The sequence below is a fragment of the Salmonella sp. SSDFZ54 genome (assembly GCF_004010735.1).
GTDB lineage: Bacteria > Pseudomonadota > Gammaproteobacteria > Enterobacterales > Enterobacteriaceae > Salmonella > Salmonella enterica.
This window is the reverse complement of sequence record NZ_CP034819.1, coordinates 4,431,510-4,545,479: the sequence shown is the minus strand read 5'-3', so window position 1 is coordinate 4,545,479 and position 113,970 is coordinate 4,431,510. Positions and strand designations below refer to the sequence as shown.

Annotated in this window: 114 protein-coding genes, 2 tRNA genes, 1 other RNA gene and 5 pseudogenes (2 of these 122 running past the window's edge); 63 read left to right on the top strand and 59 right to left on the bottom strand. The window is 50.4% G+C overall.

From position 1 onward, the window contains the following. The 5 genes from EOS97_RS22610 to ydiK form a co-directional block, all read right to left on the bottom strand. Nucleotides 1-336, bottom strand: partial view of an MFS transporter gene (locus EOS97_RS22610; protein ID WP_000081210.1) — the start only. It extends 900 nt beyond the left edge of the window; only the first 336 of its 1,236 coding nucleotides appear in the window; the start codon lies at nt 334-336; its stop codon lies beyond the left edge, outside the window. Nucleotides 337-699: 363 nt separating this feature from the next. Continuing rightward, on the bottom strand, nt 700-1,911 hold the full coding sequence (locus EOS97_RS22605; protein ID WP_000797666.1) for an MFS transporter: 1,212 nt from the start codon (nt 1,909-1,911) through the stop codon (nt 700-702). Nucleotides 1,912-2,050: 139 nt separating this feature from the next. Continuing rightward, nucleotides 2,051-2,410: a YdiL family protein gene (locus EOS97_RS22600; protein WP_000980451.1), complete on the bottom strand. Its 360-nt coding sequence runs from the start codon at nt 2,408-2,410 to the stop codon at nt 2,051-2,053. A gap of 167 nt (nt 2,411-2,577) precedes the next feature. Then, nucleotides 2,578-2,685, bottom strand: an RNA gene (gene rprA / locus EOS97_RS22595) — antisense sRNA RprA. Nucleotides 2,686-2,867: 182 nt separating this feature from the next. Beyond that, on the bottom strand, nt 2,868-3,986 hold the full coding sequence (ydiK, locus tag EOS97_RS22590) for an AI-2E family transporter YdiK (protein ID WP_127836203.1): 1,119 nt from the start codon (nt 3,984-3,986) through the stop codon (nt 2,868-2,870). A gap of 263 nt (nt 3,987-4,249) precedes the next feature. On the opposite strand from ydiK, the gene EOS97_RS22585 reads away from it, so the two are divergent. From EOS97_RS22585 to EOS97_RS22575, 3 genes are all read left to right on the top strand, one after another. Beyond that, nucleotides 4,250-7,306 (top strand): FAD-binding and (Fe-S)-binding domain-containing protein, encoded by a 3,057-nt coding sequence (locus tag EOS97_RS22585; protein WP_000612902.1) that lies wholly within the window; start codon nt 4,250-4,252, stop codon nt 7,304-7,306. Next, the gene (gene menI / locus EOS97_RS22580; protein ID WP_000637926.1) at nt 7,303-7,713 is read left to right on the top strand and encodes a 1,4-dihydroxy-2-naphthoyl-CoA hydrolase; all 411 of its coding nucleotides are present in this window, start codon (nt 7,303-7,305) and stop codon (nt 7,711-7,713) included. Before EOS97_RS22585 ends, menI begins: the two co-directional genes overlap by 4 nt. A 98-nt stretch (nt 7,714-7,811) precedes the next feature. Next, nucleotides 7,812-8,000 (top strand): YdiH family protein, encoded by a 189-nt coding sequence (locus EOS97_RS22575; protein ID WP_001537749.1) that lies wholly within the window; start codon nt 7,812-7,814, stop codon nt 7,998-8,000. Nucleotides 8,001-8,287: 287 nt separating this feature from the next. On the opposite strand, the gene EOS97_RS22570 is transcribed toward EOS97_RS22575, so the two are convergent. Further along, a complete protein-coding gene (locus tag EOS97_RS22570; protein WP_000261865.1) occupies nt 8,288-9,634 on the bottom strand; it encodes an L-cystine transporter in 1,347 nt (448 codons plus the stop codon). 426 nt (nt 9,635-10,060) lie between these two features. Between EOS97_RS22570 and sufA the strand changes: the two genes are divergently transcribed. The 7 genes from sufA to EOS97_RS22535 all read left to right on the top strand — a co-directional run bounded on the left by sufA (nt 10,061) and on the right by EOS97_RS22535 (nt 16,736). Beyond that, nucleotides 10,061-10,429, top strand: coding sequence for a Fe-S cluster assembly scaffold SufA (gene sufA, locus EOS97_RS22565; protein WP_000418973.1), 369 nt, complete (start codon nt 10,061-10,063; stop codon nt 10,427-10,429). A gap of 8 nt (nt 10,430-10,437) precedes the next feature. Further along, nucleotides 10,438-11,925 carry a Fe-S cluster assembly protein SufB gene (gene sufB, locus EOS97_RS22560; protein WP_000089375.1) on the top strand — a complete coding sequence of 496 codons (1,488 nt, stop codon included), beginning with the start codon at nt 10,438-10,440 and terminating at the stop codon, nt 11,923-11,925. A gap of 16 nt (nt 11,926-11,941) precedes the next feature. Next, nucleotides 11,942-12,688, top strand: coding sequence for a Fe-S cluster assembly ATPase SufC (sufC, locus tag EOS97_RS22555; RefSeq protein ID WP_000948898.1), 747 nt, complete (start codon nt 11,942-11,944; stop codon nt 12,686-12,688). Further along, a complete protein-coding gene (gene sufD, locus EOS97_RS22550) occupies nt 12,663-13,934 on the top strand; it encodes a Fe-S cluster assembly protein SufD (protein WP_000907929.1) in 1,272 nt (423 codons plus the stop codon). The genes sufC and sufD overlap by 26 nt, the downstream gene beginning before the upstream one ends. Next, nucleotides 13,931-15,151, top strand: coding sequence for a cysteine desulfurase SufS (gene sufS, locus EOS97_RS22545; RefSeq protein ID WP_000143859.1), 1,221 nt, complete (start codon nt 13,931-13,933; stop codon nt 15,149-15,151). Before sufD ends, sufS begins: the two co-directional genes overlap by 4 nt. A gap of 12 nt (nt 15,152-15,163) precedes the next feature. Continuing rightward, entirely contained in the window at nt 15,164-15,580 is a 417-nt protein-coding gene (gene sufE / locus EOS97_RS22540) for a cysteine desulfuration protein SufE (RefSeq protein WP_000729471.1), read from the top strand. Nucleotides 15,581-15,734: 154 nt separating this feature from the next. Beyond that, nucleotides 15,735-16,736, top strand: a complete 1,002-nt coding sequence (locus tag EOS97_RS22535) for a L,D-transpeptidase family protein (RefSeq protein WP_000817059.1) — start codon at nt 15,735-15,737, stop codon at nt 16,734-16,736. A 66-nt stretch (nt 16,737-16,802) separates the two neighbouring features. Here the strand turns inward: EOS97_RS22535 and EOS97_RS22530 are convergent, their stop codons facing one another. From EOS97_RS22530 to ttrB, 10 genes and pseudogenes are all read right to left on the bottom strand, one after another. Continuing rightward, a complete protein-coding gene (locus EOS97_RS22530; protein WP_001082327.1) occupies nt 16,803-17,042 on the bottom strand; it encodes a major outer membrane lipoprotein in 240 nt (79 codons plus the stop codon). 82 nt (nt 17,043-17,124) lie between these two features. Next, nucleotides 17,125-17,361 carry a murein lipoprotein Lpp gene (gene lpp, locus EOS97_RS22525; protein ID WP_001082307.1) on the bottom strand — a complete coding sequence of 79 codons (237 nt, stop codon included), beginning with the start codon at nt 17,359-17,361 and terminating at the stop codon, nt 17,125-17,127. 310 nt (nt 17,362-17,671) lie between these two features. Beyond that, nucleotides 17,672-19,084 (bottom strand): pyruvate kinase PykF, encoded by a 1,413-nt coding sequence (gene pykF / locus EOS97_RS22520; RefSeq protein WP_000751447.1) that lies wholly within the window; start codon nt 19,082-19,084, stop codon nt 17,672-17,674. A gap of 401 nt (nt 19,085-19,485) precedes the next feature. Next, on the bottom strand, nt 19,486-20,829 hold the full coding sequence (locus tag EOS97_RS22515; protein ID WP_000756093.1) for an APC family permease: 1,344 nt from the start codon (nt 20,827-20,829) through the stop codon (nt 19,486-19,488). A 21-nt stretch (nt 20,830-20,850) separates the two neighbouring features. Beyond that, entirely contained in the window at nt 20,851-21,744 is an 894-nt protein-coding gene (locus EOS97_RS22510) for a proline iminopeptidase-family hydrolase (RefSeq protein WP_001000501.1), read from the bottom strand. A gap of 58 nt (nt 21,745-21,802) precedes the next feature. After that, nucleotides 21,803-22,540 (bottom strand): glutamine amidotransferase, encoded by a 738-nt coding sequence (locus EOS97_RS22505; RefSeq protein WP_000697187.1) that lies wholly within the window; start codon nt 22,538-22,540, stop codon nt 21,803-21,805. A gap of 11 nt (nt 22,541-22,551) precedes the next feature. Further along, the gene (locus EOS97_RS22500) at nt 22,552-23,778 is read right to left on the bottom strand and encodes a PfkB family carbohydrate kinase (RefSeq protein WP_000471822.1); all 1,227 of its coding nucleotides are present in this window, start codon (nt 23,776-23,778) and stop codon (nt 22,552-22,554) included. 322 nt (nt 23,779-24,100) lie between these two features. Then, nucleotides 24,101-25,018 (bottom strand): annotated as a pseudogene (locus EOS97_RS27395) (molybdopterin dinucleotide binding domain-containing protein); the annotation flags it as partial. After that, nucleotides 25,016-25,558: pseudogene (gene ttrC / locus EOS97_RS27390) on the bottom strand (tetrathionate reductase subunit TtrC); the annotation flags it as partial. The pseudogenes ttrC and EOS97_RS27395, both read right to left, overlap by 3 nt. After that, on the bottom strand, nt 25,559-26,293 hold the full coding sequence (gene ttrB / locus EOS97_RS22490; protein WP_001804764.1) for a tetrathionate reductase subunit TtrB: 735 nt from the start codon (nt 26,291-26,293) through the stop codon (nt 25,559-25,561). A gap of 181 nt (nt 26,294-26,474) precedes the next feature. Here ttrB and ttrS point away from each other — a divergent pair, with 181 nt between their 5' ends. The 3 genes from ttrS (at nt 26,475) to fumD (ending at nt 29,158) form a co-directional block, all read left to right on the top strand. Continuing rightward, the gene (ttrS, locus tag EOS97_RS22485; protein WP_001214408.1) at nt 26,475-28,253 is read left to right on the top strand and encodes a tetrathionate respiration histidine kinase TtrS; all 1,779 of its coding nucleotides are present in this window, start codon (nt 26,475-26,477) and stop codon (nt 28,251-28,253) included. Beyond that, complete coding sequence (gene ttrR / locus EOS97_RS22480; RefSeq protein ID WP_000190927.1) at nt 28,228-28,848, top strand: tetrathionate respiration response regulator TtrR; 621 nt, start codon at nt 28,228-28,230, stop codon at nt 28,846-28,848. The genes ttrS and ttrR overlap by 26 nt, the downstream gene beginning before the upstream one ends. A gap of 97 nt (nt 28,849-28,945) precedes the next feature. Further along, nucleotides 28,946-29,158 (top strand): fumarate hydratase FumD, encoded by a 213-nt coding sequence (fumD, locus tag EOS97_RS22475; protein WP_000165779.1) that lies wholly within the window; start codon nt 28,946-28,948, stop codon nt 29,156-29,158. Nucleotides 29,159-29,253: 95 nt separating this feature from the next. On the opposite strand, the gene mlrB is transcribed toward fumD, so the two are convergent. The 4 genes and pseudogenes from mlrB to EOS97_RS22455 form a co-directional block, all read right to left on the bottom strand. After that, nucleotides 29,254-30,213, bottom strand: a complete 960-nt coding sequence (gene mlrB, locus EOS97_RS22470) for a transcriptional regulator MlrB (protein ID WP_001060717.1) — start codon at nt 30,211-30,213, stop codon at nt 29,254-29,256. A gap of 171 nt (nt 30,214-30,384) precedes the next feature. Further along, the gene (locus EOS97_RS22465; RefSeq protein ID WP_000122320.1) at nt 30,385-31,113 is read right to left on the bottom strand and encodes a MerR family transcriptional regulator; all 729 of its coding nucleotides are present in this window, start codon (nt 31,111-31,113) and stop codon (nt 30,385-30,387) included. Nucleotides 31,114-31,291: 178 nt separating this feature from the next. Then, a complete protein-coding gene (locus tag EOS97_RS22460) occupies nt 31,292-31,930 on the bottom strand; it encodes a two component system response regulator (RefSeq protein ID WP_000666335.1) in 639 nt (212 codons plus the stop codon). 30 nt (nt 31,931-31,960) lie between these two features. Next, nucleotides 31,961-34,723 (bottom strand): annotated as a pseudogene (locus EOS97_RS22455) (two component system sensor kinase). A gap of 400 nt (nt 34,724-35,123) precedes the next feature. Here EOS97_RS22455 and spiC point away from each other — a divergent pair. The 30 genes from spiC to ssaU all read left to right on the top strand — a co-directional run bounded on the left by spiC (nt 35,124) and on the right by ssaU (nt 56,613). Further along, entirely contained in the window at nt 35,124-35,525 is a 402-nt protein-coding gene (spiC, locus tag EOS97_RS22450; RefSeq protein ID WP_001562740.1) for an SPI-2 type III secretion system protein SpiC, read from the top strand. Nucleotide 35,526: 1 nt separating this feature from the next. Further along, nucleotides 35,527-37,020 carry an SPI-2 type III secretion system protein SpiA gene (spiA, locus tag EOS97_RS22445; protein WP_000261288.1) on the top strand — a complete coding sequence of 498 codons (1,494 nt, stop codon included), beginning with the start codon at nt 35,527-35,529 and terminating at the stop codon, nt 37,018-37,020. Beyond that, nucleotides 37,001-38,212, top strand: a complete 1,212-nt coding sequence (gene ssaD, locus EOS97_RS22440; RefSeq protein WP_000323797.1) for a SctD family type III secretion system inner membrane ring subunit SsaD — start codon at nt 37,001-37,003, stop codon at nt 38,210-38,212. The genes spiA and ssaD overlap by 20 nt, the downstream gene beginning before the upstream one ends. 7 nt (nt 38,213-38,219) lie before the next feature. Further along, nucleotides 38,220-38,462 carry a YscE family type III secretion system co-chaperone SsaE gene (gene ssaE / locus EOS97_RS22435; protein WP_000210202.1) on the top strand — a complete coding sequence of 81 codons (243 nt, stop codon included), beginning with the start codon at nt 38,220-38,222 and terminating at the stop codon, nt 38,460-38,462. Nucleotides 38,463-38,724: 262 nt separating this feature from the next. Continuing rightward, entirely contained in the window at nt 38,725-39,051 is a 327-nt protein-coding gene (gene sseA / locus EOS97_RS22430; protein ID WP_000972855.1) for an SPI-2 type III secretion system chaperone SseA, read from the top strand. 6 nt (nt 39,052-39,057) lie between these two features. After that, the gene (gene sseB, locus EOS97_RS22425) at nt 39,058-39,648 is read left to right on the top strand and encodes an SPI-2 type III secretion system translocon protein SseB (protein WP_000094431.1); all 591 of its coding nucleotides are present in this window, start codon (nt 39,058-39,060) and stop codon (nt 39,646-39,648) included. Then, the gene (sscA, locus tag EOS97_RS22420; RefSeq protein ID WP_000711023.1) at nt 39,645-40,118 is read left to right on the top strand and encodes a SycD/LcrH family type III secretion system chaperone SscA; all 474 of its coding nucleotides are present in this window, start codon (nt 39,645-39,647) and stop codon (nt 40,116-40,118) included. Before sseB ends, sscA begins: the two co-directional genes overlap by 4 nt. Before the next feature lie 2 nt (nt 40,119-40,120). Further along, nucleotides 40,121-41,575 carry a type III secretion system translocon protein gene (locus EOS97_RS22415; RefSeq protein WP_001079744.1) on the top strand — a complete coding sequence of 485 codons (1,455 nt, stop codon included), beginning with the start codon at nt 40,121-40,123 and terminating at the stop codon, nt 41,573-41,575. 15 nt (nt 41,576-41,590) lie between these two features. Next, nucleotides 41,591-42,178: an SPI-2 type III secretion system translocon protein SseD gene (sseD, locus tag EOS97_RS22410; RefSeq protein ID WP_000388331.1), complete on the top strand. Its 588-nt coding sequence runs from the start codon at nt 41,591-41,593 to the stop codon at nt 42,176-42,178. A 2-nt stretch (nt 42,179-42,180) separates the two neighbouring features. Next, the gene (gene sseE / locus EOS97_RS22405; protein WP_000249599.1) at nt 42,181-42,597 is read left to right on the top strand and encodes an LcrR family type III secretion system chaperone SseE; all 417 of its coding nucleotides are present in this window, start codon (nt 42,181-42,183) and stop codon (nt 42,595-42,597) included. Between the two features lie 51 nt (nt 42,598-42,648). Further along, nucleotides 42,649-43,083, top strand: a complete 435-nt coding sequence (gene sscB / locus EOS97_RS22400; RefSeq protein WP_000979963.1) for a SycD/LcrH family type III secretion system chaperone SscB — start codon at nt 42,649-42,651, stop codon at nt 43,081-43,083. A 15-nt stretch (nt 43,084-43,098) separates the two neighbouring features. Then, nucleotides 43,099-43,881, top strand: coding sequence for a type III secretion systems effector SseF (sseF, locus tag EOS97_RS22395; protein WP_000690708.1), 783 nt, complete (start codon nt 43,099-43,101; stop codon nt 43,879-43,881). Then, nucleotides 43,878-44,567 carry a pathogenicity island 2 effector protein SseG gene (sseG, locus tag EOS97_RS22390; protein ID WP_000805840.1) on the top strand — a complete coding sequence of 230 codons (690 nt, stop codon included), beginning with the start codon at nt 43,878-43,880 and terminating at the stop codon, nt 44,565-44,567. The genes sseF and sseG overlap by 4 nt, the downstream gene beginning before the upstream one ends. Nucleotides 44,568-44,660: 93 nt before the next feature. After that, nucleotides 44,661-44,876, top strand: coding sequence for a type III secretion system needle filament protein SsaG (gene ssaG / locus EOS97_RS22385; RefSeq protein WP_000350226.1), 216 nt, complete (start codon nt 44,661-44,663; stop codon nt 44,874-44,876). Beyond that, the gene (locus EOS97_RS22380) at nt 44,854-45,144 is read left to right on the top strand and encodes an EscG/YscG/SsaH family type III secretion system needle protein co-chaperone (protein WP_000444713.1); all 291 of its coding nucleotides are present in this window, start codon (nt 44,854-44,856) and stop codon (nt 45,142-45,144) included. The genes ssaG and EOS97_RS22380 overlap by 23 nt, the downstream gene beginning before the upstream one ends. A gap of 11 nt (nt 45,145-45,155) precedes the next feature. Next, nucleotides 45,156-45,404 carry a SctI family type III secretion system inner rod subunit SsaI gene (ssaI, locus tag EOS97_RS22375; protein ID WP_023204946.1) on the top strand — a complete coding sequence of 83 codons (249 nt, stop codon included), beginning with the start codon at nt 45,156-45,158 and terminating at the stop codon, nt 45,402-45,404. Beyond that, a complete protein-coding gene (gene ssaJ, locus EOS97_RS22370; protein WP_000862882.1) occupies nt 45,401-46,150 on the top strand; it encodes an SPI-2 type III secretion system apparatus lipoprotein SsaJ in 750 nt (249 codons plus the stop codon). The genes ssaI and ssaJ overlap by 4 nt, the downstream gene beginning before the upstream one ends. Nucleotides 46,151-46,167: 17 nt before the next feature. After that, nucleotides 46,168-46,716: a type III secretion system domain-containing protein gene (locus EOS97_RS22365; RefSeq protein WP_023194624.1), complete on the top strand. Its 549-nt coding sequence runs from the start codon at nt 46,168-46,170 to the stop codon at nt 46,714-46,716. Beyond that, complete coding sequence (ssaK, locus tag EOS97_RS22360; protein ID WP_000011191.1) at nt 46,713-47,387, top strand: SPI-2 type III secretion system apparatus protein SsaK; 675 nt, start codon at nt 46,713-46,715, stop codon at nt 47,385-47,387. Before EOS97_RS22365 ends, ssaK begins: the two co-directional genes overlap by 4 nt. Further along, a complete protein-coding gene (gene ssaL, locus EOS97_RS22355; RefSeq protein WP_000238883.1) occupies nt 47,353-48,369 on the top strand; it encodes an SPI-2 type III secretion system apparatus protein SsaL in 1,017 nt (338 codons plus the stop codon). The genes ssaK and ssaL overlap by 35 nt, the downstream gene beginning before the upstream one ends. Nucleotides 48,370-48,426: 57 nt before the next feature. Continuing rightward, on the top strand, nt 48,427-48,795 hold the full coding sequence (gene ssaM, locus EOS97_RS22350; protein WP_000383700.1) for an SPI-2 type III secretion system apparatus protein SsaM: 369 nt from the start codon (nt 48,427-48,429) through the stop codon (nt 48,793-48,795). Next, a complete protein-coding gene (ssaV, locus tag EOS97_RS22345) occupies nt 48,780-50,825 on the top strand; it encodes an SPI-2 type III secretion system apparatus protein SsaV (protein WP_001258217.1) in 2,046 nt (681 codons plus the stop codon). Before ssaM ends, ssaV begins: the two co-directional genes overlap by 16 nt. Further along, entirely contained in the window at nt 50,815-52,116 is a 1,302-nt protein-coding gene (gene ssaN, locus EOS97_RS22340) for a SctN family type III secretion system ATPase SsaN (protein WP_000787206.1), read from the top strand. Before ssaV ends, ssaN begins: the two co-directional genes overlap by 11 nt. Nucleotides 52,117-52,118: 2 nt before the next feature. Then, the gene (ssaO, locus tag EOS97_RS22335; protein ID WP_000449089.1) at nt 52,119-52,496 is read left to right on the top strand and encodes an SPI-2 type III secretion system apparatus protein SsaO; all 378 of its coding nucleotides are present in this window, start codon (nt 52,119-52,121) and stop codon (nt 52,494-52,496) included. Further along, entirely contained in the window at nt 52,477-52,851 is a 375-nt protein-coding gene (gene ssaP / locus EOS97_RS22330) for an SPI-2 type III secretion system apparatus protein SsaP (RefSeq protein WP_001223312.1), read from the top strand. The genes ssaO and ssaP overlap by 20 nt, the downstream gene beginning before the upstream one ends. Then, nucleotides 52,832-53,800 carry an SPI-2 type III secretion system cytoplasmic ring protein SsaQ gene (gene ssaQ / locus EOS97_RS22325; RefSeq protein ID WP_000944179.1) on the top strand — a complete coding sequence of 323 codons (969 nt, stop codon included), beginning with the start codon at nt 52,832-52,834 and terminating at the stop codon, nt 53,798-53,800. The genes ssaP and ssaQ overlap by 20 nt, the downstream gene beginning before the upstream one ends. A 67-nt stretch (nt 53,801-53,867) precedes the next feature. Next, complete coding sequence (ssaR, locus tag EOS97_RS22320) at nt 53,868-54,515, top strand: SPI-2 type III secretion system export apparatus protein SsaR (RefSeq protein WP_000056367.1); 648 nt, start codon at nt 53,868-53,870, stop codon at nt 54,513-54,515. Then, nucleotides 54,512-54,778, top strand: coding sequence for an SPI-2 type III secretion system apparatus protein SsaS (gene ssas / locus EOS97_RS22315; protein WP_000999982.1), 267 nt, complete (start codon nt 54,512-54,514; stop codon nt 54,776-54,778). The genes ssaR and ssas overlap by 4 nt, the downstream gene beginning before the upstream one ends. Continuing rightward, on the top strand, nt 54,779-55,558 hold the full coding sequence (ssaT, locus tag EOS97_RS22310) for an SPI-2 type III secretion system apparatus protein SsaT (protein ID WP_000068762.1): 780 nt from the start codon (nt 54,779-54,781) through the stop codon (nt 55,556-55,558). Further along, nucleotides 55,555-56,613 carry an SPI-2 type III secretion system apparatus protein SsaU gene (ssaU, locus tag EOS97_RS22305; protein WP_001291718.1) on the top strand — a complete coding sequence of 353 codons (1,059 nt, stop codon included), beginning with the start codon at nt 55,555-55,557 and terminating at the stop codon, nt 56,611-56,613. The genes ssaT and ssaU overlap by 4 nt, the downstream gene beginning before the upstream one ends. Nucleotides 56,614-56,771: 158 nt before the next feature. Here the strand turns inward: ssaU and EOS97_RS22300 are convergent. From EOS97_RS22300 to mdtK, 3 genes are all read right to left on the bottom strand, one after another. Next, nucleotides 56,772-56,848 (bottom strand) — tRNA-Val (locus tag EOS97_RS22300). A 10-nt stretch (nt 56,849-56,858) separates the two neighbouring features. Continuing rightward, nucleotides 56,859-56,935: transfer RNA gene (locus EOS97_RS22295), tRNA-Val, on the bottom strand. 151 nt (nt 56,936-57,086) lie between these two features. Then, entirely contained in the window at nt 57,087-58,460 is a 1,374-nt protein-coding gene (gene mdtK, locus EOS97_RS22290; RefSeq protein ID WP_001175081.1) for a multidrug efflux MATE transporter MdtK, read from the bottom strand. Nucleotides 58,461-58,676: 216 nt separating this feature from the next. On the opposite strand from mdtK, the gene EOS97_RS22285 reads away from it, so the two are divergent. Further along, nucleotides 58,677-59,318, top strand: coding sequence for a riboflavin synthase subunit alpha (locus EOS97_RS22285; protein ID WP_127836201.1), 642 nt, complete (start codon nt 58,677-58,679; stop codon nt 59,316-59,318). 41 nt (nt 59,319-59,359) lie between these two features. On the opposite strand, the gene cfa is transcribed toward EOS97_RS22285, so the two are convergent. Next, nucleotides 59,360-60,508 carry a cyclopropane fatty acyl phospholipid synthase gene (cfa, locus tag EOS97_RS22280; RefSeq protein WP_000098879.1) on the bottom strand — a complete coding sequence of 383 codons (1,149 nt, stop codon included), beginning with the start codon at nt 60,506-60,508 and terminating at the stop codon, nt 59,360-59,362. Nucleotides 60,509-60,797: 289 nt separating this feature from the next. Continuing rightward, a complete protein-coding gene (punC, locus tag EOS97_RS22275; protein ID WP_001182318.1) occupies nt 60,798-62,003 on the bottom strand; it encodes a purine nucleoside transporter PunC in 1,206 nt (401 codons plus the stop codon). Between the two features lie 112 nt (nt 62,004-62,115). Here punC and punR point away from each other — a divergent pair, with 112 nt between their 5' ends. Next, entirely contained in the window at nt 62,116-63,048 is a 933-nt protein-coding gene (punR, locus tag EOS97_RS22270) for a DNA-binding transcriptional activator PunR (protein WP_000269513.1), read from the top strand. Here punR and purR read toward each other — a convergent pair. Further along, nucleotides 63,045-64,070: an HTH-type transcriptional repressor PurR gene (gene purR / locus EOS97_RS22265; protein ID WP_000190992.1), complete on the bottom strand. Its 1,026-nt coding sequence runs from the start codon at nt 64,068-64,070 to the stop codon at nt 63,045-63,047. The genes punR and purR overlap by 4 nt on opposite strands. A gap of 295 nt (nt 64,071-64,365) precedes the next feature. Here purR and EOS97_RS22260 point away from each other — a divergent pair, with 295 nt between their 5' ends. Then, nucleotides 64,366-64,455 (top strand): YnhF family membrane protein, encoded by a 90-nt coding sequence (locus EOS97_RS22260; protein ID WP_000102277.1) that lies wholly within the window; start codon nt 64,366-64,368, stop codon nt 64,453-64,455. 82 nt (nt 64,456-64,537) lie between these two features. Here the strand turns inward: EOS97_RS22260 and sodB are convergent, their stop codons facing one another. Beyond that, nucleotides 64,538-65,119, bottom strand: a complete 582-nt coding sequence (sodB, locus tag EOS97_RS22255; protein WP_000007299.1) for a superoxide dismutase [Fe] — start codon at nt 65,117-65,119, stop codon at nt 64,538-64,540. A 126-nt stretch (nt 65,120-65,245) separates the two neighbouring features. Further along, nucleotides 65,246-66,067 (bottom strand): C40 family peptidase, encoded by an 822-nt coding sequence (locus EOS97_RS22250; protein ID WP_001804749.1) that lies wholly within the window; start codon nt 66,065-66,067, stop codon nt 65,246-65,248. Between the two features lie 334 nt (nt 66,068-66,401). Between EOS97_RS22250 and grxD the strand changes: the two genes are divergently transcribed. Continuing rightward, entirely contained in the window at nt 66,402-66,749 is a 348-nt protein-coding gene (grxD, locus tag EOS97_RS22245) for a monothiol glutaredoxin 4 (protein ID WP_000108176.1), read from the top strand. A 77-nt stretch (nt 66,750-66,826) separates the two neighbouring features. Here the strand turns inward: grxD and rnt are convergent, their stop codons facing one another. The 4 genes from rnt to EOS97_RS22220 form a co-directional block, all read right to left on the bottom strand. Further along, nucleotides 66,827-67,474, bottom strand: a complete 648-nt coding sequence (gene rnt / locus EOS97_RS22235) for a ribonuclease T (RefSeq protein ID WP_001282267.1) — start codon at nt 67,472-67,474, stop codon at nt 66,827-66,829. A 100-nt stretch (nt 67,475-67,574) separates the two neighbouring features. Beyond that, nucleotides 67,575-67,982, bottom strand: a complete 408-nt coding sequence (gloA, locus tag EOS97_RS22230; RefSeq protein WP_001237787.1) for a lactoylglutathione lyase — start codon at nt 67,980-67,982, stop codon at nt 67,575-67,577. Nucleotides 67,983-68,050: 68 nt separating this feature from the next. After that, entirely contained in the window at nt 68,051-69,148 is a 1,098-nt protein-coding gene (locus EOS97_RS22225; protein ID WP_127836200.1) for an alkene reductase, read from the bottom strand. Between the two features lie 58 nt (nt 69,149-69,206). Beyond that, entirely contained in the window at nt 69,207-69,806 is a 600-nt protein-coding gene (locus EOS97_RS22220) for a TetR/AcrR family transcriptional regulator (RefSeq protein WP_001041829.1), read from the bottom strand. Between the two features lie 102 nt (nt 69,807-69,908). Between EOS97_RS22220 and EOS97_RS22215 the strand changes: the two genes are divergently transcribed. The 3 genes from EOS97_RS22215 to sodC2 all read left to right on the top strand — a co-directional run bounded on the left by EOS97_RS22215 (nt 69,909) and on the right by sodC2 (nt 71,696). After that, on the top strand, nt 69,909-70,148 hold the full coding sequence (locus EOS97_RS22215; protein WP_001538148.1) for a DUF1289 domain-containing protein: 240 nt from the start codon (nt 69,909-69,911) through the stop codon (nt 70,146-70,148). 50 nt (nt 70,149-70,198) lie between these two features. Continuing rightward, a complete protein-coding gene (locus tag EOS97_RS22210; RefSeq protein ID WP_000250721.1) occupies nt 70,199-71,095 on the top strand; it encodes an aldo/keto reductase family oxidoreductase in 897 nt (298 codons plus the stop codon). A gap of 79 nt (nt 71,096-71,174) precedes the next feature. Further along, entirely contained in the window at nt 71,175-71,696 is a 522-nt protein-coding gene (sodC2, locus tag EOS97_RS22205; protein ID WP_000826820.1) for a superoxide dismutase [Cu-Zn] SodC2, read from the top strand. Here sodC2 and EOS97_RS22200 read toward each other — a convergent pair. The 3 genes from EOS97_RS22200 to EOS97_RS22190 are packed head-to-tail and all read right to left on the bottom strand — an operon-like array spanning nt 71,672 to nt 74,810. Then, entirely contained in the window at nt 71,672-73,711 is a 2,040-nt protein-coding gene (locus tag EOS97_RS22200) for an FUSC family protein (RefSeq protein ID WP_000777622.1), read from the bottom strand. The genes sodC2 and EOS97_RS22200 overlap by 25 nt on opposite strands. Next, the gene (locus EOS97_RS22195) at nt 73,711-74,571 is read right to left on the bottom strand and encodes an HlyD family secretion protein (protein ID WP_001518804.1); all 861 of its coding nucleotides are present in this window, start codon (nt 74,569-74,571) and stop codon (nt 73,711-73,713) included. Before EOS97_RS22195 ends, EOS97_RS22200 begins: the two co-directional genes overlap by 1 nt. A gap of 2 nt (nt 74,572-74,573) precedes the next feature. Further along, nucleotides 74,574-74,810: a DUF1656 domain-containing protein gene (locus EOS97_RS22190; protein ID WP_000649755.1), complete on the bottom strand. Its 237-nt coding sequence runs from the start codon at nt 74,808-74,810 to the stop codon at nt 74,574-74,576. 194 nt (nt 74,811-75,004) lie between these two features. Between EOS97_RS22190 and slyA the strand changes: the two genes are divergently transcribed. Further along, entirely contained in the window at nt 75,005-75,445 is a 441-nt protein-coding gene (slyA, locus tag EOS97_RS22185) for a transcriptional regulator SlyA (RefSeq protein WP_000764552.1), read from the top strand. A gap of 47 nt (nt 75,446-75,492) precedes the next feature. On the opposite strand, the gene slyB is transcribed toward slyA, so the two are convergent. Further along, a complete protein-coding gene (gene slyB / locus EOS97_RS22180; protein ID WP_000597179.1) occupies nt 75,493-75,960 on the bottom strand; it encodes an outer membrane lipoprotein SlyB in 468 nt (155 codons plus the stop codon). 272 nt (nt 75,961-76,232) lie between these two features. Here slyB and anmK point away from each other — a divergent pair, with 272 nt between their 5' ends. The 5 genes from anmK to pdxY all read left to right on the top strand — a co-directional run bounded on the left by anmK (nt 76,233) and on the right by pdxY (nt 80,807). Next, complete coding sequence (anmK, locus tag EOS97_RS22175; RefSeq protein WP_000835020.1) at nt 76,233-77,354, top strand: anhydro-N-acetylmuramic acid kinase; 1,122 nt, start codon at nt 76,233-76,235, stop codon at nt 77,352-77,354. An 87-nt stretch (nt 77,355-77,441) separates the two neighbouring features. Next, a complete protein-coding gene (gene mliC / locus EOS97_RS22170) occupies nt 77,442-77,771 on the top strand; it encodes a C-type lysozyme inhibitor (RefSeq protein WP_127836199.1) in 330 nt (109 codons plus the stop codon). A 58-nt stretch (nt 77,772-77,829) separates the two neighbouring features. After that, nucleotides 77,830-78,486, top strand: a complete 657-nt coding sequence (pdxH, locus tag EOS97_RS22165; protein WP_001282334.1) for a pyridoxamine 5'-phosphate oxidase — start codon at nt 77,830-77,832, stop codon at nt 78,484-78,486. Nucleotides 78,487-78,612: 126 nt separating this feature from the next. Continuing rightward, nucleotides 78,613-79,887, top strand: coding sequence for a tyrosine--tRNA ligase (tyrS, locus tag EOS97_RS22160; RefSeq protein WP_000168626.1), 1,275 nt, complete (start codon nt 78,613-78,615; stop codon nt 79,885-79,887). 59 nt (nt 79,888-79,946) lie between these two features. Continuing rightward, the gene (gene pdxY, locus EOS97_RS22155) at nt 79,947-80,807 is read left to right on the top strand and encodes a pyridoxal kinase PdxY (RefSeq protein ID WP_000789736.1); all 861 of its coding nucleotides are present in this window, start codon (nt 79,947-79,949) and stop codon (nt 80,805-80,807) included. Between the two features lie 58 nt (nt 80,808-80,865). Here pdxY and gstA read toward each other — a convergent pair whose 3' ends face one another. From gstA to blr, 12 genes are all read right to left on the bottom strand, one after another. Further along, complete coding sequence (gene gstA, locus EOS97_RS22150) at nt 80,866-81,471, bottom strand: glutathione transferase GstA (protein ID WP_000765727.1); 606 nt, start codon at nt 81,469-81,471, stop codon at nt 80,866-80,868. A 104-nt stretch (nt 81,472-81,575) separates the two neighbouring features. Further along, nucleotides 81,576-83,081, bottom strand: a complete 1,506-nt coding sequence (gene dtpA / locus EOS97_RS22145; protein ID WP_000100911.1) for a dipeptide/tripeptide permease DtpA — start codon at nt 83,079-83,081, stop codon at nt 81,576-81,578. 601 nt (nt 83,082-83,682) lie between these two features. Then, nucleotides 83,683-84,318 carry an endonuclease III gene (gene nth / locus EOS97_RS22140; RefSeq protein ID WP_001030313.1) on the bottom strand — a complete coding sequence of 212 codons (636 nt, stop codon included), beginning with the start codon at nt 84,316-84,318 and terminating at the stop codon, nt 83,683-83,685. Further along, nucleotides 84,318-85,010: an electron transport complex subunit E gene (locus EOS97_RS22135; protein WP_001289628.1), complete on the bottom strand. Its 693-nt coding sequence runs from the start codon at nt 85,008-85,010 to the stop codon at nt 84,318-84,320. Before EOS97_RS22135 ends, nth begins: the two co-directional genes overlap by 1 nt. A 2-nt stretch (nt 85,011-85,012) precedes the next feature. Next, nucleotides 85,013-85,633, bottom strand: coding sequence for an electron transport complex subunit RsxG (gene rsxG, locus EOS97_RS22130; protein WP_000920822.1), 621 nt, complete (start codon nt 85,631-85,633; stop codon nt 85,013-85,015). A gap of 3 nt (nt 85,634-85,636) precedes the next feature. Further along, nucleotides 85,637-86,695, bottom strand: coding sequence for an electron transport complex subunit RsxD (gene rsxD, locus EOS97_RS22125; protein WP_000231963.1), 1,059 nt, complete (start codon nt 86,693-86,695; stop codon nt 85,637-85,639). Then, the gene (gene rsxC, locus EOS97_RS22120) at nt 86,696-88,903 is read right to left on the bottom strand and encodes an electron transport complex subunit RsxC (protein WP_039521429.1); all 2,208 of its coding nucleotides are present in this window, start codon (nt 88,901-88,903) and stop codon (nt 86,696-86,698) included. Then, a complete protein-coding gene (rsxB, locus tag EOS97_RS22115; RefSeq protein WP_001092600.1) occupies nt 88,896-89,474 on the bottom strand; it encodes an electron transport complex subunit RsxB in 579 nt (192 codons plus the stop codon). Before rsxB ends, rsxC begins: the two co-directional genes overlap by 8 nt. Continuing rightward, the gene (rsxA, locus tag EOS97_RS22110; RefSeq protein ID WP_000133179.1) at nt 89,474-90,055 is read right to left on the bottom strand and encodes an electron transport complex subunit RsxA; all 582 of its coding nucleotides are present in this window, start codon (nt 90,053-90,055) and stop codon (nt 89,474-89,476) included. Before rsxA ends, rsxB begins: the two co-directional genes overlap by 1 nt. A gap of 76 nt (nt 90,056-90,131) precedes the next feature. After that, nucleotides 90,132-90,572, bottom strand: a complete 441-nt coding sequence (locus EOS97_RS22105; protein WP_127836198.1) for a DUF2569 domain-containing protein — start codon at nt 90,570-90,572, stop codon at nt 90,132-90,134. Nucleotides 90,573-90,660: 88 nt separating this feature from the next. After that, nucleotides 90,661-90,876, bottom strand: coding sequence for a transcription modulator YdgT (gene ydgT, locus EOS97_RS22100; protein WP_000217946.1), 216 nt, complete (start codon nt 90,874-90,876; stop codon nt 90,661-90,663). A 296-nt stretch (nt 90,877-91,172) separates the two neighbouring features. Further along, nucleotides 91,173-91,298, bottom strand: coding sequence for a division septum protein Blr (blr, locus tag EOS97_RS22095; protein ID WP_001708800.1), 126 nt, complete (start codon nt 91,296-91,298; stop codon nt 91,173-91,175). A gap of 207 nt (nt 91,299-91,505) precedes the next feature. Between blr and EOS97_RS22090 the strand changes: the two genes are divergently transcribed. Further along, nucleotides 91,506-92,546 (top strand): oxidoreductase, encoded by a 1,041-nt coding sequence (locus EOS97_RS22090; protein WP_000998242.1) that lies wholly within the window; start codon nt 91,506-91,508, stop codon nt 92,544-92,546. 74 nt (nt 92,547-92,620) lie between these two features. Here the strand turns inward: EOS97_RS22090 and add are convergent, their stop codons facing one another. Further along, entirely contained in the window at nt 92,621-93,622 is a 1,002-nt protein-coding gene (gene add, locus EOS97_RS22085; RefSeq protein WP_000565565.1) for an adenosine deaminase, read from the bottom strand. Between the two features lie 217 nt (nt 93,623-93,839). Continuing rightward, nucleotides 93,840-94,214 (bottom strand): annotated as a pseudogene (locus EOS97_RS22080) (aminotransferase class I/II-fold pyridoxal phosphate-dependent enzyme); the annotation flags it as partial. Nucleotides 94,215-94,223: 9 nt separating this feature from the next. Between EOS97_RS22080 and malI the strand changes: the two are divergent. Then, nucleotides 94,224-94,835: pseudogene (gene malI / locus EOS97_RS22075) on the top strand (Mal regulon transcriptional regulator MalI); the annotation flags it as partial. 57 nt (nt 94,836-94,892) lie between these two features. On the opposite strand, the gene EOS97_RS22070 reads toward malI, so the two are convergent. Then, nucleotides 94,893-96,401 carry a YdgA family protein gene (locus EOS97_RS22070; RefSeq protein ID WP_000753334.1) on the bottom strand — a complete coding sequence of 503 codons (1,509 nt, stop codon included), beginning with the start codon at nt 96,399-96,401 and terminating at the stop codon, nt 94,893-94,895. Between the two features lie 102 nt (nt 96,402-96,503). Then, the gene (gene manA / locus EOS97_RS22065) at nt 96,504-97,679 is read right to left on the bottom strand and encodes a mannose-6-phosphate isomerase (RefSeq protein ID WP_001170622.1); all 1,176 of its coding nucleotides are present in this window, start codon (nt 97,677-97,679) and stop codon (nt 96,504-96,506) included. A 199-nt stretch (nt 97,680-97,878) separates the two neighbouring features. On the opposite strand from manA, the gene fumB reads away from it, so the two are divergent. Both fumB and fumC read left to right on the top strand, forming a co-directional pair. Beyond that, a complete protein-coding gene (gene fumB / locus EOS97_RS22060; RefSeq protein ID WP_000066609.1) occupies nt 97,879-99,525 on the top strand; it encodes a class I fumarate hydratase in 1,647 nt (548 codons plus the stop codon). Nucleotides 99,526-99,692: 167 nt separating this feature from the next. Beyond that, the gene (fumC, locus tag EOS97_RS22055; protein WP_000259117.1) at nt 99,693-101,096 is read left to right on the top strand and encodes a class II fumarate hydratase; all 1,404 of its coding nucleotides are present in this window, start codon (nt 99,693-99,695) and stop codon (nt 101,094-101,096) included. Here the strand turns inward: fumC and tus are convergent. The 5 genes from tus to rstA form a co-directional block, all read right to left on the bottom strand. Beyond that, complete coding sequence (gene tus / locus EOS97_RS22050; protein WP_000092497.1) at nt 101,093-102,022, bottom strand: DNA replication terminus site-binding protein; 930 nt, start codon at nt 102,020-102,022, stop codon at nt 101,093-101,095. The genes fumC and tus overlap by 4 nt on opposite strands. A 75-nt stretch (nt 102,023-102,097) precedes the next feature. Next, nucleotides 102,098-103,399, bottom strand: a complete 1,302-nt coding sequence (gene rstB / locus EOS97_RS22045) for a two-component system sensor histidine kinase RstB (protein ID WP_000732954.1) — start codon at nt 103,397-103,399, stop codon at nt 102,098-102,100. Between the two features lie 110 nt (nt 103,400-103,509). Then, entirely contained in the window at nt 103,510-105,216 is a 1,707-nt protein-coding gene (locus EOS97_RS22040; protein WP_000928669.1) for an amidohydrolase, read from the bottom strand. Nucleotides 105,217-105,368: 152 nt separating this feature from the next. After that, nucleotides 105,369-106,520, bottom strand: coding sequence for a porin OmpS2 (ompS2, locus tag EOS97_RS22035; protein WP_000824328.1), 1,152 nt, complete (start codon nt 106,518-106,520; stop codon nt 105,369-105,371). A gap of 478 nt (nt 106,521-106,998) precedes the next feature. After that, complete coding sequence (gene rstA / locus EOS97_RS22025; protein WP_001080048.1) at nt 106,999-107,730, bottom strand: two-component system response regulator RstA; 732 nt, start codon at nt 107,728-107,730, stop codon at nt 106,999-107,001. Between the two features lie 126 nt (nt 107,731-107,856). Between rstA and EOS97_RS22020 the strand changes: the two genes are divergently transcribed. After that, entirely contained in the window at nt 107,857-108,192 is a 336-nt protein-coding gene (locus EOS97_RS22020) for a GlpM family protein (protein ID WP_000524877.1), read from the top strand. Nucleotides 108,193-108,253: 61 nt separating this feature from the next. Here EOS97_RS22020 and EOS97_RS22015 read toward each other — a convergent pair whose 3' ends face one another. Further along, entirely contained in the window at nt 108,254-109,636 is a 1,383-nt protein-coding gene (locus tag EOS97_RS22015) for an amino acid permease (RefSeq protein WP_000412353.1), read from the bottom strand. 298 nt (nt 109,637-109,934) lie between these two features. Next, a complete protein-coding gene (gene ydgH / locus EOS97_RS22010; protein WP_000769294.1) occupies nt 109,935-110,879 on the bottom strand; it encodes a DUF1471 family protein YdgH in 945 nt (314 codons plus the stop codon). Nucleotides 110,880-111,405: 526 nt separating this feature from the next. Here ydgH and pntA point away from each other — a divergent pair. Further along, complete coding sequence (gene pntA, locus EOS97_RS22005; RefSeq protein WP_001219354.1) at nt 111,406-112,935, top strand: Re/Si-specific NAD(P)(+) transhydrogenase subunit alpha; 1,530 nt, start codon at nt 111,406-111,408, stop codon at nt 112,933-112,935. A 10-nt stretch (nt 112,936-112,945) separates the two neighbouring features. Then, on the top strand, nt 112,946-113,970 hold the 5' portion of the coding sequence (pntB, locus tag EOS97_RS22000) for a Re/Si-specific NAD(P)(+) transhydrogenase subunit beta (protein ID WP_000014056.1). The gene runs 364 nt beyond the window's last position; only the first 1,025 of its 1,389 coding nucleotides appear in the window; it begins with the start codon at nt 112,946-112,948; its stop codon lies off the right edge, out of view.

Below are 113,970 nucleotides of genomic sequence, written 5' to 3'. Positions count from 1 at the left end.
GCCGACACACACCGCTAATATGAAAGCGATCATCAGGTTAGGACTGGCGGGAATACCGAAGAAAAACAGCATATATAGTACGGCGCCAAGCAGTATTATTGCCCGACGGCCAAATTTATCGGACAGTACGCCAAAGAATAAAATACTGACCAGACGGCCAAGACCAATGCCAGAGATTAAATAGGCGATACCGGCACTATCCGTGGAGAATTTCTGTGCAAGGGAGGTCATGTTCTGGGCTAGTGTAATAACACTCATGCCGTGGAGAAAGTAACTAAAATAAATGCAGATAACAGCCAGCAAATATGGCATGTTGCGAGCCTTGTTCTGAGACATTTGTTCACAGCTCCTTGCTGATGGTTTGATTCAATGTCCTGCTTATTACTGCTTTACTACATGCAGCGATTGTTCAGTAACACTATAATTCGGTACTGTCGTTATATGTACATAACATGGCGTTTAAAATGCCAGGTTTATTGCATTGATAGCATTTCATTTGTTAGCCAGGAAATATAAAAATTGCTGCGAATTTGTTGTTTAATACATATAACTCGTGATGCTCATCGCAATTTTTCTGATAAGTGTGAAGATAATGAATAATAATTAACACGAAAATTACATTTTTTGTTTCCCGGTGATAATGGCTAACGTTTTATTTTGCATAGCAAGGCAATAATATTGCAGTTGGCACGCTAACATTTATTGTGCAGTTGACGCTGCTTCAGCGTGATGTTGTGATTCAGCCCGACTTCGGTAACCGATGAACAGCGCGAGGAGAAATCCCGCTGCGGCGATACCGGTATCAAACCACATAATATGTGCAATGCTCATTTCTGAAATCCGCGCTGTGATCAACGGAATAGTGAACGTCGCGATACTGCCGGCGCTGTAATAAATGCCGGTCGCTTTACCTTTCTCCTGTGGAAAACGGGCCGCCATCAGCGTCAGGCCGATTTGTACTACGCCACCGGCGGAAGAGAATCCAATGACGAATGCGAAGATCATAACAACATAGGCCTGAGGATGCAGGCAGACCGTCAGAAGCGCAATAAAAGAGATAAAGGTATAAAACATCAATAATGTGGTAGAGCGAATTGTTTTTCTGACCAGCGGGGCAGTAATAAAAACGCAGAGTAGCGAGCCGCAGGTATAAATACTTAACAGTTTGATGGATTGGGTATACGACATTCCTGCGACGAACTGTCCATACTGCGCCAGCCACTGGCTGATAAGGTAAAAGGTTGCCATCGAGATATAGCCATAAAGGGTGTAGCTGATAAGATCGATGAGGGAGCAATGATGTACGCCTGCGACAGGCGCTTGCGAGATTTTGGGCTTCAATATCCGACCAGGATAGGGTGGAAAAGGGCAGCGTAATAAAAACAGAGCATTAATAAGCATGATCGCCCCGGCAAGCAGGAAGGACCAGCCAAACCACATATTAGCCCAGACTAATAAACTGATAATAATGGGCAACAAGAATTGCCCGCCAGAGACAAATGCTTTAATCAGAATATTTGCCGTACTGGGGGAGCGAGGGAAGGCTTCCATCAAACTGGGATAGGTACCTGCATCTAAAAAACTGTTGGCCATACCCGCTAAAAAGCCACAGGCATAAGCGACAAAAATCGTCTGAGCATAAAGAATGCCAATGAAAAAAATCAGGTAACAGGCGGTCCCCAGAATGATAAAAGGACGGCGACCAAAGCGATCGGAAAGCATACCGGCGATTAACAAAACGCTTAACCGGCCAATACCAAGCGAAGAGATCACAATAGAGACGCCAGCGGCACTGGTATGCCATTGCTGTTCAAGCGATGACATGTTCAGGCTCATCAGGATAACCCCCATGCCATGTACAAAGTAATTAAAATACAACCCTACAGCGGTAGGGAAATAACGATTTTTCATATTATCTGACTCAGAGATGCCGCCTGAACGTACAGTGGTATACACAGGCAGGAAGCATATTGGATAGGGTGACAAGTCAATGTCGTGATTGTGTGGTTTTCTATCCGGTATCAATACGATGCGGCGATAAAGTTTACGTCTAACACAGCCGCTCCAGATCATGTGCGAAAAGTTCGGCAGCAACAGATTGATAAATTTTCCACTCGATAAAATCCCCCTCTGTATAAATGGACTGAAAAGAAGATAAATCAGGGAAGTAACGCATTGTATTATTGCCGATGCGGTTATTTATTTTGTCAACAATGGCGTTAATTCGTCGCTGTCTCTTGGCTTTCATTTCCTTCAGCCTGGCAATGATTTCTGGAGAGATGGGTATGTCGCCAGCTTCCCATCGTTGCCAGGTTGCCGAATTATTATCCTGGGTGATATAGATTGTGCATTCTTCAATCGTCATATCAAAAATACGCCGTAGTGCTTGTAGTTCTAACGCGTTCATCATTTTTTAGGCTTTTATATGAAAAAAGTGATGCTATAAATAGCACCACCGACACCGTTTCGACTTGAACAGAATCACACTATTTTGTGCAATATTATTTGTTCGTTGCAGATATCGCGGTGTTGAAGGGAAACGGGAGCTGGCTTATGTAACAATGCAGCGAAAAAAGTTAAAAAAAAAGCCCATCGTAGGAGACGGGCAAAGACTACACACAGCAATTCGTTGTTTCACTCAGGGGATTTCCATGCTTATAAATCAATGTGTTGATTTATAACCGTGTGCTAATAGTAGGCATGAGCACTTTTTGCGTCGATCAGATTCGTCTCAATAGTTTAAAAACTGTAACGGATTTGCGACAGAAATGAGATGCGGCGGGGAACAGACGGGCGAATCAAAATGGGGTGTGCGTTGAATTGATAAACGTCGCTAAAGCATCGGGCGGCAATGCCGCCCGACGGGATTATGACTGCTTGTTGGCTTCCTCGATGTCATCCAGCTCTTCAAGGATCTCCTCTGGTTCATTCGTCGGCGCCGGAACTTCATGTACCCATGCGGAGAACAAACGCCAGGTCACGGCCAGAAGCACCGGTCCAATAAACAGACCAATCATACCGAATGCAATCAGGCCGCCGATTACCCCGGAAAGGATCAGAAGCAGCGGTAAATCGGCGCCCATGCGGATGAGTACCGGGCGAATCACGTTATCCAGAGTGCCGACGACGGCGCTCCAAACCAGCAGCACGGTGCCCCAGGTGGTGTCGCCTGTCCAGTAAAGCCAGATAATGGCTGGAATCAATACCGGCAACGGCCCCAACTGAACCAGACACGAAAGGATCATCACTACCGTCAACAGGGTAGCGTAAGGCACGCCGGAAATCGCCAGCCCGACGCCGCCAAGTACCGCCTGTACCAGCGCGGTGACCACCACGCCAAGCGCCACGGCGCGGATCGCCTGGGCAGCCAGCAGAACCGCCGCATCGCCGCGTTTAGCCGCGAGACGACAGGCAAAATGGCGTATTCCCATCGCCACTTGTTCGCCGCGCCAGTAAAGCAGGGCGCTAAACAACAGCATCAGGGCGCAGTGCATCATAAAGCGTCCGATATGCGCCGCCTGACCGACAAACCAGGTCGTGGTTGTGCCGATATAAGGCCGCACTTTCGCCATAATAGCGCTACCGCCCATATCCAGCAGGCTATGCCATCCGGCATACAGTTTGGCGCCAACCAACGGAATATTATTTAACCATGCCAGATCGGGTAGCGTCATATCGCCGCCGGTCACTGCATGGATGAGCGGGCCGCTACCATCGACAATGCTGTTCACCAGCAAGGCGACGGGAATAACGAAGAACAGCACTAACAGCAGCGTCATGACCAGTACGGCAAGCGAGCGGCGGCCCCACAATATTTCTTGTAATTTCAGCAAAACGGGCCAGGTCGCGATAACAATCGTACCTGCCCATGCAAACCCCAAAATAAAAGGCTGTACTATCCACAAACAGGCCACAATCATGATGGCTAAAAACAGCACCGATAGCAGCACTTGCGCAATATCCCTGGGCTGACGAACATTTACCATAAATACTTTCACCTTTGTCTTTGCGCCAGAACGTTGGCGCGACGTGAACATGCAAACCACACCCTATAATGATGAGCAATTTCAGCGGTTTTTAACAGGCCGATTCTGCATGTAATTCTGTTGGGCGCACAGGAAAAAAATGTGATACAACAAATAACGCAACACGCAAACGATTAAGCATCCCTTCCTGTGCGTAGACCGCTCGCGCTCGCCGGGTTGGGCGCCACCGTTCACAACATAGACCGCAGGAAAAGGTCAATATAATGATTCCACAAATTTCTCAGGCACCCGGCGTCGTTCAGCTGGTGCTCAATTTTTTGCAGGCGCTGGAGCAGCAAGGGTTTACGGGCGATACGGCAACCAGCTATGCCGACCGTCTGACAATGTCGACCGATAACAGTATCTACCAGCTTCTTCCCGATGCTGTTGTGTTTCCCCGTTCTACGGCGGATGTCGCGCTTCTTGCCCGTCTGGCGGCGGAGCCGCGCTTTACGTCGCTGATATTTACCCCGCGAGGCGGCGGTACTGGCACGAATGGCCAGGCGCTAAACCAGGGCATTATTGTTGATATGTCCCGCTATATGAACCGCATTATTGAAATTAATCCTGAAGAGGGATGGGTGCGGGTAGAGGCGGGAGTGATAAAAGATCAGCTTAATGAGGCGTTAAAGCCGTATGGCTATTTTTTTGCGCCGGAACTTTCCACCAGTAATCGCGCAACGCTTGGCGGTATGATTAATACCGATGCCTCTGGTCAGGGTTCGCTGGTCTATGGAAAAACGTCAGATCACGTCTTAGGCATACGGGCCGTATTGTTGGGGGGCGATATCCTTGACACGCAATCAATGCCCGTAGAGCTTGCCCGGACGCTGGGTGAAAACACGACGACACCAGGCCGCATCTATCAGACCGTCTATCAGTCCTGCCTGGAAAACCGTCAACTTATCCTCGATAGCTTTCCAAAGCTTAATCGCTTCCTGACAGGCTACGATTTACGCCACGTCTTTAACGATGACATGACCCGCTTCGATCTTACCCGCATCTTAACGGGGTCGGAAGGGACGCTGGCGTTTATTACTGAAGCTCGGCTGGATATTACCCCGATACCCAAAGTCCGCCGTCTGGTGAATGTAAAATACGACTCCTTTGATTCCGCGCTGCGTAACGCTCCTTTTATGGTTGACGCGCGCGCCTTATCCGTCGAGACGGTCGATTCCAAAGTCCTTAACCTCGCGCGGGAAGATATTGTCTGGCACTCCGTTAGCGAATTGATTACCGATGTGCCGGATAAAGAGATGCTTGGCCTGAATATCGTGGAATTCGCGGGTGACGATGAAGCGCTTATTGACGGACAGGTCGAGGCGCTGCGCCACCGGCTGGATGGCCTGATGGCGCGTGCGGAAGCGGGCGTGATCGGCTGGCAACTTTGTACCGATTTGACGGGTATTGAGCGTATTTACGCGATGCGTAAAAAAGCGGTAGGGCTGCTGGGTAATGCGAAAGGCGCTGCCAAACCGATTCCTTTTGCGGAAGATACCTGCGTGCCGCCTGAACATCTGGCCGATTACATCGCCGAATTTCGCGCCCTGCTGGATGGTCATGGCTTAAGTTACGGCATGTTCGGCCACGTGGATGCCGGGGTGCTGCATGTGCGTCCGGCGCTGGATATGTGCGATCCGCAGCAGGAACTGTTGATGAAACAGATCTCCGATGAGGTCGTCGCGCTGACCGCCAGATACGGCGGGCTGTTGTGGGGCGAGCATGGAAAAGGTTTCCGTGCGGAATACAGCCCGGCCTTTTTCGGCGAAGTCCTGTATGGCGAGCTGCGCAAAATAAAAGCGGCTTTTGATCCGCATAATCGACTTAACCCGGGTAAAATCTGTCCGCCGCAAGGGATAGAGGCGCCGATGATGAAGGTGGATGCGGTAAAACGCGGCACCTGGGATCGGCAAATCCCGCTGGCGGTACGGCAGACCTGGCGCGGCGCTATGGAGTGTAATGGTAACGGCCTGTGCTTTAATTTCGATGCGAAAAGCCCGATGTGCCCGTCGATGAAAATTAGCCTTAACCGGATCCACTCGCCGAAAGGGCGGGCGACGCTGGTACGGGAATGGCTCCGTCTATTGGCCGATCGCGGCGTCGATCCGCTGAAGCTGGAAAAGGAGTTGCCGGAAAAACGCGCCAGCTTACGCACGCTGATTGCCCGCACCCGGAATAGTTGGCACAAACGCAAAGGCGAGTATGACTTTTCCCATGAAGTTAAAGAGGCCATGTCCGGCTGTCTGGCGTGTAAAGCCTGTACGACCCAGTGTCCGATTAAAATCGATGTTCCGGAGTTTCGTTCACGTTTCTTACAGCTTTACCATACGCGTTATCTGCGCCCGGTACGCGATCATCTGGTAGCGACGGTCGAGACCTACGCGCCGCTGATGGCGCGTGCGCCAAAGACCTTTAACTTTTTTATTAACCAACCGATGGTTCGCAATCTGGCGAAAAAACATATCGGTATGGTGGATTTACCTCTGCTTTCTGCCCCTTCATTGCAACAGCAACTGGTGGGCCATCCGTCCGCTAATATGACGCTTGAGCAACTGGAGCGCATGAGCGCCGAGCAAAAAGCGAAAACGGTACTGGTGGTTCAGGACCCGTTTACCAGCTACTACGATGCCCGGGTCGTAGCGGACTTTATCCGCCTGGCGGAAAAACTGGGCAGGAGGCCGGTATTGTTACCGTTCTCGCCGAATGGTAAGGCGCAGCATATTAAAGGTTTTCTTAATCGCTTTGCGAAAACGGCGAAAAAAACCTCTGAGTTCCTTAATCGGATCGCCGCGTTGGGGATGCCAATGGTGGGCGTCGATCCGGCACTGGTCCTGTGTTATCGCGACGAATACAAATTGGCTCTGGGCGAACAGCGCGGCGATTTTCATGTGTTGCTGGTGAATGAATGGCTGGCGCAGGAAATAAATGCAAGACTGTCCGTCGAGGTGAGCGGCGAACCGTGGTACTTTTTTGGCCATTGTACGGAAGTCACGGCTTTACCCGGCGCGCCTGCGCAGTGGGCCGCCATCTTTGCCCATTTTGGCGCGAAGCTGGAAAATGTCAGCGTAGGCTGCTGCGGTATGGCGGGCACTTATGGACATGAACTCACCAATCATAAAAATTCGCTGGGAATTTATGAGCTATCCTGGCATCAGGCGATGCAACGTCTACCGCGAAACCGTTGCCTGGCAACCGGCTATTCCTGCCGAAGCCAGGTTAAACGCATTGAAGGTACGGGCGTGCGTCACCCGTTGCAGGCATTACTGGAGATTATAGGTTGATCTGGAAACGTGAAGTGACCCTCGATGCGCTTAATGCGATGGGGGAAGGGAATATGGTTGGCCTGCTTGATATCCGCTTTGAGCATATTGGGGACGATACGCTGGAAGCGACAATGCCCGTCGATCATCGAACCAAACAGCCGTTCGGCTTGCTGCATGGCGGAGCGTCTGTGGTGCTGGCGGAAAGTATCGGCTCGGTCGCAGGTTATCTGTGTACGCAGGGGGAGCAAAAGGTGGTGGGGCTGGAGGTGAATGCCAACCATGTACGGTCAGCGCGTCAGGGGCGCGTACGAGGCGTCTGTAAAGCGTTGCATACCGGGGCTCGCCATCAGGTCTGGCAGATAGAGATCTTTGATGAACAGGGACGTCTGTGCTGTTCTTCGCGCCTTACTACGGCGATTGTGTGACGTTGTCACCATAAAAGTGTGATGCATATTGCTTTTGGTCAAAATGTGCGCAGAAAAAGGTGATATACTGTGCACGTTTACACATAAGCGAGGATGATATGTCTACTGATTTAGACCCAACCCAACTGGCGATTGAATTTTTACGCCGTGATAAAACCGAACTTTCTCCCGCGCAGTATTTGAAGCGTTTAAAACAGCTGGAGTTAGAGTTTGCCGATCTCCTCACCCTCTCTGCAACCGAACTGAAAGAAGAGATCTATTTCGCCTGGCGGTTGGGCGTGCATTAATAAAGTCTGTGTAGGCCGGATAAGGCGTTAGCCGCCATCCGGCTATGTTACCAGGCAATCTCACCAGACCCTGTCCCCAGGTAATAGATAACCCCCTTGATTTTGTTTAAAAAAAATACAGATCGCCATTTGTGCTAAAAAGGCGCGCGCTCTTTATGAGATTATTCTTATGCCCCTTCAAGAGCTAAGCCATTAAGAGTGCCGGAGATAAGCGCCGGATGGGGCCGGAACCCTTAAGCCTGTATTGAACAGACTTAAGGGTTTTTCTTTTCCGGGCGCGTAAAAAACTAAGGTCTGTCAATAACCGCTGGCATGTCGTCAGCCGTATGATTATTCAAAATACGGTTAGCCAGCACACCTGACATCATCGATCCGTTAACGTTCAGTGCCGTGCGGGCCATATCAACGACAGGTTCGATGGCAATAAAAATACCGACCAGCGCAACGGGAAAATTCAACGTCGACAGGACAATCAGCGCCGCGAACGTACCACCGCCGCCGACGCCGGCTACGCCAATAGACCCTAGCGCAATGGCAGGCAACATCGCGGCCAGAAAATGCAGCGAGAGCGGATCGATGCCGATGGTGGGCGCAATCATCGCTACCATAATAGCCGGATAAATCCCGGCGCAGCCATTTTGCCCCATACTGGAGCCAAACGAGGCGGAAATATTGGCAATGGTGCTTTGTACGCCAAATTTTTCCTGGGCGGAAATGGCCAGCGGGATAGAGGCTGCGCTGCTGCGGGAAACAAACGCAAAGGTTAAGACGGGCCACACCATTCTGAAATAACGCGCTGGATTATTACCGCTGAGGATCAGCAAGATAGCGTGCACGATAAACATCATGAAAATCGCGATGTAACAGGCGCCGATAAAACCAAGTAAGCTGGCGAATTGTTCAAGGTGGTATGATGAAAATACGGTAGTCATTAATGCCATGACGCCATAGGGCGTTAATGCAATAACGATACGTACCATCTTCATGACCCAGATCTGAATAGCGTTAATGCCTGCGCTTAATTTCTGACCTTCTTCCGGCGCCTCTTTTTTGACCTTTAACAGAGCGATCCCCGCTATTAGCGTGAAGATAACGATGCCGATAACGGAAACACTTCTGGCTCCCGTAAGATCAAGAAAAATATTAGTCGGAATCAGCGATGTCACTAACTGGGGAATCGACACCGCGGCAGTCTTATTGACTTCTTCCGTAGTTAACATTGACGGCATGTGCACAAAAGCGCTGGCGTCAAGCCCCAGCACATGAGCGGTCAGTAATCCGATAAAACCGGCAACCATCACCAGGCATAACATGCATCCGACGATCGTCAGCGACATTTTTCCGATGCCGGCACTATTTTCCAGTTTATTGATGGCGGAAAGAATAGAAATAAAAATTAGCGGTATAGCGACCAGTTTTAGCAGGTGGACGTAACCATTGCCGACGATGCTATACCATTCGATAATAGTTTTAGTGTGATTTGCTGAAATAAAATGCAGGGATAAACCAATAACAGCCCCTAAAAAGATAGCGATAAAAACGCTTTTCGACAGGGAATCGCTTTTTTGATTAATTCTCAAGATGACCCACGAGAAAACCAAAAAAAGTGCGATATACGCGAGCGTAACAACCATATTTTAAGCCTCTTGCCTCATTCAGCACCTGAAATGCCGGAAAGAGTTTACATAAACCTATAGCTCAAACTGAGTTATAGAACCGCAGCGGATTATAAAGAGCGCAACGCCAGGTATCCATACAAAAAATGGGGTTCTGACCTCGCCGCCTGGCAATGTCGACAGCCTATTAATTAAATAGTCATTTTCTATACATCTTTTCGTTTTTGACCTGTCAGAACGGTTAATGTCTTATAAATCATTACTTATCAAAATGTTAAGCGATTTTTTGTCTGTCGTATGACCTGGCGGACAGGGTCTATGCTTAATAAAAGGCGCTCAATATGACCATTTGTTGGAAAGCCCCTGCGGTTAAGGGGTTGAAGTGATAATCATTATCACTAACATGCTGTTATATCCTGGTGATTTAGAACGCGAGGTAACTCTATGGAATTGCATTCAGGCACGTTTAACCCGGAGGACTTCCCCTGGCAAGGGCTGACGTTAACGCCAGCGGCGGCTGCGCACATACGTGAACTGGCAGCAAAGCAGCCGGGCATGTTGGGCGTGCGGTTAAGCGTAAAACAGACGGGATGTGCCGGATTCGGCTATGTTCTGGATACCGTTCGGGAGCCGGATAAAGACGATCTGGTTTTTGAAGCCGAAGGCGCAAAGCTTTTCGCACCGTTACAGGCGATGCCTTTTATTGACGGAACAGAAGTGGATTACGTACAGGAAGGGCTGAACCAGTTATTTAAATTTCATAACCCCAAAGCCCAGAATGAATGCGGCTGCGGCGAAAGTTTTGGGGTATAGGCGGTACTATGTCTCGTAACACTGAAGCAACGGAAGAGGTCGGCATCTGGACAGGCGGACGCCTTAATTACAAAGAAGGATTTTTCACGCAACTACCTACTGATGAACTGGCAAAAGGCATCAGCGAAGAGGTGGTGCGCGCGATTTCCGCAAAGCGTAACGAACCTGAGTGGATGCTGGAATTTCGTCTCAATGCCTATAGAGCCTGGCTGGACATGGATGAACCGCACTGGCTGAAGGCGCACTACGATAAACTGAACTATCAGGACTACAGCTATTACTCTGCGCCATCATGCGGAAACTGCGACGATAACTGCGTTTCCCAGCCGGGAGCCGTACAGCAAACGGGCGCGAATACCTTTTTGAGTAAAGAGGTTGAAGACGCCTTCGAGCAGCTTGGCGTTCCGGTTCGCGAAGGGAAAGAGGTCGCCGTCGATGCGATTTTTGACTCGGTCTCCGTAGCGACCACATACCGTGAAAAACTGGCGGAACAGGGCATTATTTTCTGTTCTTTTGGCGAAGCGATACACGATCACCCTGACCTGGTCAGGAAATATCTTGGCACCGTCGTGCCGGGGAACGATAACTTTTTTGCCGCGCTGAATGCGGCAGTCGCTTCCGATGGGACATTTATCTATGTTCCCAAAGGCGTGCGTTGCCCGATGGAGTTATCCACCTATTTTCGCATTAACGCCGAGAAAACCGGTCAGTTTGAGCGCACGATTCTGGTGGCGGATGAAGGCAGCTATGTGAGTTATATCGAAGGCTGCTCCGCGCCCGTACGCGACAGTTATCAGCTCCACGCCGCGGTAGTGGAAGTCATCATCCATAAAGATGCTGAAGTAAAATATTCCACCGTACAAAACTGGTTCCCGGGCGACAACAATACGGGCGGCATTCTGAACTTTGTGACCAAGCGGGCGTTGTGCGAAGGGGAAAACAGCAAGATGTCGTGGACCCAGTCGGAAACCGGTTCGGCGATTACCTGGAAATACCCGAGCTGTATCCTGCGCGGTGATAATTCTATCGGCGAGTTCTATTCCGTTGCGCTGACCAGTGGACATCAGCAGGCTGACACCGGCACCAAAATGATCCATATCGGTAAAAACACGCGCTCAACCATTATCTCAAAAGGCATTTCCGCCGGCCACAGCCAGAACAGCTACCGTGGGCTGGTAAAAATTATGCCGACGGCGACCAACGCCCGAAATTTCACCCAATGCGACTCCATGTTGATTGGCGCGGACTGCGGCGCACATACGTTCCCGTATGTTGAATGCCGCAATAACAGCGCGCAGCTGGAGCACGAGGCGACAACATCACGCATCGGTGAAGATCAGCTTTTCTATTGTCTGCAACGCGGCATCAGCGAAGAAGACGCTATTTCGATGATCGTCAACGGTTTCTGCAAAGACGTTTTCTCGGAACTGCCGCTGGAGTTCGCCGTTGAAGCGCAAAAACTGCTGGCGATTAGCCTTGAGCACAGCGTCGGTTAATGATGAAGGAAAACCCATGTTAAGCATTAAAGATTTACAGGTCAGTGTGGAAGAAAAAGCGATTTTGCGTGGCCTGAATCTGGAGATTCGCCCCGGCGAAGTTCACGCCATTATGGGGCCGAACGGTTCCGGGAAAAGCACGCTCTCCGCCACCCTGGCAGGACGTGAAGATTATGAGGTCTCCGGCGGCTCGGTTACGTTCAAAGGTAAAGATCTGCTTGAACTGTCGCCGGAGGAACGGGCGGGCGAAGGGATTTTTATGGCCTTCCAGTACCCGGTAGAAATCCCCGGCGTCAGTAACCAGTTTTTCCTGCAAACCGCGCTGAATGCCGTGCGCGCCTACCGCGGGCAGGCGTCGTTGGATCGCTTTGATTTTCAGGATCTGATGGAAGAAAAGATCGCATTGCTGAAAATGCCGGAAGATTTACTGACCCGTTCGGTAAACGTCGGTTTTTCCGGCGGGGAGAAAAAGCGCAATGATATTTTGCAAATGGCGGTGCTGGAGCCGGAACTGTGCATCCTTGATGAGTCTGACTCCGGACTGGATATCGATGCGTTGAAAATTGTGGCGGAAGGCGTCAACGCGTTACGCGACGATAAACGCGCTTTTATTATCGTGACCCACTATCAGCGCATACTGGACTACATCAAGCCTGATTACGTCCATGTCCTCTATCAGGGGCGAATTGTCCGATCCGGCGATTTTACTCTGGTCAAACAACTGGAGGAGCAGGGTTATGGCTGGCTTACCGAACAGCAGTAAAGCGCTACAGCAATGGCAGCATCTATTTGAAGAAAAAGGAGAAAGTCGAACTGAGCAAGCAAGACAACATTTACAACAGATGTTACGTCTGGGATTGCCGACGCGTAAACATGAAGACTGGAAATACACGCCGCTGGAGGGCTTAACCCATAGCCAGTTTATCCAGCAGTGTGCGACTATCAGCGCCGCACAGCGTGATGCGCTGGCGCTGCAAATCGATGCCGTGCGGCTGGTGTTTGTCGATGGTCGGTTTATGCCAGAGCTCAGTGATAGCACGCAAAACAGCGGATTTGACGTTAGCGTCAGGGATGAGCGCCAGACGCTTGCCGCGCCGGTACATCCCGAGGTTTTTCTGCATCTGACGGAAAGCCTGGCGCAATGTGTCACGTATATACAGGTACGGCGAAATCAGCGTCCGACCAGGCCGCTACTGTTAATGCATATCACGCAGGGCGTGGATGGCGACGAGCTGAACACCGCGCATTATCGCCACCATCTGGCGCTGGCGGAAGGCGCGGAAGCGACGGTTATTGAGCATTATGTCAGCCTTACAGCGGCAAAACATTTTACCGGCGCGCGTCTGACGATGAACGTTGCAGACAATGCGCAACTGCGCCATATCAAACTGGCGTTTGAAAATGCGTCCAGCTATCACTTTGCGCATAACGATCTTCTGCTGGCGACAGACGCCTCGGCGTTTAGCCACAGTTTTCTGCTGGGCGCCGCAGTACTACGTCACCACAGCAGCTCACAACTGAATGGTGAAAACGCGACGCTTCGACTGAATAGTCTGGCGATGCCGGTGAAAAATGAAGTCTGCGATACGCGGACATGGCTGGAACATAACAAAGGTTACTGTAACAGCCGCCAGTTGCACAAGACCATCGTCAGCGACAAAGGACGCGCGGTCTTTAATGGCCTGATTAACGTGGCGCAACACGCCATTAAAACCGACGGCCAGATGACCAATAATAACCTGTTGTTGGGGAAACTGGCTGAAGTCGATACCAAACCGCAATTAGAGATCTATGCCGATGACGTGAAGTGCAGCCACGGCGCGACGATCGGGCGTATTGACGATGAGCAGATGTTTTATCTGCAATCACGCGGCATCAGACAGCAGGAGGCGCGGCACATGATTCTTTACGCGTTTGCCGCAGAGTTAACGGAAGCTATCCATGATAGCGCCCTTAAACAGCAGGTGCTGGCGCGAATCGGCCAGCGACTGCCCGGAGGTCTGGTATGACATTTCCTGTAGAAAAAGTACGGGCGGATTTTCCCATACTGCAGCGTGAAGTTAACGGCCTGCCGCTGGCTTACCTGGACAGCGCAGCCAGCGCTCAAAAACCTAATCAGGTGATTGACGCTGAATCTGCCTTCTACCGTCACGGCTATGCTGCGGTACATCGAGGTATCCATACGTTAAGCGCGCAGGCGACCGAAAGCATGGAGAATGTGCGTAAGCAGGCGTCGCGGTTTATTAACGCCCGCTCCGCAGAAGAACTGGTGTTCGTGCGCGGTACGACGGAGGGCATTAACCTTGTCGCCAACAGTTGGGGAACGGAAAATATTCGCGCCGGGGATAACATTATCATCAGCGAGATGGAGCATCACGCCAACATCGTTCCCTGGCAGATGCTGTGCGAGCGCAAAGGCGCCGAACTGCGCGTGATCCCGTTGCATCCTGACGGTACGCTGCGGCTGGAGACCTTAGCTGCGCTGTTCGATGACCGGACCCGACTGCTGGCCATTACCCACGTTTCCAATGTGCTGGGGACGGAAAACCCACTGCCGGACATGATTGCGCTGGCGCGCCAGCATGGGGCGAAAGTGCTGGTGGATGGCGCCCAGGCCGTGATGCACCATGCTGTTGACGTCCAGGCGCTGGACTGCGATTTTTACGTTTTCTCCGGCCATAAACTTTACGGGCCGACCGGCATCGGCATTCTGTATGTTAAAGAGGCGTTGCTGCAAGAAATGCCGCCGTGGGAAGGGGGCGGGTCGATGATCTCGACCGTCAGCCTGACGCAGGGAACGACATGGGCGAAAGCGCCCTGGCGTTTTGAGGCGGGAACGCCGAATACTGGCGGCATCATCGGTCTCGGCGCGGCGATTGACTATGTGACGTCGCTGGGACTGGATAAGATTGGCGATTATGAGCAGATGCTGATGCGCTATGCGCTGGAGCAACTGGCGCAGGTGCCTGATATCACGCTGTATGGTCCGGCACAGCGGTTGGGCGTCATCGCGTTTAATCTGGGTAAACACCATGCTTACGACGTCGGCAGCTTTCTTGATAATTACGGTATCGCGGTACGAACGGGGCATCACTGCGCGATGCCGCTCATGGCCTGGTATGGCGTGCCGGCAATGTGCCGGGCTTCGCTGGCGATGTATAACACCCATGAAGAAGTGGACCGACTGGTGGCAGGATTAACGCGTATCCACCGCTTATTGGGATAACAGTGAGGTTTTATGGCTGCGCTACCGGATAAAGAAAAATTGCTGCGTAACTTTACGCGTTGCGCTAATTGGGAAGAGAAATATTTATATATTATTGAGTTGGGGCAGCGCCTGGCGGAGTTAAATCCGCAGGATCGCAATCCGCAAAATACGATTCATGGCTGTCAGAGCCAGGTGTGGATCGTGATGCGGCGAAACGCCAACGGCATTATCAAATTGCAGGGCGACAGCGACGCGGCGATCGTTAAAGGCCTTATGGCGGTGGTATTTATTTTGTACCACCAGATGACGGCGCAGGATATTGTGCATTTTGATGTCCGGCCATGGTTCGAAAAAATGGCGCTTACGCAGCACCTCACGCCTTCTCGTTCTCAGGGGCTGGAAGCAATGATTCGCGCAATTCGCGCTAAGGCCGCCACTCTTAGCTAAACTGTACAGACAGCGTTCTACCTGATGTCAAATCCTTTGTCGGACGGCGACGTCGCTTTATCCAGAGTGGACAGAGCGTATATTTTGTTGTTCTGATAAGCGAAGCGCTACCAGTCGTCGCAGAGGGCATCACCAGGAATACAGGAGGTTTGGTATGAAACGTGCGTCTTTCATTACGCTAACTATTATCGGCGCGTATAGCGCGTTACAGGCAGCCTGGGCGGTTGATTATCCATTACCGCCAGAAGGCAGCCGTCTTATTGGTCAGAATCAAACCTATACCGTACAGGAAGGTGATAAAAACCTGCAGGCTATCGCCCGGCGTTTTGATACGGCGGCGATGCTCATCCTTGAAGCGAACAATACGATTGCGCCGGTGCCTAAGCCCGGTACGCTAATTACCATTCCCTCGCAGATGCTATTGCCGGATGCGCCCAGGGAAGGCGTCATCGTCAACCTCGCGGAGCTACGGTTGTATTATTACCCGCCGGGAGAAAACCGCGTTCAGGTGTATCCCATCGGCATCGGTTTGCAGGGGCTGGAAACTCCCGTCATGGACACCCGGATAGGGCAAAAGATCCCCAACCCGACGTGGACGCCGACGGCGGGCATACGCCAACGTTCGCTTGAGCGGGGGATCACGCTGCCACCGGTGATCCCTGCCGGGCCAAATAACCCGCTGGGACGCTATGCGCTGCGTCTGGCGCACGGTAATGGGGAATATCTCATTCATGGCACCAGCGCGCCGGATAGCGTGGGTCTGCGCGTGAGTTCCGGTTGCATTCGCATGAACGCGCCGGACATCAAGGCGTTATTTGCGCAGGTCAGAACGGGGACGCCGGTAAAAGTGATTAACCAGCCGGTGAAATTCTCTGTCGAGCCGAATGGCATTCGTTATGTAGAGGTACACAGGCCGCTATCGCCGGAAGAAGAGCAAAACGTGCAGACGATGCCCTACGTGTTGCCTGCGGAATTTACCGCATTCAGAAACGCGCAAGGGGTGGATAGTCGCCTGGTCGATAAGGCGCTATACCGGCGAGCCGGGTATCCAGTCAGCGTGAGCGCCGGGCAGACGCCAGCGGTAAATACGACCGCAGTCGAATCCGCTCAGAACGGTTTTGTCGGGGAAGAGGGGCAAACGCGCGCGACGCAGTAGCCTTCGCAGCAAACGACGGACAAAAAAATGGCGCACGATGTGCGCCATTTTATATTGTGCGTCAAATTATTTACAGATGCGGAATACTTTGTTGTCCAGACGTTGGTTCGCGCGAGCAGCATCGTCTTTAGCAGCCTGAACGTCGGAACGCATTGCATTTACGTCATTACTCAGTTGCTCAACTTTAGCGCTTAGCGTCTGTACATCGGAAGATAACTGATCGATTTTAGCGTTGCTGGAACAACCTGCCAGTAACGTGGAACCCAGAACTACTGCACCTAAGATCAGTTTGTTAGTGCGGTTCATAACAATAACCTTGTATTTTGTGTGGTTATATAGGTAAAAAAAATGGCGCACGATGTGCGCCATTTTTATTACGCAGGTACTATTACTTACGGTATTTAGTAGCCTGGTTGTCCAGACGCTGGTTAGCGCGAGCTGCGTCGTCTTTAGCAGCCTGAACGTCGGAACGCATTGCGTTCACGTCGTTGCTCAGCTGGTCAACTTTAGCGTTCAGAGTCTGAACGTCAGAAGACAGCTGATCGATTTTAGCGTTGCTGGAGCAACCAGCCAGCAGAGTAGAACCCAGGATTACCGCGCCCAGTACCAGTTTAGTACGATTCATTATTAATACCCTCTAGATTGAGTTAATCTCCATGTAGCGTTACAAGTATTACACAAACTTTTTTATGTTGAGAATATTTTTTTGATGGGAATGCACTTATTTTTGATCGTTCGCTCAAAGAAGCATCGAAATGCATGAAAGTCCCTAAAAAACCGAAAGAAAACAGGGGGCTTCCATCGGATTCTTCTTAGATAATCCGCAATTAGATAGTAAAATCCGATTTGATTTTTTTATTAATAGTGGCTATCGATTAAATAAAAAAAGCGCCGGAAGGGCGCTTTTTTAAACAAATTAATTCACACAACAATTATTACAGTACGTGAACAGAGGCGGTGTTAGTGGTGCCGCTTGGAACCAGCGCGCCGGAGACCATCACTACGACGTCGCCTTTCTGGGCGAGGCCGCTTTGCAGGGCGACATCTTTGCCCAGACGGTAGAAATCATCAGTAGAATTGATTTCTTTCACCAGCTGCGATACCACGCCTTTGCTCAGTACTAACTGACGGGCGGTCACTTCATTGGTGGTCAATGCCAGGATGGTGGCGTCCGGGAAGTATTTACGCACGGCGCGAGCGGATTTACCGCCCTGGGTCGCTACCACGATCAGCGGCGCTTCCAGTTTTTCGGCGGTTTCTACCGCACCGCGGCATACCGCTTCCGTAATGCGCAGTTTACGGCTGTCGTTGTTGTAGTCCAGACGGCTGTTCATGACGCGGTCGGTACGTTCGCAGATGGTGGCCATGATAGAAACGGCTTCCAGCGGGTATTTCCCTTTTGCGGATTCGCCGGACAGCATAACCGCATCCGTACCGTCGAGGATGGCGTTCGCAACGTCGCCTGCTTCTGCGCGGGTCGGACGCGGGTTTTTGATCATAGAATCCAGCATCTGAGTCGCGGTGATCACGACTTTACGTGCGCGGATACATTTTTCGATCATCATTTTCTGCGCAAAAATCACTTCTTCAACCGGGATTTCTACGCCCAGGTCGCCACGCGCAACCATGATGCCGTCAGAAGCTTCGAGAATTTCATCGAAGTTGTTCAGGCCTTCCTGGTTTTCGATCTTAGAGATAATCTGGATGTTTTCGCCGCCGTGGGCTTTCAGATGCTCGCGAATTTCGACAACGTCAGAACGTTTACGGATAAAGGACGCCGCAACAAAGTCAACGCCCTGTTCGCAACCGAAGATCAGGTCCTGTTTGTCTTTTTCAGCCAGCGCCGGCAGAGCAATAGAAACGCCCGGCAGGTTAACGCCTTTGTTCTCGCCCAGATCGCCGTTGTTCAGCACCTTACAAATGACTTTATTGCCTTCGATGGCGGTCACTTCCATACCGATCAGACCATCGTCAACCAGGACGGTGTTGCCAACGCTCAGGTCGCTGGTGAAGCCTTCATAGGTGACGGCAACGATTTCATTATTACCGACCACGGATTTGTCGGTGGTAAAAGTAAAGGTTTGGCCCGCTTTCAGCGAAACGTCGTTACCGCCTTCCAGTTTAATGGTGCGGATTTCTGGTCCTTTAGTATCAAGCAGAATAGCGGCTTTTTTACCAGTTTTGCTCATCACGTTGCGCAAATTCTGGATACGCTGACCGTGTTCTGCATAATCGCCATGAGAGAAGTTCAGACGCATCACGTTCATGCCCGCGTCCAGCATTTTGCTTAACATCTCTTCGGATTCGGTTTTCGGACCGATAGTACAAACAATTTTCGTCTTTTTCATGACAGTCTTAGTCTTTAAGTTGAGGAGGATATGGAAATCTGGCTTCGGGCGCGCACGGCCCGGAAGCTAAGCCTGTGTTGCTAAAGTGATGATGCCTCGCTCTAAGGATAGGTGACATCGAAAGAGCGTGCAGAGGAATGTGTGCTCGCGTTTCAGCCCAACGGGAAGGGGATAATTTTAGTCGTTGAGTTTTACAGTCCAATGCGCTGAAACCATTCAAGAGACAATTGGCGCGCATTATACGCTGAAATTTACAAAAAAGGAAAATGAAAACCCTGTTTCAAAAGACATCTGTGCAGATTCACAACGGTTTGTTATTACGCTGTTTACGATGTCGCTGGCGATGACGCCGCCCGAACAGGGGCGGCGTTGCGCAACAGCGGGTGTTGTTGCGCATAATGTCAATCGAGCAACTTTTTGCCTTCCAGGTCGATGGCGATGTTTTGGTTGTGTGCTTTTCGGTAGCACAGTATCGCTATCCCGATCGCCGCCCAGCTAATTCCGAGTATCAGAGCGTGAATGTTCATGTTTAAACAGACGTAGCCGATGACGATCATCCCCATGATCGGCGAAATGACATGGGCGAAAATGCGCCGCTGAGCTTTCATCCGGAAATTGAACAGGATAAACACACACAGATTCACGACAAAAAAAGCGAAAAGCGCGCCAAAGTTCACCAGCGTGGAGATAGATTCAATCTTGCCGGAAAACAGGTAGCTGAGCAGCAGGGTGACGCCGCCGGTAAACAGAATGGCATAATCCGGCGTTTTACGCGTGGTATGGACGTGAGCGAGGAAGGCGGGCAACATTCGGTCGCGCCCCATTGAAAATAGCACTCTGGACACCGCCGTTTGCGCGGTAATAATGTTGCCGACGGCGCACACAAACGCCACAATGATGGAAAATGCCACTTTGAGCCAGATACCGCCAACGTTGCCGGCAATGGTGAAAAATGCTTCATTCGTCGCATTACCTTCCGCGAAGCGGTCGACGTTACCGGTGGCGAACGCCGCAAACGCCACAACGATAATAAACAGTACTGTCGCCAAAACTAACGCCAACAGCGTTGCTTTACTGACGGCGCGCCCCCCGCCTTCGCTTTCTTCACTTAATGTACTGATAGCGTCAAAGCCGAGAAAATTCAGCGCAGCCACCGAAATCGCCGTTGCGATGAGCCCAGGGGTGAACCACTGTGAATCGAAAAAAGGCCGGAAGGAAAGCGTTATCTGACTACTGTCCAGCATCATCAGACGGACAATGAGTAGCACGAAAATCGCCAGAATACCGAGTTGAATAAAGACCAGTAACTTATCGAATTTCGCCGTTTGCTGTATCCCGAGATAGTTGACTCCGGTGCCAATAGCCACATAAATCAACGGCCAGACCCAGACCGGGATCTGCGGTAAAATAGCGTGGACCGCGACGCCGCCCAGCACCGCTACGAGCGTAGGGAACAAAAGATAATCCAGCAGTAATATCCATCCGGTCAGAAACCCTACGGCGGGATTAATGCATACGCCAGCATACGCATAGGCCGAACCCGACGAGGAGATATGCTGCGATAAGGTAGAGTAGCTGTACGCGGTAAAAAACATCGCGATAGCGCCAATAATATAAACCAGCGCAACCATACCGTGCGAAAGATTATAAACGACGCCATAAAGAGAGACTGGCGCGATAGGCACCATAAACACCAGACCATAAAGCACTAAATCGGTAAGAGACAATTTTTTGACTTTTTTCATGATAAATACCTTAATGGCTTTTTATGCCAGATCGCGTAAAAACGCGCTTACCGCTGCGAGGCAGGGCGCGATATTTTCTTCATGCGGGTTATGGCTGCTGCCAGGAATGGTGACCGCGCGGCAGTCTGAAATGTGAGAGAGCAGCGGAGAGACGACGCGCTCGGTTGCCTGATCGTTTTCGCCGCGCAGTACCAGAACAGGACAGCGTATCTGGCACAAATGGGGCGTAATATCCCAGTCGGCAAGTTTGCCATTTGCCGCCAGTTCATTGGTTCCCCATAAAATGTGATAACCCGTAGGGTCGGCGGCGAACTGCGCATTAGATCGCTGAACATGAACGGCTTCTTCCGCGAGGGTATAAACGTGTCTGGCATAATAAGCGACCAGCTGTTCCGGTGGGTTTTGATAAATGACGGCGGGCATAATGACGTTTTTGATATCGTCATCGGACATTGGCGTCAGAGCGTTAAAGAGCCGTGTGGCTTCCTGTTGCCACAGGGCGATACTGGCCGGCGAACTGGCCAGTATTGTCCCGCGAAGCCCGGCAGGCTGTAAGCAGGCGTGCTCTGCGGCAAGCATTCCGCCCCAGGAATGTCCCAGTATCGAATACCCGTGCCCAATACCCAGGTGATGAATTAATTGGGTTAATTGACGGAGATAACGCGCAATAGTCCAGAAAGACGCGTCGGCATGAGGAAAATGCGTTGAACGACCGCAGCCATATTGATCGTAAAATATTACCATGCGCCCGTCATCAGCCAGATGGCGATAATTTAATAAATAATCAAAGCCGCCAGAAGGGCCGCCGTGAAGGATAATGAGCGGCGTGAGTAATGATTTTCTGTCTCCATAAATCCGATAGCTTGTCAATATGTTTTCAGAAAACATTTCGCCATAGAGATAAGTATCATTCATATTCTTAATGATTCAGTGTGTGGCAGGGCAGGCGAAATTTATATTCGCCTGGGTAATATTATTTTTTTATTGTGTGTAAAACATTACACCAGAAGGTGGCGTAATGTTCCCATTGCAGAAACTGCGGGCTTCCCCAGTGCGGTGAACAATCACTGGCAAAGCAACATACTTTCCCTTTATGGTAAGTACCCATAACTAACAGTGGATCGCCATTAATTTCAGCAAGGACCTGACTATTTTCTTTGGCGATAAGCTTGTTATAGCCCAACAGCGGCGGCCATTCGCTAAATGGCTGGGTAATAACATGCTCTACCGCAGTATTTACTGCTTTACATCCTTGCGGTAGTTCTACGCGGTCATCTACATCCAGCATATCAACCGGCAATACCTCCGCCAGAACCGTATTTTTATAATTGGCTTTTGCTTCTATTCCCGTAAAGGATAAATACCCGCCGATCATCAACAGACCGCCGCCCTCAGCAACATAATCGGCGATAAGTTGTAATGCATCAGGAATAATGTCCATATTATAAAACGTTCTGTTTTGTAACAGGAACGTATTGCTACCGATATCACTGATGACGATCGCATCATAGCAGGCTAATGCTTCGGCAGTTTGTGGAAAACGAGTTTGCACAATATGGGCAGGCATGTAGTCTACATCGATATTACCCTGGCGCAAGCAGGATAATAAATAGTCTGCGCCTTCTTCATATTTGCTCGATGTAAAGCTATCAAAACCTTTAGAGTGAATCATATGAATGTGCCATGATTCGCCAATAAATAAAATTTTCATTATGTCACCTGTTAATTAATGTGAATGACTTTATTAGATTGGGTACGCATTCGATGTAAAACCTGCAAGTGCTGAGGCATACTCGACGCACCGACTTGTTCCACCGCCAGAGAAGCGAAAGCGGAGGCATATTGAATGGCTGCGACCATGTCTGCTTGTCGCGCCAGCGCGGCGGCTAAGGCGCCATTAAAAGCGTCACCGGCCCCGGCGGCATCTTTTACCACGGCGCTCCATGCAGGAATATACAACGTGCGGGCGTGCTCACAGAGCAGAGAACCACGGGCGCCAAGGGTAATGATGACTTTTTTCACCCCGGATTGCAGAATAATATTTCCGGCTTTTTTCGCATCATTAATATCAGTAATGGTTACGCCGGATAAAAAAGAGGCTTCAGTTTCATTCGGCGTGATGATGTCAATATCAGATAATAAATGCGTCACCTGTTTCGTATAGGGGGCAGGATTCAGCATGATCATTTTATTTTCTTGTTTGCCCAGGCGGATAAATTCAGTCAACGCTTCAATGTTCGTTTCGAGCTGCATTAACATAACGTCAGACTCGGCGATATAACGGTGTTGCTCGTTAATCTCTTGCGTGGTGAGCATCATATTGGCGCCAGGGTAGATGGCGATAATATTATCGCCATCCACGGCGGAGACATAGATCAATGCGCTACCGGTGGGCGCTTTATCTGTTTGATACGCGCTGTATGAGGTGATGCCTGATTGAATAATATGATTCATAGCAAATGCGCTGAACTGATCTTTGCCCACTTTAAAAATAAAATGCGCCGCAGCGCCGGCATTGTTTGCCGCTAAAGCCTGGTTGGCTCCTTTACCGCCAGGATAGAATCCAAATTGACTGGCCAGAATGGATTCTCCGCTTTGTGGAAACCACGGCACGGTTGCTGAAACATCAATATTGAATGAGCCTAAAACACACACCTTGCCTGCTTTTTTTGTGTTTTCCCGGCGCAGTTTTGCATCCTGATGGATTGGCGTGGCGATAGTGCTGGAGATATCAATCTTATTTTCAGTGATAAGCTTACTCAGCGCGTCACGGTTTAAAATCCCTCCGCCATAGCAACGCTGAAGCATACCTGATTTCTGGAAATAGCGTAGATCGGAACGAATAGTCTCCTGGCTAACCTTATAAAGGTCTGAAAGTTTACTGACGCTAACACTATTATCCTTTATCAGTAAATTAATGATGGCATGACGTCTTTCTTCTTTAAACATATTGCCTCCGGGTAGTGAGTTGAATTGTATTTATGGCAATGTTGTCATGCGGTGAATTCAATCACAGATTATGCGGTCAACCGGAAGTAACCCCAAATGAATGTCAATAATCAGAAGCGCAGCCAATGTGTTAAATATTAATTGCTTACAGAAGGGGAAAATAGTTTTGTGAGTGTTGTCATATATTTTCTATGTAATATGACGGGGTGAACGTAAAATAGTTGGGCTTGCACGATTCAGTGAGTATATGCAGCCGGACAGCGTTCGCTTATCAGTCGCTACCCTCGACGAAATAAGACGATATCGCTCTCCGGCCCTGGGGTTATATACGCTCGATTTTTGCCGGCAGCCCCTGACGTACTGCCGCACCGGAAACCCAGTCGAGCCAAGTGTTGGTAATGGTTCTTGTCGGATCAGCAAAGCCCAGATCGTTAAGATTTATGCCTGCCCTGATTTGTGGATCATACGGCATAGGCACGCCATCCAGAGAGTGCTGCGTTGCGCCCATCTCGCGGTGGCCATATCCGTGTTCGATAGCGATGACGCCTGGCATCACGCCATTTAACAAACTGATTTGCGCCACGACCTGACCGCCCGGCGTAATGATCCGTACCCGATCGCCATGTTGCAGTCCATAACGCTCGCCGTCTTGCGGATTCAGCGCCACCAGGTTTGCTGGCTTCACATGGTGTAAGCGCGGGATGACGGCTGTTGAGCTGGACATGGTATTTGATTTAAATGAAATCAGTTTCAGCGGCCATTGCCCAATGGGAAACTGGTCGTCAATCGCACGACCATCTGACAAACGCGCCGGATACCAGACCGGGCAACCGCTGAAACGCTCCCCGGTGATGGCGTGACGGTGGGCGGCGACATCTGCATTCCAGATCTGTAAGGGTTTTTTCCACGCGTTACCTAACCGTTGCTCCGTATAGCCGCTATCCTCGGGCGCAAACCGGCCGCCACGCGAGTAGATAAACGCCACGCGACCGACCTCATCAGCTTTAAGCGTGTGCTGAATTGCTGGCAGAATGCGGCTGACGCCGGTAAGCGAAATATCTTCCTGATTTGCCGGCGCGACCGGCGTCTTGCCCATAAAGGCGATATTAGCGGCTACGCGCAGATAGAAATCTTCCGCCCGGTTCAGTGGAAAAGCATTGCCCTGCGGATCGGTTATCGCCCGGTCGCCAAAGCCGGGCAGATGGAGCCGTTTTGCTACCGCAATACAAAAGGCTTCCATCAGCGCGAAGAACGCCTGTAAGGCGCTAAGAAACATCGCCACGGGGAAGGCGTAGCTAAACCAGATTGGACGCGCCAGCACAACGGAGACTTCGCGGCCGGTATAAATCAACAGGCCCACCGCGCAAAGCGCGCTGGCTAACGCCAACCATTTAGTGACGTTGTAACTTTTATTGAATAATCGTTTTATCTGCTGCGCCAGGAACCACAGAGCGAGAAACCCGGTAAACAGCGGCAGGAACAACGCTCCCCAGGGCATCCACGACCAGGGCGTCGGCCAGGCATAGAAATGCCAGACGCGGGCGGTCTGGTGCAGATCCGCCGTCAACGCCAGCGGTGCGGTAATCGCACAGGTAATGGCAATCAGTAATGCCCGATTTTCTTCTGTTGCGGCGTCTTTTTTCCGCCAGTGAAGATAACAGGCAAACAGTGCGGCGCAGGCGGCAATACCAATAAAAAAGAAATATTGTACCGCCCACGGCAGCCAGCTAATGTCCTGCGGGTGAGCCAGCACTTCTTCAATGATGAGTGAATGCGTCATTCAGACCTCCTGCCAAAGCGCGGGCTGCGCACGGCCCATTAATGGGGTGACAAAGGCGTCGTCCAGACCCAGGTAGAAAACATGGGGCGACGTGCCGTTTTCCGGCTTTAATACCTTGATAGCGTCGCGATGTTGATGAAGCATGGTGGAGATGCGGCTATGGGGATCTTTGATATCGCCAATAATACGCGCGCCGCCGACGCAGGACTCTACGCAAGCGGGTAACAGCCCGGCTTCCAGACGATGGACGCAAAACGTGCATTTATCGGCAGTTTGCGTTTCATGATTGATAAATCGGGCGTCGTAAGGACACGCCTGGACACAATAGGCGCAGCCGACGCAGCGTTTGTTATCCACCACCACAATGCCATCTTCCCGCTGAAAGGTGGCTTGTACCGGGCAGACCGGCACACAGGGGGGGTTATCGCAATGGTTGCACAGACGCGGCAACAGCACATTCGTGACTTCCTGACTACCTTCACGCTGGACCTGGTATTGGTTCACGGTCGTACGAAATGCGCCCTGCGGCGTTTGGTTTTCAATAGTGCAACTTACGGTACAGGACTGACAGCCGATACAACGCCGCAGGTCGATAAGCATGGCGTAACGGTGTCGGAGAGAGCCTTCATGCCGCTCCGGCGAAAAAGGAAATTTCGCTTCAGCCAGCGGAACCAGCGAGGCGCCAGCGGTCAGGACGCCGAGCTGCTGGAGAAATTGCCGTTTACTGCTGTCCATATTGACTCCCGTCCACATTGCCAACAATGAAACATTTGTCACGATGTTGGTTCATGTGTAATGAATAAAAAATGTTGATGATTTACAGTGTAAAAATCGAGGCGGGGTGCGCTCTATTGTGGTTAACCACATACCCGGCTTGTTGTTGATCTAAAACAACATAATTGACAGGGATATTGGGGTGAGAGGTAAAACCGTAAGGCGCCTGGCGGTGTTGGCGGCAGTAGGGCTACTTTGTCATGGCGCGTGGGCAGGGACGTGGAATATCGGTATTCTGGCCATGCGCGGCGAGGCGTCTACGCGCAGCCACTGGCAACCGTTGGCAAAGACATTAAGCCAACAGCTTCCAGGCGAAACCTTTCACATCCAGCCGCTGGATCTGCATCAAATGCAGGAGGCCGTTAACCAGGGAACCGTGCAGTTTGTGATAACCAACCCGGCGCAATTTGTCCAACTGAACAGCCATGCGCCGCTGCGCTGGTTAGCTTCCCTGCGTTCCACGCGCGATGGGAAAGCGGTGAGTAATGTTATTGGCAGCGTGATTTTGACCCGGCGCGATAGCGGCATCACCACGGCGCATGATCTCATCGGTAAGACAGTCGGCGCGATTGATGCTCAGGCGTTTGGCGGCTATTTATTAGGCTATAAAGCGCTCAGCGACGCGGGCTTACGCCCGGAGCGTGATTTTCATCTTCGTTTTACCGGATTTCCTGGCGATGCCTTAGTCTATATGCTGCGCGAAAAAGCGGTGCAGGCGGCAATTGTGCCAGTGTGCCTGTTAGAAAATATGGATCAGGAAGGATTGATTAATAAAAAGGACTTTATCGCGCTGCTTTCCCGACCGACGCCCCTGCCTTGCTTAACCAGTACGCCGTTATATCCTGACTGGTCGTTCGCGGCGCTACCTGCGGTAAGCGATGCGCTGGCGGATCGCGTAACGCGAGCGCTATTCAACGCGCCCGCCGCCGCGTCATTTCACTGGGGCGCGCCAGCGTCGACCAGTCAGGTGGAAGCGTTGCTGCGTGATGTTCGTCAGCACCCTCAGCAGCGTCGACTGTGGCTGGATGTCAAAAGTTGGTTAATCCAGCACCAGCTAATGGTCGGCGGCGTGATTCTGGCGTTCCTGTTGCTCACGCTCAATTATATTTGGGTCATGCTGCTGGTGCGTCGACGTGGAAAGCAACTGGAACGTAATAACGTAGTTCTTCATCAGCATGAGCGGGCGCTGGAAACCGCCCGGCAAATGAGCGTGTTGGGTGAAATGACCTCCGGGTTTGCCCATGAGCTTAATCAGCCGCTTTCCGCGATTCGACATTACGCTCAGGGGTGCCTGATTCGACTGCGCGCTGCAGATGAACAGCATCCCTTGCTGCCGGCGCTGGAGCAGATTGACCAGCAGGCGCAACGCGGTGCGGATACTCTGCGTAACCTGCGTCACTGGGTCAGCCAGGCGCAGGGCAACCCGGTGCTAACCGAAGCGTGGAAGGCCATAGCCATTCGCGAGGCGATTGATCATGTCTGGCAATTGTTGCGTATGGCGCAACAGTTTCCGACAGTGACTCTGCATACCGAGGTTAGCGCTGCGCTGCGCGTAACGCTGCCGTCAATGCTGCTGGAACAGGTGCTGGCGAATATCATTCTTAATGCGGCTCAGGCGGGCGCCACCCATTTATGGGTCGTTGCTGAACATACTGAAAACGGCATCAGCATCGTTTTACAGGATAACGCCGGGGGAATCGATGAGGCGCTATTACGTCAGGCGTTTCAGCCGTTTATGACCACCCGCAAAGAGGGGATGGGCTTAGGGCTGGCGATTTGCCAGCGGCTGGTGCGGTATGGGCGGGGCGATATCAGCATCAGGAACCAGACCGCGCCGGACGGTCTGTCGGGAACGGTGGTCACGATACATTTCTTACATGAACATGGAGGCAGGGATGGCGACAATTCATCTACTGGATGATGATACGGCGGTCACTAACGCGTGCGCGTTTTTACTGGAAAGTCTGGGATATGACGTAAAATGCTGGACGCAGGGGGCGGATTTTTTGGCGCAGGCCAGTCTGTATCAGGCCGGAGTCGTATTACTGGATATGCGAATGCCGGTACTGGATGGGCAGGGCGTTCATGATGCGTTGCGCCAGTGCGGAAGTACCCTGGCGGTTGTTTTTCTTACCGGGCATGGCGATGTACCGATGGCCGTGGAGCAGATGAAACGCGGCGCCGTCGATTTTCTGCAAAAACCGGTATCGGTAAAACCGCTACAGGCGGCGCTGGAGCGTGCGCTGACGGTTTCATCGGCAGCGGTGGCGCGCCGTGAGATTATACTGTGTTACCAGCAGTTGACGCCGAAAGAGCGTGAGCTGGCCAGCCTGGTGGCAAAAGGATTTATGAACCGTGAAATTGCGGAAGCGATGAATATCGCGGTGCGTACCGTAGAGGTGCACCGCGCCAGAGTCATGGAAAAAATGCAGGCCGGTAGCCTGGCGGAACTGATTAGGCGTTTCGAAAAAATGGCCTCGCCAGAGACCAGAATACGAACAACGTATGAGCCATGAGTAATAAACTGCGTTATTTCTTTGATTTGCATCAAATTTTGTTTAATTGAGAAGACTGTTATATTCTGTTGGTTTGAGCTGGCGACGAGTAAAACGTATGACAAAACCGACAAAAGATGACGAGCTGTACCGTGAGATGTGCCGGGTGGTGGGCAAGGTCGTGCTGGAAATGCGCGATCTGGGGCAGGAGCCTAAATATATTGTTATTGCGGGCGTGTTAAGAACCGCGCTGGCGAATCAACGCATTCAACGTAGCGCGTTAGAAAAACAGGCTATGGAAACCGTGATTAACGCTCTGGCGCGGTCATAGCCGCTATCAGGGTGGCAATAACGAAATCGCCTTTGAATTGTCGGGATTGTCACCATGGCGGGCTGGTTGCCCGCCGTTAGCGATGCGCAGGGTTATCAGGTGATGGCTAAGCGCAGCCCTAATGTATCAGGGTACGGCTCAAAATAATTCTGGCTGCGTAGATAGTCATCCGGATGTTCCGCCAGATAGTGCTTCAGCAGCGTTAACGGTGCCAGGATAGGTAGTCGGCCCGCCCGGTAGCCGAGAATCACCTCGCGTAATTCCGCGCGTTGCCTGCTGTTCAACGCGCGGTGAAAATAGCCCTGGATATGCATCAGCACATTGGTGTGATTTTTACGTGAAGCGGGGTGGCGCAGGATAGCCATCAGTTTTTCTCTGTATCGGACAAAGAAGGCATCCAGATCGTCCCACTCATGCAGACGCGCGACGAAAGGGCCAATTTCGCGGTAGCCGGCCTGGTGATGGGCGAGAAGCTGAAGTTTGTATCGGCTATGAAACGCGAGCAAACTGTGACGACTCAAGCCCTGCGCGCGTAGCGCATTTAATTCATGTAGCGCGAAGATACGTGCGATGAAATTCTCGCGTAATACCGGATCGTGCAGGCGACCATCTTCCTCTATCGGCAGCCAGGGATATTTGTCCATCATCGCGGCGGTAAACAGCCCCGTGCCAGCTTTGCGGCCCCTGTTACCCTTTTCATCATACAGGCGAACGCGCTCCATTCCGCAACTGGGCGATTTTGCACACACAATAAACCCCGCCAGTTCGCCTATTGTTGGCAGAAACCGATCGGCAAAGGCATTCATTCGCTCGGTAACGTCATCGTGCGGGGCATGGCTATAGCGCATCCGAATGTCGCCACAGGTCGTCTGGATAAGACGCAGCGCAGGACGGGGCACGGGCAGGCCGATCGCCACCTCCGGGCAGATCGGTTTGTAGGCCACCCACGGCGCCAGAGAGTTCATGACAAAATCCATACGCTTATGTCCGCCATCAAAGCGTACCGCGGCGCCAGTCAGACATCCGCTAATGCCGACTACGGGTTTGTTATTCATGATTCCCCCTTATTGAAAGTACGACGACTGACGCCGATGGCGCAAAATGTTATCTCACGCTGATTTAAAACTTACACAACTTTGTTTTTTTGTCTAAGTTTTCGCGGAGATTTTTTTGATGTACTTAAATATCAATAAGATAGAATGAGGGGAAGAAATCTATTTCAGCGCTTATAGTGTGATAACCTCCAGCGAAGCGACCACGTTGCGCCACTGGGCAAGCTGTTTTTTCTGCCCGGCAGTGAGCTTTCCGGTGGTCACCAGGAACCATTTTCTCTGGGCGAACAGCTCGGGCGCCAGAACGGCTGGTGGAGAGGGAAGCACATTGAGCCGCAGCTCTTGTCCGGTACGAGTCAACGCTTCCAGCCAGATTTCACAGTGATCCGAGAGATGCCATCCGCTAATAAAAGCATTGTTGCCAGGCGCTTTTCTGTCGCCTTCAAGGCAAAAAGAGGTGTAGGCAATAATGATGCCATCCAGTATTTCGCGCAGCGTCATCACGGCGGGAAGATGCGCTGACACTTTGCTGCGCAACGGACGCAATAAATGGGTCACCAGTTCTGCGCGGGGATATTCCCGGCCACAGTCATAAATCAACTGCCGCAGCGCGTCAATTCGCCCTTCGTGGAGATGTTGGAGCATCGTCTCCTGGATCGTTATCCAGTTATCGCCCAGGCGAATGACCGGACGCGACAGTAAGGGTTTGACCTGACTTATCGGTACGCCTTTTCTCACCCAGTCGAGGATGCTAAGCGCTTGTCGAATATCGTCATCGCTGTATAAGCGATGCCCGCCATCAGTACGCTGCGGTTTCAATAAACCATAGCGTCGCTGCCATGCCCTTAGCGTGGCGGCATTGATACCGCATAGTCTGGCAAATTCGCCGATAGAATACGACATGGTAAAGCCCGTTAAATAAGGGGATTCTACTATATCATGATTAAATGAAGACTAAGGTAGTGATAAATGGTGCGGCATACCAGGGCATCCGTATGGATTTTGTCGATGATGAGCAATACTGCGTGGCGTAAGGCTCATCAAAATATGACCAATGCTTAATACCATCGGATGCCCCTGGTTAATACTCTATTAACCTCATTCTTCGGGCGCAGTTAAGTAACTCTGTCACTTTATGAACCTGTAGCTTTCTCATCATATTCATCCGGTGTGTTTCGACGGTTTTTATACTGATATGTAGCTTTTCGCTGATCCCATGATTGGTATACCCCTCGTCAATAAGCTTAAGAACCTGACGCTCGCGCAAAGTAAGCAGTTGATGATTGGTCGTGTCAGCGTTTAATTCAGCCAGGATAGCTTCCCGATTCAACGTCGGGTCAATGTAACGCTTGTTTACTGCTACTGTTTGCAATGCCGCTAACAGAACTTGCTGACTACTGCTTTTTAAAACATAGCCATTAGCACCTGCGGCTAAAGTTTTAATGGTCATATACTCTTGTTGGTATGCTGTGTAAACCAGAATATTCATTGCTGGCCAACGCTGATGTAATTGAGGAATGATATCCAGGCCATTGATGCCAGGTAAGCTAAGATCAAGGATAAGTATGTCAGGCTCGTATGCGCAACAGGCATTATAAACCTCAAGACCATTTTTAACATGCTCTACAATTTTAAAATGAGGCCAGGGTAATAAGGCATTCATAATGCCGTTAATGATGATTTCATGATCGTCTACTAATAAGATCTTATATTCTTTCATTTTGCTGCCCTCGCGAAAATTAAGATAATATTAAGTAATGGTGTAGTTTTTGAAGATCATACGTATTTTCTGGCGTAAGTCGGTTAGTTCCTCCAGCGCGATGATTTTCCCCATTTTTACGCGATTCTCAATGTCTATGACATAGCATACCAATTCAGTCTGCCCTATTTGACCTAAACAGCCTTTTAATGTGTGAATTAACTGATCGATTTTTTGTCCAGCCGATACGGCATTTTCAATATCAGCCAGCAAGAGGTCCAGTGATTGGAAAATCTTGCTATTAATGACCATATCATCTGTCGCCAGTAGCGCTGAGCAGCGACTTGGATCCTGCTCCTGTAGCTCTATATTTCGTAAAAGCTGGTATTCTGCGGCAATACTGATATAGCGAGCTAAGGTAGCCAATGTCACTGGTTTTGTAATGTAATGATGAATCCCATTTTTTTTACAACGATGAATATCTTCTGTCGCTACGCTAGCGGATAGCGCCACAAACATGCAGTCAGGATCTAAATTATTCGGCTCATCGTGCCATAATTGTACACATTCAATACCATCTATTTCTGGCATTCTAATGTCAATCAGTACTAAATCGAATCGTTGCTGTTGTGATAAAGTCAGAGCCTCGTTACTACTGGCGGCAATAGTGACGTGTTGGCCCAGGCTGACAAGCATTTTGCCGATGATATCCCGATTAATATCGGCATCATCAACCAAAAGAATCTGCAACTGCCAGGGTGGTAACAAATTATTTATTACTGGCATATTTGGTGTACACAATATTAACTGTTGCGCCAGGTCGTAGAGTTTTCCGGGGAAATACAAAAGCTCTGCGTTGAGAAGCGCATTTTGCTGGTGGGGTGGTTCACCGCGTATTCCCCAGCAAGCCAGTTGCCGATGCAGGCAGAACGGCGCTGACAGCGTCCCTTTAATTAGTTGAGGCGGCTGGTATTCTTGTAAGGGTAATACTAGCGAGACACAGGTTCCAACCCCGGGGACACTTTTTAGTGTCAGATTACCGCCCATCATTTTAGCCAGGCTTGACGCAATAGTCAGTCCAATTCCTGTACCTTGCGAATTTGTGTCTGCTTGATAAAAAGCAGTAAAGATTTGAGACTGCTGCTGTATTTCAATCCCTTTACCGCTATCGCTAACCAGAAATATTAATTGTTACTCATGACGCTTGACCGTCAGACGTATCCCTCCGGTTTCGGTAAATTTTACCGCGTTCCCGAGTAAATTAACCAAAATTTGCCGTAAACGGATACTGTCGGTATGAAAATAGAGAGGGACATGTTGACCGACAAAAGTACGTAATGACAGTTTTTTGCTTTGCGCTGGCCCCTGGATGGTTTGCATTGTCTGGTCCAGTAACGGCAGTAACGCTGTTTCTTCCACATGTAATGTGAAATGACCAGACTCGATGCGTGAAAAATCCAGCAGATTATTAATAATAGCTAACAAAGACAGTGTACAATTCCTGGCGGTATCAGCTAATCCTTGCTGCTCTATGTTTAAAGGGGTAGTTTGTAATAATTCAATCGCACCGAGTACGCCATTCATCGGAGTACGTAACTCATGACTTATTACCGTAAGATGAATGCTTTTACGTTTGTTAGCTTGCTCAGCGCGTTTTTTTGCTTCATTTAGCGCCTGGGTGCGCTCTGCGACTTTGTTTTCCAGATTGTCGTATTGGACTTGTAGAGTATCAAGCAGTTGGTTAAAAGCACCGGCAATACTATCTAATTCATCCAGTCGTTGTGCTGGTAAACGTGTGCTCAGCGGTGCAGTTGCAGTTTTATTAATGACATCGACAAAACGCCATAACGGTTTGGCCAGTGAGCGATGTAGTAACCAGCAAAAAGCCGACGTCATCAACACCAATGCTGTTAATGTAAAGGGGATTTGTTGAAGGATAATTTTTAAGATGCGATTATGTAGATTACCGTATGGGTACAGCGTAACCAGACTCCATCCGGGGCCATGCAAGGTTGTGCGTAATATCAGAAATCCGGGAATTTGCTGCCATCCATCATGCAGCGTTACATTCTCTAACTGTGTACGTATTTTTTGCGGGATGTATGAAAACGGCAATAAGTGGTTGTTTTGATCCAGCCATACTCGAATACTATCATCTAATGGTAGGTGGCTCTTAGTAATGAGATCGGGAAGTTTAACCGTCACCCCAAAAAATACGCCTTGCTGATCGGCAACCGCAACGGAAGCGTGCCATCCTTTGCCGTTTATGTATTCTGGTTCACTCCAGTAAAACCCGGCATGGGTTGGGTATAAAGGAAAGCTTTTTCGCGTTAAAGGCTGTAGAGTTGAATAATCTGAAGGGTTATCAGTAGATAATAACGAAATCTCATTTTTATGGTTAAGAATAAAACTATCGCGACGAAAGCTTTTTTCATCGATATCAGAGGACTGCAGAAAGAGACGGTGCTTCTCTCCGTTTAGCGTCGGTGTGCAATTTGAAGGACCGACAGAAAGATGCCGGCTCACCTCAGGGAAAATATCGTTATGATGAATCTCAGTCGCTAATGAGCATTGATACATTAAATTTTTAGCGTCACGTTCAGCTTCTTCAAACCGTTGATTGCTTAGTACAATATTCATCTCGGATAGAACGGATAAATCCTCTATTATATGCTGCCGTTTCTGAACCATTGATATATAAGCTGCGGTAAGCACAGATAGCAGCCAAATAATTATTGTTGTTAATAAAAATAAAAAAGTTAGCCTGATTACTAAAGATGTTTGCAGCGTATTCTTGAGATTGAGCAAATTCATAATGCTTTCCTCCAGTTGCCTGTTGCAAAATCTTTGGCACTTGATCACTATCGCAGTACATATAGTTTCATCAGAAGATTAATCGATGGTGTTATCATTAGGAAGATAAATTTCTTCATATATAACCCAGTCGATGACTACAATTACTTTTTAATAAGGTGGCGATGTAAAAACATCGTAACAGTTTATTTAATAAATAATTTTTCAAATTGTAATTTTTTATGTCAATGCTGAAAGTGTAATTGTGAATTTATCGGAAAATCCGAATGATAGAATCGCCTGTGACAAGGTATATGTAGACAGCATCCTGATATTGTACAAGAAGAGTATAGTCGAAATAAATGTGAATCAGGCTTTTTACGGATGTGGTTGTGAGCGAATTTGATAGAAACTCCCATTTATGTCTGAGGAGGGATTCATGCTGGCAGTTTTAAAAGGCATTCCATTAATTCAGGATATCAAGGCCGAAGGTAATAGCCGATCCTGGATAATGACTATTGATGGGCATCCTGCCAGAGGAGAAATTTTCTCAGAAGCATTTTCTATTTCTTTGTTCTTAAATGACCTGGAAAGCTTACCTAAGCCTTGTCTTGCCTATGTGACACTACTGCTTGCAGCACACCCGGACGTCCATGATTATGCTATACAGCTCACAGCGGATGGGGGATGGTTAAACGGTTATTATACCACAAGTAGTAGCTCTGAGCTTATTGCTATTGAGATAGAAAAACACCTGGCTTTAACTTGCATTTTAAAAAATGTAATACGCAATCACCATAAACTTTATTCGGGTGGGGTATAAAATGGTAGTAAATAAACGTTTAATCTTAATTTTACTATTTATACTCAATACAGCAAAGAGTGATGAGTTATCATGGAAAGGTAATGACTTCACCCTTTATGCCAGACAAATGCCATTAGCAGAGGTTTTACATCTGCTCTCAGAGAACTATGATACGGCTATTACTATTAGCCCATTGATAACAGCTACATTTAGTGGAAAAATTCCGCCTGGACCACCGGTCGATATTTTGAATAACCTGGCAGCACAATATGATTTGCTTACCTGGTTTGATGGTAGCATGTTATATGTATATCCTGCATCGTTATTAAAACATCAGGTTATCACTTTCAATATTTTATCTACTGGACGGTTCATTCATTACTTACGCAGCCAGAATATCCTTTCATCACCGGGATGCGAGGTTAAAGAAATTACCGGTACCAGAGCTGTGGAGGTGAGTGGTGTTCCCAGCTGTCTGACTCGTATTAGTCAATTAGCTTCAGTGCTGGATAATGCGTTAATCAAACGAAAAGACAGTGCGGTGAGTGTAAGTATATACACGCTTAAGTATGCCACTGCGATGGATACCCAATACCAATATCGCGATCAGTCCGTCGTGGTTCCTGGGGTCGTGAGTGTATTGCGTGAGATGAGTAAAACCAGCGTCCCGGCGTCATCGACGACCAATGGTTCACCCGCTACACAGGCATTGCCCATGTTTGCTGCCGACCCACGCCAGAATGCAGTGATCGTTCGTGATTATGCGGCCAATATGGCCGGGTATCGGAAACTCATCACAGAATTAGATCAACGCCAGCAGATGATAGAGATTTCGGTGAAAATTATCGATGTTAATGCTGGAGATATTAACCGGTTAGGCATCGACTGGGGAACGGCAGTGTCGCTGGGTGGCAAGAAAATTGCGTTCAATACAGGTTTGAATGACGGCGGTGCTAGCGGTTTTTCAACGGTAATCAGCGATACCTCAAACTTTATGGTGCGTTTGAATGCCCTGGAAAAAAGCTCTCAGGCTTATGTACTTTCCCAGCCATCTGTGGTGACTTTAAATAATATCCAGGCTGTGCTGGATAAAAATATTACTTTCTATACCAAACTGCAGGGAGAAAAAGTGGCTAAACTTGAATCCATCACTACGGGTTCTTTGTTGCGCGTTACACCTCGCTTGTTAAATGACAATGGCACGCAAAAAATAATGCTTAATCTTAATATTCAGGATGGACAACAAAGTGATACGCAAAGCGAAACAGATCCGCTACCCGAAGTGCAAAATTCTGAAATTGCTTCGCAAGCCACATTATTGGCCGGACAAAGTCTATTGCTGGGAGGATTTAAACAAGGTAAACAAATCCACTCGCAAAACAAAATCCCTTTATTGGGCGATATTCCTGTCGTAGGTCATTTGTTTCGCAATGATACGACTCAAGTACATAGTGTAATCAGGCTTTTTTTGATTAAAGCCTCAGTAGTAAATAATGGCATATCTCATGGTTAATCCAAAGAGCTCATGGAAAATACGTTTTTTAGGTCACGTTTTACAAGGCCGGGAAGTATGGCTGAATGAAGGTAACCTGTCACTGGGGGAGAAAGGATGCGATATTTGTATTCCGCTTACTATAAATGAAAAAATTATTCTGAGAGAACAGGCAGATAGTTTATTTGTTGATGCCGGGAAAGCCAGAGTTAAAGTTAACGGCCGCAGATTTAATCCAAATAAGCCGCTACCATCCAGTGGGGTTTTGCAGGTTGCGGGAGTGGCTATCGCGTTTGGTAAACAGGATTGTGAACTTGCTGATTATCAAATACCCGTTTCCAGATCAGGGTACTGGTGGTTGGCTGGCGTATTCTTGATTTTCATCGGTGGAATGGGGGTCCTGTTAAGTATTGGCGGTCAGCCTGAAACGGTAAATGACTTACCTTTGCGGGTTAAGTTTTTATTAGACAAAAGCAATATTCATTATGTGCGGGCGCAATGGAAAGAAGATGGCAGCCTGCAGTTGTCCGGTTATTGCTCGTCAAGCGAACAGATGCAAAAGGTGAGAGCGACTCTCGAATCATGGGGGGTCATGTATCGGGATGGTGTAATCTGTGATGACTTATTGGTACGAGAAGTGCAGGATGTTTTGATAAAAATGGGTTACCCGCATGCTGAAGTATCCAGCGAAGGGCCGGGAAGCGTGTTAATTCATGATGACATACAAATGGATCAGCAATGGCGTAAGGTTCAACCATTACTTGCAGATATTCCCGGGTTATTGCACTGGCAGATTAGTCATTCTCATCAGTCTCAGGGGGATGATATTATTTCTGCGATAATAGAGAACGGTTTAGTGGGCCTTGTCAATGTTACGCCAATGCGGCGCTCTTTTGTTATCAGTGGTGTACTGGATGAATCTAATCAACGCATTTTGCAAGAAACGTTAGCAGCATTAAAGAAAAAGGACCCCGCTCTTTCTTTAATTTATCAGGATATTGCGCCTTCTCATGATGAAAGCAAGTATCTGCCTGCGCCAGTGGCTGGCTTTGTACAGAGTCGCCATGGTAATTACTTATTACTGACGAATAAAGAGCGTTTACGTGTAGGGGCATTGTTACCCAATGGGGGAGAAATTGTCCATCTGAGTGCCGATGTGGTAACGATTAAACATAATGATACTTTGATTAACTATCCATTAGATTTTAAGTGAGTGGAAAATGACAACTCTGACCCGGTTAGAAGATTTGCTGCTTCATTCGCGTGAAGAGGCCAAAGGCATAATTTTACAATTAAGGGCTGCCCGGAAACAGTTAGAAGAGAACAACGGTAAGTTACAGGATCCGCAGCAATATCAGCAAAACACCTTATTGCTTGAAGCGATCGAGCAGGCCGAAAATATCATCAACATTATTTATTATCGTTACCATAACAGCGCACTTGTAGTGAGTGAGCAAGAGTAAAGTAAAAATATCTTAGAGCCTATCCCACCAGGCGTTATTGGCGCAGCCAGCCTGGACACGGACAGCGCGCAAAAACCGGAGCGTACACGTAGCACGTGAGGTTTGACTCGCTACGCTCGCCCTTCGGGCCGCCGCTAGCGGCGTTCAAAACGCTAACGCGTTTTGGCGAGCACTGCCCAGGACCAAAATGGCAAGTAAAATAGCCCTAATGGGATAGGCTCTTAGTTAGCACGTTAATTATCTATCGTGTATATGGAGGGGAATGATGATAAAGAAAAAGGCTGCGTTTAGTGAATATCGTGATTTAGAGCAAAGTTACATGCAGCTAAATCACTGTCTTAAAAAATTTCACCAAATCCGGGCTAAGGTGAGTCAACAGCTTGCTGAAAGGGCAGAGAGCCCCAAAAAGAGCAGAGAGACAGAGAGTATTCTTCATAACCTATTTCCACAAGGCGTTGCCGGGGTTAACCAAGAGGCCGAGAAGGATTTAAAGAAAATAGTAAGTTTGTTTAAACAACTTGAAGTACGACTGAAACAACTTAATGCTCAAGCCCCGGTGGAGATACCGTCAGGAAAAACAAAAAGGTAAAGCATAATGTCTTCAGGAAACATCTTATGGGGAAGTCAAAACCCTATTGTGTTTAAAAATAGTTTCGGCGTTAGCAACACTGATACCGGGGGTCAGGATGACTTATCCCAGCAAAATCCGTTTGCCGAAGGGTATGGTGTTTTGCTTATTCTCCTTATGGTTATTCAGGCTATTGCAAACGATAAATTTATTGAAGTCCAGCAGAACGCTGAACGTGCCAGAAATACCCAGGAAAAATCAAATGAGATGGATGAGGTGATTGCTAAAGCAGCCAAAGGGGATGCTAAAACCAAAGAGGAGGTGCCTGAGGATGTAATTAAATACATGCGTGATAATGGTATTCTCATCAATGGTATGACCATTGATGAATACATGGCTAAATATGGCGATCATGGGAAGCTGGATAAAGGTGGCCTACAGGCGATCAAAGCGGCTTTGGATAATGACGCCAACCGGAATACCGATCTTATGAGTCAGGGGCAGATAATAATTCAAAAAATGTCTCAGGAGCTTAACGCTGTCCTTACCCAACTGACGGGGCTTATCAGTAAGTGGGGGGAAATTTCCAGTATGATAGCGCAGAAAACGTACTCATGAAAAAAGACCCGACACTACAACAGGCTCATGACACGATGCGATTTTTCCGGCGTGGCGGCTCGCTGCGTATGTTGTTGGATGACGATGTTACACAGCCGCTTAATACTCTGTATCGCTATGCCATGCAGCTTATGGAGGTAAAAGAGTTCGCTGGCGCAGCGCGACTTTTTCAATTGCTGACGATATATGATGCCTGGTCATTTGACTACTGGTTTCGGTTAGGGGAATGCTGCCAGGCCCAAAAACATTGGGGGGAAGCGATATACGCTTATGGACGTGCGGCGCAAATTAAGATTGATGCGCCGCAGGCGCCATGGGCCGCAGCGGAATGCTACCTCGCGTGTGATAACGTTTGTTATGCAATAAAAGCGTTAAAGGCCGTGGTGCGTATTTGCGGCGAGGTCAGTGAACATCAAATCCTCCGATTACGTGCAGAAAAGATGTTACAGCAACTTTCTGACAGGAGCTAAAAATGAATCGAATTCACAGTAATAGCGATAGCGCCGCAGGAGTAACCGCCTTAACACATCATCACTTAAGCAATGTCAGTTGCGTTTCCTCGGGTTCGCTGGGAAAGCGCCAGCATCGTGTGAATTCTACTTTTGGCGATGGCAACGCCGCGTGCCTGTTATCAGGGAAAATTAGTCTTCAGGAGGCAAGCAATGCGTTGAAGCAACTGCTTGATGCCGTACCCGGAGATCATAAGCGTCCATCATTGCCTGACTTTTTGCATATCAATCCCACTGTTTTATCAATGATGATGACGTCATTAATACTCAACGTCTTTGGTAATAACGCTCAATCGTTATGTCAACAGCTTGAGCGGGCAACTGAGGTGCAAAATGCATTACGTAATAAGCAGGTAAAGGAGTATCAGGAGCAGATCCAGAAAGCGATAGAGCAGGAGGATAAAGCGCGTAAAGCGGGCATTTTTGGCGCTATTTTTGACTGGCTTACCGGCATATTTGAAACTGTGATTGGCGCCTTAAAAGTTGTGGAGGGTTTTCTGTCCGGTAATCCCGCAGAAATGGCTAGCGGCGTAGCTTATATAGCCGCAGGTTGTGCAGGAATGGTTAAAGCCGGAGCCGAAACGGCAATGATGTGCGGTGCTGACCACGATACCTGTCAGGCGATTATTGACGTGGCAAGTAAAATTCAAGTTGGTTGTGAAGTCGTCGCGATGGCACTGGATGTTTTCCAGATTGGTCGTGCTTTTATGGCGACTAGAGGCTTATCTGACGCAGCTGCAAAAGTGCTTGACTCCGGTTTTGGCGAGGAAGTGGTTGAGCGTATGGTAGGCGCAGGGGAAGCAGAAATAGAGGAGTTGGCTGAAAAGTTTGGCGAAGAAGTGAGTGAAAGTTTTCTCAAACAATTTGAGCCGCTTGAACGTGAAATGGTTATAGCGAATGAGATGGCAGAGGAGTCTGCCGAATTTTCTCGTGAGGTAGAAAATAATATGACGCGAAGCGCGGGAAAAAGCTTTACGAAAGAGGGGGTGAAAGCCATGGCAAAAGAAGCGGCAAAAGAAGCCCTGGAAAAATATGCGCAGGAAGGGGAAAAGTTTCTGTTAAAAAATTTTCGTAATAAAGTTCTCTGGAATATGTTCAAAAAAATCCTGTATGCCTTACTGAGTGATTGTTCATTTAAAGGCTTACAGGCTATCAGATGTGCAACCGAGGGCGCCAATCAGATGAATACTGGCATGGTTAACGCAGATAAAGCGAAGCTCGAAAAGAAAATAGAGCAATTAATAACTCAGCAACGGTTTCTGGATTTCATAATGCAACAAACGGAAGACCAAAAAAAGATAGAACAAAAACGCTTAGAGGAGCTTTATAAGAGTAGTGGTGCCGCGCTTAGAGATGCATTAGATACCATTGATCACTATAGTAGCGTTCAGGCGAGAATAGCTGGCTGTCGCGCTTAATCTGAGGATAAAAATATGGAAGCGAGTAACGTAGCACTGGTATTACCAGCGCCTTCCTTGTTAACGCCTTCTTCCACTCCATCTCCCTCCGGGGAGGGAATGGGTACTGAATCAATGCTTCTGTTATTTGATAATATCTGGATGAAGCTAATGGAGCTTGCCAAAAAGCTGCGCAATATCATGCGCGACTATAACGTAGAAAAACAACGACTGTCCTGGGAACTGCAAGTCAATGTTTTACAGACGCAAATGAAAACAATTGATGAAGCGTTTAGAGCATCAATGATTACTGCGGGTGGCGCAATATTGTCGGGCGTGCTGACGATAGGATTAGGGGCCGTAGGCGGGGAGACCGGTCTTATAGCGGGTCAAGCCGTAGGCCACACTGCTGGAGGCGTCATGGGCCTGGGGGCCGGTGTAGCGCAACGTCAAAGTGATCAAGATAAAGCGATTGCCGACCTGCAACAAAATGGGTCCCAATCCTATAATAAATCCCTGACGGAAATTATGGAGAAAGCAACTGAAATTATGCAACAAATCATGGGCGTGGGGTCGTCACTGGTCGCGGTTCTTGCTGAAATACTCCGGGCATTAACGAGGTAAACATGGTGCAAGAAATAGAGCAATGGTTGCGTCGGCATCAGGTGTTTACTGAGCCTGCATATTTAGGGGATACCGCCATATTACTTGGGCAACAGTTTATATTATCGCCTTACCTGGTGATCTATCGTATTGAGGCAAAAGAAATGATTATTTGTGAGTTCAGGCGCCTGACGCCCGGGCAACCTCGACCACAGCAATTGTTTCACTTACTGGGACTTTTACGCGGGATATTTGTACATCACCCGCAGTTAACATGTTTAAAGATGTTGATAATCACCGACGTTCTGGATGAAAAAAAAGCCATGCTGCGCAGGAAATTATTGCGCATCCTGACAGTAATGGGAGCGACCTTTACACAGCTTGATGGCGATAACTGGACAATTTTATCCGCCGAGCATCTTATCCAGCGACGTTTTTAAATGACCTTCCTGACGTAAATCATTATCACGTGAAAATAACAATCAATAGGTATGATGATGAAAGAAGATCAGAAAAATAAAATACCCGAAGACATTCTGAAACAGCTATTATCCGTTGATCCGGAAACCGTTTATGCCAGTGGTTACGCCTCATGGCAGGAGGGGGATTATTCGCGCGCCGTAATCGATTTTAGCTGGCTGGTGATGGCCCAGCCATGGAGTTGGCGTGCCCATATTGCATTGGCTGGCACCTGGATGATGCTTAAAGAATACACGACGGCCATTAATTTCTATGGACATGCCTTAATGCTGGATGCCAGCCATCCAGAACCGGTTTACCAAACGGGCGTCTGTCTCAAAATGATGGGGGAACCCGGGTTGGCGAGAGAGGCTTTTCAAACCGCAATCAAGATGAGTTATGCGGATGCCTCATGGAGTGAGATTCGCCAGAATGCGCAAATAATGGTTGATACTCTTATTGCTTAAATAACAGAACGAAATATGAAAATTCATATTCCGTCAGCGGCAAGTAATATAGTAGATGGTAATAGTCCTCCTTCCGATATACAAGCGAAGGAGGCATCGTTTCCTCCCCCTGAAATTCCAGCCCCTGGCACCCCCGCAGCCCCAGTGCTGCTTACGCCTGAACAAATAAGGCAGCAGAGGGATTATGCGATACATTTTATGCAATACACTATTCGTGCGCTGGGTGCGACAGTCGTGTTTGGATTATCGGTTGCTGCAGCGGTAATTTCTGGCGGGGCAGGATTACCCATTGCTATTCTTGCGGGGGCGGCGCTCGTGATTGCTATTGGGGACGCTTGCTGTGCGTATCATAATTATCAATTGATATGTCAGCAAAAGGAGCCGTTACAAACCGCCAGTGATAGCGTTGCTCTTGTGGTCAGTGCGCTGGCCTTAAAATGTGGGGCAAGTCTTAACTGCGCTAACACCCTTGCTAATTGTCTTTCTTTATTAATACGTTCAGGAATCGCTATTTCTATGTTGGTTTTACCCCTACAGTTTCCACTGCCCGCCGCTGAAAATATAGCGGCCTCTTTGGACATGGGGAGTGTAATTACCTCCGTTAGCCTGACGGCGATAGGTGCGGTACTGGATTATTGCCTTGCCCGCCCCTCTGGCGACGATCAGGAAAATTCTGTTGATGAACTTCATGCCGATCCCAGTGCGTTATTGGCGGAACAAATGGCATCGCTCTGTCAATCTGCTACTGCACCTGCATTAATGGACAGTTCTGGTCATACATCTCGGGGAGAACCATGAAACCTGTTAGCCCAAATGCTCAGGTAGCAGGGCAACGTCCTGTTAACGCGCCTGAGGAATCACCTCCATGTCCCTCATTGCCACATCCGGAAACCAATATGGAGAGTGGTAGAGTAGGTCCTCAACAAGGAAATGAGCGGTTATTGGCCGGACTTGCGAAACGAGTGATAGAGTGTTTTCCAAAAGAAATTTTTAGTTGGCAAACGGTCATTTTGGGCGGACAGATTTTATGCTGTTCCGCTGGAATAGCATTAACAGTGCTAAGTGGTGGAGGCGCACCGCTCTTAGCCCTGGCGGGAATTGGCCTTGCTATTGCCATCGCGGATGTCGCCTGTCTTATCTACCATCATAAACATCATTTGCCTATGGCTCACGACAGTATAGGCAATGCCGTTTTTTATATTGCTAATTGTTTCGCCAATCAACGCAAAAGTATGGCGATTGCTAAAGCCGTCTCCCTGGGCGGTAGATTAGCCTTAACAGCGACGGTAATGACGCATTCATACTGGAGTGGTAGTTTGGGACTACAGCTTCATTTATTAGAGCGTCTTAATGATATTACCTACGGACTAATGGGTTTTACTCGCTTCGGTATGGATGGGATGGCAATGACCGGTATGCAGGTCAGCAGCCCATTATATCGTTTGCTGGCTCAGGTGACGCCAGAACAACGTGCGCCGGAGTAATCGTTTTCAGGTATATACCGGATGTTCATTGCTTTCTAAATTTTGCTATGTTGCCAGTATCCTTATGATGTTTTTATTTTAAGGAAAAGCATTATGGATATTGCACAATTAGTGGATATGCTCTCCCACATGGCGCACCAGGCAGGTCAGGCCATTAATGACAAAATGAATGGTAATGATTTGCTCAACCCAGAATCGATGATTAAAGCGCAATTTGCCTTACAGCAGTATTCTACATTTATTAATTACGAAAGTTCACTGATCAAAATGATCAAGGATATGCTTAGTGGAATCATTGCTAAAATCTGAAGTTATTAGCGACGATGTTCGACGGTTGCTGCTGGAAATCATGTTTGCGGGCGTTAACCATAGCCTGATTTCCCAGGTACATGCGATGTTACCAGCGCTAACGGTTATTGTTCCGGATAAAAAATTACAGTTGGTATGTCTGGCATTATTGTTGGCGGGTTTAAATGAGCCGCTAAAAGCCGCGAAAATTTTATCGGATATCGATTTGCCAGAGGCTATGGCGCTGCGTCTGTTATTTCCTGCACCAAATGAGGGGTTTGAAAATTGAATATTTCTGATATGAGCGTAGTGCCTGTAAGCACTCAATCTTATGTAAAGTCCTCTGCAGAACCGAGCCAGGAGCAAATTAATTTTTTTGAACAATTGCTGAAAGATGATGCATCCACCAGTAACGCCAGCGCTTTATTACCGCAGGTTATGTTGACCAGGCAAATGGATTATATGCAGTTAACGGTAGGCGTCGATTATCTTGCCAGAATATCAGGCGCAGCATCGCAAGCGCTTAATAAGCTGGATAACATGGCATGAAGGTTCATCGTATAGTATTTCTTACTGTCCTTACGTTCTTTCTTACGGCATGTGATGTGGATCTTTATCGCTCATTGCCAGAAGATGAGGCGAATCAAATGCTGGCATTACTTATGCAGCATCATATTGATGCGGAAAAAAAACAGGAAGAGGATGGTGTAACCTTACGTGTCGAGCAGTCGCAGTTTATTAATGCGGTTGAGCTACTTAGACTTAACGGTTATCCGCATCGGCAGTTTACAACGGCGGATAAGATGTTTCCGGCTAATCAGTTAGTGGTATCCCCCCAGGAAGAACAGCAGAAGATTAATTTTTTAAAAGAACAAAGAATTGAAGGAATGCTGAGTCAGATGGAGGGCGTAATTAATGCAAAAGTGACCATTGCGCTACCGACTTATGATGAGGGAAGTAACGCTTCTCCGAGCTCAGTTGCCGTATTTATAAAATATTCACCTCAGGTCAATATGGAGGCCTTTCGGGTAAAAATTAAAGATTTAATAGAGATGTCAATCCCTGGGTTGCAATACAGTAAGATTAGTATCTTGATGCAGCCTGCTGAATTCAGAATGGTATCTGACGTACCCGCGAGACAAACATTCTGGATTATGGACGTGATCAACGCCAATAAAGGGAAGGTGGTGAAGTGGTTGATGAAATACCCTTATCAGTTGATGTTATCGTTGACAGGACTGTTATTAGGAGTGGGCATCCTGATCGGCTATTTTTGCCTGAGACGCCGTTTTTGAGTCGACCTGATCCCGAGGTGTTGCAACTTTATCGTTATTTCTGGCAACCTGCTCGTTACGCTGTACCGGAATGGCTGGATAAGCTGGGTTTTCATCCTTCAAACTGCTGGCGTTATGGCGATCGGCCCGAGCTGGATCGTCTTCTTGACAGAGCGTTAAATAGACTAAGGGGAAGCTCTGTTATTCCAGCCTGTTTAAATGACAGGCAAAAACGGCAGGTTCGTCTTGCGCCGCGTATATCGGCATTTGCCTTTGGGCTGGGATTATTCAAACTCAGGTGTAGTGACTATTTTATGCTACCAGAGTATCGGCAATTGCTTCTACAGTGGTTTAGCGAGGATGAGATCTGGCAGCTATATGGTTGGTTGGGGCAAAAAGATGGCAAATTACTTCCTCCGCAAGTGATGCAACAAACTGCATTGCAGATCGGTACCGCCATTCTTAATCGGGAAGCGCATGATGATGCGGTTTTACATGCGCTATTAGTATTATTACCCCCTCCGCAGCGTATACTTTGGCCGAAGACTTCTCTTACCGAGATTATCTTCATGGAGCATTTGCTATGAGTTTTACTTCACTTCCTCTGACGGAAATTAACCATAAGCTACCCGCTCGAAATATTATTGAGTCACCGTGGATAACATTACAATTAACTTTATTTGCACAAGAGCAACAAGCTAAGAGAGTTTCACATGCTATTGTGAGCTCCGCTTACCGTAAGGCTGAAAAAATCATCCGAGACGCCTATCGTTATCAGCGTGAACAGAAAGTTGAGCAGCAACAAGAACTAGCGTGGTTGCGTAAAAATACGCTGGAAAAAATGGAAGTGGAATGGCTGGAACAGCATGTAAAACATTTACAAGAAGATGAAAATCAATTTCGTTCATTGGTCGATCAAGCAGCGCATCATATTAAAAATAGTATAGAACAGGTTCTGTTGGCCTGGTTCGACCAACAGTCGGTAGACAGTGTTATGTGCCATCGTCTGGCACGCCAGGCCACGGCTATGGCGGAAGAGGGAGCGCTTTATTTGCGTATTCATCCTGAAAAAGAGGCATTGATGCGTGAAACTTTTGGCAAGCGGTTTACGTTGATTATCGAGCCTGGTTTCTCTCCCGATCAGGCTGAACTTTCCTCAACACGATATGCCGTTGAATTTTCACTTTCTCGTCATTTCAACGCGTTACTGAAATGGTTACGTAATGGTGAAGATAAAAGAGGTAGCGATGAATATTAAAATTAATGAGATAAAAATGACGCCCCCTACAGCATTTACCCCTGGTCAGGTTATAGAGGAACAGGAGGTTATTTCGCCTTCAATGTTAGCTCTCCAGGAGTTACAGGAAACGACGGGGGCAGCGCTCTATGAGACGATGGAAGAAATAGGAATGGCGCTGAGTGGTAAACTGCGCGAAAGTTATAAATTCACGGATGCTGAGAAACTGGAGCGCAGACAGCAGGCTTTGCTGCGTTTGATAAAACAAATACAGGAGGATAATGGGGCAACGTTGCGTCCGCTTACCGAAGAGAATAGTGATCCTGATTTACAGAATGCGTATCAAATTATCGCTCTTGCAATGGCGCTTACTGCCGACGGGTTGTCAAAAAAGAAAAAACGCGATTTGCAATCGCAACTGGATACGCTTACAGCGGAGGAGGGATGGGAACTTGCCGTTTTTAGTTTACTGGAACTTGGCGAAGTGGATACCGCTACGCTGTCCTCGCTGAAGCGTTTTATGCAACAGGCGATAGACAACGATGAAATGCCCTTATCGCAGTGGTTCAGACGCGTGGCAGACTGGCCGGATCGCTGTGAACGGGTCCGTATTTTGCTAAGAGCCATAGCCTTTGAACTTAGCATATGCATCGAACCCTCGGAGCAAAGTCGTTTGGCCGCAGCATTAGTACGTTTGCGTCGTTTGTTGTTATTCCTTGGCCTTGAAAAAGAGTGCCAGCGTGAGGAGTGGATTTGCCAGTTGCCGCCTAATACATTACTGCCGCTACTACTCGATATCATTTGTGAGCGTTGGCTTTTCAGTGATTGGTTGCTTGATAGACTTACCGCTATAGTTTGTTCATCGAAGATGTTCAATCGGTTACTCCAACAACTTGATGCGCAGTTTATGCTGATACCCGATAACTGTTTTAACGACGAAGATCAACGTGAACAAATTCTCGAAACGCTTCGTGAAGTAAAGGTAAATCAGGTTTTATTCTGATACCTGGCTTTCAATATTTAGGTAAATTGGCGTTCTGGCTCATCATGAGGCGGCAGGATGGATTGGGATCTTATTACTGAACGTAATATTCAGCTTTTTATTCAATTAGCAGGATTAGCTGAACGGCCTTTAGCAACCAATATGTTCTGGCGGCAAGGACAATATGAAACCTATCTAAACTATCATAACGGTCGTATTCACTTATGTCAGATACTCAAGCAAACCTTCTTAGACGAAGATCTGCTTTTTAAAGCCTTAACTCACTGGAAACCTGCAGCGTTCCAGGGTATTCCTCAGCGATTATTTTTGTTGCGCGATGGGCTTGCAATGAGCTGTTCTCCTCCTCTTTCCAGCTCCGCCGAGCTCTGGTTACGATTACATCATCGACAAATAAAATTTCTGGAGTCGCAATGCGTTCATGGTTAGGTGAGGGAATCAGGGCGCAACAGTGGCTCAGTGTATGCGCGGGTCGGCAGGATATGGTTCTGGCGACGGTGTTATTAATCGCTATTGTGATGATGCTGTTACCTTTACCGACTTGGATGGTTGATATCCTGATTACTATCAACCTTATGTTTTCAGTGATCCTGCTCTTAATTGCTATTTATCTTAGTGACCCTCTCGATTTATCGGTATTTCCGTCTTTATTACTTATTACTACATTATATCGTTTGTCACTCACAATCAGCACATCACGGCTGGTACTGTTACAACATAATGCCGGTAATATTGTGGATGCTTTCGGTAAGTTTGTCGTAGGAGGAAATCTCACCGTTGGGCTGGTCGTATTTACCATCATTACTATCGTGCAGTTTATTGTCATTACAAAAGGTATCGAGAGGGTGGCGGAAGTTAGCGCGCGTTTCTCGCTTGATGGGATGCCAGGCAAACAAATGAGTATCGATGGCGATTTGCGTGCCGGAGTTATCGATGCAGACCATGCCCGTACATTAAGACAGCACGTCCAGCAGGAAAGCCGTTTTCTCGGTGCGATGGACGGTGCGATGAAATTTGTTAAAGGCGATACGATTGCCGGTATTATTGTTGTTCTGGTGAACATTATCGGCGGTATCATTATCGCTATCGTACAATATGATATGTCGATGAGTGAGGCTGTTCACACTTATAGCGTACTGTCAATCGGAGATGGTTTATGTGGGCAAATTCCATCGCTGCTGATTTCCCTTAGCGCGGGAATTATTGTCACCCGTGTTCCGGGTGAGAAACGCCAGAACCTGGCGACAGAGTTGAGTTCTCAAATTGCCAGACAACCTCAGTCGCTCATATTAACCGCTGTGGTTTTAATGCTCCTCGCTTTAATTCCTGGCTTTCCTTTTATCACTCTCGCTTTCTTTTCAGCGTTGTTAGCATTGCCAATTATCCTCATTCGCCGCAAAAAGTCTGTGGTTTCCGCAAATGGCGTCGAAGCACCGGAAAAAGATAGTATGGTTCCCGGCGCATGTCCTCTAATCTTACGTCTTACCCCGACGTTACATTCTGCCGACCTGATTCGTGATATTGACGCCATGAGATGGTTTTTATTTGAGGATACCGGCGTCCCTCTCCCTGAGGTGAATATTGAGATTTTGCCTGAACCCACCGAAAAATTGACGGTACTGCTATATCAGGAACCCGTATTTAGTTTATCTATTCCCGCCCAGGCGGATTATTTATTGATAGGCGCGGACGCTAGTGTGGTGGGTGACAGCCAGACGTTACCGAACGGGATGGGACAGATCTGTTGGCTTACAAAAGAGATGGCCCATAAGGCGCAAGGTTTTGGACTGGACGTTTTCGCGGGCAGCCAACGTATCTCTGCCTTATTAAAATGTGTCCTGCTTCGGCATATGGGAGAGTTTATTGGTGTTCAGGAAACGCGTTATCTAATGAATGCGATGGAAAAAAACTACTCTGAGCTGGTGAAAGAGCTTCAACGCCAGTTACCCATTAATAAAATCGCTGAAACTTTGCAGCGGCTTGTATCAGAGCGGGTTTCTATTAGAGATTTACGTCTTATTTTCGGCACCTTAATTGACTGGGCGCCACGTGAAAAAGATGTCCTGATGTTGACAGAATATGTCCGTATCGCGCTTCGCCGTCATATTCTGCGTCGTCTTAATCCGGAAGGAAAACCGCTGCCGATTTTGCGGATCGGCGAAGGTATTGAGAACCTCGTGCGTGAATCCATTCGCCAGACGGCAATGGGGACCTATACTGCGCTGTCGTCTCGTCATAAGACGCAGATCCTGCAACTTATCGAGCAGGCGCTGAAGCAGTCAGCCAAATTATTCATTGTCACTTCTGTCGACACCCGACGTTTCTTGCGAAAAATTACAGAAGCCACCTTGTTCGACGTACCGATTTTGTCATGGCAGGAATTAGGAGAGGAGAGCCTTATACAAGTGGTAGAAAGTATTGACCTTAGCGAAGAGGAGTTGGCGGACAATGAAGAATGAATTGATGCAACGTCTGAGGCTGAAATATCCGCCCCCCGATGGTTATTGTCGATGGGGCCGAATTCAGGATGTCAGCGCAACGTTGTTAAATGCGTGGTTGCCTGGGGTATTTATGGGCGAGTTGTGCTGTATAAAGCCTGGGGAAGAACTTGCTGAAGTCGTGGGGATTAATGGCAGCAAAGCTTTGCTATCTCCTTTTACGAGTACTATCGGGCTTCACTGCGGGCAGCAAGTGATGGCCTTAAGGCGACGCCATCAGATTCCCGTGGGCGAAGCGTTATTAGGGCGAGTCATTGATGGTTTTGGTCGTCCCCTTGATGGCTGCGAACTGCCCGACGTCTGCTGGAAAGACTATGATGCAATGCCTCCTCCCGCAATGGTTCGACAGCCTATCACTCAACCATTAATGACGGGGATTCGCGCTATTGATAGCGTTGCGACCTGTGGCGAAGGGCAACGAGTGGGTATTTTTTCTGCTCCTGGCGTGGGGAAAAGCACGCTTCTGGCGATGCTGTGTAATGCTCCAGACGCAGACAGCAATGTTCTGGTGTTAATTGGTGAGCGTGGACGAGAAGTCCGCGAATTCATCGATTTTACACTGTCTGAAGAGACCCGAAAACGTTGTGTCATTGTTGTCGCAACCTCTGACAGACCCGCCTTAGAGCGCGTGAGGGCGCTGTTTGTGGCCACCACGATAGCAGAATTTTTTCGCGATAATGGAAAGCGAGTCGTCTTGCTTGCCGACTCACTGACGCGTTATGCCAGGGCCGCGCGGGAAATCGCTCTGGCCGCCGGAGAGACCGCAGTTTCTGGAGAATATCCGCCAGGCGTATTTAGTGCATTGCCACGACTTTTAGAACGTACAGGAATGGGAGAAAAAGGCAGTATTACCGCATTTTATACGGTACTGGTGGAAGGTGATGATATGAATGAGCCGTTGGCGGATGAAGTCCGTTCACTGCTTGACGGACATATTGTGCTATCCCGACGGCTTGCAGAGAGGGGGCATTATCCTGCCATTGACGTGTTGGCAACGCTCAGCCGCGTTTTTCCAGTCGTTACCAGCCATGAGCATCGTCAACTGGCGGCGATATTGCGACGGTGCCTGGCGCTTTACCAGGAGGTTGAACTATTAATACGCATTGGGGAATACCAGCGAGGAGTTGATACTGATACTGACAAAGCCATTGATACCTATCCGGATATTTGCACATTTTTGCGACAAAGTAAGGATGAAGTATGCGGACCCGAGCTACTCATAGAAAAATTACACCAAATCCTCACCGAGTGATCATGGAAACTTTGCTGGAGATAATCGCGCGGCGTGAAAAGCAATTACGCGGCAAACTTACCGTACTTGATCAGCAGCAACAGGCGATTATTACGGAACAGCAGATTTGCCAGACGCGCGCTTTAGCAGTGTCTACCAGACTGAAAGAATTAATGGGCTGGCAAGGTACGTTATCTTGTCATTTATTGTTGGATAAGAAACAACAAATGGCCGGGTTATTCACTCAGGCGCAGAGCTTTTTGACGCAACGGCAGCAGTTAGAGAATCAGTATCAGCAGCTTGTCTCCCGGCGAAGCGAATTACAGAAGAATTTTAATGCGCTTATGAAAAAGAAAGAAAAAATTACTATGGTATTAAGCGATGCGTATTACCAAAGTTGAGGGAAGTCTTGGGTTGCCATGCCAGTCTTATCAGGATGAGAATGAGGCGGAGGCGGAACGTATGGACTTTGAACAACTCATGCACCAGGCATTACCCATTGGTGAGAATAATCCTCCTGCAACATTGCATAAAAACGTGGTTTTCACGCAACGTTATCGTGTTAGTGGCGGTTATCTTGACGGTGTAGAGTGTGAAGTATGTGAATCAGGGGGGCTAATCCAGCTAAAAATCAATGTCCCTCATCATGAAATTTACCGTTCGATGAAAGCGCTAAAGCAGTGGCTGGAGTCTCAGTTGCTGCATATGGGGTATATAATTTCCCTGGAGATATTCTATGTTAAGAATAGCGAATGAAGAGCGTCCGTGGATGGAGATGCTTCCAACGCAAGGCGCTACCATTGGTGAGCTGACATTGAGTATGCAACAATATCCAGTACAGCAAGGGACGTTATTTACCATACATTATCATAATGAGCTGGGTAGGGTGTGGATTGCAGAACAATGCTGGCAGCGCTGGTGTGAAGGGTTAATTGGTACCGCTAATCGATCGGTTATCGATCCTGAATTGCTATATGGAATAGCTGAATGGGGGCTGGCGCCGTTATTGCAAGCCAGTGATGCAACCCTCTGTCAGAACGAACCGCCAACATCCTGCAGTAATCTACCACATCAGCTAGCGTTGCATATTAAATGGACAGTTGAAGAACATGAGTTCCATAGCATTATTTTTACATGGCCAACGGGTTTTTTGCGCAATATAGTCGGAGAGCTTTCTGCTGAGCGTCAACAGATTTATCCTGCCCCTCCTGTGGTAGTCCCTGTATATTCAGGCTGGTGCCAGCTTACATTAATCGAACTTGAGTCTATCGAAATCGGCATGGGCGTTCGGATTCATTGCTTCGGCGACATCAGACTCGGTTTTTTTGCTATTCAACTACCTGGGGGAATCTACGCAAGGGTGTTGCTGACAGAGGATAACACGATGAAATTTGACGAATTAGTCCAGGATATCGAAACGCTACTTGCGTCAGGGAGCCCAATGTCAAAGAGTGACGGAACGTCTTCAGTCGAACTTGAGCAGATACCACAACAGGTGCTCTTTGAGGTCGGACGTGCGAGTCTGGAAATTGGACAATTACGACAACTTAAAACGGGGGACGTTTTGCCTGTAGGGGGATGTTTTGCGCCAGAGGTGACGATAAGAGTAAATGACCGTATTATTGGGCAAGGTGAGTTGATTGCCTGTGGCAATGAATTTATGGTGCGTATTACACGTTGGTATCTTTGCAAAAATACAGCGTAAACCTGATAAGAAAAATAATATGCGAACAATATAATAGCGTTCCAGGTTGTGTCATGAGAGATACAGTATGTCTTTACCCGATTCGCCTTTGCAACTGATTGGTATATTGTTTCTGCTTTCAATACTGCCTCTCATTATCGTCATGGGAACTTCTTTCCTTAAACTGGCGGTGGTATTTTCGATTTTACGAAATGCTCTGGGTATTCAACAAGTTCCCCCAAATATCGCACTGTATGGCCTTGCGCTTGTACTTTCCTTATTCATTATGGGGCCGACGCTATTAGCTGTAAAAGAGCGCTGGCATCCGGTTCAGGTCGCTGGCGCTCCTTTCTGGACGTCTGAGTGGGACAGTAAAGCATTAGCGCCTTATCGACAGTTTTTGCAAAAAAACTCTGAAGAAAAGGAAGCCAATTATTTTCGGAATTTGATAAAACGAACCTGGCCTGAAGACATAAAAAGAAAGATAAAACCTGATTCTTTGCTCATATTAATTCCGGCATTTACGGTGAGTCAGTTAACGCAGGCATTTCGGATTGGATTACTTATTTATCTTCCCTTTCTGGCTATTGACCTGCTTATTTCAAATATACTGCTGGCTATGGGAATGATGATGGTGTCGCCGATGACCATTTCATTACCGTTTAAGCTGCTAATATTTTTACTGGCAGGCGGTTGGGATCTGACACTGGCGCAATTGGTACAGAGCTTTTCATGAATGATTCTGAATTGACGCAATTTGTAACGCAACTTTTATGGATCGTCCTTTTTACGTCTATGCCGGTGGTGTTGGTGGCATCGGTAGTTGGTGTCATCGTAAGCCTTGTTCAGGCCTTGACTCAAATACAGGACCAAACGCTACAGTTCATGATTAAATTATTGGCAATTGCAATAACCTTAATGGTCAGCTACCCATGGCTTAGCGGTATCCTGTTGAATTATACCCGGCAGATAATGTTACGAATTGGAGAGCATGGTTGAATGGCACAACAGGTAAATGAGTGGCTTATTGCATTGGCTGTGGCTTTTATTCGACCATTGAGCCTTTCTTTATTACTTCCCTTATTAAAAAGTGGCAGTTTAGGGGCCGCACTTTTACGTAATGGCGTGCTTATGTCACTTACCTTTCCGATATTACCAATCATTTACCAGCAGAAGATTATGATGCATATTGGTAAAGATTACAGTTGGTTAGGGTTAGTCACCGGAGAGGTGATTATTGGTTTTTTAATTGGGTTTTGTGCGGCGGTTCCCTTTTGGGCCGTTGATATGGCGGGGTTTCTGCTTGATACTTTACGTGGCGCGACAATGGGTACGATATTCAATTCTACAATGGAAGCTGAAACCTCACTTTTTGGCTTGCTTTTCAGCCAGTTTTTGTGTGTTATTTTCTTTATAAGCGGCGGCATGGAGTTTATATTAAATATTCTGTATGAGTCATATCAATATTTACCACCAGGGCGTACTTTATTATTTGACCGGCAATTTTTAAAATATATCCAGGCAGAGTGGAGAACGCTTTATCAATTATGCATCAGCTTCTCTCTTCCTGCCATAATATGTATGGTATTAGCCGATCTGGCTTTAGGTCTTTTAAATCGGTCGGCACAACAATTGAATGTGTTTTTCTTCTCAATGCCGCTCAAAAGTATATTGGTTCTACTGACGCTCCTGATCTCATTCCCTTATGCTCTTCATCACTATTTGGTTGAAAGCGATAAATTTTATATTTATCTAAAAGACTGGTTTCCATCTGTATGAGCGAGAAAACAGAACAGCCTACAGAAAAGAAATTACGTGATGGCCGTAAGGAAGGGCAGGTTGTCAAAAGTATTGAAATAACATCATTATTTCAGCTGATTGCGCTTTATTTGTATTTTCATTTCTTTACTGAAAAGATGATTTTGATACTGATTGAGTCAATAACTTTCACATTACAATTAGTAAATAAACCATTTTCTTATGCATTAACGCAATTGAGTCATGCTTTAATAGAGTCATTGACTTCTGCACTGCTGTTTCTGGGCGCTGGGGTAATAGTTGCTACTGTGGGTAGCGTGTTTCTTCAGGTGGGGGTGGTTATTGCCAGCAAGGCCATTGGTTTTAAAAGCGAGCACATAAATCCGGTAAGTAATTTTAAGCAGATATTCTCTTTACATAGCGTAGTAGAATTATGTAAATCCAGCCTGAAAGTTATCATGTTATCTCTTATCTTTGCCTTTTTCTTTTATTATTATGCCAGTACTTTTCGGGCGCTACCGTACTGTGGGTTAGTCTGTGGTCTGCTTGTGGTTTCTTCTTTAATAAAATGGTTATGGGTAGGGGTAATGGCTTTTTATATCGTCGTTGGCATACTGGACTATTCTTTTCAATATTATAAGATTAGAAAAGATCTAAAAATGAGTAAAGATGACGTAAAACAGGAGCATAAAGATCTGGAGGGCGATCCTCAAATGAAGACACGGCGTCGGGAAATGCAGAGTGAAATACAGAGTGGGAGTTTAGCTCAATCTGTTAAACAATCTGTTGCGGTAGTGCGTAATCCAACGCATATTGCGGTTTGTCTCGGCTATCATCCCACCGATATGCCAATACCACGCGTTCTGGAAAAAGGCAGTGATGCTCAAGCTAACTATATCGTTAACATCGCTGAACGCAACTGCATCCCCGTTGTTGAAAATGTTGAGCTGGCCCGCTCATTATTTTTTGAAGTGGAACGCGGAGATAAAATTCCTGAAACGTTATTTGAACCCGTTGCAGCCTTGTTACGTATGGTGATGAAGATAGATTATGCGCATTCTACCGAAACACCATAAATGCCTTTGGTATGCTTCTTCAGGCCACTGCGAAGGTTAAGAGGGGTAATACAGTATAGAGCAGCGCTTGACGATAAAGATGAGAGACTGAAAATAATCGCTTTTAGCCTGGCACAAGCACCAGATAGCGTATTTTAAAATTAAACAAGATAATGGATTGGTGCGTCTGAATGGACTCGAACCATCGACCCCCACCATGTCAAGGTGGTGCTCTAACCAACTGAGCTACAGACGCATTAAAATGATGGTGCGTTCAATTGGACTCGAACCAACGACCCCCACCATGTCAAGGTGGTGCTCTAACCAACTGAGCTATGAACGCAACGTTGTAGGTGACAACGGGGACGAATATTAGCGTCACAACTGCAATGAGGCAAGAGGGAAATCGCAATTTTCTTCCTGAAATCACCTGATTGCGGTGGAAATATGCAACATGTCGAGAAAATAGCCGCCATGCGACGGCTATCGTCGTATTATCGCGCAGCGCGCTGCAAAATGATGGCGGACGGCTGACGTTGTAGATAGCGCATCCGTAGCATCATTAACACCGCCGCCGAGGTCAGGCCGATGATGAACCCCATCCAGAAGCCTGCCGGTCCCATACGATCCACCACCAGATCCGTTAACGCCAGGATATAACCGCTGGGTAAACCTAACACCCAGTAGGCGGTAAAGGTGATAAAAAAGATGGAACGCGTATCTTTATAACCGCGCAGAATACCGCTGCCGATAACCTGTATAGAGTCGGAAATCTGGTAAACCGCAGCGAGCAGCATTAATTGCGCGGCAAGCGCCACGACCTCAGGGTTGTCATTGTAGAGCAAAGCAATATGCTTACGCAGAGTCACGGTAAAGATCGCGGTAACCACAGCCATACAAATGCCAACGCCTAAACCGGTACGCGCTGCGGTTTGCGCATCCAGCGTTGAGCCCTGGCCCAGACGATAACCCACTCGAATCGTTACCGCCGCAGCCAGCGACATCGGCAGCACGAACATCAGCGAGCTAAAGTTAAGCGCAATCTGATGACCCGCGACATCCACAATACCTAATGGCGAAACCAGCAGCGCAACGACCGCAAACAACGTCACTTCAAAGAACAGCGCCAGCGCAATCGGCAACCCTAGTTGAATCAGGCGCTTCATGACGACGCTATCAGGTTTGCCAAAGCCTGTTTCATTACGAATATCACGCATTGAACGCGCGTGTTTAATGTAAGAAAGCATGGCGATAAACATCACCCAATAGACCGCTGCGGTCGCAACGCCGCAGCCGATACCGCCGAGTTCAGGCATACCAAAATGGCCATAGATAAAAATATAGTTCACCGGAATATTCACCAGCAGGCCCAAAAATCCCATCACCATACCCGGTTTGGTTTTGGCCAGACCTTCGCACTGGTTTCGCGCTACCTGAAAGAAAAGGTATCCTGGCGCGCCCCACAGCAGCGCGCGAAGATAACCCACGGCTTTATCGGCCAGCGCCGGATCAATATTATGCATGGAGCGGATAATGTATCCGGCATTCCACAAGACGATCATCACCAGCACGGAGACAAAGCCCGCCAGCCAGAACCCTTGTCGAACCTGATGCGCGATACGCTCACGGCGGCCGGAGCCATTGAGTTGCGCAATCACAGGCGTCAAGGCCAGCAGTAAGCCGTGACCAAACAAAATGGCGGGAAGCCAGATAGAGGTGCCGATAGCGACGGCAGCCATGTCCGTAGCGCTATAGCCTCCCGCCATGACGGTATCGACGAATCCCATTGCGGTCTGTGCCACTTGCGCAAGGATCACCGGTATCGCTAACGCTAATAACTGACGCGCTTCACTGGTATACTTCTGCACGTATTCACCTTTTATTTTGTTGTTATATGAAAGACTAAAAAGCCGCCGTAGTGGCAGCCAAAAGAAATAGCAGGGGAAATTTCAGTCTATTGTAGCGGGGTATTACTATTTCTCCAGCGAAAAAACAGTTGTTAACGGCGCATTGCTGGCAAGCTGTTTTTCCACCTGCTATTGTGCTGAACAGTTCTGCTTTTATTTATTTCAGGAGTTGAAGATATGTTTACGGGGATCGTACAGGGTACCGCGAAACTGGTATCGATTGATGAAAAACCCAACTTTCGCACCCATGTGGTGACGTTACCGGGCTACATGCTGGAGGGGCTGGAGACGGGGGCGTCGGTAGCGCATAACGGATGCTGTTTGACGGTGACTGAAATAAACGGCAATCAGATAAGTTTTGATCTGATGAAAGAAACGTTGCGCATCACCAATCTGGGCGCGTTGAGGGTAGGTGATGAGGTCAACGTAGAGCGCGCCGCCAAATTCAGCGATGAAATCGGTGGACATCTGATGTCGGGGCATATTATTACGACGGCGGAGATCGCGAAAATCCTGACCTCCGAAAATAACCATCAGGTGTGGTTTAAAGTGCAGGATGCGTCCCTGATGAAGTATATCCTGTACAAAGGCTTTATCGGCGTCGACGGCATCAGTTTGACCGTCGGCGAGGTAACGCCAACGCGCTTCTGCGTGCATCTCATTCCGGAAACGCTGGAGCGTACTACGCTTGGCAGAAAAAAACTGGGTGAGCGTGTGAATATCGAGATCGATCCGCAAACGCAGGCGGTTGTCGATACCGTAGAACGCGTACTGGCTGCGCGAGAAAATGCGGTCAGAAATCAGGCCGACATTGGCTAACGGAAAATAAGATTCCCCCGCATGAAATGCGGGGGCGATGATTAGCGAGGAACGCGCAGACCGTTTTCAACGCCGCGCGTAAATACCACCTGCCAAAGCTGGATATCACGTGCGCGAAACGCACCCGCGCAGGCATTGAGATAATAGCTGAACATACGTTTAAAGCGCTCGTTATAATTGCCCGCAATCTCTGGCCAGGCATTGATAAAGCGCTCATGCCACGCCATCAGAGTCGTGTCATAGTCGGCGCCAAAGTTATGCCAGTCTTCCATTACAAAGTGTGATTCGCTGGCCTCGGCGATTTGACGAACAGACGGCAAACAACCGTTGGGGAAAATATACTTATTGATCCACGGATCGACATTATGATCGGTTTTTTTAGAACCAATAGTATGGAGCAGGAAAAGACCATCCGGTTTTAAATTCCTGTCAACGACCTCAAAATAGGTGTTGTAGTTTTTTGGCCCGACATGTTCGAACATACCGACGGAGACGATTCGGTCAAACTGATCGTTAAGGTCGCGATAATCTTCGAGGAGAATGGAGACATCCAGACCTTCGCAACGCGTCTGCGCCATTTTTTGTTGTTCAGCGGAGATCGTTACGCCCACCACGCTAACGCCATAATGGGTCGCCATATATTGCGACAGGCCGCCCCAGCCGCAGCCGATATCCAGCACACGCATCCCCGGTTGTAGCTGTAGCTTTTCGCAAATCAATTTCAGCTTGGCTTGCTGTGCCGCTTCCAGCGTATCGGCATCTTTCCAGTAGGCGCAAGAATATTGCATATAGGGATCGAGCATACGGGAAAAAAGGTCATTACCAAGATCGTAATGTTCCTTGCCGACAATCCAGGCGCGTTTTTTACTTTGTAGATTAATCAGACGCGCGCCGAGGATACGGAGCGTATCTTTAACATGGTGGGGGAGTTGATTTTCAAGACCGGCACGTAAGACTTTGCTGAAGAAAATATCCAGACGCTCGCATTCCCACCAGCCATCCATGTAACTCTCACCTAACCCCAACGATCCTTCCTGAAGGACGCGTTTAAAAAAATCGGGATTCTTAACACGAATGTCAGACGGGGCGGAACCATTAATTGTAATATCCGCGCGACTTAACAATTCGTTGGCGATTCGGTACCAGTTATCATCCGGTACGCTGACTTCTTCTATACACGATGAACTCATAGTTTCTCCATCACTGGACGCTGATCAGAACCTTAAAACAGCGTAGACGCTTTTTTGGCTTTGTGAGAAATCCCACGGGCAATTCCGTGAGCCAGTTATCCGACGTAGAACAGAGGAAGGGAGGAACCCTTGCCGAAAAGGCCATCCATGGTGAATCGGGAACGCTCCGGTTCCCGTTAATGCCTAATAATTATCGTAATATAAACAACCGTGAATCAGTATAGGCCGCAATTTTTGATGATTCAACCGAAAATTGTTAGCGTGCTAATTACCAGCGGTTAACAAGCTTTTAGTGAGACTTGTCGTGGGCGACATTGGCATGAGGAAACCCAGTCTCAGCGCACTCTGCATGAGACTGCATTTTATAGCCTAACGCCGCCAGAACAACGGTAGAGAGCATTACGCTGGTGGTGGTCAGTAGCGGCGTGCTGATGAGCCATGAAACCACCAGGCTTGCCAGGAAACATAACCCCAGTTGCAGCGTATTTTGTAGCGCCGCAGCGCGCCCCGTGGCTTGAGGGAAAGGGCGTAACGCTTGCGCGACTACGATAGGGTAGATGGCGCCATTAGCAATCGCCATTACGCAGAAAGGAATCAGGATCTCCACCAGTGAGGCATTATTCAGAAGGCCCGCTCCCCAGGTGGCGATAACGCTCAGCGCGTACAGCCCTAACAGCCACGGAAGCAATTGGTAGCCCTGCCATTTTTGTAGCGCCGCGCGGCAACCATATCCGCCAATCAGAAAAGCGATGGTTTGCGGAACATAGCTCAGGCCAATCACTGCCGGGCTGTAACCCATCGCGCTGAGAATAAACGGCGACCCTGTTAGCCACGCAAAAAAGCTGGCGGAACAGGCGGCATAAATCAGCACATTACCGCGATAGGTTTTAGAGCGTAACAGTGTCGCGAAAGTGAGTTTATCCTGTCCCTCGGTACGCGCTTTTACCGATGGTTTTAAGCGCAGCGCTGGCAACATCAGCAACAACGTAATCACGAACAGGGTGGCGAAAATCGCCTGCCATGAGAAATGCGTCAGTATCCAGCTTCCCAGTAAGGGCGCAAGCGCCGGGGATAATCCCACCAGTGGCATGATAGTGGCGAAGATACGATTAATTTTTTGCGAAGGATAATAATCGGTCACCAGCGCTTGCCAGATTACCGTTGCCGCACAAACGCCGACGGCCTGCACAAAGCGCAGCGTCAGCAGTGCTGCCGCGCTTTCTACCCACAGCATCCCCAGACTTCCGAGTGCAAAGATAGATAACCCCAGCAGTAAAATCGGTTTACGGCCATAACGATCCGATAGCGGTCCCCAAAGTAGTTGCGCGACGGCAAAGCCAGCTAAAAACAGGCTGAGGCTGGCGCTGACCGCGGCGGCAGGCGTTTGTAAATCCGCCTGTATGGCGGCAAACGCGGGCAGGTACATGTCCGTAGCCAGAAATCCCAGCACGCTAAGGCCGGCTAACCAGACTAAAAAACCTTTTCCAGGTTGCATATTTGTTTCTCTTTCTTATCAGACAGACATTGTCGCAGAGTGTAGGGAGTGAAATTACGGTTGTGAAACGTTAATATTTGTCCAGTGAATTCAAAATTTTTGTAGGCAAATTATGTGGTCGGAATACTCGCTTGAAGTGGTTGACGCCGTAGCGCGCAATGGCAGTTTTAGCGCGGCGGCGCAGGAACTGCACCGAGTGCCTTCAGCAGTCAGTTACACCGTTCGTCAGCTAGAGGAGTGGCTGGCCGTACCGCTTTTTGTACGACGTCACCGTGATGTTGAACTGACGCCTGCTGGCATCTGGTTTTTAAAAGAAGGGCGTTCTGTTATCAAAAAAATGCAGATCACTCGCCAGCAGTGTCAGCAAATTGCTAATGGTTGGCGCGGGCAGTTAGCTATTGCGGTGGACAATATCGTCAGACCAGAACGTACCCGGCAGATGATCGTCGATTTTTATCGTCATTTTGACGATGTGGAACTGCTGGTTTTTCAGGAGGTGTTTAACGGCGTCTGGGACGCGCTCTCCGACGGGCGTGTCGAACTGGCGATTGGGGCGACGCAGGCGATTCCGGTAGGGGGGCGTTACGCTTTTCGGGATATGGGGACCCTGAGCTGGAGCTGCGTAGTGGCAAGCGATCACCCGCTGGCGTCGATGCCTGGGCCGTTAAGCGATGATACCCTGCGCAACTGGCCGTCGCTGGTCAGGGAAGACACTTCGCGAACCTTACCGAAACGGATTACCTGGCTGCTGGATAACCAAAAAAGGGTCGTCGTACCGGACTGGGAGTCATCGGCAACCTGCCTGTCGGCAGGACTATGCGTGGGAATGGTGCCGACGCATTTTGCCCGCCAGTGGATAGACAGCGGAAAATGGGTGGCGCTGACGTTAGAGAATCCGTTTCCCGATGCGGCCTGTTGCGTGACGTGGCAGCAAAACGAGGCCTCGCCCGCGCTGGCATGGCTGCTGGACTATTTGGGCGATAGCGAAACGTTGAATCGGGAGTGGCTGCGGGAGCCAGAAGAGGCTCCCGACAGCGGGGATTAACGCCGATAGTCGCGGAACGGGCCGTCAGCGACCGAGCGACGCTCAACCAGGCGTGGATGAACTTCAATAGACTGTGACTCTTCACGCTTATTGACGATGCGATCCAATAGCATATTAAATGCGGTTTCGCCTAAAGAGTCTTTGGGCTGGTGAATCGTCGTCAGCGCCGGGGTAAAGAAACGGGCGTTACGCACATTGTCATAACCGATCACCGAAACGTCCTGCGGTACGCGAAGCCCCATTTCGTCAGCCGCGCAAAGCGCGCCCATCGCCATAATATCGCCGCCGCAGAAAACGGCGGTAGGGCGATGTGACTGCGATAAGATTTGCTGCATCGCGTGGTAACCGGATTCCGGCTCGAAGTCGCCCTGAACAATCCAGTTGTCCGGCACGTTGATCAGCGCCTCCTCCATGGCTTTCATAAAGCCTGCCAGCCGGCCCGCGCCGGTGTTGCGCTCCAGCGGGCCGGGAATAACGCCGATATCCCGGTGGCCGCGCTCAACCAGATAACGACCCGCCATATAGCCGCCTGCAAAGGCGTTATCAATCACCGTGTCGGTAAAATCGGCCTTCGCTTCACCCCAGTCCATCACCACCATCGGAATATGGCGATACTCTTCCAGCATGGAAAGCAGAGGTTCTGGATACTCAGAACACATCACCAGCAGGCCATCCACGCGCTTTTGCGCCATCATGGACAGGTAGGCGCGCTGTTTTTCCAGGTTATTCCAGGCGTTGCCTAAAATCAGCGTATAGCCTTTCTGGAAACAGTTTTTTTCAACTGCCTCGATAATTTCGGCAAAATAGGCCGCTTCGCTGCTGGTCGCCAGTAAGCCTATCGACTTGGTATGGTTAACCTTCAGGCTACGCGCGACGGCGCTGGGAGAGTAGTGCAGCTCTTTAATTGCCGCCCAGACCGCGTTACGCGTTTCTTCAGCGACAAAACGCGTTTTGTTGATTACGTGTGATACAGTTGTAGTGGAAACGTTTGCTCGTTTCGCTACATCTTTAATTGTTGCCATTACATTTCACTCCAGACCCTCGCTAAGCTCCTGAGAAACGCCAGGTAAACGTTTGCCTACACACACCCTAATCGCAACATCAGGGTTGCGGCACGCCGGAAAAACGACACGGAACGTCAGGAAGGGGTCAATGGCCGTTACGCTAATTCAGTAAGCCTGGAATTTTGTCTGATCTTGAGGAAAAGGGGAAGCGTTAAAAACAGTTATCAATATAAAACATGAGAGATTTTTGGGCGGGAATGTGCAAAAATGCGCTATATCACTTTTTGTGTGGGAATAAAAAGGAGAAAACTTGATGAGTACCGACCTGAAATTTTCGTTGATTACTACGCTGATTGTTCTGGGCGTGATTGTCGCAGGTGGATTAACGGCCGCTCTGCACTGATTTCCTCTCTTCTGAGGGTGGGCGTCTCCTCTATTCTATCCCTCTCTAAAACGCAGAAGGCGTACCTTCTGCGTACTCAGACTTATGCGGCGAGATTTTTCGCAACAAATTCCCAGTTAACCAGCGCCCAGAAATGCTCCAGATAGTTTGGACGGGCGTTGCGGTAGTCGATGTAATACGCGTGTTCCCACACATCAACCGTCAGCAACGGCGTTGCATCCGTAGTCAGCGGCGTACCGGCATTTGAGGTAGAAACGATAGCCAGTTTGCCATCAGCGCTTTTTACCAGCCATGTCCATCCGGAACCAAAGTTTTTGATAGCGGCATCGGTGAACTGCGCTTTAAATTCCGCGAAGCTGCCAAAAGATGCCGCGATAGCATCAGCCAGTTTCCCGGTCGGTTCGCCGCCAGCGTTTGGCGCCAGGCAGTTCCAGTAGAAGGTGTGGTTCCACACCTGAGCGGCGTTATTAAAGATGCCGCCTTCGGAAGTGCGCACGATCTCTTCCAGCGATTTGCCTTCAAACGCCGTGCCTTTGATCAAATTGTTAAGATTGGTCACGTAAGTCTGATGATGTTTGCCATAGTGATATTCCAGCGTCTCAGCAGAAATATGCGGCGCCAGAGCATCTTTGGCATACGGTAATGCAGGTAATTCGAACGACATTGCTTCTCTCCTTATTATTAATATTGCGCACGCACAATAACCCTGGTGCGCGTAAGGATAGGGTAGCAAATTGAGAGGTGGCGCAAAAGAAGAAGTTATCCTGTCGTTAAACGACAGGATAAAATATTAGCGAATTGTTTTAGGTGTCATCACCCGGCGGGCGCCGACATAATGACGTTGCCAGTACTCTTCGTTCAGTGAGGTGATCTTAATTTCCTGACCGCTGCGCGGGGACTGAATAAACTTACCGTTGCCGACATAGACGCCAACGTGATCGGCGGTGCCGCGCCCCTGCGTACGGAAGAACACCAGATCGCCGTTTTTCAACTCGCTACGCTCAATGGGCGCCGCGTCACGCAGGTGATACATCTCATTCGCCGTTCGGGGGATACGGATCTTCACTAAATCTTTATAGGCATAATAAACCAGACCGCTGCAATCAAAACCGGTACGCGGCGACGCGCCTCCCCAGTGATACGGTTTACCAATCTGATTCATGAGTTTGGACATCGCGGTTTTCGTCGCTTTTTGTACTTTTGCACGATGCGCATCGGCAATAGAGACCGGCAATGTTCCTTTCCCCTTCACGCAGTGCGGCTTACGGCCTTTACGCGTCGTGCATTTTTCCGTTACGTCGAGGGCGGCGATTGACGTGGGCGCGGTTCTGTTACGACGATGCGTCGTATGACGAGATTTCGTGGAGGCGGTGGTACGTTTTGGCGTAGAAGCGGAAGAAGAACGGCTGGTTTTTGAGGGTTTTTTTACGTTTTTTTTGCTGGTCTTACTGATCTTTTTCGTTGTGCTTTTCTTTTTATCTGCCGTTTTCGTGACATGAGAAACAGCAGGCGTCGCTTTGGCTTGCCTGGAAGCATGGGCCATTGGCGTAAAGGGGAGAGTAGTAAAAAGTAAAGCACAGAGCGTGATCGAGATTTTGTTTATCCGCGCCACTGAGCAATCCTCTGTTAAAGGCAGGCGATTCATGCCTGCGTATGATTTACAAAACCTGATAATTCTAATCTACAAAAGCACAGATTGGTAATTGCTTTTGGTTTCTGAAGCTGTGTTTCGTTAACAGATGTAAAAAAATAGCAATTAATGCTAAACACGAACGCGTTATCTACAAATCACTGCGCGGCAACCCGCTTAAAAGATATTTTGTATACAACTTATTCCCGCAGACGGTAAAATAATAAGGCATGATGAAAATGTTATTTTCCGTTGCCAGCCTGACCCGTTACAATGACAGGCTTCGGTCGTAAAAGTAGTTTAAGGAAGCGAGACAATGAGCACCACTATCGAAAAAATTCAGCGCCAGATCGCTGAAAACCCGATTCTCCTGTATATGAAAGGTTCACCGAAACTGCCAAGCTGTGGTTTCTCTGCGCAGGCCGTTCAGGCGCTTTCAGCCTGCGGGGAACGTTTTGCCTATGTTGATATCCTGCAAAACCCGGATATTCGCGCTGAATTACCGAAATACGCCAACTGGCCGACATTCCCACAACTGTGGGTGGACGGCGAGCTGGTCGGCGGGTGTGATATTGTGATTGAAATGTATCAGCGTGGCGAGCTGCAGCAGCTTATTAAAGAAACTGCGGCAAAATATAAAACTCAGGAGCCGGACGCAGAGTAATCTGTGAAAGGGGAAAGCGACCTGTAAAGGTCGCTTTTTTACCGCCATCGTGAGCAAGAGCGGCGTTGTTAGCCTCGTTATTTGTCCGTCGGTAAAGGTAACGGCCAGCCGCCCAGGCGCTTCCAGCGATTGACGATTTCACAAAACAGCACCGCTGTCCGCTCGGTATCATACAAAGCGGAATGGGCTTTTTCACCGTCAAACTCCATACCTGCCGCCAGGCACGCTTTTGATAACACCGTTTGTCCCAGCGCCAGTCCGCTCAATGCCGCAGTATCAAAGGTGACGAACGGATGAAACGGGTTACGTTTCAGCGAGGCGCGCTCTGCGGCGGCCATCATAAAACTGTGATCAAAAGTGGCGTTATGCGCGACCATAATGGCGCGGCTACAACCGCTGTCTTTGATACCTTTACGCACCATTTTGAAAATAGCGTGTAGCGCCTCATATTCACTCACCGCGCCGCGTAGCGGGTTAGAGGGATCGATACCGTTAAACGCGAGCGCTTCCGGCTGTAAGTTGGCTCCAGCGAACGGCTCCACATGGAAATGTAGCGTCATGTCCGGCATCAGCCAGCCTTGTTCATCCATTTTCAGCGTGATGGCGGCGATTTCGAGCAGCGCATCGGTTTTAGCGTTAAATCCTGCAGTTTCAACGTCGATGACGACAGGATAAAAACCACGAAAACGGTCGCACAGACCGGAAAGTTGAGCGTTATCGGACATCTGAGTCTCTTAATACGAAAAAATGCAGCGCGTATTATGGCAAATTTTACGCCGGGATGCAGTAAAACAACGGGCGCAGTGACCTGCGCCCGGCGGGGGATCAGTTACCCAGACCGCGGCCTGCGTCTTTAGCTTCAATCAATTCGATTTTATAGCCATCCGGATCTTCAACGAAGGCGATGATGGTCGAACCGCCTTTTACCGGCCCCGCTTCACGGGTCACGTTGCCGCCGTTCTGACGAATGCGTTCACAGGCTTCAGCAGCATTGTCAACGCTCAGCGCGATGTGCCCATACGCATTGCCCATGTCGTAGCTCTCAACGCCCCAGTTATAGGTTAGTTCGATGACCGCTTCTTCCGTTTCCGGACCATATCCCACAAAGGCCAGCGAGTATTTGTATTCCGGATTCTCACTGGTACGCAGCAATTTCATGCCCAGAACGTTAGTGTAAAAAGCGATGGAACGCTGCAAATCGCCGACGCGCAGCATAGTATGCAATAAACGCATTTTCGTTGTCCTTAAAATAGTCAAGATATTCAAAGTATAGCGGCGATGTGAGGCCGCTATCAATGAAATTACAGAGTAGGGTAGTCAGTGTAGCCTTCCGCGCCGCCGCCATAAAAACTTTCGGGACGCTGTGGATTAAGTTCCGCTTTACGTTGCAGACGCGCTACCAGATCCGGGTTCGCGATGTAATCACGACCAAACGCCACGGCGTCAATCAGCCCTTTTTCGATCAGATCTTCCGCTTTTTCTGGCGTATAGGCGCCAGCGCCGATGATGGGGCCGTGGAAACACGCGCGCACTTTTTCACGGAACGCGTCGCTGTACGGTTCGCCGCCCGCCCAGTCTGGTTCAGACATATGCAGATAAGCAATGCCGCGTTTGCCTAACGCTTCAATCAGATAAAGGGCGTCAGCTTCTTCATTCGGGCCGTTATCGACATTCTGGAAAGTGCCGACAGGAGAAAGGCGGATGCCGATACGGTCCGCGCCCCATTCCTTAATGCCGGCATCAACCACCTCCAGCACCAGACGGGCGCGATTCTCTACGCTGCCGCCGTACCGATCGGTACGGTGATTAGAAGACGGAGAGAGGAACTGGTGCAGCAGATAACCGTGCGCGGAGTGCAGCTCCACCAGATCGAAGCCTGCCTCTCGGGCATTGGCGATAGCCTGGCGGAAATCGTTGACGATCCCGGGGATCTCGTGAGTATCCAGCGCGCGCGGCGTGGAAGTCTCTACGCGGATGGCCTGGCCGTTTTCGTCACGCAAAGAGGTGCGGGTTCCCGCATTGATAGGGGATGGCGCGACGGGCGCTTGTCCGCCTGGTTGCAGGCTGGCGTGTGAAATACGGCCCGTATGCCACAGTTGCACCGCCATATGGCCGCCCTGGGTATGGACTCCCTGAGTGATTTTTTTCCAGGCGGCGATCTGCTCATCGCTGTGTAATCCCGGTGCGCCGGCATAGCCTTTCGCCTGTGCGGAGATTTGTGTGGCTTCGCTGATGATCAATCCGGCGCTGGCGCGTTGACGGTAATATTCCGCCATTAACGGCGTAGGAATGTCGCCCGGTTCAATACTCCGCAAACGCGTCAAAGGCGCCATAAATACGCGATTTGTCGCCGTGATGGCACCCACCTTGAGGGGGGTAAACAGTTTTGCTGATGACATAGTGGCTCCTGATATAAGTAGACCGGTCGTCTTGTAATAAAGGAAATAAAAACGCCTGTTACTGCTCAGGCGTTGCAATGATGGTCTTAACATGCGCCAACGCATTTTCCAGCGGCGCGGCGCTACGGGATATTTTGGCCTGCAAATTGGCGCCCAGCCACAGGGCATAAAGTACCTGCGCCTGTGGCAACGGCTGGCCGGTGAAATGTAAACAGTGGCTATTACGGCCATCTTCCAGCGCGCGTGCAAGCAGTGCCATGATCTCCTGCGCCCCTTTATCCATCGTAGAGCGCATATCCTCCGACAGATCGCAGACCTCCGCTGACAGTTTCACCGTCAGGCAACCGCTAATGGCGCCTTGCTGGCAAAACTGCTTTAACGTTTCCTGATACCAGGCGAGAAGACGATCGCGATGATTACCGGGACCGGAGGTGAAGTGCACCGTAAGACGCTGATGATAGCAGGCGTAATGTCGCTCAAGCATGGCGACGCCGAAGGCTTCTTTCGAGCGAAAGTAGTGATAAAACGACCCTTTAGGCACCTGGGCGGTTTTGAGCAACTCGCTAAGCCCCATGCCGGTAAAACCCCGTTGCATACAAAGCTGCTCGCCGGTGGCCAGCAGATGTTCGCGGGTATCGTGTTCGGTTTGCTTATTCATGACAGGCAGTATAGTAGACCAGTCGGTCTACTGCAAGCAGAGTTGCCATAATGTCAGTTAGCGTCTTCAATAGTCATAAGCGCCAAACGTTGAGGAGGGGATGTGGCCGAGCAGTTGGAGTTTTTTCCTGTAGCAAGCCCATGTCGCGGTATCTGCCAGTCTGATGAGCGTGGCTTTTGTCGGGGATGTATGCGCAGCCGCGACGAACGGTTTAACTGGCAAAAAATGAGCGATGCCGAGAAACAAAATGTACTGCGGCTTTGTCGCCAGCGTTTCTTGCGTAAAATACGCGCAAATAAGCCTCTCCCATCGGAAGATCCTCAACAACCTTCACTCTTTTAAACGCGGAATTGCGTATACTCAACCTCATTATTCTCTATGAGGAATCTGTTATGGTTCAGCGTGTCACCATCGCTCCACAAGGCCCGGAGTTTTCGCGTTTTGTCATGGGTTACTGGCGTTTGATGGACTGGAATATGTCCGCGCGTCAGTTAGTGAGTTTTATCGAAGAACATCTGGATTTGGGCGTCACTACCGTTGACCATGCGGACATTTATGGCGGTTATCAGTGCGAAGCGGCGTTTGGCGAGGCGCTAACGCTGGCGCCGCATTTGCGGGAAAAACTGCAAATCGTTACCAAATGCGGTATTGCGACCACCGCCAGAGCGGAAAATAGGCTCGGTCATTATATTACCGATCGCCGCCATATTATTCTGAGCGCCGAACAGTCATTAAAAAATCTGGCGACAGATTATCTGGATATGTTGTTAATTCACCGTCCCGATCCGTTAATGGATGCGGATGACGTCGCCGAGGCGTTTCAACATCTGCACCAAAGCGGCAAAGTGCGCCATTTTGGCGTTTCTAATTTTACGCCAGCGCAATTTACGTTACTGCAATCGCGCCTGCCGTTCACCCTGGCGACCAACCAGGTGGAGATCTCGCCGGTTCACCAGCCTTTGTTGCTGGACGGCACATTAGATCAATTACAGCAACTGCGTATTCGTCCGATGGCCTGGTCATGTCTTGGCGGCGGTCGTCTGTTTAATGATGAGGCTTATCAGCCGTTGCGCCAGGAACTTTCCGTTATCGCGCAAGAACTCAACGCCAGTTCTATTGAACAGGTGGTCTATGCCTGGATTTTACGTTTGCCGTCGCAGCCGCTGCCGATTATTGGCTCGGGTAAAATCGAACGCGTACGCGCCGCACTAGAAGCGGAAACGCTGTCATTGTCGCGTCAACAGTGGTTCCGAATCCGCAAGGCGGCACTGGGTTATGACGTGCCGTAATCGCCAACTCGTTGACTTTCCGTTCATGTTTTCGCCAGTGGTTTACACTTAACAGGCGACCACATGTAACGGAGGTTTTATGAAGCGATTAAGTTTAGCGATGGTGACGCTATTGGCCTGTGCGGGTGCGCAGGCCGCCAGCGAGAAAGTAGAGATGAACCTGGTGACGGCGCAAGGCGTAGGACAGTCTATCGGCACCGTCGTCATCGATGAAACCGAAGGCGGCTTAAAATTTACCCCACACCTTAAAGCGTTGCCGCCGGGCGAGCATGGTTTTCACATTCATGCCAACGGTAGCTGCCAGCCCGCGATTAAAGACGGCAAAGCGGTTGCCGCAGAAGCCGCTGGTGGTCATCTGGACCCACAAAATACCGGCAAGCATGAAGGACCGGAAGGCCAGGGGCATCTGGGCGACCTCCCGGTGTTAGTCGTTAATAATGATGGTATCGCCACCGAACCGGTTACTGCGCCGCGTCTGAAGTCTCTTGATGAAGTGAAAGATAAAGCGCTCATGATCCATGTGGGCGGCGATAACATGTCCGATCAGCCGAAACCGCTCGGCGGCGGCGGAATGCGTTACGCCTGCGGCGTCATTAAATAACCTGGAGCCAGCGTTCCCTGTGCTGGAGCCTGTTCCAGCTGCGACAGCGAACAGTGTAAACGCCAGATAATCGCCGCCAGCTCATGCGCGGCGGGTTGATGATGATGTGCGAGCGTGTCGCAGATACGCTGTAGTTCCTGTAGCGTGACGGCAAGCGGGCGTTGCTGCACGCCGCGCTCGCTCATCACATCGCGCAGCAGGGATATACAAATATCCCGCACCCGGGAAAGCGGATCGGAACGCGACTCCCAGGCGCGCAGCTGCCACACCACATGCGAGCAGTTCAGCAGTACCACTCCCCAACGTAATAACCACCGGCGCGCCAGCGCATCCTGGCTATTGGTGAGCTGACTGACGTGATGATAGGTCAGCGATTCAAACTCGCTTTCGCTATGGGAAGGGTGACGGCTAAGCTGATCGACGAAATCCCGGCGTAGCGCGCGGATATGGCGGCGGCTTTTTACGGCATCGGAACCGGGGCGCAAAATAGCAAACGCCAGCCAGGAAATCGCGACGCCGACGATCTTGGCGGTATTATCGTTAAGGAAATCGGCGAAGTCGTACACCGGCGGATTGGTCACGGCGATGAATGAGCCCATAAAGACGATAAGCTGCCCCCACAGTCCCGCCAGCTTAGGCATCTGCAGTTTAAGCAGTTGCATCGTGACGAACAGCGGAAAAAGGAAAAGTAAGAATTGCCACAGATCGGTGATTTGCACCATCAGGCCAAATTTCACCACGAAGCTGAATAAGGACAGCAGCACTAAAGTACGCATCAATAAGGAAAGCGACTTAAACGGCGTGGCGACGATGGAGTAGAGAACGCAACTGATCGCCGCCAGGGTTAATGCGCCGGGCCCGGATTCCCATTGCGCACCAATACTCCAGGCGCCAATTACCGTGAGCGTGCAAAAGGTACGCACGCCGCTCCAGATGGCCTCTGCGTTATCCGTATGCCGCGCAAGGCCGGGAGTGCGGCGGATATGGATTTGATCCACCGGCGCGCCGCTTTCGATCAGATATAACTGACGGCTGCTGCGCAGATATAAGTGGCAAAAATAGCGTAATCGCTGCCAGAACGCGAGGTGACGATAATCCTGTTCATCCTGCGGGCGTAGCGGCGCAATAATCCGCGCCACGGTGTAGCTGTCCGCGCGCGGTTTTGCCAACTCAGCTAAGAGTTGTTCAATGACTTCGCGGCTGTTTTCCGGCGGCGTCGGCCAGTTTAAAAGCATTCTACGCAGACTGGAGATTACGCTCGTTAGCCGTAATTGCTGGTGTAACAATGCATTTAGCAATGCATTCTGGCGGCGAAAACGGTAGTGACTCCAGAAGGCCTGAATACGCAGCAGGTTCATGGTCAGGATTTGCCCAATCACGCCCTCATGCGCGGAGCGGATAGCGTCGGTAGTCTCCGGCTGCCACAGTAGACTGGCATGTTCCAGCAAGCGCGCATGCATGTTTTTCAACGCGGTGAGCAGGGCAGTGCCATCCGATGTGCTGGGTAGGATCATCATCATCATGCCGCCACAGAGGATGCCGACGATAACTTCACATACACGTGCCTGGGCGATATCCCACAACTGCGTGATTTCTACAATATTAACCATCGGGAACGCGATGATCGCCGCCGTGTAGCCGGACAACTGGAAAGCATAAGCGGCATTATTGGTAAAATGCGCGCAGGCCCAGGTACAAAAACCGATCCAGGCGGCCATGCTAAATAAGAACAACCAGGGTTCATTCAGCGTATGGCCGGCAATAATTAACGCGGCGGTCGCGCCGAGTAAACTCCCGGCAATACGCCCCAGACTTTTACTGATTACGCCGCCTACGGTCGGAAAGCTCACCACTGCGGCCGAAGTCATCGCCCAGTAGGGCTCATCCAGATTGAGATAATAAGCGAATGTCAGCGCGAGACACATGGCAATGGTATTGCGCAACGCGTAACGCCACTGGCCGGAGGTCGCTTTAAACCAGGGCGTATTTCGCAGGGCCGGCAGGGAGAGTTTCATTACCGCTGTCCAATGGCTACGCTGCAGGTAGTGCCGGAGACGAGCGTGATATCCTGCGGCAAAGCGTCAAATTCGATACGTACCGGTACGCGTTGCGCCAGACGTACCCACGGTACGTTGGGTTTGATATCGGGCACTAAACCGGAGTCGCTTTCCACGCTTTGGTCGTAAATAGCGCGCCCGATACTGCCAACGTGACCCTGTAACTTAATATTGCCACTATACAGTGTTATTAATGCAGGTTCACCTTCGCGGATATGGCGTAGTTTGGTTTCTTCGAAATATCCCATTACATAAAATGAATGGCTATCTACCAGGGCGAAAAGCGGCTTACCGGTACTGGCATAATCACCGGTACGCGTGGAAAGGTTGGTCACCCAGCCGGATACCGGCGCTTTTACTTCCGTCTGGCTAAGCTGCCACTGCGCCTGTTTTAACGTCGCCAGTGCGACATCTACGCTGGCCTGCATCGCTTTAACATTCAGATTGGCGCTATCCAGATCTTCAGCAGAGATGTAGTTACGCGATAAATGTCGACGTCGATCGGCTTCATTATTCGCTTTTGCCAGATCGGACTGCGCTTTGGCCAACTGCGCCTGCGCGTTAAGTTCTGCAATATGGAAGGGCGTTTTATCAATGACAAAGAGAACGTCCCCGGCGTTGACGAACTGATTATCTTTGATATTGAGTTGGGTAATGCTGCCAGAAACCTGCGGCGTTACGCTGACCTGTTCCGCGCGGATTTTACCATCGCGCGTCCACGGTGACTGCATATAGTAATTCCATAACCACCACGCGGCCAGAACGGCGACAACGGCGACAATGAGAGTAGAAAAATATTTTATTGTTTTTAACGACATATTTACCACGCGATCAGTAAAACGAGGCCCAGACATACGCAAAGCGTAAAGAGGGAGAGATCCATTAACAGGGGATGCCAGATTTCATCAGAGTATATCCGGTCACGCAGGAGTCGGTGAATAAACAACCAGATAACGAACCCAAGCGCAAAGGCTTTAAAGAATGGCGGAAAGTAAACAGATGCTCCCAACATGAGATCTTGTAAGGGCAATCCTGTGGCGTTGAGTATACACTTCACAAGCAATGTTCCTTTGCGTCAGACATCGATGCTTTAGTTTTAGCCAAAACTGAAGCTACAGGTGCCAGGTGCGCACTATGTCTGAAAAAATGTCTATTGGTAAGCAAATTTAGCAATACATTTGTTTTGAGAATACAAATACTGCACACTATTCTAAAATCAGCATAATAACTTAGCAAGCTAATTATAAGGAGATGAAATTGGAATCGCCACTAGGTTCTGATCTGGCACGGTTGGTGCGCATTTGGCGTGCTCTGATTGACCATCGCCTCAAGCCTCTGGAATTGACGCAGACACATTGGGTCACGTTGCACAATATTCATCAATTGCCGCCTGACCAGTCGCAGATTCAATTGGCTAAAGCGATAGGCATTGAGCAGCCATCGCTGGTACGCACGTTGGATCAACTTGAAGATAAGGGGCTAATTTCGCGGCAAACCTGCGCCAGCGATCGTCGCGCTAAGCGCATTAAACTGACCGAAAAAGCGGAGCCGCTGATCGCTGAGATGGAAGCGGTCATTCATAAAACGCGCGGTGAAATTTTGGCTGGGATTTCTTCAGAGGAGATTGAGCTTCTGATTAAACTTGTCGCTAAACTTGAACACAATATTATGGAATTGCACTCTCACGATTGAGGTGCAGGGGCATACGTGTGGCCATGTGACCACACGTAAAGCCTGGTTTAGCGTGGAGAGACAGTAACCTGGCTGCCGTTGCTGGCCAGCACGACACGCTGACCTGCCGAGAAACGCGTATTTCCTTGTTTCTGCACAACCATAATGGTGTTGCCATCGTCTTTACGAATTTCCAGTTCCACACCCTGGGTTTTATTCATTGCGCTCTGGACGCCCTGGCCCGCTACGCCACCAGCCACCGCGCCTGCCGCGGTCGCCAGTGAGCGACCCGTACCGCCGCCGATAGTGTTGCCGAGGAACCCGCCCAACACCGCGCCGCCGATAGCGCCAATCACGTTAGAATCATCACCGCCCTGAATTTGAACCGGACGAACGTTAACGATAGTACCGTACGTTACATTCTGAACTTGTTTAGCCTCGGATGCGGTATAAACATCACCCGAAAGGCTATCATTGTTAACACACCCAGCTAAGGATAACCCCATCAGTGAAACGGCCAGTACACGTTTAATCATTTACCCATCTCCTGTTCTTCACGAAACGCTATTTCAGCATCCCTATAGCTAAATTATATGGCATTTATGCAGTTAAGGTCATATCTTCTGCCGAAAGAATGTAAAAATCATAATCAGAAGTTAATTAACTAATCTTAAACGAAGTGGGAAGCAAGAAAAGATAGGTTATTGATATCCGTGGACGGCACGGCAAAAAACGTGACGCGGGCATCGCATTGCAAAATACGTTATGCCGAGTGTTAAGGCTTAACCCAGCTTAATAAGGAAGAGGTATGAAATCGGGCCGTTTTATTGGCGTTATGTCCGGGACCAGCCTTGATGGCGTGGATGTTGTACTGGCGGCAATTGATGAAACCATGGTTGCGCAACAGGCAAGTCTCACCTGGCCCATTCCCGTTCATCTGAAAAAAGGCATTCTCGATATTTGCCAGGGACAACCGCTTACGCTCTCGCAACTCGGCCAGCTGGATACCCAGTTAGGCCGGCTTTTTGCACAGGCGGTTAATGCGCTGTTAGCGCAACAACGTTTGCAGCCGCGGGATATCGTCGCCATTGGTTGTCATGGGCAAACGGTCTGGCATGAGCCGACCGGCGAGGCCCCGCATACGCTGCAAATTGGCGATAATAATCACATCGTCGCCCATACGGGAATTACAGTGGTCGGCGATTTTCGGCGGCGGGATATTGCGCTGGGCGGACAAGGCGCGCCGCTGGTGCCCGCTTTCCATCACGCGCTGTTGGGACATCCGACGGAAAAACGTATGGTCCTGAATATCGGCGGCATCGCCAATTTATCTCTGCTTTTCCCCGGACAGGCGGTGCGCGGGTACGACACGGGGCCGGGTAATATGTTGATGGATGCGTGGATTTGGCGACAATGCGCGCAGCCCTACGACAAAGACGCGGCATGGGCGAAAGAAGGTCAGGTTATTCTTCCATTGCTGCAAAAGATGTTGCGCGATCCGTACTTTGCTGCGTCGGCGCCCAAAAGTACAGGTCGCGAATATTTCAACTATGGCTGGTTAGAGCGTCATCTTACGGCTTTCCCTGGCGCAGACGCGCGCGATGTACAGGCCACGCTGGCGGAGCTGACGGCGGTCTCCATCGCCCAACAGGTGCTGCTCAATGGCGGCTGCGAGCGGCTGATGGTCTGTGGCGGCGGAAGCCGGAATCCGTTAGTGATGGCCCGTCTGGCGGCGCTGTTGCCCGGTATCGAGGTTTCGACCACCGATAAGGCGGGGATCAGCGGCGATGATATGGAAGCGCTGGCCTTTGCATGGCTTGCCTGGCGAACGCTCGCGGGCCTGCCGGGAAATTTACCTTCCGTGACGGGGGCTGCAGAAGCCAGTGTTTTAGGCGCTATTTACCCGGCTAACCCAATAACTCAGAGTTAACTGAATTTTTCCCGGACCTTATATCGGTAAACTAGCAAGGTCAGGAAGGGGCGTTTGCCCTTCCAGAAGCAGGAGAGCTTTCGGGATATGCCTATGAAAAAGATCGTAATAATGTGTTTACCTGTGCTGCTGACCGGCTGTAGCGTTTATCAACAATTTGTTGAACGTATGCAAACGGATACGCTGGAATACCAGTGTGATGAGAAGCCGCTTACCGTTAAAGTCAATAACCCGCGTGAAGAGGTCAGTTTTGTTTATGACAATAAGCTGCTGACCCTGAAGCAAGGAATCTCGGCCTCGGGCGCGCGTTATACCGACGGGATTTATGTTTTCTGGTCGCAAGGCGAGAGCGCCACGGTCTATAAACGAGACAGAATTGTGCTTAAAAACTGTCAGTTACAAAATCCGAAGCGTTGAGATTTTCAGTATGGGGGCGCACAATAGCGCCACCCACTGATTATTTCTGATCAACGCCATGTCTGATAACGACCAATTGCAGCAGATCGCGCATCTGCGCCGTGAATACACGAAAGGCGGCTTGCGTCGCCGCGATTTACCCGCTGAACCGTTAACCTTATTTGAGCGCTGGCTTGGGCAAGCGTGCGACGCCAGACTGGCCGATCCGACGGCAATGGTCGTGGCGACCGTAGATGACAAGGGGCAACCGTACCAGCGTATTGTATTGCTCAAGCATTATGATGAAAAAGGCCTGGTCTTTTATACCAACCTGGGAAGCCGCAAGGCGCATCAAATTGAGCACAATCCGCGTATCAGTCTGTTATTTCCCTGGCATATGCTTGAACGCCAGGTGATGGTGACAGGCAAAGCCGAGCGTCTCTCCACACTTGAGGTGGTGAGGTATTTCCACAGCCGTCCGCGCGACAGCCAGATCGGCGCATGGGTCTCTAAACAATCCAGCCGCATTTCCGCGCGCGGTATCCTCGAAAGCAAATTCCTGGAGCTCAAGCAGAAGTTTCAACAGGGCGAAGTGCCGCTACCCAGCTTCTGGGGCGGTTTTCGCGTGAGTATTGAACAGATGGAGTTCTGGCAGGGCGGCGAACATCGTCTGCACGATCGCTTTTTATACCAACGCGACGACGGCGCATGGAAAATCGACCGTCTTGCGCCCTAAAGATGCAAAAATCTTGTTTTAAGCACTGGTGCGGATGAATCCGCCGTTTTATGCTATGTCTCTTTCGCGTCTGGCGAAAAGTCGTGTACCGGCAAAGGTGCAGTCGTTTTATACATGGAGATTTTGATGGCAAGCAGTAACTTGATTAAACAATTGCAAGAGCGGGGGCTGGTAGCCCAGGTGACGGACGAAGACGCGTTGGCAGAGCGACTGGCGCAAGGCCCGATCGCGCTCTATTGCGGCTTCGATCCTACCGCTGACAGCTTGCATTTGGGGCATCTGGTTCCATTGTTATGCCTGAAACGCTTCCAGCAGGCAGGGCACAAACCTGTTGCGCTGGTAGGCGGCGCGACCGGTCTGATTGGCGACCCGAGCTTCAAAGCTGCCGAGCGTAAACTGAACACTGAAGAGACCGTTCAGGAGTGGGTGGCGAAAATTCGTAAACAGGTTGCCCCATTCCTGGACTTTGATTGCGGCGAAAACTCTGCCATCGCGGCCAATAACTATGACTGGTTCGGCAGCATGAATGTGCTGACTTTCCTGCGCGATATCGGTAAACATTTTTCCGTTAATCAGATGATCAACAAAGAAGCGGTGAAGCAGCGTCTGAACCGTGACGATCAGGGTATCTCTTTCACGGAGTTCTCTTATAACCTGCTACAGGGGTACGACTTCGCTTGTCTGAATAAACTGCACGGCGTTGCCTTACAGATTGGCGGTTCTGACCAGTGGGGGAACATCACTTCCGGTATCGACCTGACCCGTCGCCTGCACCAGAATCAGGTATTTGGTTTGACCGTTCCGCTGATCACCAAAGCTGACGGCACGAAATTCGGTAAAACCGAAGGCGGCGCTGTCTGGCTGGATCCGAAGAAAACCAGTCCGTACAAATTCTACCAGTTCTGGATTAACACCGCAGATGCCGATGTTTATCGCTTCCTGAAATTCTTCACTTTTATGGACATTGAAGAGATCAATGCCCTGGAAGAAGAAGATAAAAACAGCGGTAAAGCGCCGCGCGCGCAGTATGTGCTGGCCGAGCAGGTGACGCGCCTGGTTCATGGTGAAGAGGGGCTGGTTGCGGCGAAACGGATCACTGAATGCCTGTTCAGCGGTTCACTGAGCGCGCTGAGCGAAGCTGACTTTGAGCAGTTGGCGCAGGACGGCGTACCGATGGTTGAAATGGAAAAAGGCGCCGACCTGATGCAGGCGCTGGTAGACGCCGAACTCCAGCCGTCGCGTGGTCAGGCGCGTAAGACTATCGCCTCCAACGCTGTCACTATCAATGGTGAAAAACAATCCGATCCTGAATACATCTTTAACGATGAGGACCGTCTGTTTGGCCGCTATACCTTATTACGTCGCGGCAAAAAGAACTATTGTCTGATTTGCTGGAAATAAGGCATTAAGTAACAGGGAGTGAGAAATCACTCCCTTATTTTTGATGTTCAGGTAAAAAAATGAAGAATATCCTCGCTATCCAGTCCCATGTTGTTTTCGGACATGCGGGCAACAGCGCCGCCGAATTTCCCATGCGCCGTCTTGGCGCGAATGTTTGGCCGCTGAATACCGTTCAGTTTTCTAACCACACGCAATATGGTAAATGGACCGGCTGTGTCATGCCGCCCAGCCATCTGACTGAGATTGTCCAGGGGATTGCGGACATTGGCCAGTTAGCGCACTGCGACGCCGTACTTAGCGGTTACCTGGGATCTGCCGAGCAGGGAGAACACATTCTCGGTATTGTGCGCCAGGTTAAAGCAGCAAATCCGCAGGCAAAATATTTCTGTGATCCCGTGATGGGGCATCCGGAAAAGGGTTGTATCGTGGCGCCTGGCGTCGCAGAGTTCCATGTGCGTTATGCGCTACCCGCCAGCGATATTATCGCGCCTAACCTGATTGAACTGGAAATTCTCAGCAAACATAGCGTGAATAATGTGAATGACGCCGTGCAGGCGGCGCGAGAACTGATTGCTCAGGGGCCAGAAATTGTACTGGTAAAACATCTCGCCCGCGCCGGTTACAGTTCAGAACGCTTTGAAATGCTGCTGGTGACAGCGCAGGAAGCCTGGCATATTAGCCGTCCGCTGGTGGATTTCGGCTCACGTCAGCCGGTTGGCGTTGGCGATGTCACCAGTGGTTTATTGCTGGTCAAACTTTTGCAGGGCGCGACGTTGCAGCAGGCGCTGGAGCACGTTACGGCGGCAGTCTATGAGATTATGATCGCCACCAAAACGATGCAGGAGTACGAACTGCAGGTCGTGGCGGCCCAGGACAGGATCGCTAACCCTGAACATTACTTCAGCGCAACGCGGCTGTAATTATTGCTGCTAAAAAGAGGCCGGATGGCGGTACAGCGAGCTATCCGGCAACATGACATTAATTCAGTCCTTCCGCTTTAAGCGCTGCCGCAACGGTCGGTCTTTTTGCGACACGCTGCATGTAACTTTCAATATGCGTTAACCCGTCCATATTCAGTTTTACGCCATAGGCCCAACGCAATACGGTAAACAGATAAGCGTCTGCAATGGTAAAACGCTGGCCGCAAATCCACTGGTCGTCTGAAAGCGACTCATCCACATACTGCAATTTCTTTTCCAGACCGGCGCGAACGGCGGGTTTAAGTGTTTCCGGCGTGTCAGGGCGGAACAGCGGGGTAAAGCCTTTATGCAGTTCCGTTGCAATATAGTTGAGCCATTCCAGCGTATGATAGCGAGCAAGACTACTTACCGGCGCCAGAAGCTGGCGGTCGGGAACGCTGTCGGCGAGGTACTGCATAATGGCGACGCCTTCAGTCAACAGTGTGCCGTCATCCAGCAGCAGAGCCGGAACCTGTCCTTTAGGGTTGACTGCCAGGTAATCATCACCGTTTTCCAGGCGTTTTTTTGCGAGATCGACGCCATCAAGCGTAAAGTCTTTGCCAATTTCGCGCAGGGTAATATGGGAAGCAAGAGAGCAGGCACCCGGTTTGTAGAACAGTTTCATCGGTAACTCCTTTTTGCTGAGGTTTAAAGTATGGTAGTGCGGGGACGAGCAAAAAAAAAGCCGCTAACGCACAGTTAGCGGCCTGAATGTTGTTTCCCGGAAAATTAAACTGTAGCGGCTTTAGAGCCTTTTTCAGCGGTATCATCGTCCTGGGTCATACGGTTCAGCTTAGGCGCTGTCAGCAGCATCAGGACGGCGATAACGGCGGTTGCTATGCCAATCTGCATAAATACGCGACCATAGACTTCCAGGGACATCAGTGGGTCAGTCACGTCGCTCGGCACAGCCATCAGGTTGGCGACATAACCGCCGATGATGTTAGCGCCTGCCGTTGTCAGGAACCAGCTACCCATGATGAAGCCCATCAGACGCTGCGGAACCAACTGTGCGACCATTGCCAGTCCCAGACCGGAGATCATCAGCTCACCGATACTTTGCAGGCCGTAGCTTGCGATCAGCCAGTTTACGGATACGATGCCGGCATCGTTCGCAAATTTGGCGCCCAGCGGCAGAATCAGGAACGCGCCGGAACACAGCACCATACCAATGGCGAATTTCATCGGCATCGGCAGCGTATCGCCCATCCTGTTATAGATAGCGGCCAGAATCGGGCTGCCGATAATGATCCAGAATGGGTTCAGCGCCTGATACTGTTCCGGTTCGAACGCGATACCGAGAATAGAGTGCTCGACGTTACGAATGGCAAAGAAGTTCAGCGACGTCGGCATCTGGCTGTACAGTACGAAGAAGATAATCGCCTGCAGCATCAAAATAAAGGCGACGATCATTTTACGGCGAGCCGCACCGTGCATGGAAAACGCTTCTTTACCGAAGATAATGACGATGCCAAGAGCGATTACGCCCAGCACCATACGCGCGATATCCTGGTTGTGCAGCAGCCAGGTGGCGACCGCAATCAGAACGACAATACCGACGATTGTCAGCAGCAGATTACGGAAGTTGATCGGTTCAAAGTCGGGTTTGGAACCGTAGCTTTTCACCCAGCGCTGGCAGAAAGCAAAGTTAACGACGGTTATCAGCATACCGACGACGCTAAGCGCAAACGCGGTGCTCCAGCCATAACGCGCCGCCAGCCACGGCGTCGCCAGCATAGAGAAGAAGGAGCCGATGTTGACGGACATATAATACATCGTAAATGCGCCGTCGAGACGCGGATCGTCCTTCGCGTAACAGGTAGACAGCAGGGAAGACGGGTTAGCTTTAAACAGACCGTTACCCACAGCGATAGCCGCCATGCCCATATAGACGATGCCAGCGTCATGACCAGACCATGCGACCAGCGCATAACCGATAGCCAGCACCACGGCACCCAGCATAATAACGCGTTTGGTGCCCAGAATTTTATCACCTAACCAACCGCCAATGGCGACCAGGCCGTACACCAGCGCACTGAAGGAAGAGAAAAGGGTGATGGAATCCGCTTCTGACATACCCAGTTGTTTTACCAGGTAGACGGCCATAATGCCTTGCAGGCCGTAATAACCAAAACGCTCCCATAACTCTATCGAGAAGATGAGATAGAACGCCTTCGGTTGTTTGAAAGCGTTCAAACTGACGCTTTCAGTTGGTTTTTTGTTTGCAGTAGACACTTTTACCTCTTTTTTACGCCCCGTATTAACAGGGATTGTCTGGCGCGTGATGAGTCAGACTCATCCGTCCGATTGTTATATTGGAGGGGAAACGGCAGGTAATGTTCACTATCTTTCCTCTCCAGACAAGAGCTTTGTAATAATCTGTTACATATAACTCTTCTGGTTGAATCGTCCGATGTCAGAAATGTTATCCAGCGTTAAATTTCTTCATTTGAAGAATGGCAGATTTTTACACTGCAAAAAGGCCATTAGTTTGGGTGAAAGGCGATATCTTCTGCTATTTAAGGTGAAAAGCAGTGATATAGGCCATTATCTGAAAAAATGGCAGAGTAATGTTTTGTAGTGAAAACGGGGCGTCAGTCTATCCGGTTGTAAATGTAACCTTAGATGTCATTAAATTTCACATGAAGTTATCAAAGTGATCCTGATCACGGATAGATAGAATTTTTTGCGATTAAAAAAATGATTAACCTGACGTGGAGTGAAAACGAAAGCACATTACATCAGAAAAAGGACAGAGACTGGAATGATTGATGGCTAAAATAGATCCAGGCCGAAGGTGGGAGCGCGCTGGCGTGACGGACGCACTCCGACCATATCAAATATCGACTTTTTCTTTGTATTCGCAAAGATCTTCAATGAGGCAGGAGCCGCAGCGGGGTTTTCGGGCGATACAGGTATAGCGGCCATGCAAAATTAACCAGTGATGGCAGTCCACTTTGAACTCATTCGGCACCACTTTCAGCAACTTCTCTTCTACCTGCTCGACATTTTTACCCGGCGCGAACTGTGTTCGGTTGCATACACGAAATATATGCGTATCAACGGCGATGGTCGGCCAGCCGAAGGCGGTATTTAGTACTACGTTAGCGGTTTTACGCCCCACGCCGGGAAGCGCTTCCAGCGCCGCCCGATCCTCCGGCACTTCGCCATTATGCTTGTCCAGTAAAATACGGCAGGTCTTAATCACGTTTTCCGCTTTACTGTTAAATAAACCGATGGTTTTGATATAGGATTTCACGCCTTCTGCGCCCAGTTCCAGCATCGCGGCTGGCGTATTGGCGACCGGGTAAAGTTTGGCGGTAGCCTTGTTCACGCTGACGTCGGTTGCCTGCGCGGAAAGCAACACGGCAATCAGCAACTCAAACGGCGACGTGAAATTGAGTTCCGTTGTGGGGTGCGGATTGTTGTCGCGCAGGCGCGTCAGAATTTCCAGCCTTTTTGCTTTGTTCATCAGACTTTCCCTGTTTCACCTGCCGGAACTGCGGAAGGCGCGGTTTCGGCGCGGCGTTTCTTCATTTTTTCATCAATAAGATATTTTACCGCCAGCATGAGCCCCAGGCCGATAAACGCGCCTGGCGGCAGCATCGCCAGCAGGAAAGGCGAGTCGGTGTGAAATATCTCGACTCGTAATACTTTTGCCCAGCCTCCCAGCAGGCTATCCGCGCCATCGAAAAGCGTACCATTCCCGAGGATCTCGCGCAGCGAACCCAGCACGAACATCGCGCCTGTCGCGCCCATGCCGATGGAAAAACCGTCCAACGCGGAAAGCCACGGTCCTTTTTTCGCGGCAAACGCTTCGGCGCGACCAACAACAATGCAGTTCGTTACAATCAGAGGAATAAAAATCCCTAAAGACTGATACAAACCGAACGCATACGCATTGATCAGCATCTGTACTGCGCTTACCACCGAGGCAATGATCATGACGTAAATCGGGATACGGATTTCTGCCGGCGTCCAGCGACGTAGTGCGGACACCGTAAGGTTGGTCAGCGTTAATACCAGCGTTGTGGCCAGACCCAGCCCCAGAGCGTTGGTTGCCGTAGACGTCACCGCCAGTAAAGGGCACAGGCCAAGTAGCTGCACCAGAGCAGAGTTATTTTTCCATAACCCCTGAACAACAATGTCTTTTATTTCGCTCATGGCTATTCTCCACAGGCGGTTAAATGGGGGAGCTGAGCGGGCAGTGATTCGGCGTACAGCCCGGCGCGTTTAACCGCATTCACCACGGCGCGCGGCGTTATTGTCGCCCCGGTAAATTGATCAAAATCACCGCCATCCTTTTTCACCGCCCAGTGCGTATCATTTTCACCGCTGATGGTTTTACCGCTAAAGTGGGTAATCCAGTCAGACAAACGGCGCTCAATTTTATCCCCTAACCCTGGCGTCTCATGATGTTCCGTCACACGCGTCCCCAGGACGGTACCGTTGAAATCTGCGCCAACAATAAGCTGGATAGCGCCGGAATAGCCATCTGGGGCGGTGGCCTCAATGATGGCCGCTACGGGTTTATCATCCTTGCGAGCGATAAAAACACGGTGTGTGCCTTTGCCGAGGGCGGGCGCATCGACCAGATAACAGCTCTCTTGCAGATTATTATTGTAACGATCTGGCGGCAATACCTGATCGAACAGGGCATGCTGTTGTTGCAGCGCTTGTTCGTGGATGGTTGATTTTGTCATCTGATTAATCACCGCGGTCAATCCCGTAGAACCTGCGGCAAAAAGCGCCAGCGTAATACCGTGTTTACGAATCGTTTTCAACATGGTTTATCCTTTACGATGTCCATAGACGCGGGGGCGCGTGTAGTAGTCGATCAGAGGAACCGTGATATTCGCCAACAGGACAGCAAAAGCAACGCCGTCCGGATAGCCGCCGAAGCTACGAATCAGCCACACTAATACCCCAGCCAGCGCGCCGAAAATTAAACGTCCACGGTTGGTCGTGGAGGCGGTAACCGGATCCGTTAAGATAAAAAATGCGCCCAGCATGGTGGCGCCTGACAGCAGATGAAGCTGCGGCGAGGCCAGCGTAGCGGGCGAGAAAAGCCAGCCTAACGCGGCGCATAGCGCCAGCGTGAGCAGAAAACTGACCGGGATATGCCAGCGGATAGCTTTTTGCCACAGCAGGAATACGCCGCCGACAAGCCAGGCGAGGTTAACCCACTGCCAGCCCACGCCAGCCAGCGCGCCGCTGTATATCGGGTACTGCATGATTTGCTCAACGGAGTGCCCGGCGCGCAAGGACGTTTTAAACGTATCCAGCGGCGTCGCCTGGCTGATACCGTCAATACCGATACGTAGCAGCGTCATATCGCCGCCGCTGGCGGTATGCCCGGTAAAAATCATCCGCAACGTGTCCAGCATATCGGGCGTTGTTGCGGCTATTTCATAAGGCGGCAACCAGCTTGTCATTTGCACCGGAAAGGAAATTAATAGCACCACGTAACCGATCATGGCCGGATTAAAGGGGTTTTGTCCCAGCCCGCCATATAACTGTTTAGCGATAATAATGGCGAATCCGGTTCCCAGCACGACCATCCACCAGGGCGCAAGCGGAGGGATGCTGACCGCCAGCAAAAGCCCCGTCAATAACGCGGAATAATCCTGCAGGTGACTGGCGACCGATTGTTTGCGCAGCCTGAGGACAATGGCTTCTGCGACGAGCGCCGTGATAGCAGCCAGAACGATCTGGAAAAGCGTTCCCCAACCAAAAAACCACGTCTGCGCGGCAATCCCCGGCAGAGCGGCGATTACTACCAGCAACATGATTCGCGATGTCTGGCGCTGGTTATGGGTATAAGGCGAGCTTGCGATTCTGAATACCATTTAATCCTCGTTAACAACCTGCTGCTGTGCTGCTTTTTTTGCCTGAACGCGGGCGATAGCCGCAGCAACCGCGGCTTTACGCGGGTCGGCCGGTTCGGCAGGTTCGCTTCCGGCCTGCTGCTCCTGCTTACGGGCTTTGGCGCGGGCGATGGCCGCTTCCACCGCGGCTTTACGCGGGTCGACCGCTTCGGCAGGTTCGCCTCCGGCCTGCTGCTCCTGCTTGCGGGCTTTGGCGCGGGCGATAGCCGCTTCCACCGCGGCTTTGCGCGGGTCGACCGCTTCGGCAGGTTCGCTTCCGGCCTGCTGCTCCTGTTTGCGGGCTTTGGCGCGGGCGATAGCCGCTTCCACCGCGGCTTTGCGCGGGTCGACCGCTTCGGCAGGTTCGCTTCCGGCCTGCTGCTCCTGTTTGCGGGCTTTGGCGCGGGCGATGGCCGCCTCCACCGCGGCTTTGCGCGGGTCGACCGCTTCGGCAGGTTCGCTTCCGGCCTGCTGCTCCTGTTTGCGGGCTTTGGCGCGGGCGATAGCCGCCTCCACCGCGGCTTTACGCGGATCGCCGCCGGATATCGCGCTGTCAGCCACCGGATGAGCGGCTTGTTTAGCGCGCGCTTGCGCTTTACGCGCTTCACGGGCCGCGATGACGGCGCTATTGTCTGGCAGACTACCCGCCTGAATAACCACTGGTTGCGTGGCCTGCGCCTGTTTCTCTTTTACCCGCGCCAGCGCAGCGGCAATGGCATCCTGATCTTTTACCGCTGGTTGTACTGCTGCGCTCTTGTGACGTGCAAGGCGGGCGGCTTTTTCGCGCTCCAGTCTTGCCTGACGAGCCTCAAAACGTGCTTTGGCTTCGGCGGCGCGTTTTTCTTCAAGCCTGATCGCATTAATCTCCGCTTTTTCCTGACGGAAATATTGGACGAGCGGAATATTACTCGGGCAGACCCAGGCGCAGGCGCCGCATTCTATACAATCAGCAATATGGTGAGCGGTAGCCTTGTCATGCTGCTGCCCTTTGCTGAACCAATAAAGCTGCTGCGGTAAAAGGTCGGCAGGGCAAGCGTCAGCGCAAGCGCTGCAACGAATACAGCTTTTCTCTTCCTGAGGCGCTCCCATTTCAGTCACGGATGGCGCCAGCAGGCAGTTGGTGATTTTTACGACCGGTACGTCAAGCCAGGGAAGGGTGAATCCCATCAACGGGCCGCCCATGATGACCATCTGGTCAGCAGAAGGGCAGAACCCGGCATCGTTAAGCAAATGACGAACGGGAGTGCCGAGCCGCGCCCAGACGTTACCCGGGCGGCTTACCGCTTCACCCGTTAAGGTGACGACGCGTTCTGTGATCGGTTCGCCGTCAATCACGGCGCGTTTAACGGCATACGCCGTACCGACGTTTTGCATCAGCACGCCAATATCAGAGGAGCGCCCGCCGTGGGGAACCTGTTTTCCCGTCAGTATTTGGGTGAGCTGTTTTGCGCCGCCGGAAGGGTATTTGGTTGGGATCACACGTAACGAAATATCGTGGGCGTCAGCCAGTACGGCGCGCAGCATGGAAATAGCCTGCGGTTTGTTATCTTCAATGCCGATTAATACCTCACGCGGTTGCAGAATATGCGCCAGGATGCGAATACCTTCCACAATCTGCGCGGCGCAGTCCTGCATCAAACGATCGTCCGCCGTAATGTAAGGTTCGCACTCTGCGGCATTGATAATAAGCGTGGTGATTTTATCGCCGCCACCCTGCAATTTAACGCCGGTGGGAAACCCTGCACCGCCAAGTCCGGCAACGCCATACTGATGAATGCGTTCAATAAGCGCTTCACGGCTGTGGGCGCGGTAATCAGACCAGCCATCACGCTCAATCCAGCGGTCCTCGCCGTCGGCATCAATGATGACGCTTAACTCCGCCAGCGCCGAAGGATGTGCCGTCGAGTGGGGGGCAATAGCGATAACCGTCCCGGAGGTGGGCGCGTGTACCGGCAGCATTCTCCCACGTCCACGGGTAAGCGCCTGGCCGCGCAGCACGCGATCGCCGACGCTAACGCACAGCTCTCCCTCAGCGCCAATGTGCTGTTTTAAAGGGATAACAAAGCGCGGCGCCAAAGGCACCTGGCGCAGCGGCGTGCCGTTTGACTGGGACTTCATTTCGGGCGGATGAATACCACCGTCGAAATCCCAGATTTTATCTTTTCTGAAAGCGGAAAATAGTTTAAGCATGTTGTTCCACGGGAATGATGCGAACGGGAATGGTGTTCAAATCCCATTTCCAACTGTCGGGCGTCTCATTCACCGGACGTAATTCGATGCAGTGCGTCGGACACGGATCGACGCACAGATTACAGCCAGTACAGAGATCGCTCATGACCGTGTGCATGGCGCGCGTTGCGCCAACGATGGCGTCAACCGGGCAGGCCTGAATGCATTTTGTGCAGCCAATGCAGTTATTTTCATCAATAACTGCCAGCATACGTACTGGCGCAGCCTGCTGTTCTTCACCATCGCATGGTTGCGGCTCTACGTTTAGCAACTCTGCCATTTTCAGCATGACGGCTTCGCCGCCGGGCGCGCAACGATTGATTTTCTCGCCCTGGAGACCCACGGCTTCGGCGTAGGGGCGACAGCCGGGATAGCCGCACTGACCACACTGGCTCTGCGGCAAAATCGCATCGATTTTTTCAACAACCGGATCATCTTCAACCGCGAATCGGCGGGAGGCATAACCCAGAATGGCGCCGAACACCAGGCCCAGAAGGGTCAGGGCGCCAACGGCAATCCAGATAGTATTCATTACAACTTCACCAAACCACTAAAGCCCATAAAGGCCAAAGACATTAACCCTGCGGTAATCAATGCTATCGCGTTACCACGAAAAGGGGCGGGCACATCCGCCACGGCAAGGCGTTCGCGGATGGCGGCAAACAGAACCATCACTAATGAAAAACCGACGGCGGCGGAAAATCCGTACAGCGCCGACTGAAGAAAGTGATGACCGAGATTAATATTCAGTAACGCTACGCCCAGAACCGCACAGTTAGTGGTAATCAGTGGTAAGAAGATGCCTAACAAGCGGTATAACGCCGGGCTGGTTTTCCGTACAACCATTTCGGTAAATTGCACGACCACAGCAATGACGAGGATAAAGGCCAGCGTCCGCAGATAAATCAGATCCAGCGGAATAAGTATCCAGGTGTCGATAAGCCAGGCGCATATCGACGCCAGCGTCATGACAAAGGTCGTCGCGAGGCCCATCCCCATGGCGGTTTCCAGTTTTTTGGATACGCCCATAAAGGGACAAAGGCCCAGGAATTTGACCAGTACAAAGTTATTGACCAGTACAGTTCCGACAAAGAGCAGCAGGTAATCAGTCATGTTTCGGCCTGAAATAAAAAAGCCGCCTATTATCTGTTAAACTACCACAGGCGACAACAGGTTAACTGTAGGGTTATTACGGATTAACAAACGTTGCTTTAACGCGCGCTGAACGTTTGAGATAAGGCACAATGAGCGCCGTCGCCAACAGTGGGAAGAGTAACTGACGCACGGCAAAGGCATCTGAGACGGGCGAAAAGGCAAATGCTTTAACCGCCAGTAACACCGACACCAGCAGCCAGATAATGTAATGCTTCGGCACGCAGCGTCTGCGTTTGAAGAATGCGATTGTCAACCACAGGGTATAGTACCACATGGCGATAGCGGTAATAAATGAAATGCCCCATAGCAGTAAATTACCGGTTTCCTGTCCGCTAAGCGTCTTGAACGTTTGCGGTGTGGCAAGCGCCATAACGTAGAGTAATAACGCCAGCGAGGCGCTCAACAACGCGACTAACAGCCAGGCTAACGGGCCAAGAAGCCAGCCTCCAATTCGTTGTGGCGGTGTTGTAGTCATATCTTCTCCGGGGTTACGCGCATTAACGGCCATGCCGCTCATTTTGGGGCAAATATTATAAGGTTTTTGATGTTAAACGCTACTTTCTTTATTGCACATAGCGCCAGACGGATTGCGGAACCTGACCTACATCAAACAGGCGTCCTCCGGAAACCAGTTCGGCACGGCGGTGATCTGCAGCGCGATACATATTAACAATGTCCATGTCATCAGTAAGGGTATAGTTAAGGTGGTCGAACAGTTTTTCCAGACTTTCGAGCGAACTAATTTTGCGGAATTTTAATAGATAATCCTGAACAGTCATATAAAGTTGATCCATATTAAATATAATGCCAACGGAGTAGTCACTGATAAAAAATAAACAAAACCGCACCAGTGAGAGGTCAGGGTGCAGGTAAAAAGGGAATATTCTTACCGGTAAAGAGTCAGGCGCCACATGGCGCCTGGGGCGAAAGGTTAACGCGCTTTCCTACAACAGGCAATAAACGTCAGACCAGATAGGACATATTTCGTTTTTTTTGCCGGTTTTTGACTTTTCTTTGTACCCCCCGGGGCGCCGCTTACCGTACCACGCGAAAATGCCTTTACATTATCTGACGCTTACTTCTTCTGGACGGAAGCCGTGGGCTCTGGTGGTTGGTAATTGTCAATATGGTTGGCAATACCTAAAAGAATGACTGAGATAACGAGAACTATCCACCCAGTTAATTCAATAAGACGATTCATTATTGACGACATTTGCTTTGATTTATCCATAAACACAGGGGGTAAATGTTACTTTCCTGGCGAACGGTCGGCAAGAGGGAGGGAAACGTTTTCAGCCTCTGTTCTGTAACAAGTTAATCATTTGATGCTACGTTGATGGTCAGGACGCTATTGCGGCTAATCGCACGATGGTGTGGAATAGCGATATCTAAAACCGGAGGCAGTGAGATGAATGACAAAATCCGCGTTGGGTTAATCGGTTATGGCTACGCCAGTAAAACCTTTCATGCGCCCTTAATTATGGGAACGCCAGGGCTAGAGCTTGCGGCGGTATCCAGCAGCGATGAAACAAAAGTGAAAGCAGACTGGCCGGCGGTTTCCGTGGTCTCTGAGCCCCGACATTTATTTAACGATCCGCATATCGACCTGATCGTGATCCCGACGCCCAACGATACCCATTTCCCGCTGGCGAAAGCTGCGCTGGAAGCCGGTAAGCATGTGGTGGTTGATAAACCCTTTACCGTGACACTGTCACAGGCGCGAGAATTGGATGCGCTTGCGCGGAGCACTGGTCGGGTACTTTCCGTCTTCCACAACCGACGCTGGGACAGCGATTTTTTGACGCTGAAGGCCTTGCTGGCGGATGGCGTGCTCGGCGAGGTGTCCTTGTTTGAATCCCACTTTGATCGTTTCCGTCCCCAGGTGCGCGACCGCTGGCGCGAGCAAGGCGGGCCAGGAAGTGGTATCTGGTACGATCTGGCACCGCACTTGTTGGATCAGGCCATTCAACTTTTTGGCCTGCCGGTCAGCATGACGGTGGATTTAGCGCAACTGCGTCCGGGCGCGCAATCTACAGATTATTTCCACGCGATTTTATCCTACCCCCAGCGCCGCGTGATTTTGCACGGTACGATGCTGGCCGCGGCGGAATCCGCGCGATACATCGTTCATGGTTCGCGCGGTAGCTATGTAAAATATGGCCTCGATCCTCAGGAAGAACGGTTAAAAAACGGCGAGCGTTTACCGCAGGAAGACTGGGGATACGACATGCGTGACGGCGTATTGACCCTGGTTGAGGGAGAGACGCGCAAAGAAGAGAACTGGCTTACGTTGCCGGGTAACTATCCGGCATATTATGCCGCCATCCGCGATGCGTTAAACGGTAACGGTGAAAATCCCGTGCCGGCAAGTCAGGCGATTCAAATTATGGAGTTGATTGAACTGGGCATGGAATCGGCAAAACATCGCGCGACGCTGTGTCTTGCCTGAGATGTCGCATTTCTCCGCCTAGGATAGCATTAAACCGCAGGCGGAGAGAGGGCGTTAGCATCAATAAAGCAATTTTACGCCGCGGCCACTTTTTCGCGCAGCGCACGTTTTTCGCCATCGCTCAGAAAGGCGATTTCCAGACCGTTAATCTGCGCCTGGCGAATCTGTTCGCGGCTCAATCCTGCCGCTGGCGCGGCGACGTGATATTCATGGATAATATCTACGCCCTGAACAGCCGGATCGTCCGTATTAAGACTGGCGAGAACGCCATGCTCAAGGAAGGTTTTGAGCGGATGATCTGCCAGCGATGCGACGGTACTGGTCTGAATATTCGAGGTCAGACAGGATTCAATACCGATACGCTGCTGTGCAAGAAAATCCATTAACGCGCGATCTTCGACAGCTTTTACGCCATGTCCGATACGTTCGGCCCCCAGTTCGCGAATCGCCTGCCAGATACTTTCCGGCCCTGCGGCTTCGCCAGCGTGAACGGTAATATGCCAGCCCGCATCGCGCGCCCGATTAAAGTGTGACAAAAACAGACTGCCGGGAAAGCCCAGCTCATCACCGGCTAAATCCAGCGCGGTGATTTTCTCTCTGTGCGCCAGCAGCGCATCAAGCTCCTGTAAACATGCCGCCTCGCCGAAGGTACGGCTCATAATGCCAATGAGTCGTGCCTCGACGCCAAACGTGTTACAGCCGTCGCGTACACCGTCGATAACGGCTTCAACCACGCCTGCGATCGGTAACTGATGCGCCATCGCCATATAGCCGGGCGAAAAGCGAAGCTCGACGTAATGCAGGCCGTTACGTGCGGCATCTTCAATATTTTCAAAGGCCACACGGCGGCAGGCGTCAAGCGATGCCAGGACTTTTACCCCCCAATCGAGCTTAGTGAGAAAGCTTACTAAATCAGGTTCGGTTGAGGTGACCTGTACATGCGGAATCAGCGTTTCCAGCGTTTGGGCGGGAAGGGCGATGTTGAACTGCCGACCAAGATCCAGAATTGTTTGGGCGCGAATGTTGCCATCAAGGTGGCGGTGGATGTCAGTCAAAGGAAGCGTAATATCAATCATGGGCGCACTCAATTTTTAATAAAAGTGCGCACCATTATACTACAGATCGATAATGCTCTGGAAATTTTGCAAAAACGGAGTCATTACGTTGCAACTTCGCGAGAGCGCGGGAGAAATTTTGTATCATTCTCTTTAACGCGCCCCCGGTCAGCTCACGGGGGCCGTCTCTGTTATCGCCTCTCAGGATAAAGGGGCAACCCCCCGCCTGTAGACAGTATCAGTGAACGGTGCGGATAGCGTTAATCAATCCGTTGACGCCTTTTTCAAGTTTCAGGCGAGGGCATCCGGCATTCAGACGCACAAATCCCCGGCCTTCTGCGCCATAGGTATCGCCGGGCATAATGGCGACTTTCTCCTGATGAATGAGCGTGTGCTGTAATTTTTGATCGTCAATGCCGAGTGGACGGAGATCAATCCATGCCAGATAGGTCGATGGCGGCGCTTGCCAGTTCAACGTCGGAAAGGCGCCATTCAGCGCCTGCTCAATATAGCGCATATTAGCCGCCAGCGAGGCGCGTAACGCATCCAGCCACGGCGCGCCGTGCTGATACGCGGCAATATGCGCCGTGAGCGAGAGCACCGCTGGCGAAGAAGAGCGCAGGCCGACGCACAAGGAATTCCGGTGGTGTTTGCGTCACGCGCCAGCTATCTTGATGATGCGGATACCGTTCGGCCTGACAACATGCAGGCGGCGCAACTCCTGACGGAGTACCTTATTCGTCAGGGCCATCAGCGCATCGCCTGGCTGGGAGGACAAAGCGCATCTTTAACCCGTGCGGAGCGCGTGGGCGGCTATTGCGCGACGTTGTTAAAATACGGTCTACCGTTTCACAGCGAGTGGGTCGTGGAATGCGCTTCCAGTCAGAAGCAGGCAGCAGAAAGCATTACCGCGCTGTTGCGATACAATCCGACCATTAGCGCTGTCGTTTGTTACAACGAAACCATTGCGATGGGGGCGTGGTTTGGCCTACTGAGAGCCGGACGACAGAGTGGCGAGAGCGGTGTCGATCGTTATTTCGAGCAGCAGGTGTCGCTGGCGGCGTTTGCTGATGTGGCGGAGAACGCCCTCGACGACCTGCCGATTATCTGGGCCAGTACGCCGGCGCGAGAAATAGGCTATACCCTGGCCGAACGAATATTGCAGCGTATTGCTCACGACGAGCACCATGTGCGGAGTCAAACGATAGCCGCTCGCCTGGTAACGCAAAAGTAGAGGCTGCGCGTCGTTCGGCGCAGGCCGGGTGCAGCGTCGCGACACCCGGCAAGGCGATTATTGTTGAGGCAGCGCCGGAACGTCCGGTACGGAAAGCGCTGGCATCCCAAACAGGCCGACAAAGTCTTCCAACGGCATTTTTTGTCCGTTGAGCGTGATCTGGCCATTGGCGTACTGCAAACTGGAGGCGATAGTATTATCCTTCAGCGTTGTCAGTCGGAACATCTGACCCATTGCGGACAGCCCCTGCACCTGCTGTTTTGCCAGTTTTTCCGCATCATCCTGCTGATAGCCTTCCAGTTTTGCTATCTGCGTCATAAACTCGACCGCCATGTCCATCGGAATTGCCAGTTTCGCATCCAGCGATTTCACGGAGCGGTCGACTTCCTGCGCCAGCGTTTGCGGTTGTGCCGTTGTGGTTGCCGGATCTTTGAGGAACAGCGACAGATTCAGCGTGGTTTCCCCTTTGGCGTTTTTCCAGCTAAGCGGCGCCAGAGTCAGTACCGGATCGCCTTTTAACAGCACGGGGAGAGCGCTAAAGAACGCTTCAGTGACTTTTTGCTGATAAAGCTCAGGATTCTGCGCCACGTCCGGCTGATTCAACAGCGCCTGCGTTTGCGCATGATATTGCTGACTAAACTGGTGCCAGGCTTCGCCGTCGATTTGACCGACTTTCAGCGTTAATTTACCGCTGCCTAAATCCTGATTCTGCACTTTCAGGCTGTTAAGCGAGTAATCCAACTGGCTGTTAATGGTTTTTCCGTCGTTGACGAGATCGGACTTGCCGGCAATTTCCATCCCTTCCAGCACCGCCATCTCTTTACCCTCAATGGCGATGGACAGTTTATCCAGCGTTAACTTTTGGTCGCCTACACGCTCGCCAAAGCTTGCCAGTTTACTGGTACCGTCGGTTTTCAAATTATTAAAGGTGAGTTGGACCTTCTGATTATATTCGTTAACGGCATCGACCAGGCCGCTCTGCGCTTCGCCTGACAGCGAAACCACATTACCGTCTTTATCGGCGTTAAGCTGGAACTCGCCGCCGCTAAAGGCGACCTTTTCACCGGCATTCTCGTAGTTTAACGGCTTGAGAGAGATATCGGAGCGGGTATCGCCGCCATAACCAATGCGGGTATTGATAACAAAGGGCGTGTCGCCTTTCGCGATATCAAAGAGGGGTTTTGCCGCATCGTTATTCACCAGGGTGGTTTTTACCGACGCCATAGAAGGGATCAGATTGAGCGTTTTGAGCTGGGCGAGCGGGAAGGGGCCATGTGAAACGGACTCGTCCAGCACAATGCTTTGCCCGGGTTTCAACCAGGTAGTGTCTGCGCCGGCAACCGGTTTGACAACCAGTTGCAGATGGCTACTGAACACGCCACGCTGGTAGTTTTGATAACTTAATTCGACACCGGCCTCCGGCGCAGTACGCTTGAGCTGTTCATTGGCCTGAGTCACCATTTCTGCAAGATGGTTCTCCAGCTTTTTCCCCGTATACCAGGCACCGCCTGTCCAGACGATGCCAAGTGCAATCACTACACCTGCAGCTACCAGTGTTTTTTTCATATCAATTGTCCATAAAAATGAAACCAGGCGGATTAAACCGCCTGGAGGAGTTTTACGTCTGTTATAAGCTTAGCAAGAGTTGTTAAAAAATTCAGTACGTTGCTACAGCTTGTTATAAACACGCGCTAAACGGCCCGTGCCGCTGGCGTTAACCGGAGATTCATCCGCGCCGATAAAGGCCGACTCGCCCGGCTTCAGTACCAGACGCTGTTCATCTTTACGTAACACCGCCTCACCCTCAACGCAGAACAGAATCGCGGCGCTGTGTTGGCCGATGCTCGTCTCCTGAAGCGCCAGGTCGTGCAGTGAAAAAGCAAAATCGTCAACCGGAATTGGGAAGTCCAGCTCCGCGCCGCTTTTTACCGGGGCAGTCAGCAACTCGCCGGCAGGCTTAGGTTCGAACTTCACGTTCGCGACCAGCTCAGGGATGTCGATATATTTTGGCGTAAGGCCAGCGCGCAGAACGTTATCGGAGTTTGCCATGACTTCCAGCGCAACGCCCTGCAGATAAGCATGAGGCGTTTCGGCAAACAGGAACATCGCCTCGCCGGGATTCAGTTTGACCACATTCAGCAACAAAGGAGAGAAAAGCCCGCTGTCGTCAGGATAATACTCTGAAATCACGCGGATCGTTTGCCACGGTTCGCCTTGCTGGCTGTTAAGCGCCGCTTTGAGTACGGCTAACGCGCGGGATTTTTCTTCGCCTTGCATATTCAACAGGCTGGCGAAAAGCTGGCTCAGACGTTCAGCGTTCGGCGCCTGCAAAAAGTGGGCGATAGCGGAATGCGCGCCGGCGACAGGTTGTAGTAAAGAGACAATGTCAGAAAATTCGCGGAACGCGTTCATCGCCAGGAAAGGCGTCAGGGCAAAAACCAGCTCTGGTTTATGGTTAGGATCTTTATAGTTCCGCTCTGCGGCATCCATGGGGATACCCGCCGCATTTTCTTTCGCGAAACCGATTTCGGAATTGCGCTTATTCGGGTGCACCTGAATAGAGAGCGGCTGCGCGGCGCACAGTACTTTAAACAGAAACGGCAGTTCGCCGAAACGGTTGGCTACCGCTTCGCCCAGCATGGCGGTTTTATTCTTTTCGATGGCGTCACGCAGGGAGACGGTTTCGCCGTTGGCGGTGGTGATTCGCGAGCTGCTTTTGGGATGCGCGCCCATCCAGAGTTCAGCCATTGGCTGCTGCTGCGGATTGGCGATGCCATAAAGTTCCGTTAACGCAGTTTTACTTCCCCAGGCATAGTTTTGCACTGAGTTAATGAGTTTTTGCATTATCAAGCCCTGTTTCAATGTGGAGATCAATGGGAGGTATTAAACCAAGAAACCCGCATGAAGTAACCTCCGCGCGTAAAAAGTCGTACTTGTCTCAGTTTTTGTTAAAAAATTGTGTAGGATAGTGTTACTCGCTTTGAGTCGGGCAATGGAACACCTGCCCAGAGAATAACCATACCGAGCGGTAAGTGAGAGCACAATGTCAAACAAACCCTTCTTTTATCAAGACCCTTTTCCCCTCAAAAAGGACGATACCGAGTACTACTTGTTGACCAGCGAACATGTTTCCGTCGCCGAATTCGAAGGACAAGAGATCCTGAAAGTCGCGCCGGAAGCGCTAACGTTGTTGGCGCGTCAGGCCTTCCACGACGCGTCTTTTATGTTACGTCCCGCGCATCAGCAGCAGGTGGCGGATATTCTGCGCGATCCGCAGGCCAGTGAAAACGACAAATATGTCGCGCTGCAATTCCTGCGAAACTCCGATATCGCGGCCAAGGGCGTGTTGCCCACCTGCCAGGATACCGGTACGGCCATTATTGTCGGCAAAAAAGGCCAACGCGTCTGGACTGGCGGAGGTGATGAAGCGGCGCTGGCTCGTGGCGTATATAACACCTATATCGAAGATAACCTGCGCTATTCGCAGAACGCGGCGCTGGATATGTACAAAGAGGTCAATACCGGTACTAACCTGCCGGCGCAGATCGATCTCTACAGCGTCGATGGCGATGAATATAAATTCCTCTGTATCGCTAAAGGCGGCGGTTCGGCGAATAAAACCTACCTCTATCAGGAGACAAAAGCGCTTCTGACGCCGGGTAAGCTCAAAAATTATCTCGTTGATAAGATGCGTACGCTGGGCACCGCCGCCTGTCCGCCGTATCACATCGCGTTTGTCATTGGCGGCACCTCGGCGGAAGCGAACCTGAAGACCGTTAAGCTGGCCTCGGCAAAATACTATGATGCGCTACCGACCGAAGGCAATGAACACGGGCAGGCCTTCCGCGATATTGAGCTGGAAAAAGAATTGTTGCTTGAGGCGCAAAATCTTGGCTTGGGCGCGCAGTTCGGCGGCAAATATTTCGCTCACGATATTCGTGTCATCAGATTGCCGCGTCACGGGGCATCGTGTCCGGTAGGTATGGGCGTATCCTGCTCCGCGGATCGAAACATTAAAGCGAAGATCAACCGGGAAGGGATCTGGATCGAGAAGCTGGAGCGCAATCCCGGTAAATATATTCCAGAGGCGCTGCGCCAGGCGGGAGAGGGCGAGGCGGTGCGCGTTGATCTTAACCGTCCCATGAGCGAGATACTGCAACAACTGTCGCAGTATCCGGTATCAACGCGCCTGTCGCTGAACGGCACGATTATTGTGGGCCGCGACATCGCGCACGCTAAACTGAAAGAACGGATGGACAGAGGCGAAGGTTTGCCGCAGTACATCAAAGATCATCCTATCTATTATGCGGGGCCGGCAAAAACGCCGGAAGGGTATGCCTCCGGGTCGCTTGGGCCGACTACCGCAGGACGAATGGACTCTTATGTTGATCAGCTCCAGTCGCAGGGCGGCAGTATGATCATGCTGGCGAAAGGCAACCGCAGCCAGCAGGTGACCGATGCCTGTAAGAAACATGGCGGCTTCTACCTGGGCAGTATCGGCGGCCCGGCAGCCGTTCTGGCGCAGGGTAGTATCAAGCGCCTGGAGTGCGTGGAATATCCTGAACTGGGTATGGAGGCTATCTGGAAAATTGAAGTGGAGGATTTTCCGGCCTTTATTCTGGTGGATGATAAAGGCAACGATTTCTTCCAGCAGATTCAGTCATCGCAGTGCGCACGCTGCGTTAAGTAATGTCGCCGCCCTGCGGGGCGGTAACATGATTCGCTATTTTGCCGGAGAACGGCGCAAGCGCCTTATCCGGTCTACACCGTTGTGTTGTTATCGTTAATACTCATAAGACCGCAAACATGTGAGCAATGTCGACACATGATCTCATCAACTTGAGTAAGGAGCAGGTAATGGTAACGGTACGCCGCGAGAAAGATTCAATGGGCGCGATTGAAGTCCCGGCAGATAAACTGTGGGGGGCGCAGACTCAACGTTCGCTGGAGCATTTTCGGATTTCCACGGAGAAAATGCCCGTCTCGCTCATTCACGCTCTGGCGTTGACCAAGCGCGCCGCTGCGAAGGTAAACCAGGACTTAGGGTTGTTGGCGGCGGAAAAAGCCAGCGCGATTATCCAGGCGGCTGATGAAGTGCTGGCGGGAAAACATGCTGATGAGTTTCCGCTGGCGATTTGGCAGACCGGGTCCGGTACGCAAAGCAACATGAATATGAATGAGGTGTTAGCGAACCGCGCCAGTGAAATTTTGGGCGGCGTTCGCGGTATGGAGCGCAAGGTGCATCCCAATGATGACGTCAATAAGAGTCAAAGCTCAAACGATGTGTTCCCAACCGCCATGCACGTGGCGGCGTTACTGGCGTTACGCGAACACCTCATCCCGCAATTATCCGCATTAACGGATACGCTTCGCGATAAATCCCACGCTTTCGCCGATATTGTCAAAATTGGCCGTACTCACCTGCAGGACGCGACGCCGCTCACCTTAGGCCAGGAGATTTCCGGTTGGGTAGCCATGCTGGAACATAACCTCAGGCACATTGAGCACAGTTTACCGCACGTCGCGGAACTGGCGCTCGGCGGAACCGCAGTAGGGACAGGGCTTAATACCCACCCGGAATATGCCCGGCGCGTGGCCGAGGAACTGGCGACGATTACCGCAGCGCCGTTTGTTACCGCCCCGAATAAATTCGAAGCGCTGGCGACCTGTGACGCGTTGGTACAGGCACATGGCGCATTAAAAGGACTGGCGGCCTCGCTGATGAAAATCGCCAACGATGTTCGCTGGCTGGCGTCCGGCCCGCGCTGCGGCATTGGCGAGATTGCTATCCCGGAGAATGAGCCAGGCAGTTCCATTATGCCTGGTAAAGTGAACCCGACCCAGTGTGAAGCGGTAACGATGCTATGTTGCCAGGTGATGGGTAATGATGTGGCCATCAATATGGGGGGCGCATCGGGCAACTTTGAGCTCAACGTCTATCGTCCGATGGTTATTCATAATTTTCTGCAAACGGTGCGCCTGCTGGCCGATGGCATGGCGAGTTTCAATCAACACTGTGCGTCAGGAATCGAGCCAAACCGCGAGCGTATTACGCAGTTGCTGAATGAGTCGCTGATGCTGGTCACTGCGCTCAATACGCACATCGGTTACGATAAAGCGGCGGAGATTGCGAAGAAGGCGCATAAAGAAGGGCTGACGCTCAAAGCCTCAGCCGTGGCATTAGGATACCTTAGCGACGAGGAGTTCGACGCCTGGGTACGTCCGGAGTTGATGGTTGGCAGTATGACGCCGGGACGTTAATCCGCCACATACAGGTGCAGTCGCGGAATAATCAGTCGCAGCGGCTGCGCCTGTGGTTTAAAACGGTGCTGAATATTATCGGCGTCATAGTTTTCCAGCCCGCCAATATCCGGCACGCCAGCGCCGTTGTCCGTGTTGATTAATGCGATAATCGGCGTGGGGCAGGCGTGTTGCACCTGTTTCTGCTGGCCTTTATACCAGATGCGGGCGATCGGCTGTACTTTAACCGGACGCTTAATCTTGAGTCGGGCCTGCTGCGGTAAGGCAGCGATATCCTGATATTCCCGTTCCAGCTTGAATTGCCATTGTTCGCGCGTCCACGGCGGGACGCTGCGCGGCGACGCGAGGCTTTTTTTCAACTGGCTCAGAACCTCATCCCGGCTTAAATTTTTAATAATATGTTTATTTGCCCAGCCGAAACGTATGGTAGCGGGGTTATTGATAAGCGTCAGCGTGCGGTAAGCGTTCAGCGTAATTAAGCCGGGTAGATGCCGATGCACCCACTCAAAACGTGCCGCTGAGGGAAGACCGGACTCTACCGTAACCATCTGCTCGAAGGTGGTTTTCAACTGGTTAATGCGCTGTACCTGATTTTCCAGATCTAGCTGTGTCGCATTATCCACTTGATAGCATAAAACGCCAGGCAGGCGGACGGCGGCTTTACTGCTGCGGTTTTCGGACTGCTGTTGAATAAACAAATGGCGATAGTGACGTAGCGCCAGCGTTTCGGCCTCTTTCCCCAGATGTTGCGTTACCTCTATAGTATCCAGCGGCGCATGTTCCGCCTCTTTGGTCACCTGCGGCAGTGAAAAGACACGGGCGATAAGTAGCGAATGCTGCTGTAGATTATCCGTCAGCGCCGCCAGGTGTTGTTCTATCTGGCGAAAAGTGCCATTCAGGCGTTCAACGAGATCGTAGCGGGACATGGTATCATTCATTTTAGTTACAACATACTATCTGTATAGCACAGTTCCCGCCGCTCAACCAGCGTGCAAAATGCGTCAGGCAGCGGTCATGTCGGGCATCGCGTGCCAGACCGGCCAGTGAAAGCTAAATTTTGCGCCGCCCAGTTCGCTCTCGTCACAGACGACGCTACCGCCCATCGCCAGGGCGATAGAGTGTACGATGGCGAGTCCAAGCCCGCAGCCGCCTGTCGCCCGGTCTCTACTGGGGTCGAGTCTGACAAAAGGTTCAAATACGCGCTCTCGCGCATCCGCTTCAATGCCGGGGCCGTCATCTTCAACTATCAGCGTTGCCTGACTGCCGTCGAGTAACAGGCTGACTTGAACGGTGGTACGACTGTAGCGCAACGCATTATTCAGCAGGTTATCCAGCACTCGCGACATTAACCGCATATCAAGCGCGCCATAATCGCCGATTACACATGTGACAAGGTTTACGGCACGTTCCGGGGTCACGCTCTGCACATCCTGTAAATGCGCGAGCAACCAGGCGGGGAGGTCGGGTTCGGTCAACATCAGTTCATTTTGCGGTCGGTCAAGGCGCGCATAGGTGAGCAGTTCTTCAATCAGCGCTTCCAGTTGACCAATATCGCGATTGAGCGCCTGTGATTCCGGCGGTGTCAGATTTTCACTCATTTCAAGCCGATAGCGTAAACGTACCAGCGGCGTGCGAAGCTCATGGGCGATACCGTCAATCAGCTGTTTTTTACTGGCGATCAGGGCATTAATGTTATCCGCCATCTGGTTGAACGCGACGCCCAGACGTTCGAAACTGGAGCCATTATCGAAGTGCAGGCGTTCAGTCAAATGACCCTCGCCAAAGCGCTGCGCGGCGGATTCGAGCCTGAGCATTTCTTGCCAGTGCGGGCGCATCCAGATAAACACAGGAAAGGCGAGAGAAAAGGCAATGAGCGCCATTAAGGCGATATCCAGCAGTCGCATTTGATGCAGGAAATAGAGATAGGGAACCGGGCCAACCGCCAGGACGTAATGGCTGCGCGGGATACGCTGAATAAAGGTGTATTGATCGTCAAGCGCGACAATATCGCCTTCACGCAGTCGCTGCGTGGTGGCGGCATCAAGCTTATAGTGATTTAACGGTTCAACGCGTAAATCGAAAGAGAGGTTCAGGTCCATCTCTTTTAACGTTTTCCCCCATTCACGCGGCGGAATTTCCCGCAGTTCGCTGCGCATCAGATAGAGCGAACTTTTCATCAGATCGTCGAGCGATTGCCTGCCCGCGCGTTCGGCGGTGAATTTGTACACCAGTCCGACCAATAAGGTCATGACCAGAAAACAGACGAACAGCAAAAGGTAAAACTGCACAAACAGCTTTTTCATCAACGCCCACCGGATCTCAATACATTAGCTCTATCGCGCGCTGACGAAAAAGATTTCCCGTCAGCGCTGCTGGTGGGTTATAAAAGCAGGCTTTGCGTCAACTGACAACCTCATTGTCCGGCGTTAAGTTCCGGACTTTCGTGAACAATGCGTCCATCGACAAGCGTCAAAACAGCGCGAATGGTATCAATTCTGTCTTCCGGCATCGTCATAAATGGCTGATTGAGTACCGCCAGATCGGCCTGTTTTCCGACGCTAAGCTGGCCCCGGTGTTGTTCGGCAAAGGCGAGCCAGGCGGCATGACGTGTATATAACGCTAGCGCTTCCAGACGCGTGAGCCGCTCGCTGGCGGGTTTACGCACGGAACCGCCTGACGCTATACCGGTGATATGATATTCGATAGCGTGCCAGACACCGGCAATGCCAATACGCGTCGAATCGGTGCCGCCAGCTACGACAAGCCCTTTATCCAGCGCCAGTCGAACCGGCGGCGAATTGTCCGTCGCGCCGGGTGGATTGGCGTCACGGATGGCAAGCCCCTCAAAGTAAGGCCCCATTTGCACAGTGTATGCCAGACCCAGCTTACGCATTCGCTCAAGCGTCTGTGGCGAACCGGTATTCAGGTGCGCAATAGACCAGCGGAGAGGGCGCAGATCGTACTGCTGCGCTACCTGCTCAAAAATCGTCAATATCGCGTCGGCGCTGTCATCGGTATATGCATGGATCTCAAGCGGTATTCCCCGTTTTGCCGCAAATGTCGCGACCTGGCGAAGCGCGGTTTTGTCCTGCTCTGAGGAAGAAAACCCTGGGGCCATCCGCACGCCGTCATTCATTCCGGCCACCAGGCTTTCCCCCAGGCCAAGAAAAGCCAGTTGCCCGTCATCGGCACGCGCCGGGCGAAAGGCCATCAGGTTGCTGAACCACTGCGCTTCATGACCTTTCGCTTCCGGCTGTACCGGAATGCGATACCCAACGCGCAGCGGTAAATCCCCCTGGTTTCGCATTGCAAATAAAGGCTCATAAGCGGCGGCAGGCCCGGCAGAGGGGTCAATGATGCCGGTCACGCCGCGAGCGTTCATATCAGCGAAAAATTGCCGCAGACCGCCCTCGCGATCGGCGTTACTACTTATGCTGGCAAAAAGCTGATTGAACGCGGCGATGTCACCAAATAATTTCCCCGTGGCGCTACCTTTTGCGTCGCGCTCTACGCGGATTCCCGCTAAATCAGGAGGAGGGGTGTTGTTAAGGCCAAGTACGTCTATACCGCGCTGATTCACTAACGCATAGTCGTAAAGATACTGAATATAAGCCGGATGATCGGGAAGGGCGTGGCTCAGTTCGGCTACCGTCGGCGCCCGGTTTTCTGCAAATTGTGCCGGTATCCACGATCCCACTACGGCTACCCATTGATCGTGGGGACGACGGTTAGCGTCGGTGCGTAATTTATCCAGCGCGTCTTTAAGCGAAGGGCTGTCGTACCAGTAGGTTTCGAATGTCCAGGTTTGTCCGCCGCGAATGGCGTGGATGTGGGTATCGGTCAGGCCGGGTATCACGGTTTTACCCTGTAAATCGATGGTACGGGTATGGTTGCCGCGCCATTCATTTGTCGCCGTATCATCGCCAATCGCCACAATCCGCGAGCCGGAAATCGCCAGCGCGCTGGCCTGCGGCTGGGCATCATTCAGAGTGATGATATTACCGTTATGCAAAATAATATCCGCTGCCGGGCGGGCGGCGGTGGCTGCGCCTGTGGCCGTGAGCAGAAAGAGAAGCGCGGTTCTGGAAAGCAGAGGCGGGACGAGACTGATCATTAGCATGTTCCTTTTGTCGGGCGATAAGCAAACCATAGAGAGCGAACAAGAATTGTTCAATCTGTGCCCAGGGAACAGTGCGTTCTGTTTTTAGAACGGTGGTAATGAAAAAAGAAAAGCCCGCCAAAACGGCGGGCTTGAGAAGAATTAATGAATAATTAGAACTGGTAAACCATACCCAGCGCGACGATATCATCAGTGCTGATACCGGCATCTTTATAGAACTGGTCGTCATCATCCAGCAGGTTGATTTTATAATCAACATAGGTGGAGAAGTTTTTGTTGAAATAGTAGGTAGCACCTACATCAGCATATTTAACCAGGTCTTTATCATCGCCATTAACGTTGTTATAGGTCAGATCTTTACCTTTAGACATCAGGAAAGAAACCGCCGGGCGCAGACCGAAATCAAATTGATATTGGGCTGTAACTTCGAAGTTTTGCGTTTTGTTTGCTACGCCGCCAGCATAACCCGCATCCGTTTTACCATAAGGCGTCATATTACGGGTTTCAGAATACATAGTCGCTAAATAGATGTTGTTGGCATCATATTTCAAGCCAGCTGTCCATGCATCCGCTTTGTCGCCGCCAGCAATCGTGCCGCCAGCATTGACTTGCTCATTAGTACGATCGGAAGTGGTATACGCAGCGCCTGCGCTGAAGCCCATGCCAATATCATAGGTAGTAGAAATACCGAAGCCATCACCGTTATCGTAACGAATATCGTCGCCATTATTACGGTTATTGGTACCGATATTTACATCGTCAGCGCTTTGGCTTTCATTTTTACCCTGATATTGCAACGCGAAGTTCAGACCGTCTACCAGACCGAAGAAATCAGTGTTACGGTAGGTGGCCACGCCGTTAGCACGACCGGTCATGTAGTTGTCAGCGTAAGTATAGGAGTCGCCGCCGAACTCAGGCAGCATATCGGTCCAGCTTTCCACGTCGTACAGGACGCCGTAGTTACGACCATAGTCGAATGAGCCGTAGTCGCCGAATTTCAGGCCGGCGAATGCCAGACGAGTCCAGGAATTAGCGCCTTCGCCTTCGGTAGTGTTAGCCTGAACGTTATATTCCCACTGGCCGTAACCGGTCAGTTGGTCGTTAATCTGCGTTTCGCCTTTAAAGCCGACACGCATATAGGTCTGATCGCCATCTTTAGAAGAGTCATCAGAGAAATAGTGCAGGCCGTCTACTTTCCCGTAAAGGTCCAGTTTGTTGCCGTCTTTGTTATAAATTTCAGCGGCGTGTGCTGCGCCAGCAGCCAGCAGAGCCGGGATGACAAGTGCCAATACTTTTCTTTTCATTTTTTTATCCTTAAAAACTTAACTTATTTGCAAAAGATTGAACTTCTACAGATTCGTTGAATCAAAGGCATCCTAATCTGAATAATATTATTTCAGCAAATGCTAACTTTTCTTATATGTTATTAATTAATACAAAAGTTACTATCGGAAACGCATATATTTATGGTGAATATATTTGTTATTATATATTCATGGTTGTGATTTGTTTTATTTCACACTTTGCGAAAAAAGATGGCAATATAGCGGCGGGCAGACATTCTGTTATCAATTTTGTGAACTGGCTTCGAGTTTTTTTAATTTAATTTTTTTTGCGAAAAAGACGTAATGATGAACCACAACGCAGAGAAAACGGTAATAAAGGGGCTGTTCCGACTAATAAAAATAGCATCCATGTATACAATGTCTGTTTTTTGAACAGTGGCGGTGATGAGCATCGCCACTATGACTTAATAAAGGCAGGTAAAATCTGTCGGCTAACTTATCCCGTCGTTTCGTCCCAGGCATGAGGGGCAAAAAGATAGCCTTTATTGCGAATGGTCTTTATACGATAGGGCTCAGCAGCGCTATCCAGCAGTTTCTTACGCAGGCGGGAAATCGCCACATCCACGCTGCGATCCAGACCATCATAATTGACGCCGCGCAGCGTTTTTAGCAACGCGTCGCGATCCATAATTTGTCCGGCGTGTGTCGCCAGTTCCCAGAGCAATTCAAAATCGGCGGTGGAGAGCGATATGAAATCGCCGTTGAGCTGGACCGCCCGGTTAAGGGGATCGATGGTTAACGCGCCAAAACGCAGCGCTTTATGCGGCGTAAGCGCGCTCTCCTGAAGACTTTTTGCCTGTTGCGTTTGTTCGCTTTGCCGCAGGTGTAAGCGCAGACGCGCCAGCAAAACGGCCGGAGGCGTGGTTTTGAGGATGTAGTCGCAGGCGCCCATCTCCAGCGCCAGAATATGATTCATATCACTGTCCAGCGAGGTGAGCAGGACAATCGGGCCTTGCCAGCGGTGGCGTAAATCGCGGCATATCGTCATGCCATCTTTACCTGGAAGCATAATATCCAGTAAAACCAGATCGGGCTGAGTGGTGAGGATAAGATCCTCCGCCCGGTCACCACGCGGCTCAACAATGACATCAATATCATGTTTCGCCAGATAAGCGGCAATGAGCGAACCCACTTCAGCGTCGTCTTCAACAAATACAATGCGGTTCATATTATAAATGGAGAATAGAAAACGCCAACATACACCGCCTCTGTTTTCCCTTCCATAAATCTTTTCTAAACGAGAGCGGTTCCGTTATGCTACACGCTGTTGTTATTAGCGTGTTAAGGCAAGGTAATGGGACTCGTGATTAAAGCTGCCCTGGGGGCGCTGGTCGTCGTATTGATTGGTCTGCTGTCAAAAACGAAAAATTATTATATCGCCGGATTAATTCCTCTGTTTCCAACGTTTGCGCTTATCGCGCACTATATCGTGGCCAGCGAGCGGGGCATCGACGCGATGCGTACCACCATCGTCTTTAGCATGTGGTCGATCATTCCTTATTTCATTTATCTTGCAACGCTATGGTATTTCAGCGGCGTGATGCGCCTGCCCGTCGCGCTTGGCGGTGCGGTGGTCTGCTGGGGGCTAAGCGCGTGGCTGCTGATTTTTTGCTGGATTAAATGGCATTAATATTGGCAAAGACCGTGGTTTCCCCATCGTAATACAGACGGATATTACGATGGGGAGGTTGTTAACCCACCAGCATCCACGTAGCCGGAACCGCCGCGACCAGCAATAAACCAATCAGCACGACTTCCTGACGATTTAATACGTTGTCATGCTTGTGCGTCCGACGCGCATACAGGAAAACCAGTAATCCTGGCGCGTACAGTACGACGGACAGCAGCAGGTGCATGGGACCCGACGCATATAATAACCATAAGCCATAAATACAGGCTCCGATACCGACCGCCCGATGGAGGGGACGCGTTGCAATCTTCAGCAGAAATGCGCCGACCAAAAAGTAGGGCACCAGAATCATTTCTGACGCAATCGTCAATAGCGTGTTGTAGTCTGAACCGGTAAGCCAGATCAGCACCAGACAGATTTGCACACAGATATTGGTGAGCCATAACGACGCAGAAGGCGCGCCTTGCGCATTTTGTCGCGCGAAGATGCCCGGGAAGGATTTATAGGCTGCCGCCAGAAATGGTACCTCCGCCGCCATGATAGTCCAACTTAGATAAGCCCCGCAGACAGACACAATCAGCCCAGCTGCAATAATAATTTCTCCCCACGGCCCCATCATTTTTACCATCAGTCCGGCCATCGACGGGTTGCGCATCTCCGCCAGTTCCGGACGCGCCAGAACGCCAAGAGAAAGCAGCGTGACCAGGAGATATATTCCCAGCGCTGCGAGTACCGCCAGTAGCGTGGCGCGGCCTACATCGCGTTTATTTTTCGCTCGGGCCGAGACGACGACGGCGCCTTCAACGCCAATAAACACCCACAGCGTAATAAGCATGGTGTTCTTGACCTGTTCCCATACGGGAATACCGAGTTCAACACCAGTGAAGTCCAGTGTGAAGGTATCCAGTTTGAACATCATGATAGCCAGCACAATAAACGCGCCGAGCGGCAACAGTTTCGCCAGAGTCGCGACCAGATTGATGCTGGCTGCCGTTTGTACGCCGCGCAGGATGAGGAAATGGACAATCCAGAGCAAGACTGAAGCGCCGACAATAGCCTGCCAGGTATTACCGTCGCCAAACAGACGCAGGGCAGGCGTATCGGTAAAGAAACTCAGCGCTGAAAAGACGATAACCAAATAGGATACGTTGGCGATGACCGCGCACAGCCAATAGCCCCAGGCAGAACAAAAGCCAATCAGTTCGCCGAAGCCTTCGCGGGCGTAAGTAAAGATACCGCCGTCAAGCTCGGAGCGAATGCGCGTAAGGATTAACATGGCGAATGCCAGTAAGAGTATCCCCACGCCGGTAATGGCCCAGCCAATTAACAACGCAGCCGGACTGGCAACGGCGGCCATATTCTGGGGCAGACTGAAAACACCTGCGCCAAGCATTGAGCTTAAAACCAGCGCGGTCAGCGCGCTCAGTCCCAGTTTTTTTTCCATTGGTATCCAGCTATAAAAATGAAATTGGAAGAATAATTATTATGGCAAAACGCATAAAAATGGTGAAAGCCACTAAGGCGCGGGATTTTACGGAGAGAAGGGACCGCATGCAACGGCCTGGATAAGATTTATCGCCAAAAAAGCGAAAAGTGAGATTCATCGCGATATTTGACGGAACTGGCATCCCGCGAGAAAGTGCCGGATGGCGGCTTATCAGGCCTACCGTTGAACGATCGTGTAGGCCTGATAAGGCAGGTATGCCGCCATCCGGCGAGAAAGCCTGATGGCGACGCGCGCCTTATTTATAGAGGTCGGCGCTGATGGTGATGTTATTGCCGCGCTCCTGCCACTGACGCGTAATATGATAATACTTAGCGCCTTTCTTCGCCGCGCGTTTGGCGACCTGATAGGAGATTTCTGTCATATTGCCGTAGTTGCCGGTGAACTTAACGCTGTCGAAAGGCACCATCATCGCAGCCGTCGCTTTATTCAGCTCCTCAACTTTTGTGCCATCCGGTAGTGTGACAGTGTAACGCCCGCCTTTGGAGGATTGCGTTTCGAAGAAACGGCCTACTTCGGCGCTCGGCGAGGCTGACGTGGCGACGCCTGGAATTTCGACTTTCTTCGCAGCTTCGCCGCCCTGAGCCAGCGCGGCGCGGCCAGCTTCAGAGTCTGCCGGAATAGCGTCCGGGCTCTGGACGATGCGTTTTTTCGCATCTTGTTTATAGATAAATGCAGTGATGCGCTGGTTTCCGCCCTGATTCGCATCTATCTGACGAACAATATAGAAAGCGTATGCGCCTTTTTGTTTCGCCGCTTTCGTAATGGCATCGTTAACTTCCGGCTGGCTACGGTAGAAGCCCTGAACGGTGACGGTGTCATACGGTTCTAATTGTACGGCCTGGTCTTTCGGTAATTCCACGATGCCATTAATGACACGATTTTTGGGCGCGTCGGCTTTCGGCGCGTCGGCTTTATACACGTCCGCCACAACACGCCAGTTACCACTGTTGCCGAACTCCGAGGTGTCGACAACATAGAAGGAGGCTGCGCCTTCTTTATCTGCGCGGCGGGACACGGCGGAGACCGCATCGCCAATAGCATTAAAACGACCGGTAATAACGATGCGGTCATAAGGTTTTAGTGCAGCCGCTTGCTCCGGCGTCAGTTCTGTTGCTGCATGGACAGAAAAAGCAGCCGCAGAAAGCAGAGCCGACGCCAGGAGAGTGTTCTTAAGCTTCATAAAAATAATCCTTCGCCTTGCGCAAACCAGGTACTGGTATTGTTATTGACTAGAAACGTGGCTGATTATTGCATTTAAACCATATGGATGTCTGCGGGATTTTTCACGCATCGTGTCATGTATCCTATCTTTGATGATAACATTTACCGATATGTCGAAAAAAACGGCGTCCGGGCGGCTAAGCTAATGAAGCGCATAAATTTAATAAGTTAATTTAATGTTAATTTCTTGATCCTGGCAGAGGTTTAATGATGTTTTGCTGTCAAATTTGAGCGAATTATCAGCCCTCGCAGGCCATTTTCAAGGCATTATGGCTGCTTAGTGGCTGAATCGTTCATGTTTTGCAAATTTGATAAAAAATTCTGTTTTTTGGCGCTAGATCACAGGCGTTATTTTCAGTAGGTTATAGAGAGTTTGTAACGGTTTTATTCTGCTGGGGTAACATTTACCTCAAACGCGGGCAGGCGTACGCTTCTCGCGCTTACTGACAAACCATCATCAAAAATACCGATGGAAGGGAACATTTATGCGAATTGGCATACCAAAAGAGCGGTTACCCAATGAAACCCGTGTCGCTGCGACGCCGAAAACGGTAGAGCAGCTACTGAAGCTGGGGTTTAGCGTCGCTATCGAAAGCGGGGCGGGTCAACTGGCAAGTTTTGACGACAAAGCGTTTGCGCAGGCTGGCGCGGATATTGTAGACGGCAATGCTATCTGGCAGTCGGAAATTATTCTCAAGGTTAATGCGCCTGAAGAAGATGAAATCGCTTTACTGAACCCCGGAACTACGCTGGTCAGTTTTATCTGGCCTGCGCAAAATCCTGGGTTAATGGAGAAACTTGCCGAACGTAAGGTTACGGTGATGGCGATGGACTCCGTGCCGCGTATTTCCCGCGCGCAGTCGCTCGACGCGTTAAGCTCAATGGCGAATATCGCGGGTTATCGCGCCATTGTAGAGGCCGCGCATGAATTTGGGCGCTTCTTTACCGGCCAAATCACCGCCGCCGGGAAAGTGCCGCCGGCGAAGGTGATGGTGATTGGCGCGGGCGTTGCCGGTCTTGCGGCTATCGGCGCGGCAAACAGCCTGGGGGCGATTGTCCGCGCGTTTGACACTCGTCCTGAAGTCAAAGAGCAGGTCCAGAGTATGGGGGCTGAGTTCCTCGAACTGGATTTTAAAGAGGAAGCCGGTAGCGGCGATGGTTACGCCAAAGTGATGTCCGAGGCGTTTATCAAAGCGGAAATGGCGCTCTTTGCCGCCCAGGCCAAAGAGGTCGATATCATCGTTACCACCGCGTTGATTCCGGGCAAACCAGCGCCGAAGCTGATTACCCGCGATATGGTCGATTCTATGAAGGCTGGCAGCGTGATTGTCGACCTGGCCGCGCAGAATGGCGGTAACTGCGAATATACCGTCGCCAATCAGGTTGTGACGACGGACAATGGCGTAAAAGTGATTGGCTACACCGATCTACCGGGGCGTTTGCCGACGCAGTCATCCCAGCTTTATGGCACCAACCTGGTTAACCTGCTGAAGCTGCTGTGCAAAGAGAAAGACGGCAATATTGACGTGGATTTTGACGATGTCGTGATCCGTGGCGTGACGGTGATTCGCGACGGCGACATTACCTGGCCTGCGCCGCCAATCCAGGTTTCCGCGCAGCCACAGGCCGCGCCTAAAGCAGCACCTGCGCCAAAAGAGCCGGAAAAGCCCGCTTCACCCTGGCGGAAGTATGCGTTAATGGCGCTGGCGATCATTCTTTTTGGCTGGCTGGCCGATGTCGCGCCAAAGGAGTTCCTCGGCCATTTTACCGTGTTTGCGCTCGCCTGCGTGGTTGGTTATTACGTGGTGTGGAACGTGTCTCATGCGCTTCATACGCCATTAATGTCGGTGACCAACGCAATTTCAGGGATTATTGTTGTCGGGGCATTATTGCAAATTGGTCAGGGCGGCTGGGTCAGCTTCCTGAGCTTTATCGCGGTGCTTATCGCCAGCATTAATATTTTCGGTGGCTTCACCGTGACTCAGCGTATGCTGAAAATGTTCCGGAAAAACTAAGGGGTAACACATGTCTGGAGGATTAGTTACAGCTGCATACATTGTTGCCGCGATCCTGTTTATTTTCAGTCTTGCCGGGCTTTCAAAGCATGAAACGTCCCGCCAGGGGAATAACTTCGGTATTGCCGGGATGGCGATCGCGTTGCTGGCGACCATTTTCGGGCCGGATACCGGCAACGTGGCATGGATTCTGGTCGCCATGATTATTGGCGGCGCGATTGGCATCCGCATGGCGAAAAAAGTTGAGATGACCGAGATGCCGGAGCTGGTCGCGATTCTGCACAGTTTCGTGGGCCTGGCGGCGGTACTGGTTGGCTTTAACAGCTATCTGTACCATGACGCCAGTCTGGCACCGGTGCTGGTGAATATTCATCTGACCGAAGTCTTCCTCGGTATCTTTATTGGCGCAGTCACTTTCACTGGATCGATCGTAGCGTTTGGTAAACTGCGCGGCAAAATCTCTTCTAAGCCGTTGATGTTGCCTAACCGTCACAAAATGAACCTGGCGGCGCTGGTTGTTTCTTTCCTGTTGCTGCTGGTTTTTGTCCGTACCGAAAGCGTGGGTCTACAGGTTCTGGCGCTACTGCTGATGACCATTATCGCGCTGGCGTTTGGTTGGCATCTGGTCGCTTCTATCGGCGGGGCGGACATGCCGGTGGTTGTTTCAATGCTGAACTCCTATTCCGGTTGGGCTGCCGCGGCGGCTGGCTTCATGTTGAGCAACGATTTGCTGATTGTGACCGGCGCGCTGGTCGGTTCGTCAGGCGCGATCCTGTCTTACATTATGTGTAAAGCGATGAACCGCTCTTTCATCAGCGTTATTGCTGGTGGGTTCGGTACTGACGGCTCCTCAACGGGCGACGATCAGGAAGCTGGCGAACATCGCGAAATCACGGCGGAAGAGACCGCTGAGATGCTGAAAAACTCCCACTCCGTCATTATTACGCCGGGGTATGGGATGGCGGTAGCGCAGGCGCAGTATCCGGTGGCGGAAATCACCGAAAAACTGCGCGCGCGCGGGATCAACGTGCGTTT

Excerpts from the sequence above, each read along its gene's own strand:
- EOS97_RS22585 (WP_000612902.1), top strand. The coding sequence starts at position 4,250 with ATGATTCCACAAATTTCTCAGGCACCCGGCGTCGTTCAGCTGGTGCTC.
- rnt (WP_001282267.1), bottom strand. The coding sequence starts at position 67,474 with ATGTCCGATAACGCTCAACTTTCCGGTCTGTGCGACCGTTTTCGTGGT.
- sufC (WP_000948898.1), top strand. The coding sequence starts at position 11,942 with ATGTTAAGCATTAAAGATTTACAGGTCAGTGTGGAAGAAAAAGCGATT.
- EOS97_RS22575 (WP_001537749.1), top strand. The coding sequence starts at position 7,812 with ATGTCTACTGATTTAGACCCAACCCAACTGGCGATTGAATTTTTACGC.
- sseF (WP_000690708.1), top strand. The coding sequence starts at position 43,099 with ATGAAAATTCATATTCCGTCAGCGGCAAGTAATATAGTAGATGGTAAT.
- EOS97_RS22070 (WP_000753334.1), bottom strand. The coding sequence starts at position 96,401 with ATGAAAAAAACACTGGTAGCTGCAGGTGTAGTGATTGCACTTGGCATC.
- rsxC (WP_039521429.1), bottom strand. The coding sequence starts at position 88,903 with ATGCTTAAACTATTTTCCGCTTTCAGAAAAGATAAAATCTGGGATTTC.
- ssaG (WP_000350226.1), top strand. The coding sequence starts at position 44,661 with ATGGATATTGCACAATTAGTGGATATGCTCTCCCACATGGCGCACCAG.
- EOS97_RS22195 (WP_001518804.1), bottom strand. The coding sequence starts at position 74,571 with ATGTCGTTAAAAACAATAAAATATTTTTCTACTCTCATTGTCGCCGTT.
- spiC (WP_001562740.1), top strand. The coding sequence starts at position 35,124 with ATGTCTGAGGAGGGATTCATGCTGGCAGTTTTAAAAGGCATTCCATTA.
- EOS97_RS22510 (WP_001000501.1), bottom strand. The coding sequence starts at position 21,744 with ATGAATGATACTTATCTCTATGGCGAAATGTTTTCTGAAAACATATTG.
- sseD (WP_000388331.1), top strand. The coding sequence starts at position 41,591 with ATGGAAGCGAGTAACGTAGCACTGGTATTACCAGCGCCTTCCTTGTTA.
- ssaN (WP_000787206.1), top strand. The coding sequence starts at position 50,815 with ATGAAGAATGAATTGATGCAACGTCTGAGGCTGAAATATCCGCCCCCC.
- EOS97_RS22605 (WP_000797666.1), bottom strand. The coding sequence starts at position 1,911 with ATGAAAAATCGTTATTTCCCTACCGCTGTAGGGTTGTATTTTAATTAC.
- sufS (WP_000143859.1), top strand. The coding sequence starts at position 13,931 with ATGACATTTCCTGTAGAAAAAGTACGGGCGGATTTTCCCATACTGCAG.
- slyB (WP_000597179.1), bottom strand. The coding sequence starts at position 75,960 with ATGATTAAACGTGTACTGGCCGTTTCACTGATGGGGTTATCCTTAGCT.
- EOS97_RS22415 (WP_001079744.1), top strand. The coding sequence starts at position 40,121 with ATGAATCGAATTCACAGTAATAGCGATAGCGCCGCAGGAGTAACCGCC.
- purR (WP_000190992.1), bottom strand. The coding sequence starts at position 64,070 with ATGGCAACAATTAAAGATGTAGCGAAACGAGCAAACGTTTCCACTACA.
- ssaO (WP_000449089.1), top strand. The coding sequence starts at position 52,119 with ATGGAAACTTTGCTGGAGATAATCGCGCGGCGTGAAAAGCAATTACGC.
- punC (WP_001182318.1), bottom strand. The coding sequence starts at position 62,003 with ATGCAACCTGGAAAAGGTTTTTTAGTCTGGTTAGCCGGCCTTAGCGTG.
- EOS97_RS22535 (WP_000817059.1), top strand. The coding sequence starts at position 15,735 with ATGAAACGTGCGTCTTTCATTACGCTAACTATTATCGGCGCGTATAGC.
- EOS97_RS22570 (WP_000261865.1), bottom strand. The coding sequence starts at position 9,634 with ATGGTTGTTACGCTCGCGTATATCGCACTTTTTTTGGTTTTCTCGTGG.
- rsxB (WP_001092600.1), bottom strand. The coding sequence starts at position 89,474 with ATGAATACTATCTGGATTGCCGTTGGCGCCCTGACCCTTCTGGGCCTG.
- ompS2 (WP_000824328.1), bottom strand. The coding sequence starts at position 106,520 with ATGAAAAGAAAAGTATTGGCACTTGTCATCCCGGCTCTGCTGGCTGCT.
- sseE (WP_000249599.1), top strand. The coding sequence starts at position 42,181 with ATGGTGCAAGAAATAGAGCAATGGTTGCGTCGGCATCAGGTGTTTACT.
- slyA (WP_000764552.1), top strand. The coding sequence starts at position 75,005 with ATGAAATTGGAATCGCCACTAGGTTCTGATCTGGCACGGTTGGTGCGC.
- EOS97_RS22285 (WP_127836201.1), top strand. The coding sequence starts at position 58,677 with ATGTTTACGGGGATCGTACAGGGTACCGCGAAACTGGTATCGATTGAT.
- EOS97_RS22500 (WP_000471822.1), bottom strand. The coding sequence starts at position 23,778 with ATGTTTAAAGAAGAAAGACGTCATGCCATCATTAATTTACTGATAAAG.
- EOS97_RS22505 (WP_000697187.1), bottom strand. The coding sequence starts at position 22,540 with ATGAAAATTTTATTTATTGGCGAATCATGGCACATTCATATGATTCAC.
- sseB (WP_000094431.1), top strand. The coding sequence starts at position 39,058 with ATGTCTTCAGGAAACATCTTATGGGGAAGTCAAAACCCTATTGTGTTT.
- ssaP (WP_001223312.1), top strand. The coding sequence starts at position 52,477 with ATGCGTATTACCAAAGTTGAGGGAAGTCTTGGGTTGCCATGCCAGTCT.
- punR (WP_000269513.1), top strand. The coding sequence starts at position 62,116 with ATGTGGTCGGAATACTCGCTTGAAGTGGTTGACGCCGTAGCGCGCAAT.
- sodC2 (WP_000826820.1), top strand. The coding sequence starts at position 71,175 with ATGAAGCGATTAAGTTTAGCGATGGTGACGCTATTGGCCTGTGCGGGT.
- ssaQ (WP_000944179.1), top strand. The coding sequence starts at position 52,832 with ATGTTAAGAATAGCGAATGAAGAGCGTCCGTGGATGGAGATGCTTCCA.
- ssaJ (WP_000862882.1), top strand. The coding sequence starts at position 45,401 with ATGAAGGTTCATCGTATAGTATTTCTTACTGTCCTTACGTTCTTTCTT.
- ssaL (WP_000238883.1), top strand. The coding sequence starts at position 47,353 with ATGGTGAAGATAAAAGAGGTAGCGATGAATATTAAAATTAATGAGATA.
- sodB (WP_000007299.1), bottom strand. The coding sequence starts at position 65,119 with ATGTCGTTCGAATTACCTGCATTACCGTATGCCAAAGATGCTCTGGCG.
- nth (WP_001030313.1), bottom strand. The coding sequence starts at position 84,318 with ATGAACAAAGCAAAAAGGCTGGAAATTCTGACGCGCCTGCGCGACAAC.
- pntA (WP_001219354.1), top strand. The coding sequence starts at position 111,406 with ATGCGAATTGGCATACCAAAAGAGCGGTTACCCAATGAAACCCGTGTC.
- sseG (WP_000805840.1), top strand. The coding sequence starts at position 43,878 with ATGAAACCTGTTAGCCCAAATGCTCAGGTAGCAGGGCAACGTCCTGTT.
- fumC (WP_000259117.1), top strand. The coding sequence starts at position 99,693 with ATGGTAACGGTACGCCGCGAGAAAGATTCAATGGGCGCGATTGAAGTC.
- EOS97_RS22225 (WP_127836200.1), bottom strand. The coding sequence starts at position 69,148 with ATGTCATCAGCAAAACTGTTTACCCCCCTCAAGGTGGGTGCCATCACG.
- EOS97_RS22460 (WP_000666335.1), bottom strand. The coding sequence starts at position 31,930 with ATGAAAGAATATAAGATCTTATTAGTAGACGATCATGAAATCATCATT.
- sscA (WP_000711023.1), top strand. The coding sequence starts at position 39,645 with ATGAAAAAAGACCCGACACTACAACAGGCTCATGACACGATGCGATTT.
- sscB (WP_000979963.1), top strand. The coding sequence starts at position 42,649 with ATGATGATGAAAGAAGATCAGAAAAATAAAATACCCGAAGACATTCTG.
- sufE (WP_000729471.1), top strand. The coding sequence starts at position 15,164 with ATGGCTGCGCTACCGGATAAAGAAAAATTGCTGCGTAACTTTACGCGT.
- EOS97_RS22600 (WP_000980451.1), bottom strand. The coding sequence starts at position 2,410 with ATGATGAACGCGTTAGAACTACAAGCACTACGGCGTATTTTTGATATG.
- cfa (WP_000098879.1), bottom strand. The coding sequence starts at position 60,508 with ATGAGTTCATCGTGTATAGAAGAAGTCAGCGTACCGGATGATAACTGG.
- rstA (WP_001080048.1), bottom strand. The coding sequence starts at position 107,730 with ATGAACCGCATTGTATTTGTTGAAGACGACGCTGAAGTGGGTTCGCTC.
- EOS97_RS22105 (WP_127836198.1), bottom strand. The coding sequence starts at position 90,572 with ATGACTACAACACCGCCACAACGAATTGGAGGCTGGCTTCTTGGCCCG.
- EOS97_RS22200 (WP_000777622.1), bottom strand. The coding sequence starts at position 73,711 with ATGAAACTCTCCCTGCCGGCCCTGCGAAATACGCCCTGGTTTAAAGCG.
- EOS97_RS22210 (WP_000250721.1), top strand. The coding sequence starts at position 70,199 with ATGGTTCAGCGTGTCACCATCGCTCCACAAGGCCCGGAGTTTTCGCGT.
- tus (WP_000092497.1), bottom strand. The coding sequence starts at position 102,022 with ATGTCCCGCTACGATCTCGTTGAACGCCTGAATGGCACTTTTCGCCAG.
- ttrR (WP_000190927.1), top strand. The coding sequence starts at position 28,228 with ATGGCGACAATTCATCTACTGGATGATGATACGGCGGTCACTAACGCG.
- pdxY (WP_000789736.1), top strand. The coding sequence starts at position 79,947 with ATGAAGAATATCCTCGCTATCCAGTCCCATGTTGTTTTCGGACATGCG.
- sufB (WP_000089375.1), top strand. The coding sequence starts at position 10,438 with ATGTCTCGTAACACTGAAGCAACGGAAGAGGTCGGCATCTGGACAGGC.
- EOS97_RS22040 (WP_000928669.1), bottom strand. The coding sequence starts at position 105,216 with ATGCTAATGATCAGTCTCGTCCCGCCTCTGCTTTCCAGAACCGCGCTT.
- ssaI (WP_023204946.1), top strand. The coding sequence starts at position 45,156 with ATGAGCGTAGTGCCTGTAAGCACTCAATCTTATGTAAAGTCCTCTGCA.
- ssaU (WP_001291718.1), top strand. The coding sequence starts at position 55,555 with ATGAGCGAGAAAACAGAACAGCCTACAGAAAAGAAATTACGTGATGGC.
- lpp (WP_001082307.1), bottom strand. The coding sequence starts at position 17,361 with ATGAATCGTACTAAACTGGTACTGGGCGCGGTAATCCTGGGTTCTACT.
- ttrB (WP_001804764.1), bottom strand. The coding sequence starts at position 26,293 with ATGGACAGCAGTAAACGGCAATTTCTCCAGCAGCTCGGCGTCCTGACC.
- gstA (WP_000765727.1), bottom strand. The coding sequence starts at position 81,471 with ATGAAACTGTTCTACAAACCGGGTGCCTGCTCTCTTGCTTCCCATATT.
- gloA (WP_001237787.1), bottom strand. The coding sequence starts at position 67,982 with ATGCGTTTATTGCATACTATGCTGCGCGTCGGCGATTTGCAGCGTTCC.
- EOS97_RS22220 (WP_001041829.1), bottom strand. The coding sequence starts at position 69,806 with ATGAATAAGCAAACCGAACACGATACCCGCGAACATCTGCTGGCCACC.
- rsxA (WP_000133179.1), bottom strand. The coding sequence starts at position 90,055 with ATGACTGATTACCTGCTGCTCTTTGTCGGAACTGTACTGGTCAATAAC.
- ssaK (WP_000011191.1), top strand. The coding sequence starts at position 46,713 with ATGAGTTTTACTTCACTTCCTCTGACGGAAATTAACCATAAGCTACCC.
- rsxD (WP_000231963.1), bottom strand. The coding sequence starts at position 86,695 with ATGGTATTCAGAATCGCAAGCTCGCCTTATACCCATAACCAGCGCCAG.
- ssaD (WP_000323797.1), top strand. The coding sequence starts at position 37,001 with ATGGCATATCTCATGGTTAATCCAAAGAGCTCATGGAAAATACGTTTT.
- ssaE (WP_000210202.1), top strand. The coding sequence starts at position 38,220 with ATGACAACTCTGACCCGGTTAGAAGATTTGCTGCTTCATTCGCGTGAA.
- tyrS (WP_000168626.1), top strand. The coding sequence starts at position 78,613 with ATGGCAAGCAGTAACTTGATTAAACAATTGCAAGAGCGGGGGCTGGTA.
- EOS97_RS22135 (WP_001289628.1), bottom strand. The coding sequence starts at position 85,010 with ATGAGCGAAATAAAAGACATTGTTGTTCAGGGGTTATGGAAAAATAAC.
- mliC (WP_127836199.1), top strand. The coding sequence starts at position 77,442 with ATGCCTATGAAAAAGATCGTAATAATGTGTTTACCTGTGCTGCTGACC.
- add (WP_000565565.1), bottom strand. The coding sequence starts at position 93,622 with ATGATTGATATTACGCTTCCTTTGACTGACATCCACCGCCACCTTGAT.
- ssas (WP_000999982.1), top strand. The coding sequence starts at position 54,512 with ATGAATGATTCTGAATTGACGCAATTTGTAACGCAACTTTTATGGATC.
- rsxG (WP_000920822.1), bottom strand. The coding sequence starts at position 85,633 with ATGTTGAAAACGATTCGTAAACACGGTATTACGCTGGCGCTTTTTGCC.
- EOS97_RS22015 (WP_000412353.1), bottom strand. The coding sequence starts at position 109,636 with ATGGAAAAAAAACTGGGACTGAGCGCGCTGACCGCGCTGGTTTTAAGC.
- EOS97_RS22530 (WP_001082327.1), bottom strand. The coding sequence starts at position 17,042 with ATGAACCGCACTAACAAACTGATCTTAGGTGCAGTAGTTCTGGGTTCC.
- EOS97_RS22090 (WP_000998242.1), top strand. The coding sequence starts at position 91,506 with ATGAATGACAAAATCCGCGTTGGGTTAATCGGTTATGGCTACGCCAGT.
- anmK (WP_000835020.1), top strand. The coding sequence starts at position 76,233 with ATGAAATCGGGCCGTTTTATTGGCGTTATGTCCGGGACCAGCCTTGAT.
- pdxH (WP_001282334.1), top strand. The coding sequence starts at position 77,830 with ATGTCTGATAACGACCAATTGCAGCAGATCGCGCATCTGCGCCGTGAA.
- fumB (WP_000066609.1), top strand. The coding sequence starts at position 97,879 with ATGTCAAACAAACCCTTCTTTTATCAAGACCCTTTTCCCCTCAAAAAG.
- EOS97_RS22020 (WP_000524877.1), top strand. The coding sequence starts at position 107,857 with ATGGGACTCGTGATTAAAGCTGCCCTGGGGGCGCTGGTCGTCGTATTG.
- rstB (WP_000732954.1), bottom strand. The coding sequence starts at position 103,399 with ATGAAAAAGCTGTTTGTGCAGTTTTACCTTTTGCTGTTCGTCTGTTTT.
- blr (WP_001708800.1), bottom strand. The coding sequence starts at position 91,298 with ATGAATCGTCTTATTGAATTAACTGGGTGGATAGTTCTCGTTATCTCA.
- pykF (WP_000751447.1), bottom strand. The coding sequence starts at position 19,084 with ATGAAAAAGACGAAAATTGTTTGTACTATCGGTCCGAAAACCGAATCC.
- ssaR (WP_000056367.1), top strand. The coding sequence starts at position 53,868 with ATGTCTTTACCCGATTCGCCTTTGCAACTGATTGGTATATTGTTTCTG.
- fumD (WP_000165779.1), top strand. The coding sequence starts at position 28,946 with ATGACAAAACCGACAAAAGATGACGAGCTGTACCGTGAGATGTGCCGG.
- ssaV (WP_001258217.1), top strand. The coding sequence starts at position 48,780 with ATGCGTTCATGGTTAGGTGAGGGAATCAGGGCGCAACAGTGGCTCAGT.
- ydgT (WP_000217946.1), bottom strand. The coding sequence starts at position 90,876 with ATGACTGTTCAGGATTATCTATTAAAATTCCGCAAAATTAGTTCGCTC.
- spiA (WP_000261288.1), top strand. The coding sequence starts at position 35,527 with ATGGTAGTAAATAAACGTTTAATCTTAATTTTACTATTTATACTCAAT.
- EOS97_RS22260 (WP_000102277.1), top strand. The coding sequence starts at position 64,366 with ATGAGTACCGACCTGAAATTTTCGTTGATTACTACGCTGATTGTTCTG.
- sufA (WP_000418973.1), top strand. The coding sequence starts at position 10,061 with ATGGAATTGCATTCAGGCACGTTTAACCCGGAGGACTTCCCCTGGCAA.
- ssaT (WP_000068762.1), top strand. The coding sequence starts at position 54,779 with ATGGCACAACAGGTAAATGAGTGGCTTATTGCATTGGCTGTGGCTTTT.
- EOS97_RS22465 (WP_000122320.1), bottom strand. The coding sequence starts at position 31,113 with ATGTCGTATTCTATCGGCGAATTTGCCAGACTATGCGGTATCAATGCC.
- ydgH (WP_000769294.1), bottom strand. The coding sequence starts at position 110,879 with ATGAAGCTTAAGAACACTCTCCTGGCGTCGGCTCTGCTTTCTGCGGCT.
- sseA (WP_000972855.1), top strand. The coding sequence starts at position 38,725 with ATGATGATAAAGAAAAAGGCTGCGTTTAGTGAATATCGTGATTTAGAG.
- grxD (WP_000108176.1), top strand. The coding sequence starts at position 66,402 with ATGAGCACCACTATCGAAAAAATTCAGCGCCAGATCGCTGAAAACCCG.
- mlrB (WP_001060717.1), bottom strand. The coding sequence starts at position 30,213 with ATGAATAACAAACCCGTAGTCGGCATTAGCGGATGTCTGACTGGCGCC.
- manA (WP_001170622.1), bottom strand. The coding sequence starts at position 97,679 with ATGCAAAAACTCATTAACTCAGTGCAAAACTATGCCTGGGGAAGTAAA.
- ydiK (WP_127836203.1), bottom strand. The coding sequence starts at position 3,986 with ATGGTAAATGTTCGTCAGCCCAGGGATATTGCGCAAGTGCTGCTATCG.
- ssaM (WP_000383700.1), top strand. The coding sequence starts at position 48,427 with ATGGATTGGGATCTTATTACTGAACGTAATATTCAGCTTTTTATTCAA.
- EOS97_RS22515 (WP_000756093.1), bottom strand. The coding sequence starts at position 20,829 with ATGAAAAAAGTCAAAAAATTGTCTCTTACCGATTTAGTGCTTTATGGT.
- sufD (WP_000907929.1), top strand. The coding sequence starts at position 12,663 with ATGGCTGGCTTACCGAACAGCAGTAAAGCGCTACAGCAATGGCAGCAT.